Below are 115,343 nucleotides of genomic sequence, written 5' to 3' on the forward strand. Positions count from 1 at the left end.
TGCTGCGGCTGACCAGGCACATCGATACTAGTGATGAAGTTTTGCAGTGCGCGGTAACGAAAGTTTTTTCGGTCTTGAGTTGTCAGTATGTTGCCGTCTTGGTCGGTCACGAAAAAGCGAGGACGCGGATCTTTAGGCGAACGATTAGGTCCTTCTAGGTTAAAGAGCACCCTGGCTAAGTTGTCGTCTTGTTCGTATCGTTTTTCAATACTGCGCGTAATGTCTACCAAGCGGTTGTAATGGTCGGCAGGAATATCACGGGCTTTACGCGGATCAAGGTGAGGAAGCGATAAGACCGCCACCAAGACAAGAAGCATGGTGAACCAGAAAATAGCAAAAATACGACCATACAAGCTGGTGATTTTGGGTAAACGCATCAATCTTCCTCAACCAGTAAGTAGCCACGACCTCGCAGCGTTTTTATTCTCGATTTGCCGTCACTTCGTTCAGGTAATTTTTTACGTAAGTTAGAGACGTGCATATCGATGGCACGGTCAAAGGCAGCAAGGCGTTTACCCAACACATCCAGACTGAGTACCTCTTTGGTGAGCGTTTCTCCTGGGTGTTGGACAAAGTGGCTGAGCAGCGCAAACTCTGTGGTGGTTAGCTCTATCAGCTGCTCTTGGCAGTAAGCCTCTTGTTTACCGGGGAAAATTTGGATGTCTTGATATTCAATGCAGTCGGTACGTTTATCTGATTTGGTATTGGCATTCGACTGAGTTCTTCGCAAAATTGCTCGCATTCTTGCCAACAGTTCTCGATCACTGAATGGTTTGGGTAGGTAGTCATCAGCGCCAAGTTCCAGTCCAATGACACGATCGATCTCTTCCCCTTTGGCTGTCAGCATCAATACCGGGGTGTCCCAGTTTTCCCTGAGTCGTTTCAGCGTTTCCATGCCATTGAGTTTAGGCATCATTACATCAAGCAAAATGAGATCAATGCGGTCATCGAGCTTTTCCAACCCTTCTTCACCATTGTTGGCTTCGGTCACGTCAAACCCTTCGAAGGTCAGTACTTCGTTTAATAAGCTCGTCAGTTCGATGTCATCGTCAATGAGTAGGATGTTTGGCATTGGGAAATCTCTTTATCTGGGGATACGCTAAGTTTACTGCGAAATGAGCAGGAGATTGAGTGCAAATTGAGCTCTTTACGCTTCTTTACGCTCGCTAAACGTTGCTTTACGTAGCATGTCGTATTCTACACTCAAGCGCTGCAGAGAAAGGCAGCTTAATCCAACAAATACAGTGAAAGGTACGATTATGAAAATGGCAAAAAAATTAGTAGTAGCGGCGGTTGTTCTTCCTCTGACTCTAGGTACTGCAGGTGCCTTCGCGTTTGGTGGCAAAGATCATAAGAAAGGTGGTCACGGTGAATGCGGCGGTGGTTTTGACCGCGGTATGATGCGCCAGCTAGATCTTACTGATGCACAAAAAGAACAACTGAAAGAGATGCGCGAAGCGGGCAAGCAAGAGATGAAAGCCAACTTTAAAGGCAATTTTTCGGAGCGTCAGGCAGAGATGCAAGCTCACCACGCAAAAGTACAGCAGTTAGTTCTGGCTGATAATTTCGACCAAGCTGCTGCGGATGAACTTGCGAAGGCGATGGTAGAGAAACAGACCGAGCGCAAAGTGAAAATGCTAGAGAAGCAGCATCAAATGCTTAGTATTTTAACGCCGGAGCAGAAAGCAAAGTTTACTGAACTGCAGCAAGAGCGAATGGGCAAATGCGCAGAGAAAATGCAAAAGCGTTTCGCAGACAAGTAATGTTATTTGTGTGAATAAGCGGCCAGATGGTCGCTTTTTTTATGCCATTTTTATTCAACATGTGAGGCGTTATACTAAGAGTATGTTTGTTTATTGATCAATTATTTATGAAACAGGAATATGCGCGCCTAGTGACCATGGCGGCTTGGACGGCGACCATAGTGGCGACCCTATTGTTGATTGTTAAGGTTGCTGCTTGGTGGGTGACGGGGTCGGTGAGCCTACTGGCATCGCTGATCGATTCGATGCTGGACATCGCCGCCTCTTTGGTGAATTTAGTCGTGGTTCGATACTCTCTTCAGCCCGCAGACAGAGAGCATACCTTTGGACATGGTAAAGCCGAATCGTTGGCGGCATTAGCTCAAGCAATGTTTATTTCTGGGTCGGCGGTCTTTCTGATTCTTAATGGTATCGACCGATTCTTTAGACCTCATGATCTTCAATCCCCCGAGTATGGTGTTTACGTTAGCCTGTTCGCCATTGCGGTGACATTTGCGCTAGTGCGTTTTCAAAAGCATGTGGTGAAGAAAACAGGCAGCCAAGCCATCGCGGCTGACTCGCTTCACTATGAGTCCGATCTTTATATGAACGCTACGATCATGTTAGCGCTCGGGTTGAGTTGGTTTGGTATTAAGCAGGCGGATGCTGTGTTCGCTGTGGGAATTGGCATCTACATCCTGTACAGCGCATTTAAAATGGTTCGTGAAGCGACGCAAACCCTATTGGACCGAAAGCTGCCAGACAGCGAACTTAACGACATTCGCAGCGTGTGTCTCTCTGTCCCGGGGGTATTAGGGGTTCACCAGTTGCGCACGCGAATGTCTGGCCCGACACGTTTTATCCAGTTGCACTTAGAGCTAGAAGATCAGCTCGCATTAATTGAAGCGCATCGAATCTCTGACGAAGTAGAAGATAAACTTCTTGAACTGTTTCCTGAGTCGGATGTACTGATCCATCAAGACCCTTATTCTGTGGTCTTAGGAGCGGAAAGAGTGCAGAAATCTCAAGATTGGTAATTGAGGTTAGCGCGACAAAGCATCACTTATTGACTATCTTTTCAGCGGGTTCACTTTTAACTGTGATCCTGATGTGTATCAAGTAAGTGAAATTGCAAAGCTGTAATACTCTTACATAAGTAGAAAAGTTACATAATTTCGTGCAAATAAAAGTAGTATTCCTAGTTAGGAAAGGTAACATATTGCACAGTTAAGGAATTAAGTCAGACGCTTAATGTAAGCTGCTGACGTAAAAATTGAAATAAGATTCCCAAAAATCGAGGGTGAGCATGATTAAGAAGATCGGTGTCTTAACAAGTGGCGGTGACGCACCTGGTATGAACGCAGCTGTTCGTGGCGTAGTACGTACTGCACTGTCTGAAGGGTTAGAAGTCTACGGCGTGTTTGATGGCTACCTAGGCCTGTATGAAGACCGTATCCAGAAACTGGATCGTTCAAGCGTTTCTGACGTGATCAACAAGGGCGGTACTTTTCTAGGTTCTGCGCGTTTCCCAGAATTCAAAGAAGTGGAAGTGCGCCAGAAAGCGATCGAAAACCTACAGAAGCACGGCATTGAAGCGTTAGTGGTTGTCGGTGGTGACGGCTCTTACATGGGGGCGAAGAAACTGACTGAAATGGGTTACCCATGTATCGGTCTTCCTGGCACTATCGATAACGATATCGCAGGTACAGATTACACCATCGGTTACCTAACTGCGTTAAACACAGTTATTGATGCGATTGACCGTCTACGTGACACCTCATCTTCTCACCAACGTATTTCGATTGTTGAGATCATGGGTCGCCACTGTGGCGATTTAACTCTTATGTCTGCGATTGCAGGTGGTTGTGAGTACATCATCACACCGGAAACTGGCCTAGATAAAGAGAAGCTGATCAGCAATATCCAAGACGGTATTGCGAAAGGTAAGAAGCACGCCATTATTGCGCTGACAGAGCTTATGATGGATGCAAATGAACTAGCGAAAGAGATTGAAGCGGCAACAGGTCGTGAAACTCGTGCGACAGTTCTTGGCCACATTCAACGTGGCGGTCGTCCGACTGCGTTCGACCGTGTTCTTGCTTCTCGTATGGGTAACTATGCCGTTCATCTATTGATGGATGGTCACGGCGGTCGTTGTGTCGGTATCCAAAAAGAGCAGTTGGTTCACCATGACATCATTGACGCTATCGAGAACATGAAGCGTCCAGTTCGTGAAGACCTATTCAAGGTTGCAGAAGAGCTGTTCTAAGTTTTACGCTTAAGCACAGATAAAAAAGCCAGTTGGGAAACCAACTGGCTTTTTGTTTATGGGGTCAGGTTAGTTGACTAGCATGGTTGAAAGTACGTAACCAACAGTCGTTGCCGTGACCACACCAATGAAACCAGGCAGTAAGAAACTGTGGTTAAGTACATACTTGCCAATCTGTGTTGTACCAGAGCGGTCAAAGGTTATCGCCGCTAAGTCACTTGGGTAGAATGGGAAGAAGAAGTAGGCGTAACAAGCTGGGAGTACACCAATCAGTACTGGCGCAGGAATCCCCATCGCGAAGCCAAGTGGTAGCATGATGGTGAGCACCGCAGCTTGGCTTTTCAAGAAGACCGAAACCACAAACATCGCAATCGCGAAGGTCCATGGGTGGGCAGCAACAATGTCACTGACTAGGCTAATTAGGTACGGTTTGTGGAAGCCGATGATGGTGTCACTCATCCATGCAATACCAAAGATGATGATGACGGCGGTCATACCCGCAATGAAGACATTGCTGTGAACGATCTTCTTCGGCTCAACTTTCGTGGTGAGTAGAATCAAAGCACCAACAGACAACATCAAGAACTGAATAGCCACCGACATTTTCACTCCAGCTGGTAGCAATCCGAGATCTTTACCAAACATGGCAACGAAGATGACAGTAGCGATACCCGCTAAGAAAATCGCCAATCCTTTTTTCGCCACGCCTTCGTGTGCTGGGCTCTCATCTTCTTCACTGGAAGCATCAATCAGTTGTGCCTTGAATTCAGGATCTTGGCAACGCTCAATAAATGCTGGATCTTGGTCGAGCTCTTTACCACGTTTCAGGCTCCATAAGCAGCCAACCAATACGCCGATTAACGTTGCCGGTATAGTAACGAGTAAAACATTGACCAAGCTGATGTCTAAGTGGTTGTCGGCGGCAGTCGCCATGACCACGGCCGCAGCTGCCGCAATAGGACTCGCCGTAATCCCCATTTGAGAGGCAACGGTTGCCATCGCCATAGGGCGCTCTGGGCGGATGCCTTTTTTGTAGGCGACATCGTAGATTACTGGTAGAAGTGGGTAAACCGAGTGACCAGTGCCAACCAGTACAGTAAGGGAGTAAGTACAGAGGGGGCCAAGAAAGACGATTTGACTTGGGTGCTTACGCAGTAAACGCTCGGCAAATTTCACGAGCAGTTTAAGTCCCCCTGTCGCTTCCAACGTAGCGGACGCGGCAACCACGGCCAAAATAATTAGCATGACACTAATTGGTGGTGAACCTGGAGCGACCCCAAATACAAACGCGAGAACCGAAACGCCTAGGCCCCCGAGTAAACCAAAAGCAATGCCTCCATGGCGGATACCGATAAATATCACCGTAAGAAGCAGGAGCATATGTACGTAAAACATAATCAAACCCTACGAGGTAACAGAAGTAGGGTTCATGCTATCCAAAAGTGGTAGGTGGAAATGTGAAGTTCTATGCTTATCTGGCACAGAGTTTGCGTTATCGGCGGCTTCTTTGTTTTTTGTCAAATTGCGGCGCAGTAACCATCGTCAGGTTGCTAATTCGCCGCAACGATCATGGTTTTGGGCGCGAGATTTTCCGGCTATGGAATTTTTGGTGTACACCACGGCGCAGCGCTTTGACCCTGTTTTCGGCTCTGTCGACCCCAAGCAGTACGCTCAGTACCAGCAGGGTAATGACAACCGATTGTTGTAAGTACCCCAAACCAATCATCATTCCAAGCGCAGCAAGCACCCAAATGACGGCTGCCGACGTGACGCCATGAATCTTGCCATCGAGCGTCATCATGACCCCTGCGCCAAGAAAGCCCACCCCAGTAATGATTTGTCCGAGCACGCGAGCTTGGTCTAGCGTATTGGGTGACAAGGAGACAGCCATTGACATAAATAAGTAGGTGCCCGATATGATCAATATCGAGGTGCGAATTCCAACGGGTTTGCCACGAGTCTGGCGCTCGACACCGACCAGAATGCCGTTGACGGCGCAGCAAAGTAGAGCAGGCCATGTGAATGGCCCAAGATCGAGAAATTGTTCGATAGATGGTTGCATTTTGACCTCCAAAGCGTCGGAGTATGCACAGGATAGCGTTGTCTATCGAACGAATTATTTTTGTCGTCTAGATTACTCTAAGTGCAAGTCCAGAGGGGTTTTACTCTTGCGGCCACCTATCTCGCGAGTGAGTTTGGGCACCAAGTATCCTGAGACGCGCTCAAGCAGACCTGCCATGATAGCTTTGGCTTGCTGATCCGAAATATAGAAGTGCGCAGCCCCTTGAACTTTATCGAGAACGTGCATGTAGTAAGGAAGAATTCCAGCGTCAAAAAGAGTTTCACTGAGCGCCACTTGTGCCTCAACGCAATCATTGACGCCTTTGAGCATCACTCCTTGGTTTAGCAAGGTGACCCCTGCTTGCTTGAGATCGTGCATTGCGCGTTTCAGTTCATGGTTGATCTCTTGGGCGTGGTTAATGTGCGTCACCATGATCACTTGTAAGCGACTGTCATTGAGTATCTCGAGTAACTCCGGCGTGATTCGGGCCGGAATGACAACGGGTAAACGCGAGTGGATCCTGATGCGTTTGATATGTGGAATATCAGCGATGTGATTGATGAGCCACTGCAGCTCTTCATCTTTCGCCATTAATGGATCGCCGCCCGATAAAATGACTTCATTGAGCTCTGATTGTTGGCGAATGTAATCAAGACTTTGCTGCCAAACTAGTTTGTTGCCTTTGTTCTCTTGGTAGGGGAAATGACGGCGAAAACAGTAACGGCAGTTAACGGCACATCCACCCTTCACAATCATTAGCGCTCGGTTGCGGTACTTATGCAGTAACCCAGGTGTCTCATTATCTTGCTCTTGTAGAGGGTCGTTGGAATAGCCCTCGTGCACTTCAAATTCTTGTGAAAGTGGTAAAACCTGGCGCAAAAGCGGGTCATAAGGATTGCCTTTCTCCATTCTATCGACAAAACTTTGCGGCACACGCTGCGCAAATAGCTTTCTCGCTGCAAATCCGTCTTGCCATTTAGCAGGAGCGATTTCCAGCTTTTCGAGCAATTTGGCAGGATCAGAGATCCCATTCGCTAGCTGTTGAAGCCAGTTTTGCTCAACAGAAACGGCTTTTCGGGTTATGATATGCGGCATTGAATTTAGCTCTAAGAATGTAAAGAGGAAAAAATGGCTACTGTTAGCACCAATGAATTTAAAGGCGGTCTAAAACTCATGCTTGATAACGAGCCTTGCGTTATCCTGGAAAACGAATACGTTAAGCCAGGTAAAGGCCAAGCGTTCAACCGCGTGAAAATTCGTAAACTTCTTTCTGGTAAAGTGCTAGAGAAAACCTTTAAGTCTGGTGAAACTTGTGAAGTTGCAGACGTAATGGATATCGACCTAGATTATCTATATAACGACGGCGAATTCTACCACTTTATGAACAACGAAACGTTTGAGCAAATCGCTGCAGACGTAAAAGCGGTTGGCGAAAACGCGAAATGGTTGGTAGAAAACAACACGTGTATGCTTACTCTTTGGAATGGTAACCCAATCGTTGTGACACCACCAAACTTCGTTGAGCTTGAAGTGACAGATACCGACCCAGGCCTAAAAGGCGATACTCAAGGCACTGGTGGCAAACCAGCAACGCTTTCAACTGGCGCTGTGGTTCGCGTACCACTGTTCATCGCTATCGGTGAAGTAATCAAAGTGGATACTCGTACTGGCGAATACGTTGGTCGTGTAAAATAAATAGACTTTGGTTAAGTTTCAGTAAAAGGTCACTTCGGTGGCCTTTTTTGTTTTTCTGCTCGGTGCTTGATGTGCCACAATCTTTACTACGCTTTATGTGACTAAACTAAAACTCATGAATCAGTCTATACGTATCTGGCTTGACGCCGCACGCCCAAAGACTTTGCCACTGGCATTAGTTTCTATCTTGACGGGTAGCGTACTGGCGTACTCCACGCATCAATTTTCTTTCCCGGTTGCTTTGCTGGCATTTATAACCGCCACCTTGCTACAAATATTATCCAACTTGGCCAATGATTATGGCGATGCAGTAAAGGGCACCGACAACGAAAAACGGTTAGGGCCAATGCGAGCTATTCAATCGGGCGAGGTGAGCCAAAGCGCCATGAAATCAGCGATCATTATCAATATTGTATTGACGATGGTGTCCGGTATGGCATTGGTGCTATATGCATTGGATAGCCTGCAAAGTATTCTCGCGTTCATTGGTTTGGGAGTACTCGCGATTGTCGCGGCGATCGCCTATACCGTGGGCAATAAGCCATATGGCTATGTGGGTCTTGGTGATGTGTCAGTCTTTATCTTTTTTGGCTTGTTGGGTGTTGCCGGCACGTTTTTCTTGCACACGGGAGTGATTGCACCGCTGCTGACGTTGCCAGCCATAGGGTGTGGTTTGCTCGCTGTTGCGGTTTTGAATATCAATAATATGCGTGATATTGAAAATGATGAAGAGTGTGGAAAGCGCACGGTCGCGGTTCGATTAGGTCAACATAAAGCGAAGCAATACCATTCTCTGTTGCTTGTCGGAGCCTTAGTGTCGTTTATCGCCTATTTAGTGCTTCAGCCGAGCCCGATCTGGTTTAGTTTTCCTTTTCTGATTAGTGCTCTGATTGTTTATAAGCACGGAAAAGCCGTGTGGCGAGCAGAGCAACCCGCGCAAATTGCACCAATGATGCCTGTGATCGTTAAGTGCTCGTTGGTCACTAACTTGCTTTTTGCCGGAGTTGTAATTGCACAAACACTGGTGAGTTAAGTGATGCGTGTCATTGCAATGACTTAATGTCCCTATATACTCGATGGAGATGACGAACGCGATGGGAAGGAACACGATGGAATACAATACCTCTGCCCTATGTGACATTTACCTAGAACAGGTCGATGTTGTAGAGCCTATGTTTAGTAATTTTGGTGGTTGTGCCTCTTTTGCTGGACAAATTACAACCGTCAAATGTTTTGAAGATAACGGTTTGATTCGTGAGATCCTAGAGCAAGATGGTTTAGGTCGTGTACTGTTGATCGATGGTGGCGGTTCGCTGCGTCGGGCTTTGATTGATGCAGAGCTTGCAACGCTTGCAGAAGAGAATGATTGGGAAGGCATTGTTGCCTATGGATGCGTTCGAGAAGTCGATGAGTTAGAAGACTTGAGTATTGGCATTCATGCATTGGCTTCTATTCCCGTTGGGGCGACGTCGCAAGGTGTCGGTGAAGTGGATGTGCCGGTTAACTTTGGCGGTGTAACCTTCTTGCCTGAGGATTACCTCTATGCTGACAATACGGGCGTGATTCTTTCTCAAGAACCATTGGATATCGACTTAGAACTTGATGAAGACGTCATCGAAGAATAAATAATGACACCGGCTTAGGCCGGTGTTTTTGTTTCGTAAGCCAAGTATTGTTTGCGTAGCTTCAGTGCGTAGAGATACCCTAACAGTCCGCCAATGATATTGCCGAGTGCAATCCCGATAAATAACCCTTCGATGTCATACAACAGGCTCCCCAACCAAGCGCACGGCAGCGTAAAAATGAACAAGCGCATAAAGCTCCACTGAAATGCCTTCAATGGTTGGTGTAATGCATTCAGTCCTGAAACCAACATCATGATGACACCTTGAAAACCATAGCTGAATGGCACCACAAGTAGATAATGCCACAGTAAATCCTTTACCGCTTGCTCTTGAGAGAATAGGGCGGCTAACGGAATACTCAATGGCACCATCATGATGAAAATACCCAGTTGGAGTACCATTGAAAAGCGCATGCTGAGAAAAATTCCTGCAAAGCTTCGATGAGGATTATTGGCGCCCATGTTTTGAGCCACAAAGGGAGTCAAAGCAGAGGTTAGTGCCATCAAAACTAAGATTAGGATCGATTCAACTCTTTGAGCTGCACCATAAGCTGCAACGGCGGCGGTCCCATGACTCGAGAGCATCATCATAAGAATGGCGCCAGAGATCGGGGTCATTGCGTTGGATAACGCAGCAGGGGTACCGATCTTAAGAATCAAACGCCAATCGTGGCTTATTTGTGTCACATTCGGCAGCCCGAGCAATTTTTCTCGTTTGATAAGAACGTAGAGCGAACCACATAAAGCCCCCAACCAACTCAGAGCACTTGCGATTGCAGCCCCCTGAATGCCCAATTCCGGAAACGGTCCAATACCGAAAATGAGCAATGGGTCGAGCACCCCGTTAATACAACCTGCCAGCATCATGATTTTTGCCGGAGTTTTGGTATCCCCTGTCGCACGAATTGCGCTATTGCCCGCCATGGGAATGACCAGCAGTGGGATCGTTAGATACCAAATAAACATGTATTGTTCGATGAGGGGAATAAGTTCTGCTTTGGCGCCCAAGCGAAGAAACAGAGGCTCAATCGTCAGTAGTCCGAGAGTGCAGGCTAGGGCAACGAGGACAACCGCAAGCAACAATCCATGGGAAGAAAAACGGGCGGCGTCTTGGGGCTGTCCTTGGCCAAGTAAGCGACCGATATTGGTGGATAAGCCCATACCTATTCCCATCGTTATGCAGTTAACCGCAAAGGTAACGGGAAAGGTATAACTGATGGCAGCCAACGCTTCAGTGCCCAATAGCGAGATAAAAAACGTATCGACAAGGTTAAACATCAAGATCGCGATAAGCCCGAACGTCATCGGAACGGTCATTTGACGTAAAACGGTAGGGATGGGGCCGGTCAACAGGCCGTGCTTATCCTGCATTGAGAGCTACTGTTTGCTTGGAGGAAAAACGTAGCATACTTGATCTATGGCGATACGACCAATTCTCAGACACAAAAAAGGCCAGCCGAAGCTGACCTTAAAAATCGTTATTCGTTAAGAATAAATTATGCTTTAGCTGCTGCCGCTGCTTTAGCGATTGCTGCGAAGCTCTTAGCATCTAGAGATGCACCACCAACTAGAGCACCGTCGATGTCTGGTTGTGAGAAGTAAGCTTCAGCGTTGTCAGGCTTAACAGAACCACCGTATTGGATGATTACTTGTGCTGCAACTGCTTCATCTTTCGCTGCGATTAGAGCACGGATAGAAGCATGGATGCGTTGTGCATCTTCAGCTGTTGCTGCTTTACCAGTACCGATAGCCCAGATTGGTTCGTAAGCGATGATTGCATCGTTTAGTGCTTCTACGCCGTAAGTGTCGATCACTGCGTTGATTTGGCGTGCACATACTGCTTCAGTTTCGCCCGCTTCGTTTTGCGCTTCAGATTCACCGATACAGAATACTGGCTTAAGACCGTTTTCTTTTAGGAAGTTGAATTTCTTCGCGATGAACTCATCAGATTCGTTGTGGTATTCACGACGCTCAGAGTGACCGATGATGATGTGAGAAGCACCAAAATCTTTTAGCATCTCTGGAGACATATCGCCAGTGAATGCACCGCTGTTGTTTAGGTCAGTGTTTTGTGCACCTAGGATGATCTTGTTACCGCCTTCAGCGATTACACGCTCTGCAAGGTCGATGTAAAGTGCTGGTGGCGCTACGGCTACGTCAACACCTTCAACGCCTTCAAGCTCAGCGTTAAGACCAGTTAGCAGCTCTTTAACCATTGCTTTGCTGCCATTCAGTTTCCAGTTACCCATCACTACAGGACGACGCATAGGAATATCTCCCTTATCTCTTATGTAAAAATTCAATTAATGTAAAAAATCTTCGTAGGAATATAACAGAATAAATTCGCCAGATCATGACTAGTATCATGTCTTAACCGGATCTCATTCAATGGTTGGAGCTGTCACTGCACATAATTGACCTATCTTGCGCTGACTAGAGTGATCCGTTATGCAGAATAGTGCCCTTTGGCTGCAAAACCTGCTTAGAAATTGCTAATAGTGGAAGGAGTATAGTTCGTAATGATGAAACTCTCTTACATTTGAGGATAACAATGCCAAACCTAGTAATGGAATACTCCAACTCAGTCGATGAGCGTGTTAATGTGCAAGGCCTGCTGGAAGATTTGCACCAAGTCGCCTTACAAAGCGGGTTATTTGATGTTGGCTCGGTAAAATCACGAGCGTTGCGCTGCCACAATTGGTTGATTGGGGAGGAAGCCGACAGCGTCGATTTTATCCATCTCAGTTTTGAATTACTGGATGGCCGAACCGCTGAACAGAAGAGAGACTTATCTCGTCAGTTAATGACCGTTTTGCAAGAGCAAGCCAGTCATGTCCGAAGCCTAACCGTCAACATTCGAGATATGGACAAAGATTGCTTCCAGAAGGTCATTAATTAGTTTTTATTTTTTAGGTAATGGGATGTCAATTAAAGAGTTATTGTTTTCTTTCCAAGGTCGCGTAGGTCGAAAAGTCTACTGGACATGGAATTTGGTTTACTACATTGCGATATTTGGCTTCGGAATAGGAATGAATGTTCTCTTTCCTGCCATTTCTCACCTAGTTTTGCCGATATTTCTCATCGCAGCTTTACTTCCCGATTTAGCCATTACAGCGAAACGCTGGCACGATCGCGGAAAATCTAACTGGTGGCTATTGATGAACGTGCCACTGATTGTTGGGCGTTTAATGGCGCCGATGGATGGAGAACCAATGACTTCTCCTTCAACAGAGCAAATGATCGCTTACACAATCTCGCTTGTGTGCGGAATCTGGATTTTCGTTGAGTGCGGGTTGTTAAAAGGGCAGGCGGGCGATAACTCATACGGGCCGGAGCCAAAGTAACCGGAGCTAAAAAATAATTGTTAATGGCGTTGAGATGTTCTGACGCCATAAAAAAGGGTTGGCATCTCAAGCCAACCCTTAGCAGACTCTCTCTTCTCGCTACTTCCTTAGCAACACTTCTTCTATGTGGTGATCTTGGCCTTTCTTCAAAATAAGTTGGGCGCGCCCTTTGGTGGGGAGAATATTCTGCGTCAGGTTGATGCCATTGATGGTTTGCCAAATATCGTGAGCTTTATCGATGGCTTCCACTTTGTTGAGTTTGGTGTAGTGGCTAAAATAGGAGCCCGGTTTGGTAAACGCACCCTGACGAAACTTAAGAAAGCGTTCAACGTACCAGTTTTCAATGACATCAGAGTCAGCGTCGACGTAAATTGAAAAGTCGAGGAAGTCAGAAACAAACACGCGGTGCGGATCATGCGGGTAGTCCATGCCACTTTGCAAAACGTTAAGGCCTTCAATAATCAAGACATCAGGGCGGTCGACAACTTTCACTTCATCAGTAATGTCGTAGGTAATGTGCGAATAAACGGGCACTTCGAGATTGGGCTTTGCGGCTTTGACATCGGAGACAAACTCGACAAGGCGTTTAATATCGTAAGACTCCGGAAAACCTTTACGGTGCATAATGCCGCGCTCATTCAAAACCTTCTTTGGATAAAGGAAGCCATCAGTCGTTACCAACTCGACTTTAGGGTGTTTCTCCCAACGAGAGAGCAAGGCTTTGAGTAATCGCGCTGTGGTACTTTTACCCACTGCAACGCTTCCTGCGATCCCAATAATAAACGGCGGGGTCGATTCCTGATTACTAAGAAAGTTATTAAGGACAGTATTACGGCTTTGTCTGGCAGAAATGTAAAGATTCAGAAGACGCGCGAGAGGCAGATAAATTTCAACGGCCTCCTCCATTGTGAGGCTTTCGTTAACACCTTGCAGTTCGATCAAATCCTCTTCGGATAGCGTCATGGGCACAGAATTGCGCAATTCTGCCCATTGCTGACGATTAAAAGAGAGATAAGGTGTCATAGTCTTCCTAACCCAAATATCACGATAAGAGCAGCGAAAATACAACAACAAGCGCCGAAAGCAAATGAGAAGGGGACGATTAAGTTGCATTTTGCGCCCAATTTGTGTGTTTTTTCAGCAAAAGAGCGGAAACTGATTAAAATCGTGATTTTTTTTGATTTTGCTATTGCAAGGTTGGAAATCCTTCAATAGAATGCGCACCACTTATGCCGACTTAGCTCAGTAGGTAGAGCAACTGACTTGTAATCAGTAGGTCACCAGTTCGATTCCGGTAGTCGGCACCATTTCTTCGCTAATATCTTTTTAGAGAACGAGAGAAATGGAGTGAAAATTTGGAGGGGTTCCCGAGTGGCCAAAGGGATCAGACTGTAAATCTGCTGGCACTGCCTTCGATGGTTCGAATCCGTCCCCCTCCACCATATTCTTAAGGAAATAGCTCACAGAGTTACGTGTTGCGGGCATCGTATAATGGCTATTACCTCAGCCTTCCAAGCTGATGATGCGGGTTCGATTCCCGCTGCCCGCTCCACTCAATAGTGATGCTGATATAGCTCAGGCGGTAGAGCGCATCCTTGGTAAGGATGAGGTCCCCAGTTCGACTCTGGGTATCAGCACCAGCTCTCAAGCACACTTTTCCTTTTGATACTTTCTTTTAACTAAACTACGTTTAGTGATTGAGAGTAACTATATCACCAATACTTTTTTGGTTGCGTGGTCATCAAAGCCACCTAAATCCGTACCTAGAGGGACAACCCATGTCTAAAGAAAAATTTGAACGTACGAAACCGCACGTAAACGTTGGTACTATCGGCCACGTTGACCACGGTAAAACAACTCTAACTGCAGCTATCTGTACTACTCTTGCTAAAGTTTACGGCGGTGTAGCTAAAGACTTCGCATCTATCGATAACGCTCCAGAAGAGCGTGAGCGCGGTATCACAATCGCTACTTCTCACGTAGAGTACGACACTCCATCACGTCACTACGCACACGTAGACTGTCCAGGACACGCGGATTATGTTAAGAACATGATCACAGGTGCTGCACAGATGGACGGTGGTATCCTAGTTGTTGCTGCGACAGATGGCCCAATGCCACAAACTCGTGAGCACATCCTACTAGGCCGTCAGGTTGGTATCCCATACATCATCGTATTCATGAACAAATGTGACATGGTTGATGATGAAGAGCTTCTAGAGCTAGTAGAAATGGAAGTTCGTGAACTTCTATCTGAGTACGACTTCCCAGGTGATGACCTACCAGTTATCCAAGGTTCTGCACTAGGCGCACTAAACGGCGAAGAGCAGTGGGAAGCTAAGATTGTTGAGCTTGCAGAAGCACTAGACTCTTACATTCCAGAGCCAGAGCGTGCAGTAGATCAGCCATTCCTAATGCCAATCGAAGACGTATTCTCAATCCAAGGTCGTGGTACAGTAGTAACTGGCCGTATCGAGCGTGGTATCCTAACTGTAGGTGACGAAGTAGAAATCGTAGGTATTAAAGAAACTACAACAACTACTTGTACTGGTGTTGAGATGTTCCGTAAGCTTCTAGACGAAGGTCGTGCGGGTGAGAACGTTGGTGCACTTCTACGTGGTACTAAGCGTGACGAAGTAGAGCGTGGTCAAGTACTAGCGGCTCCTAAGTCAATCAACCCACACACTAAATTTGAGTCTGAAGTATACGTACTGTCTAAAGATGAAGGCGGCCGTCACACTCCATTCTTCAAAGGTTACCGTCCACAGTTCTACTTCCGTACAACTGACGTAACAGGCGACATCACTCTACCAGAAGGTGTAGAAATGGTAATGCCAGGTGACAACGTACAAATGACTGTTGAGCTAATCGCACCAATCGCAATGGACGAAGGTCTACGTTTCGCGATCCGTGAAGGTGGCCGTACAGTAGGTGCTGGTGTTGTTGCTAAGATCTTCGACTAATTCTTTACGAATAGCTGAAGTCTTCGGAAAAATCTTTGAATAAGATTTGACGAACCAGTAGCAAAAAGGGCATCATTTGATGCCCTTTTTCTGCACTAAATATAATGTTTGCCGATTTCTTGTCCAAGCAAGCATTAAGCAGGATTTTTTGGTCGTGATATTATGTCTCGATCAATGAAAAGAGTACGTCAATCGATTACGATTGCCGTTTCATGGATTTGCCCTGCAACAGCGGGGTTGTTTTCGTCTATATTAAGACTTGTGACAGGTTGGTTTTATGAAAGCTAATAATGCTGAAACTCCTGATAGCTCAAATGGCGCAGATATCTTCAAGTGGATTGTCACTTTTGCTCTGCTAGCTGCCGCTGTTGTGGGTAATTACCTGTATGGTGAAATGTCTGTAGTGGTTCGCGCTGCAGGCGTTGTTGTACTTATTGCTGCGGCACTAGGTGTTGCTGCTACAACAACTAAAGGTAAAGCTGCGATCGATTTTGCTAAAGAATCTCGTATGGAAGTTCGCAAAGTGGTTTGGCCAACGCGTCAAGAAACTATGCAAACAACTTTGATCGTTTTAGCTGTAAGTATTGTAATGGCTCTAGCGCTATGGGGCATTGACGGCATTATGGTTCGTCTTGTTGCTTTAGCGACTGGGGTATAGAGGGTTTTTATACATGAGTGAAGCTCCAAAAAAACGCTGGTATGTGGTTCAAGCCTTCTCTGGATTTGAAGGTCGTGTAGCTCAATCTCTTCGCGAGCATATCAAAATGCATAGCATGGAAGAGCTATTTGGTGAAGTTTTAGTCCCTACTGAAGAAGTAGTGGAAATGCGCGCAGGTCAACGTCGTAAATCTGAGCGTAAATTCTTCCCAGGTTACGTCCTAGTTCAGATGATCATGAACGATGAATCATGGCACCTAGTACGCAGTGTGCCGCGTGTCATGGGCTTCATTGGTGGTACCTCTGACCGTCCAGCTCCTATCACTGATAAAGAAGCTGACGCTATTCTTAACCGTCTTGAGAAAGCGAGTGAAGCTCCTCGTCCACGTACTATGTACGAAGCGGGTGAAGTGGTACGTGTTACAGATGGTCCATTTGCTGACTTCAACGGTACTGTTGAAGAAGTGGATTACGAGAAGAGCCGCCTGAAAGTGTCTGTGTCGATCTTTGGTCGTGCAACACCAGTTGAGCTTGAATTTGGTCAGGTTGAAAAACTTGATTAAATAACGACCTTTTTAGGGTTGTATAAGGCGCGAATTATGACTATAATTTCGCGCCTTTTTACTTCTGATGAAGTAAAAAGAATTTTACGTAAACGGGGAGCTGATCAGTCGATTGGCGTTTGAACCCAAAACTTAGGAATTATCATGGCTAAGAAAGTTGAAGCTTACATCAAGCTACAAGTTGCAGCTGGTATGGCGAACCCAAGTCCACCAGTTGGTCCTGCACTAGGTCAACACGGTGTTAACATCATGGAATTCTGTAAAGCGTTCAACGCGAAAACAGAATCTATCGAGAAAGGTCTACCTACTCCAGTTGTTATCACAGTATACAACGACCGTTCTTTCACGTTCGTAACTAAGACTCCACCTGCTGCTGTTCTTCTTAAGAAAGCTGCTGGCGTTAAGTCTGGTTCAGGCCGTCCAAACACTGAAAAAGTGGGTACTGTAACTGACGCTCAAATCCAAGAAATCGCAGAAACTAAAGCTGCTGATATGACTGGTGCTGACATCGAAGCAATGAAGCGTTCAATCGCTGGTACTGCTCGTTCAATGGGCCTAGTGGTAGAGGGTTAATAAGATGGCTAAACTAACTAAGCGCATGCGCGTAATCCGCGAAAAAGTTGACGTAACTAAAGAATACGAAATCAACGAAGCTGTAGCTCTTCTTCAAGAACTAGCGACTGCTAAATTCGTTGAGTCTGTAGACGTTGCTGTTAACCTAGGCATCGATGCTCGTAAATCTGACCAGAACGTACGTGGTGCAACTGTACTACCTCACGGTACTGGCCGCGAAATCCGCGTTGCAGTGTTCACTCAAGGTGCAAACGCTGAAGCAGCTAAAGAAGCTGGCGCAGACATCGTTGGTATGGAAGATCTTGCTGAGCAAGTGAAGAAAGGCGAAATGAACTTCGACGTAGTTGTTGCTTCTCCAGATGCAATGCGCGTTGTAGGTCAACTAGGTACTATCCTAGGTCCTCGCGGTCTAATGCCAAACCCTAAAGTTGGTACTGTAACTCCTAACGTTGCTGAAGCGGTTAAGAACGCTAAAGCTGGTCAGGTTCGTTACCGTAACGACAAGAACGGCATCATCCACACTACTATCGGTAAAGCAAACTTCTCTGCTGAGCAGATCAAAGAGAACCTAGAAGCTCTTCTAGTTGCTCTGAAGAAAGCTAAGCCATCTTCAGCGAAAGGTACTTTCCTGAAGAAAGTAAGCATCTCTACTACAATGGGTGCTGGTGTTGCTGTTGATCAGGGTAGCCTGAACACTCAAGCAAGCTAATAAATTTGCTTAGGCGCAAAATTAGTGTATAATTCTGCGCCTAATATTTGTGGTTGGGGCTGAACTTTGGTTCATTAAATTCGTTTAGAATTTAGTCTGAATTATGACCCAGTCTCCGTCCAAGACCGTAGGTGTCTGACTTTGTTCTACAAAAGATGGCTTAATTTTCCTACGTAGATGGTGCCCGAACTGACAGAAAGCTCTATGTAAATAGTTAACTTTCTTCTGGGAAGCACCTCAATAACTCTCACTGTCGTGATGATAGTGAGTGGTGTAACGACAACCAGGAGTAAATCCAAGATGGCTTTAAACCTTCAAGACAAAAAAGCAATTGTTGCTGAAGTCAACGAAGCTGCCAGTGGTGCACTTTCTGCAGTTGTAGCTGACTCTCGTGGCGTAGAAGTTGGTGCTATGACTTCACTACGTAAACAAGCTCGTGAAGCGGGTGTTTATGTACGTGTTGTTCGTAACACGCTTATGCGTCGTGCGGTTGAAGGTACAGACTACGAGTGTCTAACTGACACTTTCACTGGTCCTACTCTAATCGCATTCTCTAACGAGCACCCAGGTGCTGCAGCGCGTCTTTTCAAAGACTTCGCTAAAGAGAACAAAGACTTCGAGATCAAAGCTGCTGCATTTGAAGGCGCGCTAACTGACGCTGAAGTACTAGCGACACTACCAACTTACGACGAAGCTATCGCACGCCTAATGATGTGCATGAAAGAAGCTTCTGCAGGCAAGCTGGTACGTACTATCGCTGCACTACGCGACCAAAAAGAAGAAGCTGCTGCTTAAGCCTTGCTTTTCACTGGTTGCTATTTAAACTTATTGTTGATTTAAAAGAGAATTGTTATGTCTATCACTAACGAGCAAATCCTAGACGCAGTTGCAGAAATGTCTGTAATGCAAGTTGTTGAACTAATCGAAGCAATGGAAGAGAAATTCGGTGTTTCTGCTGCTGCTGCTGTTGTAGCTGGCGGTGCTGCTGCAGGCGAAGCTGCTGCTGAGCAAACTGAATTCGACGTTATCCTAGAATCTGCTGGCGGTAACAAAGTTGCTGTAATCAAAGCAGTACGTGGCGCAACCGGCCTAGGTCTTAAAGAAGCTAAAGCTCTAGTAGACGGTGCTCCAGCACCTCTTAAAGAAGGCATCGAGAAAGACGAAGCTGAAGCTCTTAAAGCTCAGCTAGAAGAAGCTGGCGCAACTGTTGTTGTTAAGTAATTATTACTTAAGCTTCTTAGCCTAACGGCTATGGCTGGTGGTTTTATAACCACCGGCCTTTTTGCGCTGTAGGGGTTAGGTGATTTTTCCGCTGTTTAGGCGCCTACCTCCAAGCAAAAAACATTTCATTATCTCTTAACGAAATGTCACTACAGTTAAACAGTTGTTCAGTCACTGTCTCATAACGATTGGAGACAGTTTGGGTCACTTATCAGCGAGCTGAGGAACCCCATGGTTTACTCTTATACCGAGAAAAAGCGCATCCGTAAGGACTTTGGTACTCGTCCACAAGTTTTGGACATTCCATACCTGCTATCGATCCAGCTCGATTCGTTCGAAAAATTCATCGAACAGGATCCTGAAGGTCAATACGGTCTTGAAGCTGCTTTCCGTTCTGTATTTCCAATTCAGAGCTACAACGGCAATTCCGAGCTGCAATACGTTAGCTACCGTCTTGGTGAGCCAGTTTTTGATGTTAAAGAATGTCAAATCCGCGGCGTAACTTATTCAAAACCTCTACGCGTTAAACTACGCCTAGTTATCTTTGATAAAGACGCGCCAGCAGGTACTGTAAAAGATATTAAAGAACAAGAAGTCTACATGGGCGAAATTCCGCTTATGACAGACAATGGTACCTTCGTAATCAATGGTACCGAGAGGGTTATCGTATCCCAGCTGCACAGAAGCCCTGGCGTATTCTTCGACAGCGATAAGGGTAAGACCCACTCATCAGGTAAAGTTCTTTATAACGCACGTGTTATTCCTTACCGTGGTTCATGGCTTGATTTCGAGTTTGATCCTAAGGATAACCTATACGTACGTATCGACCGCCGTCGTAAGCTACCAGCATCTATCATTCTTCGCGCACTAGGTAAGACGACAGAAGAGATCCTGGACATCTTCTTTGAGAAGGTGAACTTCGAAGTTAAAGATCAAACTCTGCTTATGGAGCTTGTTCCTGATCGTCTACGTGGTGAAACTGCGTCATTCGATATCGAAGCAAACGGCAAAGTTTACGTTGAAACTGGTCGTCGTGTAACTGCTCGCCACATCCGTCAGCTTGAAAAAGATGGCGTTGATCATATCGAAGTACCTGTTGAGTACATCGTAGGCAAAGTTGCATCGAAAGATTACATCAACGAAGCGACTGGTGAGATCATTGTTGGTGCAAACCAAGAGATCAGTCTTGAAGCACTAGCGAACCTTTCGCAAGCTGGCCATAAAGCACTAGAAGTTCTATTTACGAACGATCTAGACCACGGTCCGTTCATGTCAGAAACACTACGTATCGACAGCACTGTTGATCGTATTTCTGCACTGGTAGAAATCTACCGCATGATGCGCCCGGGCGAGCCGCCAACGAAAGAAGCTGCTGAAGCACTATTCGAAAGCCTATTCTTCTCTGAAGAGCGTTACGATCTATCGACTGTTGGTCGTATGAAGTTCAACAGCTCTATCGAACGTGAAGATGCTCAAGAGCAAGGCACACTTGACGAAACTGATATCGTTGAAGTGATGAAGAAGCTTATCGCTATCCGAAACGGCATCGGTGAAGTGGACGATATCGACCACCTAGGTAACCGTCGTATCCGTTCTGTTGGCGAAATGGCAGAAAACCAATTCCGCGTTGGTCTAGTACGTGTTGAACGTGCTGTTAAAGAACGTCTAAGCCTTGGTGACCTTGATGCAATCATGCCTCAAGATCTTATCAACGCTAAGCCGATCTCTGCTGCGGTTAAAGAATTCTTTGGCTCTTCACAGCTTTCACAGTTCATGGACCAAAATAACCCGTTATCAGAAGTAACGCACAAGCGTCGTATTTCTGCATTGGGTCCTGGCGGTCTAACTCGTGAACGCGCTGGCTTCGAAGTTCGAGACGTACACGTAACTCACTACGGCCGTCTATGTCCTATCGAAACGCCGGAAGGTCCAAACATCGGTCTGATCAACTCTCTATCTGCGTTTGCACGTTGTAACGAGTACGGTTTCCTAGAGACTCCATACCGTCGCGTAGTAGATGGCGTAGTAACAGACGAAGTAGATTACCTATCTGCTATTCAGGAAGGTCAGTACGTTATCGCTCAGGCGAACACTGTTCTTACTGAAGAAGGTACATTCTCTGAAGAGCTAATCACTGCTCGTCAGAAAGGTGAATCTGGCCTACACCCACGCGAACATGTTGACTACATGGATGTTGCAACTAACCAGGTTGTATCTATCGCTGCATCGCTTATCCCGTTCCTAGAACACGATGATGCGAACCGTGCATTGATGGGTGCTAACATGCAACGTCAGGCAGTTCCAACACTTAAGGCTGATAAGCCTCTAGTTGGTACTGGTATTGAGCGTAACATCGCAGTTGACTCTGGTGTTACAGCAGTAGCGAAACGTGGTGGTGTAATCCAGTCTGTAGATGCTTCTCGCATCGTTGTTAAAGTTAACGAAGACGAGTTGATCCCTGGTGAAGCAGGTATCGATATCTACAACCTAACTAAATACACTCGTTCTAACCAAAACACGTGTATCAACCAGCGTCCATGTGTGATGCCAGGTGAACCAGTAGCACGTGGCGACGTTCTTGCTGATGGTCCTTCAACAGACCTTGGTGAGCTAGCGCTTGGTCAGAACATGCGTATCGCATTCATGCCTTGGAACGGTTACAACTTCGAAGACTCGATCTTAGTATCTGAGCGCGTAGTTCAAGAAGACCGTTTCACTACGATCCACATTCAAGAGCTATCTTGTGTGGCGCGTGATACTAAGCTTGGTGCTGAAGAAATCACAGCTGACATTCCAAACGTAGGTGAGTCTGCTCTGTCTAAACTAGACGAGTCAGGTATCGTTTACATTGGTGCGGAAGTGAAAGGCGGTGACATCCTTGTAGGTAAAGTAACGCCTAAAGGTGAAACTCAGCTAACTCCTGAAGAGAAGCTACTACGTGCTATCTTCGGTGAGAAAGCGTCAGACGTTAAAGATACGTCTCTACGCGTACCAAACTCTGTATCAGGTACGATCATCGACGTTCAAGTATTTACTCGTGACGGTGTTGAAAAAGACAAACGTGCACTTGAAATTGAACAGATGCAGCTTAAAGAAGCGAAGAAAGACCTAACTGAAGAATTCCAGATTCTTGAGGGAGGCCTTCTAAACCGTGTTAAAGCTGTACTAATCGACGGTGGTTACACTGAAGCGAAACTAGACTCTATCGATCGTAAGAAGTGGCTAGAGCTAACGCTTGAAGACGATGCGCAACAGTCACAGCTTGAGCAACTTGCTGAGCAGTGGGATGAGCTAAAAGCTGACTTCGATAAGAAATTCGAAACTAAGCGTCGCAAGATCACTCAAGGTGATGATCTAGCACCTGGCGTACTGAAGATCGTTAAGGTTTACCTAGCGGTTAAACGTCGTATCCAGCCTGGTGATAAGATGGCGGGTCGTCACGGTAACAAGGGTGTAATCTCTAAAATCAACCCTGTTGAAGACATGCCTTACGATGAGAAAGGTCAGCCGGTTGACATCGTACTAAACCCACTAGGTGTACCTTCGCGTATGAACATCGGTCAGATCCTAGAAGTACACTTAGGTCTGGCAGCGAAAGGTATCGGTGACAAGATCAACCAGATGGTGAAAGAGCAGCAAGAGCTTGCTAAGTTCCGTGACTTCCTACAGAAGGTTTACGATCTTGGTGATACTCGTCAGAAAGTAGACGTAGCGTCTCTATCTGATGATGAAGTTCGTACGCTGATCAAGAACCTACGTGGTGGTCTACCGATCGCGACTCCAGTATTTGACGGTGCTTCTGAGCAATCAATCAAAGAGCTTCTGAAACTAGGTGATCTGCCAGAATCAGGTCAGCTTAAGCTGTTTGATGGTCGCACAGGTGACGAGTTTGAGCGTCCAGTAACTGTTGGTTACATGTACATGCTGAAACTGAACCACCTTGTTGATGACAAGATGCACGCTCGTTCAACTGGTTCGTACAGCCTAGTAACTCAGCAACCACTTGGTGGTAAAGCTCAGTTCGGTGGTCAGCGTTTCGGTGAGATGGAAGTATGGGCACTAGAAGCATACGGTGCTGCTTACACGCTTCAAGAAATGCTAACCGTTAAGTCGGATGACGTTAACGGCCGTACTAAGATGTATAAGAACATCGTAGATGGTAACCACAGCATGGAACCTGGTATGCCAGAATCGTTCAACGTATTGTTGAAAGAGATTCGCTCGCTAGGTATCAACATCGAGCTAGAAGACGAAGAGTAATCCCTTCTTTCTAAATAGAAAAAGAGATTATTTGGTAGAAGGTGCTCACTTTTGCGGGTGAGCTCCTTTTAACTCCTTACAGGAGCTGATTGTGAAAGACTTATTAAACTTTCTAAAAGCGCAGCATAAGACCGAAGAATTTGATGCAATCAAAATCGGTCTATCTTCACCAGACATGATCCGTTCATGGTCTTTCGGTGAAGTTAAAAAACCTGAAACGATCAACTATCGTACGTTCAAGCCTGAGCGTGATGGTCTGTTCTGTGCGCGTATCTTTGGTCCAGTAAAAGACTACGAATGTCTTTGTGGCAAATACAAGCGTCTGAAACATCGTGGCGTTATCTGTGAGAAGTGTGGCGTTGAAGTTACACAAACTAAAGTTCGTCGTGACCGCATGGGCCACATCGAGCTTGCATCACCAGTTGCTCACATCTGGTTCCTAAAATCACTACCGTCTCGTATCGGTCTACTAATGGATATCCCTCTACGTGATATCGAACGTGTTCTTTACTTCGAAATGTACGTAGTAACTGAACCAGGTATGACAGATCTAGAAAAATCTCAGATGCTTACTGAAGAAGAGTATCTGGATCGTCTAGAAGAGTGGGGTGATGAATTCACGGCTAAGATGGGTGCGGAAGCGATCAAAGACCTACTTGCGTCTATGGATCTTCCTGCTGAAATCGAAGAAATGCGTGAAGAGCTTCAGTCTACTAACTCAGAGACTAAGCGTAAGAAAATCACTAAGCGTCTGAAGCTTGTTGAAGCGTTTGTTCAATCTGGTAACAACCCAGAGTGGATGATCCTAACTGTGCTTCCGGTACTTCCGCCAGATCTACGTCCTCTAGTACCACTAGACGGCGGTCGCTTTGCGACTTCTGATCTGAACGACCTATACCGTCGCGTAATCAACCGTAACAACCGTTTGAAGCGTCTTCTAGAGCTAGCTGCTCCGGACATCATCGTACGTAACGAAAAACGTATGCTGCAAGAGTCTGTTGATGCACTTCTAGATAACGGTCGTCGCGGTCGTGCGATCACAGGTTCGAACAAACGTCCTCTGAAATCTCTTGCTGATATGATCAAGGGTAAGCAAGGTCGTTTCCGTCAGAACCTTCTAGGTAAGCGTGTAGACTACTCTGGCCGTTCTGTTATCACAGTAGGTCCATACCTTCGTCTGCACCAGTGTGGTCTTCCTAAGAAGATGGCACTTGAGCTATTCAAACCATTTATCTACAGCAAGCTAGAGACTCGTGGTCTTGCGACGACAATCAAAGCTGCTAAGAAGATGGTAGAGCGTGAAGAAGCGGTTGTTTGGGATATCCTAGACGAAGTAATCCGTGAACACCCAGTACTATTGAACCGTGCACCTACACTTCACCGTCTAGGTATCCAGGCGTTCGAACCAGTACTGATCGAAGGTAAAGCGATCCAGCTACACCCACTAGTGTGTGCGGCATACAACGCCGACTTCGATGGTGACCAAATGGCGGTTCACGTGCCTCTAACTCTAGAAGCACAGCTTGAAGCTCGTACACTGATGATGTCGACAAATAACATTCTGTCGCCAGCGTCAGGTGATCCGATTATCGTACCTTCTCAGGACGTTGTATTGGGTCTTTACTACATGACTCGTGACAAGATCAACGTGAAAGGCGAAGGTATGTACCTTGCTAGCCCAGCTGAGGCTGAGAAGGCATACCGTACTAAGACTGCGGAGCTACACGCTCGAGTTAAAGTTCGTATCACTGAGACTGTTAAAGACGAAGATGGCAACAGCACAACTGAGACTAAGATGGTTGATACAACTATCGGTCGTGCAATGCTATGGCAAATCGTGCCAGCAGGTCTTCCGTACAGCATCGTTAACCAAAAGCTAGGTAAGAAGCAGATCTCTCACCTACTTAACGAGGCGTACCGTAAGCTAGGTCTTAAAGACACGGTAATCTTCGCTGACCAAATCATGTACACAGGTTTCGCTTACGCGGCACTTTCTGGTGTCTCTGTTGGTATCGACGATATGGTTGTACCTGCAGCTAAGTACACTGAGATCGAAGAAGCGGAAGCAGAAGTTCGCGAAATTCAAGAACAGTACCAATCGGGTCTTGTAACTGCGGGTGAGCGCTACAACAAAGTGATCGATATTTGGGCATCGACCAACGATCGCGTAGCGAAAGCGATGATGGAGAACCTATCTTCTGAAACTGTTGTTAACCGCGACGGTGACGAAGAGCAGCAAGAGTCATTCAACAGCATCTACATGATGGCTGACTCGGGCGCTCGTGGTTCTGCAGCTCAGATTCGTCAGCTTGCAGGTATGCGTGGTCTGATGGCGCGTCCAGATGGTTCAATCATCGAAACGCCGATTACTGCGAACTTTAAAGAAGGTCTAAACGTACTTCAGTACTTTATCTCAACGCACGGTGCTCGTAAGGGGCTTGCGGATACGGCACTGAAAACAGCGAACTCGGGTTACCTGACTCGTCGTCTAGTAGACGTTGCTCAAGACGTTGTAGTTACAGAGCACGACTGTGGCACTCACGAAGGCGTTCACATGATGCCTCACATCGAGGGTGGTGATGTTAAGGTTGCTCTTACTGAACTTGCTCTTGGTCGTGTAGTTGCTGAAGACGTTCTTAAGCCAGGTACTGAAGATGTTCTGATCCCACGTAATACTCTAATTGATGAGAAGTGGTGTCAGATCATGGAAGAAAACTCTGTAGACAGCATGAAAGTGCGCTCAGTTGTAACATGTGACACAGACTTCGGTTGTTGTGCTCAGTGTTACGGCCGTGACCTAGCACGTGGTCACCTAGTGAACCAAGGTGAAGCAGTAGGTGTTATCGCTGCTCAGTCTATCGGTGAACCAGGTACACAGCTAACGATGCGTACGTTCCACATCGGTGGTGCAGCATCTACTGCAGCAGCAGAGAACAGCATCCAAGCTAAGAACACAGGTACTGTTAAACTTCACAACGCGAAGTTCGTAACGAACAAAGACGGTAAGCTTGTTATCACTTCTCGTGCTTCTGAACTAACTATCATTGATGAGTTCGGTCGTACGAAAGAGAAGCACAAACTGCCTTACGGTTCTCTACTGTCTAAAGGCGACAACGACGCAGTTGAAGCTGGTGAAACAGTAGCTAACTGGGAAGCGCACACTATGCCAATCATCACTGAAGTGGCAGGTCGCATCCAGTTCGTAGACATGATCGACGGTGTTACAGTTTCTCGCCAAACAGATGACCTAACAGGTCTATCTTCAAGCGAAGTAACTGACGCAGCAGCTCGCCCATCTGCAGGTAAAGATATGCGTCCAGCTATCAAACTTGTTGATGCAGCAGGCAACGACGTAATGATTCCTGGTACTGAAATGCCAGCTCACTACTTCCTACCTGGTAAAGCGATCGTGAACATCGAAGACGGCGCAGAAGTAGGTGTGGGTGATACACTTGCACGTATTCCTCAGAAGTCTGGTGGTAACAAAGATATCACCGGTGGTCTTCCACGCGTTGCGGACCTATTCGAAGCACGTAAGCCAAAAGAGCCTGCGATCCTTGCTGAGAAGACGGGTACTGTTAGCTTCGGTAAAGAGACCAAAGGTAAGCGTCGTCTAGTTATCACTCAAGAGAGTGGTGAAGCGTACGAAGAGATGATTCCTAAGCATCGTCAGCTTAACGTTTTCGAAGGCGAAAAAGTTGAGTGTGGTGACGTAATTGCGGATGGTCCAGAGTCTCCACATGACATTCTACGTCTACGTGGTGTACACGCTGTGACTGAATACATCGCGAACGAAGTTCAAGAAGTATACCGTCTGCAAGGCGTTAAGATTAACGATAAGCACATTGAGACTATCGTTCGTCAGATGCTACGTAAGTGTACAATCACATTTGCTGGTGACTCTGAGTTCCTAGCCGGTGAGCAGGTTGAATACGCGAACGTTAAAGTTGCTAACCGTCAACTAGAAGCAGAAGGCAAAGAGCCAGCACGCTTCGAACGCGAACTACTAGGTATCACGAAGGCGTCTCTAGCGACTGAATCGTTCATCTCTGCGGCATCGTTCCAGGAGACAACTCGCGTACTAACAGAAGCCGCGGTTTCTGGTAAGCGTGATGAGCTACGTGGTCTGAAAGAAAACGTAATTGTTGGTCGTCTAATCCCAGCAGGTACAGGTTTCGCATACCACCAAGAGCGTCAAGCTAAGCGTGTAGAAGAGCAAGAAGGTCCTTCAGCTGAACAAGCAACAGACAACCTTGCAGCACTGCTTAACGCAGGTTTCTCATCTGACGAGTAATCGCAGATAAAGAAATGACAAAAGGCACCTTCGGGTGCCTTTTTTGTGTCTATATCATGGGACTTTTGTTGCTGATAGCTATGCCTGTAGGCAAAAAGCATAGGGTCAACGTGTTTACGTTAACCCGTCGTGATGGCAAGTTATTTTCCTGGTTATGCGCCCGGAGGGATGGCTAAGCTGTCAGCGATCAACTGAATTAAGCTGTCTTCTACCTCAAAACGCATTTCTAATACTTCACCAACTGAGGACATGTCGGCTTCGAAGTCAGGCAGTTCATCTTCTGCGCTGACATTAACGTACTTGTCGTTGAATTCCAAAAGTGGGTCGGTAGTGAGTACAATCTTAGCGTAGGCGGCATCAATCTCGTTGTTTGTCTTAAAGCCGGTAGCTTGCCACTTTTCCATTACCATGTCGTAAATTTTGAAATGGCCTTCGGAGATGTAGTCGACAACGTGGTCGCAAAAAGAGCTAATTTGCTTAGGAGAAGGGAGCTCAACCACGTTACTGTGCCCATTGACGGGCTGGAGAGAACCGAGTTTACAGTATTCAACAATCAGTGATTGTCGAGTTTCTAGCCAATGGTCAATGACTTCACTTGAGCCACCCCACTGTTCTTGTGTTCTTTTTAGTTTATTTAGCATGACCATGCCCTCATGATCGGATCACACTCCGGTGATCATTACGCTTTGTAGTAACAAAGCTGTTCTAGAGATACAACCTCTTGTCCTTACTAGAATTTATAGCCAGAAAATTGCCTTACTACAAACTCTGGTATGAATTTAGATTGCCAGTAAAATGGTTTGACTGCAAGTGAAGAGGATGGACAATGTTAAATAAAGGTGACATCAACCCTATACATAACTGTTACTGGTGTGTTGTGTCTGGGAGTGACATTTGGTTGTTAGACGGAAGATTACCCAAAGGCAGCAGCCATGAATTAGATCTACCTCTAGAGCTTGCCACTGAAGTGGGCGTCTATGAAAGGATACCAGTGATGTGGCTTAATGAAGCGGATTTGAGCTGCGACTATGTGCTAACGTCACTGCGAGATTGTTTGCATTTTCCTGAGCCCTTGTTTTTGCTCATGAGCAAAGCCATTCAATATGGCCATATGAACCAATCAATGCGCTTTTGTCCTCAATGTGGAGGCCGTAATCACCTCAATCACAATCAACTAGCCATGCAATGTGGGGATTGTCGGACATTGCATTATCCAAGAATTTTTCCATGCATCATCGTTGCTGTCCGTAAAGACAGCCAACTGCTGCTTGCCCAACATCCAAGGCATCGTAATGGTATGTATACCGTCATTGCGGGCTTCTTGGAGGTAGGAGAAACCCTAGAGCAATGTGTTGCCCGCGAAGTCAAAGAAGAAACCGGTATTGAGGTGACCAACATTCGCTACGTTGGCAGTCAGCCATGGGCGTTTCCATCCAGTATGATGATGGGATTTCTTGCCGATTATCAATCTGGCACGTTAAAGCCGGATTATAGTGAGCTGAGTGATGCTCGTTGGTTCCACCCTAACGATATGCCGCCAGTCGCCCCCAAAGGGACGATTGCTCGTGAACTTATTGAAACAACATGTCAGCTAATAAATGACTTAGAGTCTTGAAAAATAGGCAAAAAAAACCCTCCATGAAGGAGGGGGTAAGTAAGATGTCGTTATGAGATGCCAAGCACTGAGTGCTCGGTTTATAATTGTAGTTTTCGCTAGCAAACAAATTTTTAACACCCTTACTGAATGGGTGCAAATTAAGCACTGATTTTATAGTTAATAACTTGATCTAGGTTGCAAAGCACACAGCTTTTGCGAGCCAAACAGTGTTAGAATAACGGCCACAAAAAGTGAGTCTAAAGAATCGGATATACGGAATGACAGAATTAAAAAATGATCGTTACCTGCGCGCTCTGCTCAAGCAGCCAGTCGATTACACACCAGTATGGATGATGCGCCAAGCAGGTCGATACCTTCCAGAATATAAAGCAACGCGCGCTGAAGCCGGTGATTTTATGTCACTGTGTAAAAACGCTGAGCTCGCGTCAGAGGTAACTCTTCAGCCACTGCGTCGTTTTCCTTTGGATGCTGCGATTCTATTCTCTGATATTCTGACTATCCCAGATGCAATGGGCCTTGAGCTTCGTTTTGCTGCCGGTGAAGGGCCAGTATTCGACAAGCCAATTACCTGTAAAGCGGACGTTGAAAAGATCGGTATTCCCGATCCTGAAGGTGAACTGAAGTACGTAATGAACGCTGTGCGTCAGATCCGTAAAGATCTGAACGGTGATGTCCCATTGATCGGTTTCTCTGGTAGCCCTTGGACGCTCGCGACTTACATGGTTGAAGGTGGTAGCTCTAAGGCTTTCACTAAGATCAAAAAGATGATGTACGCTGAGCCACAAACGCTGCACCTACTTCTAGATAAGCTAGCAGACAGCGTGATTGAGTACTTAAACGCACAGATCAAAGCGGGGGCGCAATCTGTGATGGTATTTGATACTTGGGGTGGCGTGCTGACTCCCCGTGACTACAACCTATTCTCGCTGCAATACATGCACAAGATTGTCGACGGTCTAATCCGTGAAAACGACGGTCGTCGTGTTCCTGTTACCCTATTCACTAAGAATGGTGGTATGTGGCTTGAGCAGATCGCAGCAACGGGCTGTGATGCAGTTGGTCTAGACTGGACAATCAATATCCAAGATGCGGTGAAGCGTGTTGGCGATAAAGTGGCACTGCAAGGCAATATGGATCCATCTATGTTGTACGCATCGCCAGAACGTATTCGTGAGGAAGTTGCGACAATCCTTGAAGGGTTTGGTGATGCAGGTACAGGCCATGTATTTAACCTCGGCCACGGTATCCACTTAGATGTTCCGCCAGAAAACGCAGGCGTGTTTGTTGAAGCCGTACATGAGCTATCTAAGCCGTACCACAAATAACTAAGTAACTGATTGAAAGCGCCTGATATGACCAGGCGCTTTTTTGTTATGGGTTACACTAACCGCTATACTGCACAAGAGAAATGGAAGAGGGTACGGAATAATAATGAAAACACGCGACAAAATAGTGTTGGCAGCATTAGAACTATTCAATCAACACGGTGAACGTAACATCACCACGAATCACATTGCTGCGCATATCGACATCAGTCCGGGAAACCTTTATTACCACTTCCGCAACAAGCAAGAGATCGTCCGCGAGATTTTTGCACTTTATTCGAATGAGCTTCTAGAGCGCTTCACCCCAATCCAAGCTCAGCAGGAAAGTCTAGTGATGCTGAAGCATTATCTGAATTCTATTTTTACTTTGATGTGGAAATACCGATTCTTTTACGCCAACTTGCCAGAGATTCTGCAGCGAGACGAACAGTTGCATGAGGAATACATTCAGGTACAGGAAAAGTTACAAACCAATCTAGTTAACATTATGCGAGTCTTTGTCGGGTTGGAGCTGCTGAATGTCGAAGAGAGCGAAATGAAGCCTCTCGTGACGACACTGCATCTTATCGCGTGCAGTTGGTTGGGCTATCAAGCCGCGATGTCACCAAAGACTCAAATCACGGAGCAAGTCATCCACCAAGGTATGTTGCAAATGATCGCTGTGGTGAAGCCCAAAGCGACTGAACAAGGTCTTGAGCAGTTACAGTTGCTAGAAGATGGAGTAAAAGCAATCCACGCATAAGTGCTTGTCTCGCATCGAATCTTACCTAAGATATAACCAATTCAAATTGTCCTCAGTTTTTGAACCCATTAAAGTGTAGTCAGATACTTTGATGGGTTTATTCTATGCACTACGATGTTTTTAATGGCGATGCGGATGGCATCATCGCTCTGTTGCAACTGCGCTTGGCTCAGCCCATGGAATCCACGTTAGTGACGGGAGTTAAGCGAGATGTTCAACTGCTAAAGACGTTGTCGGTATCTGCTGGTGATACTCTTACCGTTCTTGATATCTCTATGGCTCAGAATCATGCTGAACTTCGTCAGGCGTTGGCTAGCGGCGTTCGAGTGTTTTACGCGGATCACCACAAAGCAGGAGAGATTCCTGACCATCCGCATCTAGAGGCGCATATTGACCTGGACGCAAACACTTGTACCGCACTGATAGTCGATGAGCTGCTAAACGGCCGCTTCCATACTTGGGCGATTACCGCTGCATATGGTGACAATCTGGTAGCTAAAGCGGATCAACTGGCTGACAAGGCGGGTTTGAGCGTCTTGGAGAAAGCGCAACTCAAAGAGCTAGGAACCCTGATCAACTACAATGGATATGGCGCGAATGTTGGCGATCTTCATTATGCTCCGGATGATCTTTTTAAAGCGCTGTTAGCTTATGATACCCCCTTTGCGTTGCTTGCTGACAAATCATCGCCATTCTACGTACTTCAGTCAGCGTATCAGCAGGATATGGACCTAGCGTTAACGACCGAAGCGCAATATCAAAGTGAGGTGTTAGGAGTGTTCGAATTGCCTAATTGTGCAGCCTCAAGAAGAATCAGTGGCGTGTATGGCAATCTCTTAGCCAATCAATCTCCCGATTGCGCGCATGCCGTAATGACCCAAAACAGTGATGGAACGTATACCGTCTCATTGAGAGCACCATTGAATAACAAGCAAGGTGCAGGAGATATTTGTTCTCAGTTCCTCACTGGCGGTGGTCGCGCCGCCGCCGCCGGTGTGAACGCTTTACCTAAAGAGCAGCTTGAGCACTTTATTGAGATTGTTGAGGCTTACTATCGCGGCCAGTCCATTTAAGTGAATTAGCGGGTTAACCACGATTTAGGGTTTTGGGTTTTGCTGTTTCGGCGAATTTCAAAGTAGAGTGATGGTCTTGATTGTCCGCCAGTATCTCCAGCTAGGGCGATGGTTTCCCCCGCAGTGACCTTGTCGCCTTCTTTCTTTAGCAGGCTTTGATTAAAGCCGTATAGCGTCATATCGCCTTTGCCGTGGTCGAGCAAAACAACCAAGCCATAGCCACGTAGATAATCCGCAAAGACCACCGTGCCTGAATAGACGGCTTTCACTGACTGACCATAGTTGGCGTTGATGACCATACCTTTCCAGTTAAGTTGGCCAGTTTGTTTTGTCCCGTAATTATGTAGCACTCTACCTTTGACCGGCCAAGGCAGTTTGCCTTTTTGGCGAGCTAAACCGTCCATAGGCACCGCATTTCGCTTCGCGGCTTTGGCGATTTCTGCTTTTAGGCGAGTTTCATTGCGCTGAAGTTCTGACAGGTACACTTTGTCGTTTGAAATGCTCTTCTTAATTTTCGAGACCGTTCCTTTGCGCTGCGATTGCGTTTTTGTTAATTGATCGCTTTTTTGGGTTTGTTGCGTTAGGAGTGCCGTTATCTCTTGTTGCTCAAGTTTGAGTTGCTGATGGCTGAGTTCAAGTTGCTCGACCGTTTGCTCTAGCTCATGAATTGTCTCAGCGCGTTGTTTGGCTAAGTGTTGAAAATACTGACTGATCCTATCTTCTTCGACACCATGATTGAGTATGTTAGAAGAGGATTTAGCGCGTTGGGTGATGTAATAGGTCTGGACTAACTCTGCAAGCTTGTCGCTTTGCGCTTTCTTCTGCGCCTCTAAGCGCGAGATGTTCTCTTGCAGGGACTCAATGTTCTGATTGGTTTGATCGAGTGATGCTTTCGTCTTTTTGATATCACTGCGTAAACGTGCAATTGTGGTTTCCTGATTGCGGAGTGACTTTTGCAGGTCGTCGAGTTTTTTCTGTTGGCTACTTAAGGATTGTTTTTGGCGCGATATTTCACCGCTCACGCCCTTCAGTTCTGCGTCTGAGGCAGCATAGCTGATAGAGGTGGAACTCAGGGAAAGGATGAACCCAAGCGCGCACAACGTGAAATACGCAGAAACAGTCCTTGGTCGAATCACTATCTATATCCTATCTGAGCCATGTCTTTGAGAAAAAACAGTATACCCAAACCTTTTGTGAGGAAGAAAGGAGAATGTGAAAAGTTGCAGGTCGTCAATCTCGTTATTGCTTGAATGGACCATGTTCTAATTCAAGCGCACTAAATCGGTGGGCACAAAAAACCCGAGCAAAGCTCGGGTTTGTATTCGTCATTCCAGAAGGTTTACTTCACAAGAACCGTACCAGTCATTTCTGCTGGGATTTCTAGACCTGTTAGCGCTAGCATTGTTGGTGCTAGGTCAGACAGTTTACCGCCTTCTTTGAACTCAACATCTTTGTCACCAACGTAGACTAGCGGCACTGGTAGGTTGGTGTGCGCAGTGTGCGTGCCACCTGTTTCTGGGTCTACCATCATCTCTGCGTTACCGTGGTCAGCAGTGATCAGCATTTGACCACCGACTTCTTCGATAGCTGCTGTTACTTTAGCTACACATTCGTCCATTGCTTCAATTGCTTGAACGGCTGCTTCGTAAACGCCAGTGTGGCCAACCATATCTGGGTTCGGGTAGTTACAGATGATGGTGTCGTACTTACCAGACTTGATAGCTGCAACCATCTTCTCAGTCAGTTCAGCTGAGCTCATCTCTGGCTGTAGGTCGTAAGTTGCTACTTTTGGTGAAGCAACAAGTTGACGCTCTTCGCCTTCAAATTCGTTCTCAACACCACCGTTGAAGAAGAAAGTTACGTGAGCGTATTTCTCAGTTTCAGAGATACGTAGCTGAGTTTTACCTTGCTTAGATAGCCACTCACCGTAAGTATTTTCTAGAGATGCTGGTGGGAATGCGATCGCTAGTGGGATGTCCGCTGCGTATTGCGTTAGCATCACGAAGTTTATTGCAGGGAATACAGCGCGCTCAAAGCCATCAAATGCAGGTACGAAAGTACGAGTGATTTGACGAGCACGGTCAGCACGATAGTTCATGAAGATTACTGCATCGCCGTCTGCGATTACTGCATCTTCTTGACCTTCTGCTTTGATTGCTGTTGCTTTAACAAACTCATCGTTTTCGTCACGAGCGTAAGCCGCTTCAAGGCCTGCTACAGCTGAATCGAACGTGAATTCTGCTTTCGCTTGAGTTAGAAGATCGTAAGCAACTTGTACGCGATCCCAGTTGTTGTCACGGTCCATAGCGTAGTAACGACCAACTAGAGAAGCCACACGGCCTTTGCCTAGTTTAGCGAATAGCTCGTCAAAGCGCTTTAGTGAGTTTTCTGCGCTGCGTGGCGGAGTGTCACGGCCGTCTAGGAAGCAGTGCAGGTAAATCTTCTCTGCGCCACGTGCCGCTGCCATTTCAACGGCTGCGTAGATGTGATCTTCGTGAGAGTGTACGCCACCTGGAGACATTAGACCCATGATGTGGACTGCTTTGTCCGCTTTAACCGCTGATTCAATCGCTTCTACGATAGCTGGAGTTTCAGCAAACTCACCGTCAGCAATAGATTTAGTGATGCGAGTTAGGTCTTGGTATACCACGCGGCCTGCGCCGATGTTAGTGTGGCCAACTTCTGAGTTACCCATTTGACCGTCAGGTAGGCCAACATCCATGCCAGAAGCAGAGATTAGAGTGTTTGGTTTATTAGCAAACAGGCTGTCTAGGAAAGGAGTTTTCGCGTTTGCGATTGCGTTGCTTGCTGTATCTTCACGGTGACCGTAACCGTCAAGAATAACTAGAGCCATAGGCTTCTTAGCTGTCATAGTGATGACCTCGTCAAATTTCAAAGTAACTTTGGAAACTAAATTAGCGTAATTTTACTACACTTTTTAACCAAAACTGTAGGTTAAGATCAAATATTGTTTGTGAAATATTGTTGTTATCTTTCACCCTATAATTTGTATGTATACGTTTGCCCAGTGCGTTTTACTCTTTTTCAAGTGTGATTCTCTCTCAATGGTAGAGAAAGAAAAGCAGATATCACCGATTTCTGTAATAGGTTATTGAACCAAAATTCCGGTGCCGATAACGGCTACGATTGCCCCAATCCATGCAAAGCGATTGGGTCGTTTACCTGAGTAAATCCAAAGTATAGGCAATAACATGATCGGAGTTGTAGAGGATAGCAACGCCACCATGCCGACATTGCCTTCTTGCAGTGCATAGAGAATAAGTGTCATGCCGACTGCCATGGCAAGAAAACCGTTGATGGCGGTAATTGAAAATATCTTGATGTTCATAGGTTGAGTGGCTCGAGCGAGTTTTGCGCCACTTAAGAAAAATAGGCAATGGGCGGCAAAAGCGGTCATCATTCTCATGGCTGAGGCAGCAACAGGATCAATGTCTGTTTGCATGATGGGTTTGGCGATGATGCCACCGAGTGCTTGGCAAAGTGCTGCGACCAATCCTAGGCCAACGCCAATCCACACTTTACCTTTGATTGCTTCCAATTGGTTGTCGGTTTGCCCTTTTCGACCAAAGAAAATCGCAGTGATTACGCCAGTGAACACAAGGAGAGAGCCCAGTAGCTCCATATTGGTCATGGTTTCACTAAACAGGAAGTAACCCAATAACGCTGAAAAAACGGCGTGACACGAGAAGAGAAGGCCTGCTTGTCTTGGTCCCATGCGGTTTAGGCAAGCAAAGAGCGCAGTGTCGCCAATGAATATACCAATGACACCTGACAGCATCATCGCCGAAATTGCCGATGTTTCGACGGTTGACCATCCACCGGTAGCCATCGCCATCGTCCCCAAAATGAGCGATGTGCAGCCCATTCGCCATCGGCTGTAGGCAAAGGTGCCTAGGTGTTGTGCGGGAGTGACCGAAAGTAAGCTGGCGACAGCCCATAAAAATGCTGCCGCCAAGGCCAGCCATTCAAAGCCCATTGACACGATATCCTTGTGACTAGGTAAAGGGAATGGCTGACAATATGCATCAAATTATCGTTAAAACAAAGCGTTTACACTTTGAAGCGACCAACCTCCATACGCATGGTGTCAGCGGAGTCACGCATTTGATTCGCGCTATCGCTACTTTGAACCGCTTGTGAAGCCAACATATCCGACGCGTCTTTGATGCCTTGCGTATTACGGCTAATGTCTTCACTTACTGCGCGTTGCTCTTCCGCCGCACTGGCGATTTGTAGCGCCATGTCATTGATTTCATTGATGGCAGAGGTGATGGTGTTCAAGCTCTGTGAGGCTTTTTCGGCGTATTCAACACTGGTGTCGGCAAGCGAAGTACTTGCCTGCATACTATTTACGGCCAGTTTAGTGTTGTTTTGCAGCGTCTCAATCATGTTGCGGATCTCTTCCGTTGAGCCGTGCGTACGTTGACTCAGTACTCGAACTTCATCCGCGACTACGGCGAAGCCACGACCTTGTTCACCTGCGCGAGCCGCCTCAATCGCGGCATTGAGTGCAAGTAAGTTGGTTTGCTCGGCGATTTCTTGAATGGTGGAGAGTATCTGGTTGATGCTTTGAGTATTGTTTTCCAATTCTGAAATAATACCTGATGCAGAAGAGACTTGTTCAGCCAAATCAACAATTGCCCCGCGGTTTTTCTCAATCACGAGCTGGCCATCTTCACATGCTGATGCTGACCCTTGAGAGGCCGTTGCCGTCATTTCTGCATGGCTAGCCACTTCCGCTGCGGTAGCTGACATTTCGTGGATTGCCGTTGCAATTTGATTGACGTCATTTTGCTGAGTTTCAACTTGCTGAGAGGCCTGTTGTGACAGTTGGTTCGCTTGTGCTGCTTGACTGGCTAGCTGCTCACTGTGAGTGATGATGTTGGCGATCATGGCCTGCATTTGACTTAGGAACTGGTTGACGTGGGTCGCGAGCTCACCGATTTCATCCATACGACGAATTTCGATGCGTTGCGTTAAGTCTCCCTCACCTTCTGCGAGATCAGATAGGGCTGCAGATAATGTTTGCAGCGGTTTAAGCAAGCGAGTGACCACATAAGTACTGACCGTCGCGATCACTAAGTAAAGTAGAATCGATGCAATGGCCGTAAATTGAATCTGCTCTGATACCGAGGCAAAAGCCAGCTCTTTGTCGACGACAATACCAAGTGACCAATCGGTGGAAGGAATATTGGCGACGAAGATCAGTTTGTCACCTTGCTCTGGCCAAGTGATGGTAGAGATGTAGGCCGTGTCGATCAGTTGGCTAATTTTTTGAGCGCTAAGAGACGGGTTGAGCTGAGTGAGTGGTTTCTGGCTGAGTTTCTCATCTTGGTAAGCAACGATGTTGTTGTTACCGTCGACCAAAAAGGTAAAGCCGTCGTTATCCAATGAAACATTGAGTACTTCGTCAATGATGTTAGTGACCGTCAAGTCCGCCGCTAGCACGCCCTCTCTTGCGCCACGGAATGCTTTGGCAAAGCTGATGACGATGCTGCCATCAAAATCTTGGTAAGGCTCTGTGATGATTAAACCACTGCTTGCCATTGCATCTTGATACCAAGGGCGCGTGCGAGGATCGTAATCGGCTGGCCAATCTTCGGTTTTATCGCCATAGGCAATGGAGCCATCTTCAAAGCCAGCATAGACAGATAGAAAGTTACCCGCACGCTTGGTCACGAGCATCTCTCGGTCTGCATCACTTGCCTCTAGGATGTTTTTCTCATTCGCAAGCATCATGTCGCTGCGAATCTCAAGCCAGTCTGAAACATAACGTGCAGTCGCATGGCTGATATTGGCCATTTCGCTGTTCAACGCGGACGTTGTTTCCTGCTTGAGTTGGCTGACGGATATCCAAGCCTGAACCCCACTGACAACCGCAATGATGATTGCAATGGCGATTTGAATTTTAAGTTTTATTGTGTATTTCATTGCCTTTCCTTCATAAATTAGACAACAAACTGAAAGTAAAAAACCTTTGCTTTCTAGAAGATTCACCTACGGAGTTCGCCCAGAGAGTGGCAAAAGTAAAATATTTAGTGGGCTGATTAGATTATCACTCTGATGGTATAGAAAATGGCCAGTTATATGTTTGATCTATATTGTTATTCAGAGAGTGGAATATCGACGTTTCTAAACCTTTTATTGGAAGTGTGACTTCCTACCCAAAACATAAAGTAGGAAGTCTGGAGTGGGATCAAGTGATAATCAGTGCTGCGGCGTAAACAATGAGTAAGCCAATGACACCGATGATGACTCCTGTTTTCGCCATATCTTTGCTTTCAATCAGTCCCGTAGAGTAAGCCAATGAGTTTGGCGGAGTAGAAACGGGTAAAATCATACCGAGTGAAGCCGAGAAGGCGACCACGACAAGCAAACCTTGTAGTCCGCCGACAGCAGATAGGCTCTCCATTGAGGCCCCGATTGCCGCTGCGATGGGCATCAACAAGTTGGCTGTCGCCGTGTTTGACATAAAGTTTGCCATCAACCAGCAGACAATCGACATGGTAGTCACAACCGCGACAGGGGAAAGAGCCTCATAATCAATCGCGTGAGCGAGGGCGGCGGCTAATCCTGTCTTGTCTAGACCAATACCAATTGCGATCCCGCCAGCAACCAGCCAAAGTACATCCCAGTTTATCTGCTTTAATTCTGGCTTCCCCATGATGCCCGTTAATGTGAATACCGCTAATGGAATGATCGAGACAACATAGGTGTTCATACCGTGCAGTTTGGTTGTCATCCAAAGCAAAATGGTGGCAGCAAAAGTGATGTATACAACGATAGCGCGCCAGTTTTTTTGGAACTGTCCGTCGAGCTTCAGTGTCATCGTCGCTTGAGAAGAAGGGAATAATTTCTGCAACAAGAACCATGCGATGGTCAATTGAACAACCACAAACGGAAGCCCCATCATCATCCAGCTCAAAAAGTCGATGCTATTCTCTCCCGTCAAATATTGCAGTGCGATTGCATTGGGAGGGGTACCGATAGGGGTCGCAATACCACCAGTATTGGCAGCAATCGGTATGCAAAGTACTAAGGCTTTAATCCCAAGATCACCTTTGGGCGCAGAGGCAACAATAGGGCCCAACAGCGCGAGCATCATGACCGTGGTCGCTGTGTTCGACATAAACATGGAAAACACAGCAGTGATCAACATTAAGCCAAGCATGATAAACCTAGGCTGGTGGCCGAAAGGTTTGAGAAGCACGCGAGCGAGGTTGTTATCGAGTTCATACTTGGATGCCGCTATCGCCAACGCAAACCCCCCCATAAAAAGAATAATAATGGGTGACGAGAAGGCGCTAAAAATATCGGTGTATTGCATCAACTCTCCGAGATCATGCCCCGCAGGAGGAGTTCGGAACCAATGTAGCCCCTTGTCTGAAATCATGATCAGCTCTAGGGCGATGATCAATATCGAGGTCGCAAAAACGGGCACCGGCTCAAGGACCCAAAGCAGTGCAGCGAGCAGAAAGATCGCCAGCAGTCGATGCTGAATGAGCGTCAGATCGTCGATCGGAATTGCATCGATGGGCATGAACAGGACCCCAATAGGTAAGCTAAAACAAATCAGTAGCTTCACCAAGATCCCATGATCGATTTTGGGCATAGAATGATTCACCTTGTAACAGAGTTTTGATGACAAGGATAATTAATAATCGAATTAGGGTCTTAGACTGAGGTTGAAGTTTTGCAAGCTGGTTAAAAATGTTGCATTTGAATTGTTTTCGGTCAAAAAAAGCCCCGAGTAATCGAGGCTTAGTGTATGAACATGGTGTTTTAGTTACTGTTCTTGCTTTAAATGCGCGTAAGGTGTACCCATTACCGTCGTTTGACCATTTTGCATTGTTTCATCAAACGTGATTGCGTCTTTCGCGAATAGGTTAATCACGGTAGAACCAAGTTTGAATCGGCCCATTTCCTCACCTTTCTTCAAGATAACAGCTTTATCACCTTCCGCTGGGTAATCCCATTTGTAAACGCTGTTGCCGCGAGGTGGTGTAACCGTTCCTGCCCAAACTTGTTCAATGCTCCCAACGATTGTCGCTCCAACAAGCACTTGTGCCATTGGGCCAAATTCGGTATCGAAAATACACACAACACGCTCATTACGAGCAAACAAGTTAGGAACGTTTTCTGCTGTCAGTGGGTTCACAGAGAATAGGTCACCTGGAACGTAAATCATTTGGCGAAGCGTTCCATCGCATGGCATGTGTACGCGGTGGTAGTCGCGAGGAGATAAGTACAACGTCGCAAATTCACCATCAGCAAATTCTGCCGCTAGGTTTGCATCGCCACCTAAGAGTTCCTGCGCGGTATAGTCATGGCCTTTTGCTTGAATAAGCTTACCGTCAGTAATTGGACCAAACTGACTGACACAGGCATCGGCTGGGTGAGTCACTACATTTTCACCTTCAGCGATAGGGCGCATGCCATCTTTCAGTTCGCGCACGAAGAATTCGTTGAATGTCTTGAAGTGCTTAGGATCGGAATGCAGTGCTTCATCCATATTCACGTTGTACTGTTTGATAAACCAGCGAATGATAGCAGTAGTTAGACCGCCAGCTTTAGCGGAAGCAAGTTTACCGACTAAGCGGGTTAGACCGTGCTGGGGGATCCAGTATTGCAGTCCAACTTTAATCTTATCCATTGTCGTCTTTTCCAATGTTAACTAGATGTTGTTTACTTTTGGGCGCGGAATGTTACTCAAAAACGCATCAAAAGTCAGTATAAAGCGTGGTTCAATTGTGCAATAAGGCGTTACAAGTCTGCTTTTTTGTTACGCGAATACTGACGGTTTGCTTTGTTTTCAACCATGCTTTCCAAAATACGATGGTAGTTTTCAAAGCGAATTTCACTGATGTCACCTCGTTCAACGGCCTCCACTAAGATACAGCCAGGGTCATCGAGATGTTTGCAGTCTCGGAACTTGCAGCCGCCAAGGTAGGGTTGAAATTCCACAAACGCTTTGGTGACTTCTTCAGCTTCCAAATGCCATAAACCGAACTCTCGTACTCCTGGTGAATCAATCAAATCACCGCCTGTAGGAATGTGGTAGAGGCGTGACGCGGTGGTGGTGTGTTGGCCAAGACCTGAGTTCTCAGAAATCTCACCTTCCTCAACATTAAATTGAGGCATAAGCGCATTGACCAAGCTCGATTTACCGACGCCAGATTGGCCAACGAAGATATTGATACGGTCACTTAACTCGGCTTCTAGCTCAGCGATACCTTCGCCAGTTTGCTTACTGACAAACAGGACTTTATAGCCGATACGTTCATATTCAGCGAGCCACGTTTTGTACTGCTCGAGTTGTTTGGCTTCCAATAAGTCGATTTTGTTGAGCACGATGAGCGGCGCTATCTGCAAGGTTTCCGCCGCGACTAAGTAACGATCAATGATGTTCAAAGATAGTTCGGGAAGCACAGAAGAGACGATAATCATTTGATCAACGTTGGCTGCGACAGGTTTTAAACCGTCGTAGTAGTCAGGTCGAGTAAGAACTGAAGTACGAGTTTCAACCGCCTCGACCACGCCTGAAATGCCATCCATTGACTCTAAGCCCGCTCGCCAGATCACCTTATCGCCAGATACGAGAGACTCTATGCCGCGGCGCAGGTTACAACGGTGAACGTCGCCACTTTCCAAGTCTTCGATGTCCGCGTGTTGGCCAAAACGAGTAATCACCAAACCTTTTTGAGTACCGCCGAGCATGGATTCATCCCATTGTACGGATTCTTCATTTTTCAGCTTGCGTTTTTGGTTGCTGCGTACGCGCCTTACTTGACCTTTGGTGAGCTTTTTTTTCTTTGCCACAATCGTCTACTTAACTCATTTATCGTCTTACATGGATCCTCGATGATAGCTATCTTGAGGATCGGAATTTGGGTATAGTACCTTTTTTATCAGAAAACCAATAGGCACCGATTTATGTCCTTTAGCGATCAAAACTTAATTTGGATGGATCTGGAGATGACCGGACTGGACCCGGAAACCCACAAAATTATCGAAATCGCGACCATTGTAACTGACAGTGAGCTAAATATTTTAGCTGAAGGACCAGTACTTGCCATTCACCAGCCAGAGACTGAGCTCGAGAAGATGGATGAGTGGTGTACAACCACTCATACGGGCAGCGGCTTAGTTGCTCGGGTACGAGCTAGCCAAGTTACTGAGCAAGACGCGATTCGCCAAACCATTGATTTTCTTGAGAAGTGGGTGCCGAAAGGGAAATCACCGATTTGCGGCAATAGCATCGGCCAAGATCGTCGCTTTTTGTACAAGCACATGCCTGAGTTAGAAGAGTACTTCCACTACCGATATGTCGATGTGAGTACTTTGAAAGAGCTGACTCGCCGCTGGAAGCCGGAAGTATTAGACGGTTTTTCAAAGTCAGGCAGTCATTTGGCGTTGGATGACATCCGAGAATCTATTGCAGAGCTAAAATACTACCGTCAAACGATTTTTAACATTTGATAGCCAAGCCATTTCGTGAGTTTAGAGGGGCTCGGCGTCAATTTTGAGCGATTAATATTCAGTTCTGTGTGCTTTTTCATCAAACGGAAAAAAAACAACTTTTTTTTGCATGAAGGACTTGCATCACAAAAAAATGCTCTTATAATTCGCAGCCCTGAACGACGGAAACGTTGTTGATGCGACACTAGCTCAGTTGGTAGAGCGCAACCTTGCCAAGGTTGAGGTCACGAGTTCGAACCTCGTGTGTCGCTCCAAATTGATAGGCTTTCATCATGCCTCAAATGGTGATACGGACGCGGGGTGGAGCAGCTTGGTAGCTCGTCGGGCTCATAACCCGAAGGTCGTCGGTTCAAATCCGGCCCCCGCAACCAATGCGACACTAGCTCAGTTGGTAGAGCGCAACCTTGCCAAGGTTGAGGTCACGAGTTCGAACCTCGTGTGTCGCTCCAAATTTAAAGTTATCATCGTACTTAACGGTGAAATACGGACGCGGGATGGAGCAGCTTGGTAGCTCGTCGGGCTCATAACCCGAAGGTCGTCGGTTCAAATCCGGCTCCCGCAACCAAATTTCATCAATAGCATTAGCTGTTGATATGCGACACTAGCTCAGTTGGTAGAGCGCAACCTTGCCAAGGTTGAGGTCACGAGTTCGAACCTCGTGTGTCGCTCCAAATTGATAGGCTTTCATCATGCCTCAAATGGTGAATACGGACGCGGGGTGGAGCAGCTTGGTAGCTCGTCGGGCTCATAACCCGAAGGTCGTCGGTTCAAATCCGGCCCCCGCAACCAATTTCTCTTCAAGAGAATATGCGACACTAGCTCAGTTGGTAGAGCGCAACCTTGCCAAGGTTGAGGTCACGAGTTCGAACCTCGTGTGTCGCTCCAAATTTAAAGTCATCATCGTACTTAACGGTGAAATACGGACGCGGGATGGAGCAGCTTGGTAGCTCGTCGGGCTCATAACCCGAAGGTCGTCGGTTCAAATCCGGCTCCCGCAACCAAATTTCATCAATAGCACTAGCTGTTGATATGCGACACTAGCTCAGTTGGTAGAGCGCAACCTTGCCAAGGTTGAGGTCACGAGTTCGAACCTCGTGTGTCGCTCCAATTTGTAGTCCTCATCGTACTTAACGATGACAAGAAGCGACACTAGCTCAGTTGGTAGAGCGCAACCTTGCCAAGGTTGAGGTCACGAGTTCGAACCTCGTGTGTCGCTCCAATTTATAGTCATCATCGTACTTAACGATGACAAAAAGCGACACTAGCTCAGTTGGTAGAGCGCAACCTTGCCAAGGTTGAGGTCACGAGTTCGAACCTCGTGTGTCGCTCCAAATTTTAGAGTGCTTGGCTTACACGAGGAACCTTGTGACTGAGTCCAGCCGAGACGCTCCAAATCTCCTTCAAATGACACAATCATTTGAAACGGTCATTGAGACCACCGCTCTTTATCTAATGCTGAGAAGCATCAACCAAAAACATAATCGAGTCCTCCTGAAGTCAGGTGGGCGTTTTTATGTCTCTAATTTCTATCCAGCACGGGATGTGCTCAAGTAAAAAATCATGGTGAGCCTAGGTGAACTAGGGCTTTCGACATCCATTAACAGACTTATCCACAATTCAAACGATGTGGATAACTTGGTGGGTAACCTGAATTTACGCTATGTATAACCGCTTTTTTATAGGATCTTTCTTTTACTGAAACTTTCTTTCTAATGATGCGGTTTGCCCTAAGTGGTTGTTTTTGATGTGTTTTGATGGATTTCTACCACCATTAATTGAGGTGGTAGATGATCATTAAGTGACTGTTTTTTGATCCTAGTCATTTGTTGGTATTGTGATTAACTTTTCCATCTGTAAGAAAACAAGCAATCCTCTCGTCTTTTTTCCACATTTCCATTTTTAGAGCTAAATCAAATTGCGCATAGGGCACATAGGCAAGTTTTATGCATCTCTAGGCAGTCCTTTCTCTACAATACGTATCAACCGTTGCTGCTTCGTATCAGTTCTTGCGATCGATTCTTGGCCTAGTTGCTGCTCAATCGCCCAGTCAATATGGACGTCAAGAACGTCGTTGATACCTGCTCGAGCTCTGAGAGCGTCAATAATGCGTGGAGAGAAAGGGGCATTTCCCATGGCGATAGATAAGTTTCTCATCCACTGAATATGACCAATACGCCTGATCGCTGAACCTTCCATGTTTTTTAGAAACGTGGCTTCATCCCACAAAAATAATTGGACGAGGTCTGCGTTAGTGAGTGTACTGCGTCTGTGAAAATCGCTTTGTTCCGTGATGTCTGAGAATCGATTCCATGGGCAAACAAGTTGGCAATCATCGCAGCCATAGATACGGTTCCCCATTGGTTTACGAAACTCTTCTGGTATTACACCGTCAAATTCAATCGTCAGATAGGAAATACAGCGACGGGCATCAACAACGCCTTCCGAAATGATGGCTGAGGTCGGACAGGAAGTGATACACGCTTTGCACTTCCCGCATGCATCTTCGCTAGGCGTATCAATTGGAAGAGGTAGGTCAATCAGCAGCTCACCCAAGAAAAACCACGAACCGCACTCTTTATCTAAGATGAGTGAGTGTTTACCAGTCCAGCCTAAGCCAGCTTTCTGGGCGAGTGGACGCTCTAGAATCGGCGCAGAGTCGACAAAAGGACGATAGCCAAACTGGCCAACTTCTTCTTCAATGCGTTGACCTAACTTCTTGAGTTGATTGCGAACCAATTTGTGGTAGTCGCGACCCAACGCGTATCGACTGATATATGCTTGGGTGGTATCTGACAGATTTGAGGCAAATTGAGCTTCTGGAGGTAGGTAGTTCATGCGAGCGCTGATGACGCGAATGGTCCCAGGTAACAGCTCGTTAGGTCTTGCTCTCATCATACCGTGGCGGGCCATCCAGTCCATTTCCCCGTGATAACCAGCATCGAGCCATTTCTGAAGCTCGGCTTCATGCTCGCTTAAATCAACGTCACAGATACCAACTTTTTGAAAACCGAGCTCTTGAGCCCAAATTTTGATCTTGTCGGCGAGCTCTTGATAGTTCATGCTGATCGCTCTGGTTAAATGGGGGCGGGATCTTAACGGATCTTAAACTCTGGATCTAGCCAATGATCCTAACTATTAAAGCAAGATTTTGCTTATTTTTGGCTTTTACTTACACAACAACGCTTGTCTCTTAAAACCAACCCAGTTTACTATTCTTGTTCTTTTAAGTTTTACACAGACACGACGTAGAGAATGATCTTCATGAGCACCAAACAATTTGCCCTTAAAGATGAGCAAGCAACGATTTTGCTAGGAACAGCTTTAGCGAAACTTTGTTCACAGCAAACCACTATCTACTTGCATGGGGATTTGGGCGCGGGGAAAACGACATTTAGCCGCGGCTTCGTGCGTGCTCTTGGTCACGATGGGAATGTGAAGAGTCCAACTTACACGCTAGTGGAGCCGTATCAACTCAACGCTTGGCAGGTGTATCACTTTGATCTCTACCGCTTGGCGGATCCTGAAGAACTTGAGTTTATGGGGATTCGTGATTACTTCACGCCTGATGCAATTTGTTTGGTTGAATGGCCTGAAAAGGGCCAAGGCTTGCTGCCAGCGGCAGATTTGGATATTGAATTACGTTATAACGGTGAACAGCGTGTCGCCGAGTTGACCGCCAATAACACATATGGGTCTCAATTACTTGAACAGTTGGAGTTATGTTAATCAGTAAACTGTTACGAGCTGCATTCTTCCCTTTTCTCATAGCTCTTACTCTATTTTCTGCCAATGTTTTTGCCAACGCGCTCGAAGGGGTGCGCGTTTGGCCGTCGCCAGATGAAACTCGTGTTGTTATCGATCTGAAGTCTGAAGCTGAGTACAGCTATTTCACGCTCAGCAGTCCAGAGCGATTAGTGGTGGATTTGAAGCAAACGACGTTAGGTACCAAGTTGCCTATCAATGTGTCGGATAGCCCGGTTCTTAAAAAAATTCGTAAAAGTTCCCCCCCGGCAAAAGGCACCTATCGATTGGTGTTTGAGCTGAAAAAGAAAACCACTCCCCAAATATTCAAACTAGCGCCAACACCTGGTGGACAATATGGTCACCGTTTGGTGATTGATATCCCGCATGGGGCGTCGGACACGGCACCTAAAGCCAGCGATACCTCTTCGAAACCAAACGCGGTTAGTCGAGATGCTTCTCAACTTGCCGGCAGTGCGGATATTGTCGTAGCGATTGATGCTGGTCATGGTGGGGAAGACCCAGGCTCAATTGGTCCAACACGAAAGTATGAAAAGCATGCAACCCTCGCAATTTCAAAAAAGATTGCGGCACAGATTAATGCTGTCCCGGGTATGAAGGCTGTGCTGACTCGAGGTGGTGACTACTTTGTAAACCTCAATAAACGGTCTGAAATTGCCCGTAAAAACAAAGCGCATTTCTTAATCTCTATTCATGCCGATGGCTTCCGTACCCCTAAACCAAGAGGTGGTTCTGTCTTTGTTCTGAATACTCGCCGCGCCAATTCTGAAATCGCTCGTTGGGTTGAGAACCATGAACAACAATCGCAATTACTAGGCGGTGCTGGTGACGTATTAGCAAAGAACTCAAGTGATAGGAATGTGAGTCAAACTTTGCTGGATTTGCAATTTAGTCATTCTCAAAAAGAGGGCTATAAAGCAGCAACAAAGATTTTAAAAGAGATGACTCGAGCGGGGATTCACTTACACAAGAAAGAGCCTGTGAATGCGAGTCTTGCAGTTCTTAAGTCTCCGGATATTCCCTCTGTTTTGGTTGAAACGGGGTTTATAACTAACCCAACGGAAGAACGATTGCTATTTCAACGTAGCCACCAAGATAAACTGGCGCGTTCTGTAACCAAAGCAGTAGTCCAATATTTTGAGGAAAACCCTCCTGAGGGCACCTTGTTTGCCAATCGCGGCAAAGCAATTAAACACAAGGTTTCACGAGGTGAGTCGCTCTCTCTGATTGCGAAGAAATACGGCTCTTCAACTAAGGCGATAATGCAAGCCAATAAGCTTAAGAGTAGCAACATTGCGATAGGTCAAATCCTCACAATCCCTGGCTCGTCAGGCGCAATACCTGTGCCTGTGGTGACTAACCCTGTTGAGACAAAAACGATCACTCATGTGGTTCAACGCGGTGAATATTTAGGAAAAATTGCCGCTCGATACAAAGTGGCGGTGGCTGATATTAAGCGTGAAAACAAGCTGAAATCAGATACGTTGAAATTGGGTCAGAAACTCAAAATTACCGTAAGCATGAAAGATCAGCCATTGCGTAAGCACAAGGTTCAGCGTGGTGAATTCTTAGGCAAAATAGCGAGTAAGTATGGGGTGAGTGTTAAAAGTCTTCGAGAGGCGAATAACCTGCGCAGCGATGAACTTGCGATTGGCCAAGTTTTAATTATTCCCAACAACTGATGGTGATGGGCTATGACAATTAAAATTCTTCCAGCACGTTTGGCAAACCAAATTGCCGCGGGTGAAGTGGTTGAGAGACCGGCTTCCGTTGTTAAAGAACTGGTTGAAAATAGCCTTGACTCAGGCGCCACTAGAGTCGATATCGATATTGAAAAAGGTGGAGCCAAGCTGATCCGAGTCCGTGATAATGGCAAAGGTATCGTCAAAGATGAACTCGGTTTGGCGTTAAGCCGCCATGCTACCTCCAAAATACACACCTTAGATGATCTCGAAGCCATCATCAGTTTAGGCTTTCGCGGTGAAGCACTGGCCAGTATCAGCTCTGTTGCGCGTTTGACCATGACCTCTCGCCCAGCTACCCAAGAGCAAGCTTGGTCTGCCTATACCGAGGGTAGGGAAATGGCTGTGAAGCTTCAACCTACCGCACATCCGATTGGTACGACTGTCGAGGTTCTTGATCTATTCTTTAATACTCCAGCTCGTCGTAAATTTCTTCGCACAGAGAAGACCGAGTTTTCTCATATTGATGAACTGATCAAACGAATCGCGCTTAGCCGTTTTGATGTGACGATCAATCTTCGTCACAACGGTAAGATGATTAAGCAATATCGAGCGGCGAAAACCGAAGTACAAGCTGAGAAGCGCATTGCCGCGGTTTGCGGGAGTGCGTTTGTCCGTAACATGCTTAAGATTGAACTTGAGCATCAAGGGCTTAAGTTACAAGGATGGATCACAACGCCAGAGGGCGCCCGTCAACAAAGTGATTTGCAGTATTGTTACGTCAATGGCCGGATGATGCGTGACAAATTGATCAATCACGCCATTAGGCAGAGCTACGAAACCAGCCTCAAACCAGAGCAGTTTGCTACTTACGTTCTGTTTATTGAGCTCGACCCGCATCAGGTAGATGTCAATGTCCACCCAGCAAAACATGAAGTTCGCTTCCATCAAGCTCGTTTGGTGCATGATTTTATCTATCAAGCGCTCAGTGATGCACTCGCCCAAAGTGCGCATATTGATAAACCGGAGATCACGGCGTCTGCTTTCCATACACAAGAGCCGTCAAATGACTCTGATAAAGGGCTAAATAGTGAGTCGACTCATCAGTCAGTCAGTGAGCGTGTTTATGACGCTGTAGAAAAGATTCCCTCATATCCCGGAAGGTCTGATTACAACGAGCGCCGCTCTGAAGTTCGCGAGGCTTCTGTCCGCAGTGAGTGGATCGAATCAAAACCTCAGCCTAACAAAGCAAATACCTCTGAGCGATATGCTGAACCAGCCCCGAGTAAGCAAGAAGTACGAGCCTATCAAGAGTTACTCAAAACGCCAGATCTAGAGCCTATTTCTGCGCCTGTCGGACAGGATCGGAACGCTGAAGAAAATGAACCTTCGCCAGCTGCGGTCGTCGAATCATTAGGTAAAGCGATTTGCATGGCATCAGGTCGTTATGTCGCGATGGGCAACAAGCAAGGGGTACACTTAGTCAGCCTAGCGAAAGCGGAATGGTTACGTGTGAATGGCCAATTGTCGACGCGCAATGGTTCATTGAAGAGTCAGCCATTGCTTGTCCCACTGTCATTAAAACTCGATCCTGAGCAGATTCAGGTAGCCGAGAGGCTTGAAACTTTATTGCTGACATTTGGCATTGAGCTAAAGAAGCGCAACCATCAAGCAATGATGGTCATGGGTGTACCACAGCCGCTGCGCCAACAAAACTTACAACAATTGCTACCAGATCTGTTATCTTACGCGGCTTCGTCTTTGGCGGAGCAAGCCAATCTCGAGCATTCTCGATTGGCAAATTGGTTAAGTAGCCATATCACTCAAGTGAAAAGCGACTACACTTTGTCGGAAGCGATTCAAATCATTGCTGATATCGAACAGCTCTGGCAGGGGAACCTTCCGTTAAACGATCAAACGTTTGTAAAACCGGTCGATTTCTCTGCGACCATTGCAGCATTAGAATTATGAAAAATAAACAACTACCTTTGGCTCTATTTTTGATGGGACCAACGGCATCTGGAAAGACAGAGTTGGCGATCCGCTTGCGCCAAAAATATCCCGTAGAAATTATTTCGGTCGACTCCGCGTTGATTTACAAAGGAATGGATATAGGCACCGCCAAGCCTGACGAGCGTGAGCAAATGCTAGCACCGCATCGTCTGATCGACATACTTGATCCAAGCGAAGCGTATTCAGCTGCAGACTTTCGTCGCGATGCCTTAAATGAAATGAATAAGATTGTAGAGCAAGGCAAGATCCCACTTCTTGTTGGTGGAACCATGCTTTACTACAAAGCGTTGTTGGAAGGTTTGTCACCACTTCCAGCTGCAAACCCTGAGATTCGTCAGCAAATTGAACAAGAAGCGTTGACTCTTGGTTGGGACGTGCTGCACGATCAACTGAAAGAGGTTGATCCTGTATCAGCTGAGCGAATCCACCCCAACGATCCACAAAGATTGTCACGGGCATTGGAAGTTTATCGAATTTCAGGTAAAACTCTTACTGAACTGACTAAAACAAAAGGCGATTCGTTGCCATTTAGGGTTAAGCAGTTTGCTATAGCTCCCAAGGAAAGGGCTGAGCTCCATCGCCGAATTGAGCTTCGATTTGAGAAAATGATGGAAGCGGGGTTCGAGGATGAGATGCGAGCATTATATGCTCGTGACGATCTTCACCCTGATCTACCGTCTATTCGATGTGTCGGCTACAGGCAGATGTGGGACTATTTGGATGGGAATTGTACGCTTGATGACGCTATTTTTAAGGGCGTTTGTGCAACCCGCCAGTTGGCCAAGCGACAAATTACCTGGTTACGCAGCTGGGATAATTTAACTTGGTTAGATAGTGAGAACATTGACGAAGCATTGGAAACTGTTTCAAATGCAATAGCATCTGACGGTTTTAGCTGTGTATAATGTGATCGCTTTTGCGTGAATGTACCCTGTAAAGGATCTGTTACTTGAAATTTCGACTTAAAGTCGTCATAACAGGTAATGACAGGGCGTTTTTTTATACGTTTAGCTCAGATTCAAAAGCCGCATCCTTTATGCAGCGCACCACTAGCTAAATAACTAAAACAAAATTACAAAATAAGGAAAATAAAATGGCTAAGGGGCAATCTCTACAAGACCCATTCTTAAATGCATTACGTCGTGAACGTATTCCAGTGTCTATCTACCTTGTAAACGGAATTAAACTACAAGGTCAGATCGAGTCTTTCGACCAATTTGTTATCTTGCTGAAAAACACAGTAAACCAAATGGTATACAAGCACGCAATTTCTACTGTGGTACCTGCTCGTCCAGTGAGCCACCACAGCGGTGACCGTCCACAAGGCGGTGAGCGTCAGCAAGAGAAGTCAGAAGATTAATATCCTGACTGCTAATTCGAGCATTATTTTAAGGAGTTGATTGCTTGTTTGACCGTTATGAAGCCGGTGAGCGAGCCGTACTTGTTCATATCAACTTTACGCAAGAAGGGGAGTGGGAAGATCTCAGCGAGTTTGAAATGCTGGTCTCTTCAGCTGGAGTTTCTTCGTTACAAGTCGTAACCGGAAGCCGCCAGTCACCACACCCTAAATACTATGTCGGAGAGGGTAAAGCTCAGGAAATTGCACAAGCTGTGCAGTTAGCCGGTGCTGATATTGTGATTTTCAATCACGCCCTCTCTCCTGCCCAAGAACGTAACCTAGAAGCGTTGTGTAAATGTCGAGTGTTAGACCGAACGGGTCTTATTCTGGATATTTTTGCTCAGCGTGCCCGAACTCACGAAGGTAAGCTACAGGTCGAATTGGCCCAGCTTCGTCATATCTCTACTCGACTGATTCGTGGTTGGACTCACCTAGAGAGACAAAAAGGTGGTATCGGTTTACGGGGGCCAGGTGAAACTCAGCTAGAAACTGACCGACGTTTATTGCGTGTACGTATCAAAACGATATTACGCCGTTTAGAAAAAGTCGCTAAGCAGCGTGAACAAGGTCGCCGTGCTAGAAGTCGAGCGGAAATCCCAACCGTCTCCCTAGTTGGTTATACCAACGCAGGGAAATCAACACTGTTCAACCGAATTACCGAAGCGGGTGTTTACGCAGCGGATCAATTGTTTGCTACTTTGGACCCAACTTTACGTAAGATCGAGTTATCAGACGTTGGTCCTGCTATTTTGGCGGACACGGTAGGGTTTATTCGTCACCTACCACACGATCTGGTGGCGGCGTTCAAAGCAACGCTACAAGAAACGCAAGAAGCTGACATTTTGTTACATGTTGTCGATGCCAGTGACGAGCGTTTTCGTGAGAATATTCAGGCTGTTCATGATGTTCTTGAAGAAATTGAAGCGAATGAAATCCCCGCTTTGATCGTCATGAACAAGATCGATAACCTCGATGGTCAAAACCCAAGAATCGAGCGTGACGACGAAGGCGTTGTGCAAACGGTTTGGGTTTCAGCAATGGAAGGTAAAGGCATTGAACTCTTATTTGAGGCATTAACCGAACGGTTAGCCAGTCAAATGGTTCAGTACCAAATGCGAATTCCGCCACAACATCAAGGCAGACTTCGTAGTACATTCTTCCAGATGAAGTGTATTCAACATGAGGAATATGACCAAGACGGTAACTTGTTGATTGATGTTCGAATGCAGCAAGTAGATTGGTCTAGACTTGAAAAAAGAGAAGAGGCAGTTTTACGTGACTTTATAGTTACTTAAATGACTGCTACAGTATAACGTCATATCAAATGATGGAGCTTTCTAATGGCGTGGAATGAGCCTGGTAATAACAACGGCAACAACGGCCGCGATAATGACCCATGGGGTAATAACAATCGTGGTAACAAAGGTGGCCGTGATCAAGGACCGCCAGACTTGGACGAAGTATTTAATAAACTGAGTCAGAAACTGGGTGGAAAGTTTGGTGGAAAAGGCGGCAACGGCCCTTCTATTGGCGGTGGTGGTAGCGCTCTAGGTTTAGGCGTTATTGCAGCAATCGCAATAGCAATTTGGGTCTTTGCTGGTTTTTACACTATCGGTGAAGCTGAACGTGGCGTAGTTCTGCGCCTTGGTAAATACGACCGTGTGGTCGATCCAGGTCTAAACTGGCGTCCTCGCTTCATTGATGAAGTGACACCGGTTAACGTTCAGGCGATTCGCTCACTACGTTCATCAGGTCTAATGCTGACTAAAGATGAAAACGTAGTGACGGTTGCGATGGATGTTCAGTACCGTGTTGCGGATCCATACAAGTATCTATTCCGCGTAACAAACGCAGATGACAGCTTACGTCAAGCTACCGACTCTGCGCTACGTGCTGTAATCGGTGACTCGCTGATGGATAGCATCCTGACAACGGGTCGTCAGCAAATTCGTCAAAGCACTCAGGAAACCTTAAATGAGATCGTAGACAGCTACGATATGGGTGTTGTTATTGTCGATGTCAACTTCCAATCAGCGCGTCCGCCGGAGCAAGTTAAAGACGCTTTCGATGATGCTATTGCGGCTCGTGAGGATGAAGAGCGTTTTGAGCGTGAAGCAGAAGCATACCGAAACGATATTCTTCCAAAAGCTACAGGTCGAGCTGAGCGTTTGAAGAAAGAAGCATTGGGTTACTCTGAGCGCGTTGTTAACGAAGCTCTTGGTCAAGTAGCACAGTTTGAGAAGCTACTTCCTGAATACCAAGCTGCACCTGAAGTTACTCGTAACCGTCTATACCTAGACACGATGGAAGAAGTTTACAGCAACACCTCTAAGGTTCTGATTGATTCTGAATCTAGCGGCAATCTGCTTTACTTACCAATCGACAAGTTAGCGGGTGAAGGCAACACTCAAACCAAACGTAGCACGAAGTCGTCTTCAGCTTATGACCAGATTGAGCTAGAAACTCAGTCAACTGAAACAACTTCAGACTCGCAATCTCGTTCAACTGGTTCACGTCAAGGGAGATATTAAGAATGCGTAAGTTAATGATCCCTGTATTGGTCGTTACTATTGTTCTACTGCTAATGTCAGTATTTGTCATTCAAGAAGGTGAGCGTGGATTGGTAATTCGATTTGGTCGTGTTCTTGATGACAACGGTGTGTCTAAGATTTACGAACCAGGTCTGCATTTCAAGATGCCGCTGTTCGACAGAGTGAAAACATTGGACGCGCGTATCCAGACAATGGATGGCCGTTCTGACCGTTTCGTGACATCTGAGAAAAAAGACGTACTGATCGATACTTACGTTAAGTGGCGTATCTCTGATTTCGGTCGTTACTACCTAACAACAGGTGGTGGTAATGCCTTGACAGCAGAAGCGCTACTTGAACGTAAAGTAACAGACGTGCTGCGTTCTGAAATCGGTGCGCGTGAGATTAAGCAGATTGTTTCCGGTCCGCGCAACAAAGACGTTTTGCCTGATAGCGACAGTGAAGTAGTGACAACCGAAGCGGCTCTTGAAGCGTTAGAGGTTGACGGTGAACGTGACCAAATTATGGAGAACGTTCTGGTCGGTACAACGGACAGTGCAATGAAAGATTTGGGTGTCGAGATTGTTGATTTCCGTATGAAGAAAATCAACCTACCTGATGAAATCAGTGAGTCTATCTATCGTCGTATGAGAGCTGAGCGTGAGTCTGTTGCTCGTCGCCACCGTTCTCAAGGTCGTGAAAAAGCAGAAGTTATCCGTGCACAAGCTGATCTAGAAGTGGCAACTGTTCTAGCAGAAGCGGACAAGACGGCGCGCGTAACACGAGGTGAAGCGGATGCGAAATCTGCGAAAATCTACTCGGATGCTTACAACAAAGACCCAGAATTCTTTAGCTTTATGCGTTCTCTAAAAGCATACGAGAAATCGTTCAGTAACAAGAGTGACATTCTTGTATTGGATCCGAAGAGTGACTTCTTCCAGTACATGAATAACTCTGCTGGTGCAGAAGCTAAGTAATTGAAATTAAGATAGGTTGAAGGCTCCCATGTGGAGCCTTTATTTTTTGTTCTGAGGTAGTTATGTCGAATTCACTTTGGTTTGCGTTAGGTTTGGTGCTTATCGTCGAAGGGTTAGGTCCCTTGATTGCTCCAAACGGTTGGCGCAATATGGTGGCGGAGCTCAGTCGCCAGCCTGATAATCAATTACGCCGTATAGGCGGCTGCCTAGTGGTTGCTGGTACAGTAATCGCGTATGTATTTGGCTAGAGGCGATCAGTAGTGAGGAGGTGGCGCCTCTTCAGATTGGTCTGCAAGGTTGGATGAATCCATGTTTTTGACTTTGCCGACAACATACTTCATCTGATCTTGCATTCTGGTGATCAAAAGCTGCTGCTGACTCAATGCTTCGTTGAGTTCTTCGATTGTCTGCTCTTGAAACGCGAGTTGACACTCAAGGTCATTCACGCGATTTTCCAACTGTTCAACTCGCTTATCTGTCATTTCTAGTAATCCACATTCCAAGCTTGGGCAATACCAGCCGAGGTTGCCGAAATAATACGACTTTGGCTGTCAAAGGCAGCATCATACACCACTGCGCGCGGAGGGCGAGTATCTTTTAATGGTTCTACGTCGAAGCGGTCGATGCGTTTGCCAGTGAGGCTGTTCCAAACCATTAAACGACCCGACGGAGTGCCTGTTGCGAGATATTGGCCGTCATCAGAAAAGCGGGCGGTGGAAAAGATTAACTGTCTTGAGAAGCTGCTCAGCTCTGACAGGGCTTTACCTGTTGTTAAGTCCCACACAATGGCTTGATTCCCTCCGTCTGAGGTAAAGGCATATTTACCATCTCTTTGCAGCGCGACGCGGTTTACGCGTTGTTCATGTTCAAACGTATGCAATATCTGTCCGGTATTGGTATCCCATAGGTAAGCCTTATAGTCATTTCCTCCTGATAGTGCAAAACGACCATTGGGTGAAAGGGAGACTGAATTGACTTTTTCATTGTGAGCAAGGAACTCTAATCGTCGTCCGGTGACTAAGTTGACGTAGATGGCTTTACCATTGGATAAACCAAGTAGTACTTGGTCACCATTACTTGCGATATCAACATCTCGAATTACGCCATCTGAAATTGACCAAAGCCCTTCAGCCTGAGTCCATGCAAGGTCCCAAACGGCAAAGTTGATTTGAGTGGCGGTGATCGCGAAGCGGCCATTGTCGGAAATGCGGATTCGGGATACGGTGCTTGCCTGAGGGTCTTGTTCGCCTAATGAAGCCAATTGTTGGTTTTCAAATAGATCCCATAAAACGAGTTGGTGCTCTTTTGAGTAAAGCAGGGCAAAGCGAGCATCACGACTCAATGCGAAGCTGGTGGTGCCTTTAAGTTCGATATCCCAACGTTGAACATCTTGGTTGGAGAAAAAGCAGCCATTTAACGTTGTGATGACAATCGTAATAAGTAGAGTGTTAAAAATTATTCGCATCAAGTCCAATTATCCACTTGGTTTACGTTTATTTCAGACGCATATTGGTTATATTGGTACAACATGCGAATGCACACCAGTCTTTCTTAAAGATTTGTGCACAAAGACAAAAGTCTCAATTGGAGAGTTCAATGAAATCAATTTTTAAAGTGTCACTGCTTGCTGCAACTGTTGCGCTAGCTGTTGGCTGCCAAAAAGAAGAAGAGCCAAAGACAGAAGCTGCTCCAGCAGTAGAGCAAGTTCAAGCAGAAGTAGGTAAAGCGGTTCACTTTAAAACCGAAGATGACAAAGCTGCTTACGCCATCGGTGTCTCTTTTGCTAACTACTTAAGCACCAGTCTAGACAAGCCAAGCGAGATTGGTATTACGCTGAACAAAGACTTGGTTCTTAAAGGCATTGAACATGTCTTTGAAGGCAAAGCAGAGCTAAACGAAGAAGAGACGCGTGCTGCGCTAGAATCTCTAGATAAGCGTGTTGCTGAAACGATGCAAAAGCAGGCCGCTGAGAAAGCAGAAGCGGCTAAAAAAGCGGGTGATGATTACCGCGCTGAATTTGAAAAACAAGACGGTGTTGTGAAGACAGACACGGGTTTGCTTTACCAAGTATTGACCGCAGCGGAAGGTGAACAACCGAAAGACACCGATACGGTACAAGTTCACTACAAAGGTACGTTGATTGACGGTACTCAGTTCGACAGCTCTTACGACCGCGGCGAGCCAGCTACGTTCCCACTTAACCGAGTGATTCCAGGCTGGACTGAAGGCGTTCAACTAATGCCAGTTGGCTCTAAGTTCAAGTTCGTTATTCCACCAGAGCTCGCTTACGGCCAGCAAGATACACCAACCATTCCTGCAAACTCAACGTTGGTATTTGAAGTTGAGTTGCTGAAAATCGATAACGGTGAAGAAGCGGTTCAATAACGGTTTCTAACGTTTTCATTCTAAAGGCCTGGCATATGTCAGGCCTTTTTCTTTCTTTTGTGTGGCGAACAGCACTCATTTATTTGTTCTAAATCACTAGATAGTCTCTTAGCTAGGTGTGCTCTTCAAAATTTCTGATAAACTTACACCAATTTGTTGATTTTTCGCTCGAAGGCTTAAAAAGTGACAACTACAGAAACAGTAAATACGGATATGTTGCTCGAAATGGAATCTGTCAATGTGATGCCATTTAGTGAGCACGATAAAATTATTCTTCGATCGTATGAAGCGGTTGTCGATGGTATCGCGAGTCTGATTGGTCCATTTTGTGAAATTGTTCTTCACTCATTAGAAGACCTCAATACCTCCGCGATTAAGATTGCCAATGGTGAAAATACAGGTCGTCAGGTGGGTTCGCCGATCACTGATCTTGCGCTAAAAATGTTGCGAGATATTGAAGGCTCTGAACGTAACTTTTCGCGCTCTTATTTCACACGTGCTAAAGGTGGCGTGTTGATGAAATCGATCACGGTAGCGATTCGCAATGGCGAAAACCGAGTGATTGGTTTGCTTTGTATCAACGTCAACCTAGATGCGCCATTTTCTCAAGTTCTTCAATCGTTCATGCCAACCGAGGAAGCGAAACAAGCCGCCTCATCGGTTAACTTCGCAAGTGATGTTGAGGAGTTGGTGGATCAAACAGTTGAGAGAACCATTGAAGAGATCAACGCCGATAAATCAGTATCGAATAACACGAAAAATCGTCAGATAGTGATGGAGCTGTATGACAAAGGCATCTTCGATATTAAGGATGCCATCAACCGTGTTGCCGACCGCTTGAATATCTCCAAGCATACGGTGTATCTCTACATTCGTCAGCGTAAGACTGAGGATGAAGAGAGGTGAGCTCTTTGACTTACACGCTTGTTGTTAACGGTTCTGTTTATGGCAGCCAATCTGCGCGAACCGCTTATCAGTTTGCTAAAGCGTTAATTGAACAGGGACACACCTTAGTTAGTGTGTTTTTCTATCAAGATGGTGTGACAAATGGCACAGCTTTAACCGTTCCAGCTAATGATGAATTTGATCTCACCAAAGCTTGGCTTACGTTGGCTCAGACGCATCAAGTAAGATTAGAAACCTGTGTTGCTGCGGCATTGCGTCGTGGTGTGATCAGTGAAGATGAAGCGCTGCAGCATGGTCTAGCGCAAAGCAACCTTGCAAAAGGGTTTGTTCAAGCTGGATTAGGCAGTTTGGCAGAGGCGATGTTAACTCAAGATAGAGTGGTGCAATTTTGAGCCAGTTAACTTACCTATTTCGTAGCGCTCCCCATGGCAGTTCGGCCGGAAGAGAGGGGATTGACGCTTTGCTTGCAGCTTCAGCTTATTGTGAAGACATCAGCGTGATCTTTATGGGGGATGGTGTTTATCAGCTTCTGCAAGGCCAGGCGCCGGCTGATATCTTAAGTAAAGACTACGCGCCGATGTTAAAGCTGTTTGATCTGTATGATATTGAACAAGTGTACGTCTGCGCTGATTCTCTTGCCAAGCGAGGTTTATCTCACGCAGATCTGATGATTGATGCGAAACCGCTATCTTTGACCTCTCTCAAAAGCCAGTTACAACTTGCTGGCAAGCTACTCTCATTTTAAAGGCGCGTTATGCTGCATATTATTAAATCGGTTCAAGCTTTGAATGATGCCGTCAATGCTTTTAGCAAAGACGATGAACTGTTGCTGATTGAAGATGCGGTCTACGCAGCCAATCCTCAGCATCACGCTTATCCGTTGTTAGATGGGCATTGTTGCTCAGTTCTAAAGCCAGATCTCGATGCCCGAGCAATGATAAATCGTGTCAGTGCGCAACTCGAAATTGTTGACTACAACGGTTTTGTGTCAATGACGGTCAAACACCCGCAATCCCTCACTTGGAATTGACCGCTCGAGCGTCATCTTCACTTTACGGATAAAAAGTCCAATTGAACAAAAAAAGATCCGTATATTTCTTGACACACATCCCACTGCTGCATAGAATTTTGCGTCCCTAATTGCCATTGGTGATTAGGGATAGATTTTTCACAAAGCTTACTTTCAAGTAAATCAGGAGCTAGTTAATGGCAACTATTAACCAGTTGGTACGTAAGCCTCGTGCAAAGCAAGTTGTTAAAAGCAACGTGCCTGCACTAGAAGCGTGTCCACAAAAACGTGGTGTATGTACTCGTGTTTACACTACTACACCTAAAAAACCTAACTCGGCACTACGTAAAGTATGTCGTGTACGTCTAACAAACGGTTTCGAAGTAACTTCGTACATCGGTGGTGAAGGTCACAACCTTCAAGAGCACTCAGTTGTTCTAATCCGTGGCGGTCGTGTTAAAGACCTTCCGGGTGTACGTTACCACACAGTGCGCGGTGCACTAGACTGTGCTGGCGTAAATGACCGTAAGCAAGGTCGTTCTAAGTACGGTGTGAAGCGTCCTAAGTCTTAATGGTATCCGTTAAGTAAGGCCAAACACTAAATTATTTTTAATTTTTTGAAAAAACTGAAAAGTTTTGGATAAAACCTGAAGAAGACAACGGAGAAAATCCATGCCACGTCGTCGCGTCATTGGTCAGCGTAAGATCCTTCCAGATCCAAAGTTCAAATCTGAACTGCTGGCAAAATTCGTTAACATCCTAATGGTTGACGGTAAGAAATCTACTGCAGAGAAAATCGTTTACACTGCACTAGATGCTATGGCTGAGAAATCTGGTAAAGATCACTTAGCTGTATTTGAAGAAGCTCTTGAAAATGTTCGCCCAGCGGTAGAGGTTAAATCTCGCCGTGTAGGTGGTTCAACTTACCAAGTTCCTGTAGAAGTTCGTCCGGTTCGCCGTAACGCACTTGCTATGCGTTGGTTGGTTGAAGCTGCGCGCAAGCGTGGTGAAAAATCTATGGCTCAACGCCTAGCTGCTGAAATGCTAGATGCGTCTGAGAACAAAGGTACTGCGGTTAAGAAACGTGAAGACGTTCACCGCATGGCTGACGCAAACAAAGCGTTCGCACATTACCGTTGGTAATACCTTTCTGTGCCGCAGGAATCCCTGCGGCGCTACTCTAGTTCCTATGCGCAAGCCTAGGAACTATTGCTATATCTAGGGGTAGGGAAAATTGCGTTGAGCAGTCCTAAAACTATCTAGCAATAGCAATAGTCCCTAATTCAAGAGGATTCAATCGTGGCTCGTAAAACACCTATTGAGCGCTACCGCAATATTGGTATCGTCGCTCACGTAGACGCAGGTAAGACAACCACAAGTGAACGTATTCTGTTCTACACTGGTCTTTCTCATAAAATCGGTGAAGTTCACGATGGCGCTGCTACCATGGACTGGATGGAGCAGGAGCAAGAGCGTGGTATCACAATCACCTCAGCTGCAACTACAACTTTCTGGCGTGGTATGGAAGCGCAATTCCAAGACCACCGCATCAACATCATCGACACCCCTGGACACGTAGATTTCACTATTGAAGTAGAGCGCTCACTGCGCGTACTTGATGGTGCGGTTGTTGTGTTCTGTGGTTCATCGGGTGTTGAACCTCAATCTGAAACTGTATGGCGTCAAGCTGACAAATATCATGTTCCACGTATGGTATTCGTCAACAAGATGGACCGTGCAGGTGCGGACTTCCTACGTGTTGTTGATCAAATCAAAAACCGTCTTGGTGCGAACCCTGTTCCTATTCAACTTAACGTTGGTGCGGAAGAGGACTTCAAGGGCGTTATCGACCTGATCAAGATGAAGATGATCAACTGGAACGAAGCAGACCAAGGTACAACCTTCGCTTACGAAGATATCCCAGCAGACATGCTAGAAATCGCAGAAGAGTGGCGCAACAACCTAGTTGAGTCAGCGGCAGAAGCGACTGAAGAGCTGATGGATAAGTACCTTGAAGAAGGCGAATTGACTGAAGCAGAGATTAAACAAGCTCTACGTACTCGTACACTAAACAACGAAATCGTACTAGCCACTTGTGGTAGTGCGTTCAAAAACAAAGGTGTTCAAGCGGTACTAGATGCAGTTGTTGAATACTTGCCTTCACCAGTAGATGTTCCAGCGATCAAAGGTGTTGACGACAACGACAACGAAGTTGAGCGTCACGCAGACGATAACGAACCGTTTGCAGCGCTGGCATTTAAGATCGCAACTGACCCATTCGTGGGCACGCTAACCTTTATGCGTGTTTACTCGGGTGTGGTTAACTCTGGCGATGCAGTTTACAACTCTGTTAAGCAGAAAAAAGAGCGTTTTGGTCGTATCGTACAGATGCACTCGAACAAGCGTGATGAAATTAAGGAAGTTCGCGCGGGCGATATTGCCGCAGCAATAGGCCTTAAAGATGTAACAACAGGTGATACGCTTTGTGATGCTAACCACAAGGTTATTCTAGAGCGCATGGAATTCCCTGATCCGGTTATTCAGATCGCGGTAGAGCCTCGCTCTGTTGCCGATCAAGAAAAGATGGGTATTGCGCTAGGTAAACTAGCTGCAGAAGATCCATCTTTCCGTGTCGAAACGGACGACGAAACGGGTCAGACTCTGATCTCTGGTATGGGTGAGCTTCACCTAGATATCATTGTTGACCGTATGAAACGCGAATTCAGCGTCGACTGTAATGTTGGTAAGCCTCAGGTTGCGTACCGTGAAACGATCCGTGGCAGCGCGGAAGTGGAAGGTAAATTTGTACGTCAATCTGGTGGTCGTGGTCAGTACGGTCACGTATGGATCAAACTGGAGCCATCTGAACCTGGCGAGGGTTTTGTCTTTGTTGACGAAATTGTGGGTGGTGTGGTTCCTAAGGAATACATCAGCTCGGTATCAAAAGGTATCGAAGAGCAAATGAACAGTGGTGTAGTCGCGGGTTACCCAGTACTAGACATAAAAGCAACGCTGTTTGATGGTTCTTACCACGATGTTGACTCTAATGAGATGGCGTTTAAGATCGCCGGCTCGATGGCATTCAAGAAAGGTTCGCTTGAAGCGCAACCAGTACTTCTTGAGCCTATGATGAATGTTGAAGTAACGACTCCTGAAGATTGGATGGGTGATGTTGTCGGTGACCTTAACCGTCGCCGCGGCATGATCGAAGGTATGGATGACGGTGTGGCGGGTATTAAGATCGTCCGCGCTCAAGTACCTCTATCTGAGATGTTTGGTTACGCAACTGACCTACGTTCTGCAACTCAAGGCCGTGCGTCTTACTCTATGGAGTTTAACGAGTACGCTGAAGTACCGAAAAACTTTGCAGATAAAATCATTGCAGCGCGTGGTTACTAATGAAATGTCTTGATCGAGAAAAAAGTCGAGCTTTTTTTAAAGATCAATACGTCCAAATATTGCGCTGACCGACGTTGGCGCATAAAATAGCAAATTCTGGCGCGTCGTGATCAATAACGTTCGCGGCGAATCATAACTAGGAAGGAACACGATCGTGTCTAAAGAAAAATTTGAACGTACTAAACCGCACGTAAACGTTGGTACTATCGGCCACGTTGACCACGGTAAAACAACTCTAACTGCAGCTATCTGTACTACTCTTGCTAAAGTTTACGGCGGTGTAGCTAAAGACTTCGCATCTATCGATAACGCTCCAGAAGAGCGTGAGCGCGGTATCACAATCGCTACTTCTCACGTAGAGTACGACACTCCATCACGTCACTACGCACACGTAGACTGTCCAGGACACGCGGATTATGTTAAGAACATGATCACAGGTGCTGCACAGATGGACGGTGGTATCCTAGTTGTTGCTGCGACAGATGGCCCAATGCCACAAACTCGTGAGCACATCCTACTAGGCCGTCAGGTTGGTATCCCATACATCATCGTATTCATGAACAAATGTGACATGGTTGATGATGAAGAGCTTCTAGAGCTAGTAGAAATGGAAGTTCGTGAACTTCTATCTGAGTACGACTTCCCAGGTGATGACCTACCAGTTATCCAAGGTTCTGCACTAGGCGCACTAAACGGCGAAGAGCAGTGGGAAGCTAAGATTGTTGAGCTTGCAGAAGCACTAGACTCTTACATTCCAGAGCCAGAGCGTGCAGTAGATCAGCCATTCCTAATGCCAATCGAAGACGTATTCTCAATCCAAGGTCGTGGTACAGTAGTAACTGGCCGTATCGAGCGTGGTATCCTAACTGTAGGTGACGAAGTAGAAATCGTAGGTATTAAAGAAACTACAACAACTACTTGTACTGGTGTTGAGATGTTCCGTAAGCTTCTAGACGAAGGTCGTGCGGGTGAGAACGTTGGTGCACTTCTACGTGGTACTAAGCGTGACGAAGTAGAGCGTGGTCAAGTACTAGCGGCTCCTAAGTCAATCAACCCACACACTAAATTTGAGTCTGAAGTATACGTACTGTCTAAAGATGAAGGCGGCCGTCACACTCCATTCTTCAAAGGTTACCGTCCACAGTTCTACTTCCGTACAACTGACGTAACAGGCGACATCACTCTACCAGAAGGTGTAGAAATGGTAATGCCAGGTGACAACGTACAAATGACTGTTGAGCTAATCGCACCAATCGCAATGGACGAAGGTCTACGTTTCGCGATCCGTGAAGGTGGCCGTACAGTAGGTGCTGGTGTTGTTGCTAAGATCTTCGACTAATTATTAGTTGAGTCTTGCAGCCTTCTTCTTTAGAAGAAAGCGCATCTGAAAAGGGAAGCTTAGGCTTCCCTTTTTGCATTTTGGTTATAAGGAATTTTCGTTTATCTGTAACTGCTCGGTACTGTTTTAACTAAAAAATACAGGGAGTTGAATTTACTGTCTGCCATCCATCTCTTTTAACTAGAAGTGTTCACTCGATCTCGCTAAAACCGCTATAACTAATCGTTCTAGAAAGAAAATAAATACCACTGGTAATAATAATGATTCTTTTTTATATTTCTGCTGTAGGTTTTATATAGGGTCCAGTATGTACGTTTGTTTGTGTCACGGTGTCTCGGACAAAAAAATTCGTAAGTTAGTGTCAGAGCAGGGAGTGACGGATATTAAGGGGATCAAAAAATGCACGGCATTGGGAACTCAGTGTGGCAAGTGCATTCGAATGGCGAAAGATATCATCAATGAATCAGCCGTTGTGCTGTATAAGCAGGCAAGCTAACCTGCGCAAAAAATAAGCTTTCTTTTTGACAGCTTCTCATTTGGAACTAGAGTTATAGGAGCCAAAGAGGAGGGCTTTGTCATGAAAGGCGATCCAATAATAATCCAACATCTCAATAAAGTGCTCGGTAACGAGCTCGTCGCAATAAATCAGTATTTTCTTCACGCCCGGATGTATAAAGATTGGGGCTTAAAACATCTTGCCGATAAAGAGTATCATGAGTCCATTGATGAGATGAAACACGCTGACCACTTGATTGAGCGCATCCTATTTTTGGAAGGTCTACCAAATCTACAAGATCTCGGTAAGTTGAGTATCGGAGAAGACACCAAAGAAATGCTCGAGTGTGATTTAAAACTTGAGATGGCGGCGATCCCTGATCTAAAAGATGCCATCGCGTATGCGGAAGACACTCGTGATTATGTCTCTCGAGACTTGTTCCAAGAGATATTAGAAGATGAGGAAGAGCATGTAGATTGGCTTGAGACTCAGTTAGGGTTGATTGAGATGTCTGGTATTGAAAACTACCTACAAGCTCAATATGTCGATGAAGATTAAGCTCTGTCACTCTCAAAATTGAATTCTATAGGCAGCTACTTTACCAAAGTAGCTGTTTTTGTATCTCTTCACATTTTCCTTGCTTCAACTGCTTTCTTTCTGTACTATTCGCTCTCCTTAAACTCGGTCAATTATCTTTAGTTCCTTGCTTCCTCTGGATGACCGGGCCATTTGTGGAAGCTGAATAATCCGTAAGGAGCAACCAATGCGTCATTACGAAATCGTATTCATGGTGCACCCAGATCAAAGCGAGCAAGTTGCTGGCATGATCGAGCGTTACACTGGTTCAATCACTGAAGCTGGCGGTACTATCCACCGTCTAGAAGACTGGGGCCGTCGTCAACTGGCTTACCCAATCAACAAGCTTCACAAAGCTCACTACGTTCTAATGAACGTTGAAGCTGACCAAGCTGTAATCGATGAGCTAGAAACTGCTTTCCGTTTCAACGATGCAGTTCTACGTAACATGATCATGCGTACTAAAACAGCGATCACTGAGCAATCTATCATGCTTAAGCAGAAAGAAGAGCGTGCTCCTCGTCGCGAAGAGCGTGCTGAAGCTAAGCCAGAAGCAGCTGCTGAGTAATTTCTCTTATGACCAATCGAATGGAGCTGAGCGGCACCATTGCCAAACCGCCCATTCGAAGTAAAAGCCCTAGTGGTATTGAACACTGTCGATTTTGGTTAGAGCACCGCTCTACGGTTATCGAAGCTGATTTACCGAGACAAGTTTATTGTCGAATGCCGGTAGTTGTCAGCGGGCAAAGGTCACAAGCATTAACTCAGAATTTAGTACAAGGCAGTAGCATTAAGGTAGGGGGCTTTGTCGCTTACCAAACCGGCCGAAATGGTGTGGGAAAATTAGTGCTTCATGCCGACAACATTACTCAAATTTAAGATCAGGAGATAGCCCATGGCTCGTTTCTTCCGTCGTCGTAAATTCTGCCGTTTCACTGCAGAAGGCGTACAAGAGATTGATTACAAAGACGTAGCAACTCTTAAAAACTACATCACTGAAGCTGGTAAAATTGTACCTAGCCGTATCACTGGTACAAGCGCTAAGTACCAACGTCAACTAGCTCGCGCGATCAAGCGTTCTCGCTACCTAGCTCTACTACCGTACACTGACAAGCATCAGTAATCGGTTCGTTTTTAAAAAGAGGAATTAAACAATGCAAGTTATTCTACTTGATAAAATCGGCAAACTAGGTGCTCTAGGCGAAACTGTAAACGTTAAGTCTGGTTACGCTCGTAACTTCCTTATCCCTCAAGGTAAAGCAGTTATGGCTACTAAAGCTAACGTTGAAATGTTCGAAGCTCGTCGTGCTGAACTAGAAGCAAAAGCTGCTGAGCAAGTTGCTTCTGCAGAAGCTCGTGCTGAGAAGATCGGTGCTCTAGAAGCAGTTGTTCTAGCATCTAAAGCTGGTGACGAAGGTAAACTATTCGGTTCTATCGGTACTCGCGACATCGCTGATGCAATCACTGCAGCTGGCGTTGAAGTTGTTAAGAGCGAAGTTCGTCTTCCTGAAGGCGCACTACGTAACACTGGTGAGTTCGAGATCAGCGTTCAACTTCACTCTGAAGTTTTCGCAACTGTTACTCTTCAAGTTGTTGCTGCTGAATAATTCAGTATCAAGACGTATGTTAAAAGCACCTTTCGAGGTGCTTTTTTTATACCTGAAGAAAGGTAAGTGTTAAAAAACAAATAATAGATTAACCGAGAAGATGCTGTCGGCTTTTTCTAGGCCATCAGGTACCTTGTCATGGAACTGTCGCGAGTGTGACAGTTTAAGAGCGATATCTTCGGTTATGTTGTTGGTGACACTGATGTCACTGTCTGTACGGGTATTGCTTTTACCTGAGACTAGGGTCATTGATGCGTCAATACTCAAGTTGTCGAGTGCTTGCCAGCGTGTTGTTACTTTGCCTCGGAAGATTGCCTCTTCGACAATTTCTGGGAGTATGATGTCATCGTCATCAATTTCATCGAGATTGGGCTCTTGATATCGAAAACCTGGACCGAGCTCCATTTCGAGCACCCACTGTTCGGTATTGGAAAACTGGTAACCTAAACCGCCTGATAATGTATAGTCGCGAAAATAGGCACTATACAGGGAGTCTACACCCTTAAAGCTGCCGTAAAGGTAAGTTTTTGCTCCGAGCTTATAGTCACTTTGCACTGTGTAGGTAGATTGGCGCTTGTCCTCTTCGCCATCTTTGTAGAGCAAATAGTATTTCCATTCACCACTGCTGCGATGTCGACCTGATATATAGTCCGCACCAAGGCGTGCATTCATCGAACGAGAATCTGAGTTCCCCGTATGCGATTGGTAGCCAAACTCTACTTCCGTATTCCATGGTGAAGGTACATCAATATCTGTGCTTCCCTGATCCTTTTCTGCTGCTGCATAGCAGTGCGTCGCACTTAATAAGCCGACGGCAAGTAACCAATGCTTAGACACTAATGACCTCTATATTGATGAACTGAATAACGGATAGTAAAGGGAATTTAGCATGTATCCGTCAATGCTCGGTTAATTATCGATGAGAAGCCGATAAACTCTCTCTTGGCTACAGACAATAATTTCGATCTGGTTATAATGAGCGATCTAGAGAAAGTTGTAGAGCAATATCATGGCTGACCCAAGAACAGATAATCGAAATAAAAAATTCAGTGATGCACAGGTTGATGCTATCAAAGTACCACCACATTCATTGGAAGCAGAGCAGTCCGTTATTGGTGGTTTGTTATTGGACAATGAGCGTTGGGACACGGTTGCCGAGCGCGTGGTAGCCAAAGATTTTTACAGCCGACCTCATCGACTGATTTTCGAGGCGGTAAAGTCCATTCTCGAAGAGAGCAAGCCTCTCGACTTGATTACCTTGTCAGAATTTTTAGAGCTTCGAGAGCAGCTGGATGATGTGGGTGGTTTTGCTTACCTTGCTGATCTGGTGAAAAACACGCCAAGTGCGGCGAATATTAATGCCTATGCCGACATTGTTGCTGAGCGTGCCTTGGTACGTGATTTGATTGGTGTGGCAAATGACATCGCAGACGCAGGTTATGACCCTCAGGGCCGCTCTTCAGAAGACTTACTTGATCTTGCTGAAAGCAAAGTATTCGCCATCGCAGAGTCGCGAACCAATGAAAACGAAGGTCCGCAAAACGTTGACAATATTCTAGAGAAGACACTTGAGCGTATCGAACTGCTGTACAAAACGCCGCAAGATGGTGTGACAGGTGTCGATACGGGCTTTACCGACCTGAACAAGAAAACCGCGGGTTTACAAGGTTCTGATCTGGTGATCGTCGCGGCGCGTCCATCGATGGGTAAAACGACCTTTGCGATGAACTTGTGTGAAAATGCGGCAATGTCACAAGATAAACCTGTGCTGATTTTCTCGCTAGAGATGCCATCTGAACAGATCATGATGCGTATGTTGGCGTCTCTCTCTCGTGTCGATCAAACCAAAATTCGAACTGGTCAGCTTGATGATGAAGATTGGGCTCGTATTTCTTCGACCATGGGGATTCTCATGCAGAAGAAGAACATGTATATCGATGATAGCTCGGGTCTGACGCCTACTGAAGTACGCTCTCGTGCTCGTCGTATAGCCAGAGAGCATGGCGGCCTATCTATGATCATGGTCGACTACCTTCAGCTCATGCGTGTACCTGCACTTTCTGACAACCGTACCCTTGAGATTGCGGAGATTTCGCGCTCTCTAAAAGCACTGGCCAAAGAGTTGAATGTGCCAGTGGTTGCGCTATCTCAGCTTAACCGTTCCCTAGAGCAACGTGCCGATAAGCGTCCAGTGAACTCAGACTTACGTGAATCGGGCTCTATTGAGCAGGATGCCGACTTGATTATGTTCATCTACCGCGATGAAGTGTACAACCCAGACAGCTCAATGAAAGGTACGGCGGAAATCATTCTTGGTAAACAGCGTAACGGTCCTATCGGCTCTGTACGTTTGACCTTCCAAGGCCAATGGTCTCGTTTTGACAACTACGCAGGCCCTGCGTTTGACATGGATGATGAATAACAGCATGAGTTACATGAAAGCGGCGACGGCTTACATTGACCTAAGCGCCCTACAACACAATGTCGAGCAGATTAAACAGCAGGCGCCAAACAGCAAGGTGATGGCGGTGGTTAAAGCCAACAGCTATGGTCATGGATTACGTCACATTGCAAAAAATGCCACCGGTGCAGATGCCTTTGGTGTTGCGCGTATCGAAGAGGCGTTGCAACTGCGAGCGTGTGGCGTGGTTAAGCCGATTCTACTGCTCGAGGGTTTTTACTCTCCGGGTGACTTGCCTGTGTTAGTGACCAACAACATTCAAACGGTGGTTCACTGTGAGGAGCAGTTGGTTGCTTTAGAGCAAGCAGAGCTAGAAACGCCAGTGGTAGTATGGTTGAAGATTGACAGTGGGATGCATCGTTTAGGGGTGCGTCCAGAGCAGTATGATGACTTTGTATCGCGACTCAAGACTTGCAGTAATGTGGCTAAACCGCTGCGTTATATGAGTCATTTTGGCTGTGCCGATGAACTGGACAAAGACACGACTAACAAACAAACCGAGCTGTTTCTCAAGTTGACGCAAGGGTGTGAAGGTGAGCGCTCATTAGCTGCCTCAGCGGGGTTGCTAGCTTGGCCGGAGAGTCAGCTTGAATGGGTTAGACCCGGCATAATTATGTACGGTGTGTCCCCGTTTAATGATAAACATGCCCAGCAGTTGGGCTATCAACCTGTGATGACGCTTAAATCGCACCTGATTGCAGTACGTGATGTGAAAGCCGGTGAGAGTGTCGGTTATGGTGGCAAGTGGACCAGTGAGCGCGACACTAAGGTTGGTGTTATTGCCATTGGCTACGGTGACGGCTATCCACGCACCGCGCCGAATGGGACTCCGGTTCGAGTCAATGGCCGAGAGGTGCCGATAGCAGGGCGCGTCTCGATGGATATGTTGACCGTCGACCTTGGCCCAGAAGCGACAGATAACGTGGGTGATGAGGCAATCTTATGGGGGAAAGATCTCCCTGTAGAGCAAGTTGCAGCGCACATCGGGACCATCGCGTATGAACTGGTGACGAAACTGACATCTCGTGTAGAGATGGAATACTCTCGCTAGTTGGAACTCGAGCCTTTACCCCTTATCTAAACGGAGCCTTGTGGCTCCGTTTCTATTTTAACTCGCCTTGTAATGTGGCGATCACGTTGCGGTTGCCACCGTAGTCTCGATGCTCACCTAAGTAGATTCCTTGCCAAGTGCCTAGAGCGAGTCGACCGTTGTTGATAGGAATCGTCACACTACAACCAATCGTCGAGGCTTTGATGTGCGCGGGCATGTCGTCATCCCCTTCATAGGTGTGCTGATAATAAGGCGCACGCTCTGGGACAAACTTATTAAAGTGTTTTTCCATGTCGTGTCTTACCGTTGGGTCTGCATTTTCATTGATGGTCAGACTGGCAGACGTATGTTGGATAAAGAGCTGTAATAATCCGACAGAATAGTCAGCAAGTTGAGGTAATTGTTGTTCAATTTCATCGGTAATGAGATGAAAGCCTCGTGAACGAGCGCGGAGACGTAAGACATTTTGCTGCCACATAACAGAGCCTGTAATCGATATTTCGTTAACCAGACGTTAAGCTTAACCTAGCTTGATGGTAATATCCTAAAGCGGGTAACAGATTTGTTTAAATTTGACTCAGGGAACGTGACCTAACTCAATGTGAGTGAGAGTCGGCTGGGTCATAATGCTGGCCTGAAAAAAAATTACAAAGTCTTGTTTTGTGGCAATTTGCCCTAACATACCTAATATTATTATTTTGCTTAATCGGGGATTCCTCAGTTTTCGCTAGACTGTATGGAATAGAACCTACTGAACATCGGGATCGTAACCATGTTGAAAAATATCAACCCAACGCAAACACAAGCTTGGACAGCGCTAACCGCGCATTTTGAATCTGCACAAGATATGGATCTGAAAGCACTTTTCGCACAAGATTCAGCTCGTTTTGACAAATTCTCTGCTCGTTTTGGCAGTGATATTCTCGTTGATTACTCTAAGAACCTAATCAATGAAGAAACCATGCAGCATCTTTTCGCTTTAGCTAACGAGACTGAGCTAAAGTCAGCTATTGAAGCGATGTTCAGTGGTGAGGCGATCAACAAGACAGAAGATCGCGCCGTACTTCACACTGCACTTCGCAACCGCAGCAACAAGCCTGTAATGGTTGATGGCGAAGACGTAATGCCAGCGGTGAATGCTGTGCTAGAGAAAATGAAATCGTTCACTGAGCGCGTAATTGGCGGCGAGTGGAAAGGTTACACTGGCAAAGCAATCACTGACATCGTCAACATCGGTATCGGTGGTTCTGACCTTGGTCCTTACATGGTCACTGAAGCGCTAGCACCATACAAAAACCACCTAAACCTGCACTTCGTGTCTAACGTTGATGGCACGCACATCGTTGAAACGCTAAAGAAAGTAAACCCTGAAACAACGCTATTCCTTGTTGCATCTAAGACGTTTACCACACAAGAAACCATGACTAACGCCCACAGTGCCCGTGATTGGTTCCTAGCGTCAGCTGGCGATGAAGCGCACGTTGCTAAGCACTTCGCTGCACTTTCTACTAATGCTCCTGCAGTATCAGAGTTTGGTATCGATACAGACAACATGTTTGAGTTCTGGGATTGGGTTGGCGGTCGTTACTCTCTATGGTCAGCAATCGGTCTTTCAATCGCGCTTTCTGTAGGCTACGACAACTTCATCGAACTACTAGACGGTGCACACGAAATGGACAACCACTTCGCGTCTACTGAGCTAGAAAGCAACATCCCAGTAATCCTTGCGCTTGTTGGCCTATGGTACAACAACTTTCATGGCGCTGAATCTGAAGCAATTCTTCCTTACGATCAGTACATGCACCGTTTTGCTGCTTACTTCCAGCAAGGTAACATGGAATCAAACGGTAAGTACGTTGACCGTGACGGCAACGCTGTGACTTACCAAACTGGGCCAATCATTTGGGGTGAGCCGGGCACAAATGGCCAGCACGCGTTCTACCAGCTGATTCACCAAGGTACCAAGCTGATCCCATGTGACTTTATTGCGCCAGCAGTAAGCCACAACCCAGCAGGCGATCATCATCAGAAGCTGATGTCTAACTTCTTTGCTCAAACAGAAGCATTGGCATTCGGTAAAGATGAAGCGACAGTGAAAGCGGAATTTGCTAAAGCAGGCAAGAGTGAAGAAGAAGCGGCGACACTTGCACCATTCAAAGTCTTTGAAGGTAACCGCCCGACTAACTCAATCCTAGTTAAGCAAATTACGCCACGTACATTGGGTAACCTAATCGCAATGTACGAGCACAAGATCTTCGTTCAAGGTGTGATTTGGAATATCTTCAGCTTTGACCAATGGGGTGTTGAGCTAGGCAAACAGCTAGCTAACCAAATCCTACCTGAGCTTGCGGATGAGTCTGAAATCAGCTCACACGACAGTTCTACGAATGGTTTGATTAACGCATTTAAAGCGTTCAAAGCTTAAATTTCTCGGTGAGATGAAACGGTAACTCGTATAAATCCATGGTATATCAGCGGCTTGATTCACAGATAGCCGCTGTATTCACAAGGCAGGATTTGTTAGTCGCTTTGCTTCAGTAATTCTCACTTAGAAAATAGATCGACAAGCGCCAACCGAAGGGTTGGCGCTTTTTTTTTGGGAAATGGATTTAACGCAGCGATTGTTGTTACACAGTGGTATCGACGCTAGGCTGTGCATCGGTGCTGGCGGTAAATTTCTGTCCTAACAGGGCGACCATTTGATCGTAGTACTGCATATTGGGTTTGTTGCCTAACAGCTTGCAGAGTTCATTGCCCGTTGGGCTAAAACGGTAGTAAAGCAATCTTACGCCTTTACTGTGCGCTTGGAGTGAGAGTTGTTTCCCTTGGTAGAGCAAAGGTAGAGGAGAATCCAATTCGATTTCGCCTGATTCCAGTTCGGTGCCATGCATCAGCCCCAATTCAAATAACACCAGCAGACTTGAATACGGCAACTGGTAGTTTCCAACGTTAATGTTGTTGGTGGTATTGCGTTTACCAAAGCTAAAAATCCCACCTTGAGCGCGATAGCCAACCAGAAGTTTGCGGCTATTATCCCCGCCAAAACTGCAGGCCAGTGATGCTGCGCGCTGTAGGATTTGCGCTTCTTTTGGCGTCATATCTTGTAGGACTTTTAACGCCTTCATCGAGGTAGAACCAGGATTCGTTACCTCTCGCTTGAGCACCTGAGCCCATAAACGTTGCATGGCACTGTTATGAACTTCTTGCGCCATATCGAAGAAACGATACAGCCAATCCTGATCAGGGGCTCCTGCGGTTTCGTCTTTGCAAGAGACATGGGCGAGCTTAAGGATTTGTTCGAGGTTTTTTTGGCGCAGCTCTTTGCGTTTGCGTTCTCGGATGAGCGCACGCTCTAAGGTGTTTTTTTCGGGTGTTTCTGGCTGAAGGAGAGCGTCTAAACCGTAAGTCTCGGCGATGTTAAAGATACGACTCGCACTGTCTTTGATGTAGTTAGACTTTTTTTCTTGTCGATTGGATTGAGCGGGCTCGTGATCTATAACGACCGGTTGATTGCTCTCTGACATGGGATTTCCTTAGCCATCATAATGTTATCTATAAATGTACCTCGGATAATCATGAGCTGCCACAGAAAGTGTGTGAGACGGGTGTCAAAAATAGTGCTACCACATATGCTAACAAATTGTTAAAATCTGGTTGGTAATTATTGAGAGGGTTTATGAAGTATTTCAATGAGAATAAACTGAAAAAACACCTGTCAATCGCACTATTATTATTGGTTTACCTAGCGGTGCTAGGTTATCTTTCTCAATACCTTTCTTAATATAGGCGATTAACAGGTTGCGCACTTGTTAATTAGCTTAGTAGTCGTCGTACTCTTCGATGGCTATTCCTTCAATCACATAGCCTGTTTCTGCGAGTTCATGGCTGACGGTTTCCGTTTTTAAGGTTCCGACTAAATAAATCACATCCCAAAGTTGCTGGATTGGTGCTCCTTTTGGGAATTTGACGTAGATGATTTGGTTTGGTGGCGGTGGTGGTACGTGAATACACGCCCCAAAGTAAGGAACCAATAAGAACTCTGTCACCATATTGGCGTCCCCTTCCAATGGAATCACAAAGCCTGGTATTTTGACTTTGCTTCCGTTGAGCTCTTGTCTGACCGAGCCCACTTTTGATTGCTCCATTGCGCCACCTGAGTGGTCGGCGACGGGCATTCCATAGCTGTCAAATTGATTGCGTTCATTCTGAGGAATGAGATCAATCCAATCCAGTGTCAAGATGTCTTCTTGGTTGGCGAAACTTGGTAAGCTGAAGCTCAGCATTGCCAATGCCATTAATATTACTTTCTTCATTTCTCTATACTCGTATTGTCATACCGTCGCTCAGAGACTGTCGGTAAGCTCTTAACGCAGGGATAAAACCGATGACTGTGCCAGCACATTGAACCATGGCAAGTAGTACTAACTCATAGTGTGATAAGGTCATCAATGAAAGGGTGATACCGTACGTTTGTTGAATGATTGGCGCTGCAATCGCTAACAAGGCGTAAAGACCAAGCGTGCCGATAATTATCCCGATAAAGGTGAGTGCGCTTGCTTCTAAGATAAGCAGGGCAAACACATGCCTTGGTCTTGCACCCATTGCGCGCAAGATTGCCATTTCGCGGCGTCGTTCTTGTAGGCTAGTCAGCAAGCTCGAGAGCATCCCAAGTAAACCTGCAAAAACGACAAACACTGAGACCGCCATCAGCGCTTGTTCAGCCACCGACATCATGCCCCATAGCTCATGAAGCGCGACCCCTGGCAAGATGGCACTGAGAGGTTCTTTGTTGTAGGTGTTGATTTGACGCTGGAGAGCGAAGGTTTGAATCTTTGACTTGAGACCAAGCAGCATGGCGGTAATCTGCTTAGGTTTAAAGTCCATCGCTGCCAGTTGCTCTGCTGTCGGGTTATTGCCAAGGTTTGCGCCAGACTCCCAGCCGACATGAATTGCTTCAATTGCTTCCAAAGAGACGTGAACGGTTTTATCGACGGGGGTTCCTGTTGGCGCGAGAATGCCAACCACTTTAAAAGGCAAGTTGTCGTGGCGACTAAAGCCAACATCGCTTATGCCATGCGCAATGATGATCTCTGTACCAATGGTGTAACCCAGCTTTTTGGCCACATCTGCACCAATGACAGCTTCAAATAAGCGATTAAACTCGCTTCCTTCTTTGAACGCTAAATGTTGCTTCTGACCATAGCGATAGTGTTCAAAATAACTGTGGTTGGTGCCCATTACGCGGAAGCCTTTATGAGAGTCACCAAGTGAGATAGGAATTGCCCAATCGACCGCTTTGTGTCGGCTAAATTCTTGATAGCTTTTCCAGTCAATATTATTGGTTGCATTACCAATTCGAAATACCGAGTAAAGCAACAGGTTCACTTGTCCTGAACGCCCGCCTACGATCAAATCGGTTCCCGAGATGGTATTGGCGAAGCTGCTTTTTGCTTCTGTGCGAATACGCTCGACCCCAAGTAGCAGGATCACAGAAATCGCGACGGTTAAAATGGTTAGGATTGCCGTTACCTTGCGGTTGCGAGCACTTTTCCAAGCGAGGGACAGCGTAGGGCTCATACGTGGCCTCCTATTTGATTCAACTCGCGGAGATCGAGACTGCGGTCAAACAATGGTTCCAATGTCGGGTCGTGGCTGACAAACAGTAAGGTTGAGTTCGCTTGGTTCACTTGATCAAGCAGCAGCTCGATGAAGGCAGTTCGATTATCGTAGTCAAGAGAGGAGGTTGGTTCATCGGCGATGATAATTTCAGGGTTGCCGATTAAGGCGCGCGCGGCCGCGACACGTTGCTGTTGACCAATACTCAATTCGACGACGGATTTATTACGCAGCGATTGGTCGAGGTGCAGTTTATCGAGGAGTTGCTCAGCACTGCGTTGCAAATCACCGAATACTTGCCCTTTCCGCTGCTTTGAAAATTGGCAAGGGAGGATGACGTTTTCGATGACACTTAAATAAGGAAGTAGGTTAAATTGCTGAAAAATATAACCAATATGGTCAGCTCTAAATTTATCTCTCATGCTGCCTGACAGTTGCCTAAGGTCGTTATCAAGCACTTTTACACTGCCTTCAGGTGTCGTGTTGATGCCAGTAAGTAGGCTGAGTAAGGTTGATTTGCCACATCCGCTTGGGCCTTTGATAAACAGATGTTCGCCCTGATTTATCGTTAAGCGGGGAATATCTAGAGTTGGAGAGTCATTTCCAGGCCAGGTGTAGCGCACATGTTCCAGCTTTATGATGGCTGGATCTTTTATTGTATCCATCATGCTTTCCAAGTATGGCGTCAGTGGCTTGACCGATGCCAAGCCACTGTAAACCTTATAGAGAGATCTCTGTACGTTTAGGTTGTAGGCGAAGCGCTTCTTGCTTGGTGTCAGTCAATACGTTGACTTTCAACGCTTCTGTTGCTGGGAATTGTTTAAACCAAGCCGTGTCTATGGTTTCAAGCTTGGCGATATTGTCGCAGTGGTAGTGGTATTCCACTGTGAATTCACCATGTCCCGAATGCTCATGATCATGATGATCATCGTGCTTGTGCTCGTCGTGGTCATGATCGTGATGGTCGTCGTGCTTGTGTTCATCGTGGTCATGATCGTGATGGTCGTCGTGCTTGTGTTCATCGTGGTCATGATCGTGATGGTCATCGTGCTTGTGCTCTTCGTGGTCATGATCATGATGGTCATCATGTTTGTGTTCATCATGGTCGTGATGATCACTCTCTTTACCCAATGTATGAGTCACGGCAACATGTTCAACGTGACAGCCAGCCGCTGAGCTTAATGTAAATACGGAGTCTGCTTGATTAAGTGTTGCTACAGCATCGGCTAGGATTTTCTTCTGCTCGTCATTTTTTGGAGCATGCTCAAAACCAACTACGTCGGCACCGGGAGCAGTGATTTCCATCAGTAGCTCTTTCCCGTCTTGGGCAATGTTTAGCTCTACTTCGCCATGAACATGCGCTTCATGTTGACGAAATCCTTCTTCAGCGATCGCAACGTGGCTAACAGTAACAGCGATGAGCGCGGCAATTGGTGATAATTTGTACATTTTCAATCCTAAGTGTCGTTGCGCCTATTCCAGCATTATTATGGCTCTGGATATTGGCATAGTAATAAAGATTGCTCCCTATCTGAGAGCTGAGTAACTAAACGAGGGATTGAGTAGGTGGTGAACGCGCTCGATAGACGACAATCGAAGGCGCTTGATATTGATAACTTGGCTGTCGTTCAAAGCGATCGGGAAGTGATACGTTTTCTGTTTTTAGAACCGCACTGCTTATCGCGTGATGAACGGATGAAAACAGCTCACAATGATGCTCTTGATGATGGGAAGGGGCTAGATCGTATTGGTGCTGAATAAACGCAAAGTTCATCCACAGCAGCATGACGCCAAGGAGCGCGACAGCAGGAGAGGGTAGTGAAATCTTGCGAGATGTAAGCACAACAACAGACCGAGAAAAAAGGAACTGTTATACTATAACAATTCCTTATATAACGCTAAATCCAATTTGTGATTAGATGTTATCTTTGATGAGTCCAAGTACTTGTTGGATATCGGAATCACTTAAAGCGCCTTCTTTTACAAACAGCACTTTTCCTTGCTTGTCTTGAACGATGATCGCCGAGGACTCTTCCGCCAATTGCCATGCCTTGGCTACGTTACCTTCCTCATCTAATACCATAGACGACCATGGAAATTCTTTCTTGCTGTCTTCTGCCGATGATTTAACGAAAGAGCCGGTGCCCCAGATGGCATCATCTTGGTTAATGATGGACGTAGTTTGGTAGCTCTCAGAGGGGAACTTTGCGGCGGTAATTGCCGCCATAAGTGGGGCATTCATTTCTTTTGCGCTGCTGCGTCCTGCAATGGCTTGAATGACACGGACTTTGCCGACCAGATCTTGGCTTGTCCATGTTTGGTAGCTTGCGTCATCACCTTGAATGATAATTTCACCATGGCTATCTACATTGACTGCCGGAACGGTTTGGCCAAGTGTGATGTTGTGTGCCATCGCCAGCATTGGAGAGCATGCGATCGCGAGAGCGAGTAGAGTTTTGTTTTTCATTGTTATCTTCCTTTTGGTAAGCGCAAAAAGTATATACCGAAATTTGAAAAAGTGTTGTTCTCGGCGTTGATGGAGTGAAATGGTCCAAACTTTTGTAAAAACCGTATTAATTCACCGAAAGTGCTTTATAATGCGCCAGAGCTCTAAGGATAAGAGCTTAACTGCATAAAAGCAGTATCACGAAGGAATATTGGAGTGGTTATGCTACGTGAATTTACCCGTTATCGCCCGCATCAGGTGGCGCGATTCGTTAAGACACTGTTTAAAGGAAAGTTTGTTATCGCTGGTATTGGGGAGTTTTCGTTTGATAACGGCAAAGTGCTTCTGCCAGATGTGAATAACCCAGTCAAACTGGAAGCCTACAAACAGATCAACCAAGCCATTTTAGCGCTACCTGCCTAAAAACCGCCCATTTCGATAGGCGGTTGTGTGGAGGCCTTTACTTTTCTGGTGGGAAGCAGACTCCTGTTCCCCCAAGCCCACAATAGCCGTTCGGATTTTTAGCCAGATATTGCTGGTGGTAGTTTTCTGCGTAGTAATAAGGACCTGCTGGTAGAATTTCAGTAGTTATTTGCGAATGCTGATTACCCAGTAACTCTTGGTATCGTTGTTTTGACTGCATGGCGGTTTGATATTGCTCGTCGCTGTAAACGTAAATAGCCGAGCGGTATTGTGTGCCACGATCATTGCCTTGGCGCATACCTTGAGTTGGGTCATGACGTTCCCAAAATGTCTCGAGTAACGCGGTGAGCGAGATCATTTTGGGATCAAACACAACACGTACCACCTCGGTGTGACCGGTTTGACCGCTACACACTTCTTCGTAAGTTGGATTCTTTGTGAAGCCACCAGCATAGCCAACCGAAGTATTGACCACGCCATCAAGTTGCCAAAACAAACGTTCAGCGCCCCAGAAACAGCCCATACCGAGAACAATTTTTTCGCAACCTTGCTCTGGCTCTGATGTCATACTGCTTTGATTGACGAAGTGAATATCGTCAAGTGGCAGTGGCGTTTCGCGGCCAGGCAGTGCGTCTTGCGCGGAAATCATAGTTTGTTTGTCGAGCATCGTTATTTCCTTGTCGATTAAATTTATTAAACAGACCGACCAATTGACTGTTTTCATACAGACTTATCCATTTTCAGGCGGTATGATTCCCTAACCTGATATAGAAAGATAATTAAGCATGTTACGTAAACCTTTACCAGTTTTGATTGCGCTTCTTCTCTCTCCTACCGCATTGGCAAATGATGTGGATCTTACGATTGAGGGGTTGAAGGGATCGGTGAAAGACAATGTAGATGCTTACTTATCTTCGATCCCTGAAAAAGATTACGACACAAGTTTGCGCTTCCAAGCACGAGTAAAGCGAAACATTATCGAAGCTCTCAGTGCCGTTGGTTATTACCATCCTACCTTTACTTTTGAAGTCTCTCCTGAGGGCGATGAGCTGATCGTTATTGTCGATCGTGGACATTCGATACGTTTGACGGAAGTCGATATCCAAATCACTGGCGAAGCAAAAGATGATCCCGACTTCATTGCGCTGATCAAAAACAGCGGTCTGAAAAAAGGGGAGCGACTAAACCACAGTTTGTATGATGGGTTGAAGTCTAAAATCCGCAATTTGGCGTTGCAGAAAGGCTATTTTGAAGGGGACTACACCTTAAGTCGCCTTGAGGTTGCTCCCGGAGTGCGTAAGGCGTTTGTGCGTCTTCATTTTGATAGCGGGATTCGTTACTACTTCGGAGCGAGTACGATTACCGGCAGTCAAATTGAGCTCGAGCGTGTGCAATCCCTTTCACCCTATGAAGAGGGGGATGAATACTTGGTGTCGCAAGTCGGAGAATATAACCAGAACCTGTCTAACACCGACTGGTTTTCGTCAGTGTTCGTTGAGCCTGATCTGTCTAAGCTCGGTGAAGGAAGAGAGCTGCCAATGAAGGTTTCTCTCGCGCCGCAAGCACGCAACAAACTCGAGACGGGTTTGGGGTACTCCACCGATGTGGGCGTGCGAGGATCGCTAAAGTGGAAAAAACCTTGGGTGAACGATCGTGGCCACAGCTTCGACAGCAGTATCTCTCTTTCTAAGCCAGAGCAAACCATTACCGCAGGCTATCGCATTCCGCTAGATGACGTCTTGAAAGACTACTACCGCATTCAATATGGAATGAAGAACCTCGATAATCGAGACACAAAAAGTCTGGAATCCAACTTGGCGGTGGAGCGCCACTGGATTCTTGATAATGGCTGGCATAGAACAGTATTTGTTCGCTACTTGATCGAAAACTACGAGCAAGGTTTGCAAGATGATACCGCTCAATTTGTGTTGCCTGGTATTTCCTTCTCACGTAGCCGAATTCGAGGTGGGTCGATGCCGATGTGGGGAGACAGACAAAGTTTTACTCTTGAATATGGCGATCCAAGTGTCTTTTCTGAAACCAGAGTGGCACGTTTTCAAGGTGGCATGACATGGATACGCAGCGCCGGAAATAACCATCGTGGCTTGTTCAGAATTGATGGCGGGGCAAACGTGGCGGAAGAGTTCGAGAAACTGTCACCGTCACTTCGCTTTTTCGCGGGTGGTGACAACAACTTGCGTGGCTACGGCTTTGAATCTATCTCTCCCCGAGATGAAAGTAATGCTCTGACCGGTGCGAAATACATGGTCACCACGTCATTAGAGTATCAATATCGTGTCTATGGCGACTGGTGGGGCGCTCTATTTTATGACTACGGTGACGCGTTCAATGAGTCACCTGAATTTAAACGAGGAACAGGTTTTGGCGTTCGTTGGGCATCACCAGTGGGACCGATTCGATTAGATTTTGCTTGGGGTCTTGATGAAGATCCAGATAAACGATTCAAAGTGCACTTTACCTTGGGGCCTGAACTATGACCAAAGTCGTATTAAAGTGGTCGAAATGGCTATCGTTTTCTCTGCTAGGATTTGTATTGACGCTAATCTTAGCCGTGAGTTTTTTGCTCTTTACGCAACCCGGTTTAGGTGCGGCGCTATGGGCGGCAGAGAAATTTGTTCCTCAGCTTAAAGTCGCCTCTTATCAGGGAGCACTTTTCCCATATTTTACGTTGAAGCAAGTTGCATTCAATGATCCCGATTTGGGTGTGGACACCCAGATACGTTCGCTTACACTGGCGATTAACCCGACCTGTTTTACAGAGCCGAGCGTCTGCGTTGATGAGATTGCCATTGATGGCTTGACCTTTTCCATGCCTGACAGTGCGCCATCAACCGAACCAGAGCCGCAATCGAACGCAACTGGGAATATCTCAACCCCGGTGCCGATTCGTATTTCTCGAATTGCATTGAATGATATAACGCTCGATGTCCTTGGTAACAAAATTGACTGGCAACGTTTCTCGACTGGCCTGTTTTTTCAAGGCAATAAGCTACGTTTAAACAAAACCCTATTAAGTGGCATTAATATAGAACTGGTCGAGTCAGAGAATCAGCCAGTCACACCGCCGCCAACGCCTGCAGAGCCCGCAACCATTGAACTGCCTGCGGTCGTTCTGCCATTGCAGATGGATATTGTGCGGATTGATATCCATGACTTTGAACTGAAGCAGGAAACGCCTGTTGTTGTCCATCATTTAGGGTTGGAGGCTAAGGCATCGGCATCTCAAGTGACGATATCAACGCTAGAGCTCGACATGCCTGAAGTCGAGGTTACCCTCGACAGTAAAATTACGTTGAATCAGGGATATCCGCTGAACTTGAATTTGCAAGCGACGGTGAAAGAAGAGACGGCAAAAGGTCAACACTTGTCATTGTCTGCAAAGGGAAGTGTCGCTGATCTTAGCTTAGATGCGTCACTGTCTGGTTTGGCGAACGCAGATATTCAAGCCACACTGCAGCCATTGGAGCCGGATCTGCCGTTCGATGTTGCCATCGAGAAAGGTAAGGTGCAGTGGCCATTACATGGACAAGGCGACTACTTTGTCGATCTTAAAACGTTAGAAACTCAAGGCTCATTAAAAGGCTATGATGTTAGGTTGGCGACCGCTATTCAGGGTAAAGATCTACCCGATCTTGATCTAAGCGTTGAAGGCTCCGGTAATTTAGAGCAGATAACCTTGCGTTCCATTCTACTTAAAACGCTTGGGGGTTCTATCTCTGGGGATGTCATGGCCAATTGGCAGCAGCCAATCAATTGGGCGGCAAATCTCTCTCTTACTCATATCCAGCCTGGTTTGCAGTGGCAAGAAGCGGAAGGTGATATTAGCGGTTTAGTGTCAACAACCGGCTCTCTTACCGAAGCGGGTGGTTGGCAAGTGGCAGTGAGCCAGCTAGATGTTGATGGTGTACTGCGTGACTACCCACTGAATATTGAAGGCACATTGAACGCCTCCGATATGAAAGGTAAAGGCGAGTTTAATATCGATACGCCTGGACTCGTGCTCTCTCATGGCCCCAATATTATTCATGCAAAAGGTACGCTCAATGATACTTGGCGCATGGATTTATCACTCGATCTCCCGGAGCTGGCCAAGTCGGTCCCTGACTTAAAGGGCAAAGCGATTGGCGATGTAAGATTGCGCGGACCGCTTAAAGAGCCCGACGTTTCATTGGCGTTAGATATTGATTCCGTCGATTGGCAACAGCAAGCGCAGGTGCAGCACATCACCCTGAAAGGTGAGGTCACACCATTGCCAGCTCCGAGTGGCGATCTGAGTTTAGTTGTCAAGAGTGCCAGTTATCAAGACTATGTGATAGATGATGTTGAGCTGCGTTTTAATGGTACGCAGCAATCTCACCGTTTGACGTTAGACGTCATTTCAAACATCGCGTCGACCAGTCTTGCCCTTGCTGGCACGTTAACGGACAAGTCGGATATCGCGTGGAATGGTGCGCTGGAGCGTATGCAGTTATCTAGCGAGCAAGGTGAATGGGCTTTGGAAAAGTCGACGGAGATAGGCTTTGACATGGCGACTCAACGTGTCGCGGTGGCTGCGCATTGTTGGTTGCAAGCGGATTCATCACTTTGCTTAAACGATAATATTGACGTAGGTAAAGATGGTGAAGCAAGCCTAAGCCTGAAACAGTTTGATTTCACGCAGCTTGAGGGCTTTATCCCAGAGGGGACCTCGTTAGAAGGTCAAGTTAACGCTCAGGTTTGGGCGAAGTGGCGTGAAGGACAATCACCAGAGGTTAACGCGTCGGTCGAGCTTCCTAAGGGGGGCGTAACGCAAGACCTTGAAGTGCCACTGACGATCGGTTGGGAGACAATCAAGCTCAATGCCAAGCTCAAACAAGATCGCTTGCAAGCTGATTGGCTGGTTGATATCACCGACAACGGTGATATTTCTGGCCAAGCGATGATTCCTAATGTAGCTGTGGATGACAAGCAACTCGATGGCAAATTGACTTTAACGACTTTTGACTTGGATTTTCTTTCGCCGCTGCTCGGTCAATACAGCCAGTTGAAATCGAGCATCAGTACCGATCTCGCATTCTCTGGGCCGCTATTGCAACCCAAGGTCGAAGGGCAATTCCTCGTTGACGATATTCTCCTCCAAGGCGAAATCTCTCCAGTTCAGATTGATTCGGGAGAGTTGAAAGTCAACTTTAACGGATATCAAGCGACTTTAACGTCGGCGCTGAATACGCCAGATGGCACATTGCAACTAACGGGTGATGCTGATTGGCTCGATCTGCAAGACTGGCGCAGTCATTTACGTGTTTTTGCGACCGAATTGAAAGTTGATGTACCGCCTATGGTCGCGATCAAGGTGGTGCCAGATATGACGATTTCTGCCTCTCCTAAACATGCCAAGATTGAAGGTGACATTGCTCTGCCTTGGGGTCGTATCGTCGTTGAAGAACTGCCACCAAGTGCGATAGGTGTGTCTAAGGATCAAGTTATTCTTAACAATGACTTGCAACCGGAAGATATCAACTCGAGTATTCCGTTTGCGGTGGAAACGGACATCAACATATCTATTGGCGATGACTTTAAGTTATCGGCGTTTGGCCTTGAGGGCGGCTTGATAGGCAAGCTCAATGTCGCGCAGCGAGATAAGGGGCCGTTTATCACCGGCGAAGTCAACATCGTTGAGGGTTCGTACCGTTCGTTTGGTCAAGACTTGATAATAGAGCAAGGTAAGATCTTGATGAATGGACCCGTCGATCAACCTTATGTTCAAATCAAAGCGATTCGCAATCCGGACAATACGCGAGATGATGTTACCGCAGGCGTAAAAGTGACGGGCCCTGCGACTGAACCGGTCGTGACGATATTCTCTGATCCCGCGATGCCACAAGCTAACGCGCTGTCCTATTTGCTGCGAGGGCAAGACATCGACGGCGAATCGGGTGGCAACGCCATGACAACCACGTTAATTGGTTTGAGTCTTGCACAGAGTGGTCGTGTCGTTGGTGAGATTGGTGAAGCGTTTGGTGTGCAGGACCTTCAACTTGATACGGCAGGCTCGGGTGAGGACTCGCAGGTGACGGTCAGTGGGTATGTATTACCTGGGTTACAGGTCAAATATGGCGTTGGCATCTTTGATTCTGTTGGCGAATTTACGGTACGTTATCGACTGATGAAAGATCTCTATGTCGAGGCTGTAACAGGGGTCAGTAGCGCGGTCGACTTGCTTTATCAGTTTGAGTTCGACTAGATTTGAAAGATAGCTAAGTTAGGGACAGACAATGCAACATTTATTATTTGTTTACGGTACCTTGCGCAAAGGTCAAAGCAATCAAAGCTTCTTAGATTCGGCGGAGTTTCTTGGCCAACATGAAACTTTGCCAGAGTATGCATTGTATGACTTGGGGGCTTACCCCGCGGTCACGGCAGGACACCGCTCAATCGTTGGTGAGGTATACCTTATTGATGATGACACCTTGGCGAAAATTGATGAGCTGGAAGATGTGCCTGTTGAGTACCGTCGTGAGCAAATCGACACGCCATTTGGTCGCGCTTGGATCTACCTCTATCAAGATACCAGTCAGTTGGATAGCTTGTTGGCTTCAGGGGATTGGTGCCAACGCATCTAGATGTGTCTGAGAGTGTTGACGCAAAAAGAAAAAGTCCGCTTTGTGCGGACTTTTTTGTGTTTTGAGGGCGCTATTTTTGCGCTCTTTCGTAAGATTCTAAAATTTCTTGGCGAGCGGCAGCGACGTCTTCCCAACCATCGACTTTCACCCACTTGCCTGATTCAAGCTCTTTATAACGCTCAAAGAAGTGCGTGATTTGCGCTTTAAGTAATTCAGGAATATCGCCCACATCTTGAATGTGGTCGTACTCTTTTGAAAGTTTAGAGTGTGGCACGGCGACGACTTTGGCGTCTTCTCCTGATTCATCGGTCATTTTCAAAACGCCGACTGGACGACAGCGAATCACTGAGCCTGGCATAAGCGGGTGCGGTGTCGGTACGAGTACATCTACCGGATCACCATCGAGTGATAACGTGTGGTTTACGTAACCGTAGTTACATGGGTAGAACATCGGGGCAGACATAAATCGGTCGACAAATACCGCGCCAGAATCCTTGTCAACTTCGTATTTTATCGGATCAGCATTGGCGGGAATTTCAATCACAACATAGATGTCATCGGGTAGAGATTTGCCTGCTGGTACGTCGTTTAAGCTCATTGCTAAAGTTCCTTTTTGTCTAAGTATGGGCTGAAATTTAACCAAAGTACCTTACTGCTAAACTCGGTTTTTTGTAAATATATACGGCGAGACTTTGCTCAAGAAAATCAGATTATTCATGTATGAATAAAGAAAAGGCGCTCGATGAGCGCCTTTGTAGAAGGTTATTGATCGTCGTCTCGATTGAGCTCGAGGAACTCCTCAACCTTTTTCACCATGTTCTTCGAGCCAACGAAAAACGGTACACGTTGGTGTAGTTCGGTAGGTTTGATGTCCATAATGCGATTCACGCCATCTGACGCCACGCCACCAGCTTGCTCGATGATGTAAGCCATTGGATTACATTCGTATAGTAAGCGCAGTTTGCCGCTTGGGTGACTTTGCGTGCTTGGGTAGAGGTAAATACCACCCTTGAGTAGGTTGCGGTGGAAGTCCGCGACCAGTGAGCCGATGTAGCGCGAAGTGTAAGGGCGCTTCTCGCTTGGCGCATTTTCTTGGCAGTACTTGATGTACTTTTTCACACCCATTGGGAAGCGAATGTAGTTTCCTTCGTTAATGGAGTAAATAGTGCCGTCTTCTGGGATCATCATGTTTTCATGTGACAAGCAGAATGTGCCAAGTGATGGGTCATAAGTGAAACCGTTAACCCCGTGACCTGTGGTGTATACCAACATGGTCGACGAGCCATAGATCACGTAACCAGCCGCAACCTGTTTGTGACCAGGTTGCAAGAAATCTTCTTCGGTTGGCGGAGTGCCAATCGGTGAAACACGACGGTAGATAGAAAAAATCGTACCCACTGAAACGTTAACGTCGATGTTTGACGAACCATCAAGAGGGTCCATCAGCACAACATATTTGGCGTTTTTGTTGAGTTCTTTATTAAACGCTACTGCTTCGTCTTCTTCTTCACTCGCAACACCACAAACTTGGTCGCGTGCTTCTAGCGCTGCTTTAAACTTCTCGTTGGCGTAGACATCGAGCTTTTGCTGATCTTCACCTTGGACATTTTCTGTCCCGACTGCACCTGTAATGTCACCAAGGCCTGCGGCGTTGATTTCACGGTTTACAATTTTTGCAGCAAGGCGAATTGAAGAAAGTAGGGATGATAGATCACCGCTAGCGTGGGGGAAGTCCGCTTGCTTTTCAACAATGAACTCGCCAAGGGTGCGCATTCCAGACATGGTTATTCCTTAAAAGTCGCTTCTAAATAGTGGGGGATGTGGCATGGATAATCTCTATTTGGATCGTTTCGAAATGCCTGAGCTAAGTGTAAGAGCAGGATCTTTTTATTGGTAATGAACTAACTGCTTGAGATCTCAATTTATTTGTCGACTCTTTGCTGTGTTTTCATGGCTCGTTTGGCTGGAATCAAGCTGTACACGGAGTGTGCGGTTGAGTAAGGCTTGTGTCATACAGTGATCAAAGTTGTTCGCTTTTTAGGGCTTTATCGCCATAATGAGTCCACTATTATTTGCCTGAAACAGGGTCAGTTTATGCATATTCATATCTTGGGGATTTGCGGCACATTTATGGGTGGTGCTGCAGTATTAGCTCGTCAACTTGGTCATAAAGTGACGGGGAGCGATGCCAACGTTTACCCGCCGATGAGCACTTTACTTGAATCTCAAGGTATTGAAATTATAGAAGGATTTGACCCTTCCCAGCTCGATCCTGCGCCAGACCTTGTGGTGATAGGTAATGCGATGAGTCGCGGCAACCCATGTGTCGAGCACGCACTTAACACTAATCTGCGTTACACCTCTGGACCGCAATGGTTACAAGAGTTTTTGCTGCACGATCGCTGGGTTCTAGCAGTCTCAGGCACGCACGGTAAAACCACTACATCAAGTATGCTAGCGTGGATCTTGGAAGCCTGCGGTTACCAGCCTGGATTCTTAGTCGGTGGTGTACTCGGCAATTTTGGTGTTTCTGCTCGATTGGGCGAAAGTATGTTTTTTGTTGTGGAAGCAGATGAATATGACAGTGCTTTTTTCGATAAGCGTTCTAAGTTTGTCCACTACCACCCGCGCACGTTAGTAATGAATAATCTAGAGTTCGACCACGCAGATATTTTTGATGATCTTGAAGCGATTAAGCGTCAATTTCACCATTTAGTACGAACTGTGCCGGGCAATGGACGTATCTTTGCTCCGAAACAAGATAAGGCTTTAGCCGATGTGCTCGAGCGCGGCTGCTGGAGCGAAACGGAGTCCAGTGGCGAGCAGGGTAACTGGCAAGCAGAAAAAGTGGTGAATGATGGGTCTCACTTCAAGGTTTTCTTCCAAGGCAACCAAGTTGGGGAAGTGCGCTGGGATTTGGTGGGCGATCATAATGTCGACAACGCTCTTATGGCTATCGCAGCAGCAAGGCACGTCGGTGTAACGCCAGATCTTGCCTGTGACGCGCTCGGAAAGTTCATCAATACGAAGCGACGTCTGGAGTGTAAGGGAGAAATCGCAGGCGTGACGGTTTACGATGACTTTGCCCATCATCCAACGGCGATTGAACTTACTTTGGGTGGCTTACGTAACAAGGTAGGTCAACGTCGAATTCTTGCCGTACTTGAGCCTCGCAGTGCAACCATGAAGCGCGGAGTCCATAAAGAGACACTGGCTGCATCGTTGCGCGCTGCTGATTCTGTATTCCTCTATCAGCCTGACTCCATTGATTGGTCTGTGGAGGATGTGGCACAGCAATGCACTCAACCCGCTTGGACATCTAAAGATGTCGATGCGCTTGTCGAGATGATTGTTGCCGAGGCTCAGCCCGGTGATCAGATTCTGGTGATGAGTAACGGTGGTTTTGAAGGCATTCACGGTAAATTACTCGACCAATTGGCGACCAAGGCAAATTAGCAAAGAAGTATGCATTCAATGAACAATAAACAGAAAGCGATCACATTGGCCTTCACGGGGGCATCTGGCGCGCCTTATGGGCTGCGCCTACTAGAGTGCTTGATCGCTGCCGACTACCAAGTTTTTCTTTTGATCTCCTCAGCTGCCCGCGTTGTGTTAGCCACAGAGCACGGCTTAAAGTTGTCTGCAAACCCTGAGTCTGCCAAGCAAGCGTTGGTCGAACACCTAAAGTGTGACGCTGACAAACTGATAGTCTGTGGTAAGGACGATTGGTTCTCTCCGGTGGCGTCGGGCTCTGCGGCGCCGAAGCAGATGGTGGTTTGTCCTTGCTCTGCAGGTAGTGTGGCAGCGATCGCTCACGGCATGTCAGACAACCTCATTGAACGCGCAGCTGATGTGGTGATGAAGGAACGCGGTCAACTATTGTTGGTTGTTCGTGAAACCCCGTTCTCGACGTTACACCTTGAGAATATGCACAAATTGTCCCAAATGGGCGTTACGATCATGCCAGCGGCGCCAGGTTTTTATCATCAGCCCAAGTCGATTGAGGATTTGATCGATTTCATGGTCGCCCGTATTTTGGATCATCTAGGTGTGGAACAAGGCTTGGTTCCTCGCTGGGGATATGATCACCGAGATTGATGGTTAGAGGAACGACTCTAGCTATTGAGTCTCACAACTATTACAATCAAGCCGATACTCATCGGGGAGCTATTCATTGAGTCAATGAAGCTGAGATCGAACCCTTACCATGTAGCGGTAAGTGTGCGGGACCCGTAGACCTGAACCAGATAATGCTGGCGTAGGAATTGAGTTAGGACATGCTGATTTTCAATCCAATTGTCCCTCAAACCTGTGCCGCTCAACAAGGAGAGAGCGAGCAGTGAAAACCACTCTGAGCACCATTTCATTCAGCGCAGTTGCGTTGGCCACACTATCTTCATTTTCCGTTACTGCCGCAGAAAAAGCGCTGACAGTTTACACTTATGACTCTTTCGCAGCCGATTGGGGCCCAGGTCCTAAAGTCGAAAAAGCTTTTGAAGCTCAATGCGGTTGTGACGTGAACTTTGTCGCGCTAGACGACGGTGTCTCTATCCTTAACCGCCTACGTCTAGAAGGAGAGAACAGCAAAGCTGACATCGTTCTTGGTTTAGACAACAACTTGATGGCGGAAGCAAAAAAGACAGGCTTACTCGCTGAGCACAGTGTCGATACGACTTCAGTGACACTGCCAAATGGTTGGAACGACAGCACTTTTGTTCCTTACGATTACGGCTATTTTGCGTTTGTCTACAACAAAGAAAAACTCGCGAATCCACCAAAAAGCCTCAAAGAGTTAGTGGATTCTCGTGATGACTTAAAGGTGATTTATCAAGACCCGCGTACCTCAACACCGGGTCAAGGCCTGATGTTGTGGATGAAGTCGGTGTATGGTGATGAAGCGACTCAAGCATGGCAAAACCTTGCGAAGAAGACCGTCACTGTGACTAAGGGATGGTCAGAAGCGTACTCCATGTTCTTAGAAGGGGAGTCTGATTTGGTTCTCTCTTACACCACCTCTCCTGCGTATCACTTGATTGCTGAAGGGGACGCGAAGTTTGCTGCGGCCGATTTTTCGGAAGGTCACTACACGCAAGTTGAAGTGGCAGCAAAGGTGAAAGGCTCGAACAATCAGGCTCTTGCAGATCAGTTTATGGCATTCATTCTCAGCGATGAGTTCCAATCAGTGATGCCAACGGGTAACTGGATGTACCCAGTAACAAACGTAGAGTTACCACAAGGATTTGAAACTTTGACTGTGCCAAACAAGGCATTGAGCTTCAGTGCGGATAAAGTTGCGGAAAACCGTAAAACTTGGATCCGTGAATGGCAAAGTGCGCTGACTTTCTAAGGGTATTTTTTGCGTAGCATCCCAAAAATAGGCTTATGGGTCGCGATGTTCATCGCGACCTTTGTTATTTCAGCCTTAGCCGCTTTACTGATTGAAGCGCCCTCTTTAAATCTTGCTCAGGTGTGGCAAGACCCGTACTACCGCCACGTTACCAAGTTCAGTTTTTACCAATCTTTTCTCTCGACGCTGTTAAGTGTTGGGCTCGCCATACCAGTAGCTCACGCGCTTTCTCGTCGTCAATTTCCGGGTAAAAACCTGTTGTTGAAACTATTCGCAACCACGTTAGTATTGCCTGTTCTAGTCGGTGTGTTTGGCTTGCTTGCCATTTATGGCAATAGTGGTTTATTGGCCGATGGGTTTGCCTACTTTGATAGCAAACTGCCTTTTTCAATTTATGGTTTGAACGGTATTTTACTGGCGCACCTGTTTTTTAATTTGCCCTATGCGAGTCGGCTTTTGCTGCAATCTTTAGAGTCCATCCCTGAAGAACAGCACAAACTCTGTGCGCATCTTGGCATGGGGGCGTGGCAAAAGTTTGTTTGGGTTGAGTGGCCACGGATGAAGCAGCAGCTTGCTCATGTTTGTGGTTTAGTGTTTATGCTCTGCTTTACCAGTTTTGCGACCGTAATGGCACTTGGTGGCGGACCAAAATCGACGACCATTGAACTGGCCATCTATCAAGCGATCAAATTTGATTTCGATTTGCAAGCCGGTGCGCTATTGGCCATTTGGCAGATGACGCTTTGTGGCATCATGGCGCTGATCATTCAGCGTTTGGGTAAACCGATATCAGTAAGCTCTGTGAGTACTACGAACAACCTCTATTTAGCCGGCAATCATTGGCGCAATAAAGTGTGGGATTACAGTTGGATTGGGCTCGCCGCCATATTGGTTCTGCCCCCTTTGGCGATGGTCATTGTCAGCGGTATCAATAGCCATGCGGTGCAAGTCTTTACGGATCCGCGTTTTTGGCATGCACTTTGGGCATCGCTGAAAGTGGCGACCCTTGCGAGTATGATCGCTTTGTTGGCGGGTATTACCATCTTGATCACCAGTCGTCGACTCCGGCTTAATGCTCGAGCGCGGCAAGCGGATCATATTGAACTGATCGGCACCATTATTTTGGTCACCCCCGGCTTGGTTGTTTCGACTGGGTTGTTTTTGTTGCTGCGCTCATTTACGGATGTATTCAGTCTAGCTTTTGTGGTGGTCGTGGCGGTGAACGCGCTGATGGGGCTTCCCTATGTGATTAAAACGCTCTCTCAGCCGATGCTACAGGTCGAGCAACAGTATCAGTATGTGTGTGCAAGCCTTGGGATGAAAGGGTGGCAACGGTTTAAAGTGGTTGAGTGGCGGGCGCTTAAAAAACCGATGGCGCACGCATTTGCTATTAGTTTTATGTTTGCGATTGGCGATCTGAGCGCGATTGCCTTGTTTGGTAGCCAAGAATTTCGCACTCTACCACTCTATCTGTTCCAGTTGCTGGGAAGCTATCAGATGGATGCGGCGGCGGTCGTTTCCCTGACATTGCTTCTTCTCAGTGTTGGCTGTTTCACGCTCATCGAAACGTTGTTTAAAGCGAACAAAAAGGTCAATCATGTTATCTCTGACTAAAGTGGATTATTACTACCACAACGAGTTGTTTCATTTTGATGTTTCCGTTGAGCAAGGTTCGATCACCGCCTTGATGGGACCAAGTGGGGCGGGCAAGTCGACGTTGCTGGCATTAGTGGCGGGATTCATCGAGCCAGTCAGTGGTTCGATTAGCGTGGAAGGGCGTGACATTGTTGGCCTAGAGCCGCACCGACGACCTTTTGCGATGTTATTTCAGGAACACAACCTATTTGCTCACCTGACCGTCAGACAAAATATTGGGCTTGGTTTGCACCCTGGACTAAAGCTCAGTGATGAGCAGCAACGGAAGGTGGAGTTGGCGGCGCAGCAAGTGGGCGTGGCTGACTATCTTGACCGATTGCCAGAGCAGTTATCTGGCGGGCAGCGTCAACGAGTCGCCTTGGCGCGCTGCTTTGTTCAATCTCATCCAGTTTGGCTACTCGATGAGCCGTTTTCCGCGCTCGATCCTATCTTACGTGAAGAAATGTTATCGCTGGTGGCAAAGCTAGCCAAAGAGAGAAATATCACCGTGCTGATGGTGACGCACCACATCAGTGACGCTAAAGCCATTGGCTCCGATTTTATCTTTGTTGCCAACGGGCGAGTGGAAGTGGCAGCAGGCGTTGAACAGCTCGTGTCTCACCACAGTAACCAAGCATTGAGTGAATTCGTCAGAGCAGGCGAATAGAGGGCTTAAAGAAAAAGGATTGATGTGAGAGCATCAATCCTTTTTGTATTTGGCGCTAAACTTCTTCGTCGCTCAGCGCTTTTAGAACTTGGAAGATTTCGCGGTAAGATTTCGCAGGCTTACCTGCTTTTTTCTCTTTTGCCGCTTGGCGAGCAAGTTGACGCAGGCGCTGGCGATCCGCGTTTGGATAGAGTTCCATTGCATCGCCAATGGCTGCATCACCTTCTTCTACAATACGGTCACGCAGCTGCTCTAGCTTATGCAGGTGCGCTGTTGCTTGTGAGTGCTTATTGCGAACCTTATCTAACGCGGCTTGCAGTGGCTCAGGATCTTCAAAGCGCATCAATTTACCAATGTATTGCAGTTGGCGGCGACGCGCTTCGTTTTTGAATCGTTGCGCATCTTTGATCGCTTCTGCGAGATCTTCGCTAAGCGGAAACTTTTCCAGCACAGAAGGTTTTAGGCTCACGAGCTCTTCACCTAATTGTTGCAGCTCTTCCATGTCGCGTTTCATCTCGGTCTTACTTACCCAGATGATTTCTTCTTCCTCTTCCCATGGCGCTTTTTGGTTTTTACGTGCCATTTCTCTGCCTTAATTTGACCATCTATTTCTCTATTTTAACAAGAATCGTGGGGAGAAAGCGAAATTCTTGTTATCCTAGAGAGAACAAATCTTTAGAACTAAGTTGATATGGACGTAAGAGAGCAAGTTGCTCAACAGCGCGTTGAGTTAGAAGCCGCAGTCGCTAAAGCGTTAGAGATGGCGGCAGAGAAGTCTGATGGTGCAGAAGTCGCGATCACGAAAACCACTGGCCTAAGTGTTTCTACTCGCATGTGTGAAGTGGAAAATGTGGAATTCAACAGTGATGGTGCGTTGGGCATTACGGTTTACCGTGGTCAACGTAAGGGCAGTGCATCAACCTCTGACTTAAGTGAAAAAGCGATTCAACAAACCGTATTGGCTGCGCTCGATATTGCTCAGTATACCTCCGAAGATCCTTATGCTGGTCCTGCGCCTAAAGAGTTGATGGTCAAAGAGATCCCAGACTTGGATCTATTCCACCCAGACACGCCTGATCCAGATTATGCCGCTCAGGTCGCGATTACCGCTGAGAAAGCGGCGCTTGAGTACAGCGACAAAATTAAACAAAGCGATGGTGCGAGTTACGATAGTCATTATGGACTGAAGGTGTATGGCAATAGCCATGGTTTACTGGCTAGTTATGCTTCGAGCCGTCACAGTACAAGTTGCTGTGTGATTGGTCAGGGCGCTAATGGTGAGATGGAGCGAGACTACGACTACACTTTGTCACGTCATAAAGACGATCTTTGGTCTCCTGAAGCGGTAGGGCTAAAAGCGGCAGAAAAAACCATCAGTCGTTTGGATGCGCAAAAGCTTAAAACGGGTCAATACCCAATCATGTTTGCTGCAGATGTGGCAACCGGGTTGATTGGTCATTTGGTGATGGCGATCAGCGGTGGCAACTTATACCGTAAATCCTCATTCTTGCTCGATCAACTGGGTGAAAAGGTTCTGCCTGATTGGTTTAACATCGCAGAAAAGCCTCATGTACTGCGTGGCCTTGCCTCTAGTCCCTTTGATAGTGAAGGCGTCTTCACCCGAGACCGAGAGATCATTACCGATGGCGTGCTAGCGACGTATCTGCTAACGAGCTACGCCGCACGTAAAATGGATATGACGCCAACAGGACATGCTGGTGGTATTCATAACTGGTATGTGCAATCAACGGGGCAGAATTTCGAACAAATGCTGAAAGAGCTAGGCACAGGCTTATTGGTTACAGAGACCATGGGCCAAGGTGTAAACATCGTGACAGGCGATTATTCTCGTGGTGCGGCAGGCTTCTGGATGGAGAATGGTCAGATCCAGTTCCCTGTGTCAGAAATTACCATTGCTGGTAATCTTAAGCAGATGTTCCAGAACATTGTCGCTGTCGGCAATGATGTGGAAACGCGTTCACAAATTCAAACGGGTTCTATGTTGCTTGAATCTATGAAGGTAGCTGGCGAGTAGTAATCCCCTATATTTGGCTTGAATAGAAAAAGGTTGGCGTAGTGCCAACCTTTTGTTTTTCTTAACCCTCAAACAACTCAGTGTGCAGCTTTTGAATGGCTTGCTTTGAGACGGACTCATGCACTAAGAAGCAGAGGTTGTGCGGACTTGCACCGTAACAGATCATGCGTAGATTGAAGTCTTCCAATGTGCCAAAGACTTGCTTCGCGTAGCCTTTACTTTCGCTCATGTTGTTGCCGATTAGCGCAACCAGACATAAGTTGTGCTCGACGTCGACGCTACATAGCTCTTCTAACTCAATACGAGCGGCTTCCGGCAGCTGAGGCGCACCGCCTGAGGTATCAGTTTGATCCAACGTTAACGAAACGCTGATCTCGGAAGTCGTGATTAAATCCACCGATATCTTGTGCTTGGCTAGAATCTCAAAAACACGGGCTAAAAAGCCGTATGCGTGGAACATTTTTGCGCTGCGTAGTGTCACCATTGTCTGGTTGCAGCGAAGGGCTAATGCACGAAATAGCGGTGAGCTCTCCACTTGATGGCGAATCCAAGTCCCGCCCTTTTCTGGCTCTTTCGATGAACCAACAAAAACTGGAATATCATGACGCAATGCCGGAACTAAAGTCGATGGGTGTAAGATCTTCGCGCCAAAGTTTGCCATCTCAGAGGCTTCGCTAAAGCTGATTTCTGGGATTGGAGACGCTTTCGGTGCGATACGAGGATCGGTGGTGTAGATACCGGGAACGTCAGTCCAAATCTCCAAGCCTGACGCTTCAACCGCCTCTGCAATCAGCGCGGCGCTGTAATCACTGCCACCACGGCCTAGAGTTGTCGTATTGCCTTCTGCGTCTGAGCCGATAAAGCCTTGAGTGATCACTACGGATTCTTGGCATAGTGGAATGAGCTTTTCTTCGGCAAGTTGGCGGATACTATCTAGCTCTGGTTCTGCTTTACCAAAATTGCTGTCGGTGCGCAGCACATCTCGAATATCGAAACGTGTGGCGGCGATTCCTCGTTCTCTCATCAATTGGGTAAGCATGTGAGTCGACATCAGCTCACCACATGCGACTAAGTGGTCTGTGAGCTTGCGGCTAGCTTGGATTGAAGCGGCTTCTGCAAGGCTCGTCACCGTATCTAGAATGGTGTAGACCTCGGCTGCAGCCTGGGTTGAATCTTCGAGTTGGTCCAAAACAGCATTATGGATCTCAGCCAGTTTGGTTAATATCTCACTTCGATGTGTTTGGTCTTGCACACCATTGGCTAACTCGACCAATAAGTTGGTGACACCTGAACACGCACTGCTAACAACTAATTTGGTATTGGGGTTTGATTCGATAATGGTTGCACAGCGACTCATCGCCTCAAAATTTGCAACACTTGTCCCACCAAACTTAGCAACATTGAAACTGCCCACGGCATTTCTCCCACGACTTCCTGAAAATAAAACTGGGGGTTAACCCAACATCCGATGTTTGCTTGAAGAGAGAATGAGCGAAAAAGAGGTATTTTTGAAATGTCATTGACCTCAGAAGCTCATCATCAGGCTGTGCTGATGACAGTTGATGGGACTCAACCCAAGTCAACCGACAAACCAAAACCACACTTTTGGTTTACCTCGGCACTGCTCCCCCTCAATGTGTTGTCTCGGAATTGTGGTTCCACGACACATCTACCTGGGCAGTGCTCCTCTTCTGCAACAATTTAAGTTGCGTGGCATAAATATTCGCCACCTATCCAGCATTGAACGTTTTTATGTGACCAATGTCAACGGTATTTTGTAACTTTATGCTCTTGGTAAATTAACAAACTTGTGACACTGGTTTGACCTCAAGACTTTGGGCTAATTGCTGAGGCGTTTGAATTGGATTAAGGTGAATCAATAACCTTCTACAGAACAATAAAATAGTTTGCAAAAGGAGCTGCCAATGACGATTCAAAGTTTTATTCCACCTCACCGCATCCTGATGGGACCGGGACCTTCGGACATTTCACCTCAAGTGCTGCAGGCGTTGAGTCGTCCAACGGTTGGTCACTTGGATCCTCTATTTATCAAGATGATGGACGAACTCAAGCAGCTACTTAAGTATGCATTCCAAACGGAAAATGAATTCACGATTGCAGTTTCTGCACCCGGGAGTGCGGGAATGGAAACTTGCTTCGTCAATTTGATTGAGCCAGGTGACAAAGTAATTGTTTGTCGAAATGGCGTATTTGGCGAGCGGATGAGAGAAAACGTCGTCCGTGCAGGCGGTGTGGTTGAGCTTGTTGACGACGAGTGGGGTGCACCAGTCTCGGTAGAGAAAGTGGAACAGGCTCTGAAAGCCAACCCAGATGCGAAGATTCTTGCTTTTGTTCATGCTGAAACCTCGACAGGTGCTTGCAGTGATGCAGAGGCTCTAGGTAAGCTCGCTAAGCAGCACGGCGTGTTATCGATTGTGGATGCGGTGACGTCTTTGGGTGGCGTTCCACTAAAAGTTGATGAGTGGCAGTTGGATGCGGTTTATTCCGGTAGCCAGAAATGTTTGTCGTGTGTACCAGGTTTATCGCCAGTGACACTCTCTCAAGCAGCCATTGATAAAATCCAAGCGAGAAAGACACCAGTCCAGAGTTGGTTCCTTGATCAAAGCCTTGTGTTGGGGTACTGGAGCGGGGAAGGCAAGCGCAGCTACCATCACACTGCGCCCGTTAATAGCCTTTATGCGCTTCATGAATCACTGCTCATTTTGCAAAATGAAGGGCTAGAAAATGCTTGGCAACGCCATCGCGAGATGCACGAAAAGCTAAAAGCTGGATTGGAGAAACTGGGTTTTGAATTTGTTGTTGAGGAGCAATCTCGTTTGCCTCAGTTGAACGCAATTTATGTACCTCAAGGGGTAGACGAGGCAAAAGTGCGTAGCCACTTGCTTGATACTTATAACCTAGAAATTGGCGCGGGCTTAGGTGCTCTCGCAGGAAAAGCTTGGCGTATCGGCCTCATGGGACACGGAGCAAGATCGGAGAATGTCGCTCTTTGTTTGAGAGTATTAGAAGAGTCACTGACTCAATAAATGACAAGGCGACCTAAGGTCGCCTTTCTTTATTCTGCTGGTTTGTTTGCCTCTGTGGTCAGTGCGTCGATGTTTGGTGGAATATACTGCACTTCACTAAAGTCGCGATTTGGGAATAGGAATTGTGCTTCACTTCGGATCTGCTGCGCTTTCTCTTCTTCGCCAATACCTTGATAAGCCAAGATCAGGTTGTTATAGAAAGCTGGTCTTGGTTTGTCTTTGATGATCTCTAGTGACCAGTCGATGTATGGCTGAATAAATTCTGGGTCATGCTTATACAGGCCAATATTGAGATAAGTGCTGTAAATGTCCCAGTCATATCGATCTTGCCATGCAATTGGGTTGGTGACTTGATTCAAAATCACAGGATCTTTGGGGTTAGATTTTTCAAACTGAGTGAGAACGTAATTGGTATGCAGGGCACTCACCATATAAAAGCTAACTAAGATGGGCATCACCAAACTGGAGACTCGCAGTCCAGTTTGAGAAACAAAACTAAAGGTCACGCTCCGATACTTATTGGCTCTTTGGTCAACCCAATAGAGTAGAGTGATGAAGGTGATCCAATGGATCGCCGAGTGATAGAAGGGGTATTCCAACTGCGAATGCAGCACAATTGGAATGAATAACGCAAAGAGCGTCAATCGGGTGCCTTTTTTACCTTGATAGACCCGTATCAATACTAGAGTGGCCGCTAAGAAAATAGCCAGTATTGGCACTAACCCACCTTCAACGCCCCAATACAAGAGCTCGTTGTGTGGATGGTCAAGAGCGGGGAGACCTGGATGATACTCTGGATTAAGTTGATGTTGGCGAGCGCTATAGACAATGTATTCAGACTCAAATTTACCATAACCATATCCGGAAAACGGCTTCTCGATTAGCATATCTAGCGCTTGAGGAATGTGGTATTCCCTTGGACTTTTAAGGTTTACTTTTTGAGCCGATAGGTTTTTGGGTGAATCTACATTATGTTGAGCGATATTTGGTATCAAGCCCAGCATCATCCCTAAACTGAGTGAGATAACCCAACCCCAAAAGCGTTTCTTGGTCGCGAATCTGTAGAGATAAGGCAATACCCCAAGGATCACAAGAATCGCACTTAGCCATCCCGTTCGTGACGCAAGTACTAAAAGTAGGGGGACGGTGAGTGCAGGGATTAAATACAGAAGCGCAACATCACTGATTTTGGTTTGATATTTAATTGGTTGTCGTGTTAGAAGGTAGCCTGATATGGCAAGCCCTGTTGCGAGAAAAGTCGCCATGACATTGGGCTGCTGAAAAACTCCATAAGGGCGGTTGATTACCGTGTTGTAGCCAATAAGATTGCCGGGCTCTAACAGTAAGTATTGTACCCAACCAAAGAGAGCTTCAATGGTAACGGCGATGACGATGAACCATAGCAAGCGTTGCTTCTGTTTATTGCTGAAACGAAACTGTTGCAAGACGACGAACAGCAGATAGCCTGCCCACAAGCCAGTTAACTTGCCAATAGAGAGCTCCACAACCGAACTTGGATAGAAAACAGGTAACGTGATAAGCAGACAGCAAATGAAGAAACCAATCGTGAGCTTATTGTAACGCAAGGCTCCCTCGGTTCCGACTTGATAAAGGCCAATAGCGAGAGCAAAACTGAGTGCGAGCCAAGTGGTCGGGTTGAATGAAAGCGCCAACCCAGCCCCCCCGGGGTTAGGCATAAAAAAGTGCATTGCGATGATGTAGATGGCGCCAAATGCGACCAAGAAGGGTTTATTCAGCGGTACCTTTGGTTTTTGCTTTGCTAGTTTTGTCCCGGAAACGTGTGTGGTAGCCATGGGGTCCATATCCTAATAAAAACAGGCCAGTGAGAATGACACTGGCCTGTTTACTTTACTATTAATCGTTATTTTAACATAGGCTTAAGGAACCTTGCCGTATGAGAACCTTCGACCAAGGACACATCTTCAGGTGTTCCTTGAGCGACAATTTCACCGCCTCCTTGACCACCTTCTGGACCTAAGTCCACAATCCAGTCTGCGGTTTTTATGACGTCTAGGTTATGCTCAATGACGACTACAGTATTACCATGGTCTCGTAGGCGATGTAGTACCGTGAGTAACTGTTGAATATCATGGAAATGCAATCCAGTGGTTGGCTCATCCAGAATGTACAAGGTTTTCCCCGTATCTCGTTTCGAGAGCTCACGCGCTAATTTCACTCGCTGAGCCTCACCGCCAGATAGCGTCGTAGCGGCTTGACCTAAGCGAATATAGGATAAACCGACATCAATGAGAGTTTGCAACTTGCGCGCGATGACAGGCACTGGGTCAAAAAACTCGCGAGCATCTTCTACTGTCATCTCGAGTACTTCGTCAATGGTTTTGCCTTTGTAGCGTACTTCCAAGGTTTCTCGGTTATAGCGCTTACCCTTACAGACATCACACGGCACATAGACGTCAGGTAGGAAATGCATTTCCACTTTGATGACACCGTCGCCTTGACACGCTTCGCATCGTCCACCACGCACGTTAAAGCTAAATCGGCCAGGTTTATAACCACGAGAGCGAGACTCTTGCGTACCCGCGAATAGTTCTCGAATCGGGGTAAAAATACCCGTATAGGTTGCTGGGTTTGAGCGTGGCGTTCGACCGATCGGACTTTGGTCGATATCGATCACCTTGTCAAAATGCTCAAGCCCTTTGATTTTTTTGTATGGTGCGGGTACCGCTGTCGTCGCACCGTTAAGTTGGGTGTGGGCAATTTTAAAGAAGGTATCATTGATTAGTGTTGACTTTCCTGATCCTGAAACACCCGTAATACAGCTGAAAAGGCCAACAGGAATCTCTAATGTAACGTCTTTTAGGTTGTTTCCTGATGCACCGAGCAATTGTACCGTTTTCTTAGGATTTCGTGCTGTACGCTCCTTTGGTACAGCAATTTCCTTGGTGCCACTCAAGTACTGGCCAGTGAGAGAGTTTGGATTCGCTACAATTTGTTCCATTGTGCCTTCCGCTACGACCGTACCTCCGTGAACGCCAGCACCTGGGCCGATATCAATGACATGGTCAGCCATGCGGATTGCGTCTTCATCATGTTCCACAACAAGGACGGTGTTACCCAAGTCACGAAGGTGAGTCAGTGTTTTTAGTAGGCGTTCATTATCTCGTTGGTGTAAGCCAATCGAAGGTTCATCGAGTACATACATTACACCCACTAAACCAGCACCAATTTGGCTGGCGAGTCGAATGCGCTGCGCTTCGCCACCGGATAAGGTTTCTGCACTGCGAGAAAGGTTTAAGTAGTTGAGTCCTACATTAACCAAAAATTGTAGGCGGTCATTAATCTCTTTCATCACTTTTTCCGCGATTTGAGCGCGTTGACCTTCTAACTGTAAAGAAGAGAAAAAGTTCAGTGCATCAGCAATACTTAGCTCAACGATTTCTGGCAAAGTCGTATTGCCTATAAAAACATTTCGAGCTTCTAAGCGAAGTCGGCTCCCATCACAGCTTGAACAGGTTTTTGTAGAAATGTACTTAGCCAAGTCTTCACGTACGGCGTTAGATTCGGTATCTCGATAACGACGCTCCAAGGTATTTAATATTCCTTCAAATGGATGACGTTTTACCCGAATGTCGCCTCTGTCGTTGATGTATTTAAACTCGACTTCTGTACGCCCAGACCCAGTTAAAATTATGTCACGAGTTTTCTTGGGCAAAGCGTTGAACGGGGTATGCAGATCAAACCCGTAATGGTCCGCTAATGATGTGAGCATCTGAAAATAATAGTAGTTTTTCTGATCCCAACCTCGAATTGCACCTTCAGCTAGGCTAAGAGATTCATCGACTATCACGCGGGACGGATCAAAATACTGTTGCACACCTAAACCATCGCAAGTGTGGCAAGCCCCTGCAGGGTTGTTAAATGAAAAGAGACGAGGCTCTAACTCTTGCATACTGTACCCACAATGAGGGCAGGCAAAGTTTGCGGAGAACACGATTTCGTCGCCGGTGCCATCCATCGGTGCGACAACAGCGATACCACCGGACAGTTCGAGTGTAGTTTCGAAGGATTCAGCTAATCTCTGTTGTAAGTCGCTGCGTACTTTAAAGCGGTCCACAACGACTTCGATGGTATGCTTTTTATGTAGCTCTAAGGTTGGAGGATCAGAGAGATCACACGTTTCGCCGTCAATACGAGCGCGAATAAAACCTTGCGCGGCTAAATTTTCTAGCGTTTTGACATGCTCGCCTTTTCTTTCTTTGACAATCGGAGCGAGCAGCATCATTTTGGCCCCTTCAGGCAGCTCAAGTACTTTATCTACCATTTGTGAAACAGTTTGAGCGGCGAGGGGAACGTGGTGCTCTGGACATCGAGGTTCACCGACTCGGGCATAAAGGAGTCGTAAATAGTCGTAAACTTCGGTAATAGTACCAACCGTCGATCTTGGGTTGTGTGAGGTTGACTTTTGTTCGATAGAAATAGCGGGGGATAACCCTTCGATGTGGTCAACGTCAGGCTTTTCCATCAAAGATAAGAATTGGCGAGCATAGGCGGATAGAGATTCTACATAGCGTCGTTGGCCTTCAGCGTACAAGGTATCAAAGGCTAGTGATGACTTACCCGAACCTGACAAGCCTGTAATCACGATCAGCTTGTCTCTTGGTATCGTAAGATTGATATTTTTCAGGTTGTGCGTGCGTGCACCACGAACTTCTATCTGATCCATTCTTATCACTCAATGCAAAAATTAGTCAGCTAAGTATTACATAGTGTGAGAAATGTTCAAAGAAATACTGGATAAAAAAACAGTAATAAAAAAGGCAGCTCGATGAGCTGCCTTTTAAACGAAGCGTCGGTTTATGCTTCTTCTTTGGTCGTTTTTTGTTTGCCAAGCTCTGACTTTTTAGAGTCTTTCAGGTATAGGTTTTCGAAGCAGTAGTTGGTAGCCTCGATATAACCTTCGACACTACCGCAGTCGAAACGTTGGCCCTTAAATTTATAAGCAAGAACACAGCCTGCTTGTGCCTGTTTAAGCAAAGCGTCGGTAATTTGGATTTCGCCACCTTTGCCAGGCTCTGTATTTTCAATCAACTCAAAAATATCAGGGGTTAGAATGTAACGGCCAATGATGGCGAGGTTGCTTGGCGCAGTTCCTGGCTCCGGTTTTTCGACCATATCGTCAACACGGAAGATATCATCTTTGATCATTTCACCAGAGATCACGCCATACTTGTGAGTTTCATCTTCAGGTACTTCTTGTACCGCGACAATAGAGCAACGGAACTGCTTGAAGAGTGCGACCATCTGCGCAAGTACACCTTCTTGCTCGTTAACACAAAGGTCATCAGCGAGCACCACAGCAAACGGTTCATCTCCCACCAGTTCACGCCCGGTTAAAATTGCGTGGCCAAGACCTTTCATTTCACGTTGACGAATATAGGTAAAGTTTGCGCTCTCAATAATGTCGCGAATATCGACTAGTAGCTCTTCTTTGTTGGTGCCACTGATTTGGTGCTCAAGCTCATAATTCTTATCGAAATGGTCCATGATTGAGTGCTTACCACGACCGGTAACGATACACATACCGTTCATACCTGCTTGGATTGCTTCTTCAACGCCGTACTCGATGAGTGGTTTGTTTACCACTGGCATCATTTCTTTTGGCATGGATTTGGTGGCAGGTAAAAAGCGTGTACCGTAGCCTGCTGCCGGGAAAAGGCACTTCTTGATCATGTTAAACCCTATATATTTTTATTCGAAAATTTGCTGACGTGACAATAACATGCTTTGGGCGAAGTGATCATCGATCCATTCGCCCAAAGTAGTGAAATTGTATGTGCGTAATAAAATTAAGACAACAGGTGTTGCTTTGCCCAAGCGGCAGCTTGTACTCGATTTTTTACGCACAACTTTTTGAATATCTGATAGAGGTGGGATTTAACGGTGAACTCACTGATAAATTGATCTTCTGCTATTTGGCTATTGGAAGCCCCTGTCATTAAACTTCTTAATATGTGGATTTCGCGAGTGGTGAGATCAACTGTAACTGGTGCTGACTGAGTTTCTACCATGTTGCGATAGTGAAATAACAGTTGTGCGGCGACCTTGCGAGGTAGCCAGTTCTGTCCGTTGATAATTTCGCTACAGCCTTTACTGATCACTTCTACGGAGTCGTTTTCATAAAACAACCCTTTTAGATGACCAAAATTGAGGATTTCATCTGTGGTTAAGCGACATTGAACATTAATGACGATGTTTTCAAAGGTTTTGTTCGCCAGTGGAAGATCGCGTATCTGATTATTCAGGCGAGAGTAGTCATGGTGGTCGATCATCAAAATGCGATGTTTGCTCGTTTGGAGCGCGAGCATAAGATCTTGCGGTTCGATATAGGGAATATTGATCTCTAACGCTTGTTCTATTTTTTGAACTATCGGATGAGTAACCTTCTTATCTTCACATAAGAAATGAATGGTACGCATATAACTATTCTTCATAATAAAACCTTTTTGATTTTCATCGATGGAATGAGCTTGAAGGATTTTTTCGATCAGAGCGAATCAAGGTTGAATCATTGCGTTTAGTTTCAAGCAGATAAGTAATTAACTTATCGCTCACCCAAAATAATCTTTGATTTTTCTCGAAAAATTAGTGGCTCATTGGATTGCGATGAAGATTGATCAGGCATTGCGTAGACAGGCTTTTGTCCCAAAAGCAAAGCGTGTTATGCTATTGGGCTATTCAAATATACCTAAATTTTTAGACGGAGCGAAACATGGCCAGCCGTGGAGTAAACAAAGTTATTTTAGTCGGTAATCTGGGTTCAGATCCGGAAGTTCGTTACATGCCAAGTGGTGGTGCTGTCGCTAATATCACCATCGCAACGTCTGAAACATGGCGAGATAAAGCGACAGGCGAACAGCGTGAAAAAACAGAGTGGCACCGTGTGGCACTGTTTGGCAAGCTTGCGGAAGTGGCTGGTGAGTACCTACGTAAAGGCTCACAAGTGTATGTTGAAGGTCAATTGCAGACGCGCAAGTGGCAAGATCAAAGCGGTCAAGACCGTTATACTACCGAGGTCGTAGTACAAGGCTACAATGGCGTAATGCAAATGCTAGGTGGCCGTGCTCAAGGTGGCGCTCCAGGCCAAGGCATGGGTCAACCTCAACAGCAAGGTTGGGGACAGCCGCAGCAACCTGCAGCTCAGCAGAGTCAACCGCAACAGCAATACTCTCAGCCACAACAGCAGCAAGCTCAGCCTCAATACAATGAGCCGCCGATGGATTTTGACGACGACATCCCATTCTAAGAGTCCTGAACTGAAAAAAAGCCGCGAAAATCGCGGCTTTTTTATATAGTTAGAGTAATCAATTGCCCTAACGTTATAGCGTGGAATTGCCCAATGCCCGCTTGTAGCTCAGCACCATGTTTATTGAAGCTGCATTAGAGAAGGAATTCTATTTCTATGAGGTATACCCCTACCTTAAAACTGAGTACCCGCTTGGTCGCTTTTGTCACTATGATCGTGATTATTGCCATGTTCATTCTCTTTTTGGGAGGAACATTGTCGTTTAAGCGCCTTGGTCAAGAATACTTAGATCATTCTCTCAAGGGGATCGTCAACGTAGTAGATAAGGAGATGGAAGATCCGGATGCTGCGTATTCACTGCAGCGCTGGATGCCGAAGATGCTTCAGGCGTCGAACATTGTCGAAATGGAGCTGGCATCGACGTACGGTACGATTTATCGCTTCAAAGATACGTCATCGAAAGTGGACCCTGCACTGCTTTACCAAGTTGAATATCAACTCGAACGCAACGATGGGTATCAAATTCGGTTTAAAGCTGTCCCTCCCTATATTGGCTACGGCTATTCGATGCAGGCACTGTGGTCCATCACGTTAGCGGTGGTGCTCATTATCTTCTGTTTGATGCAAGGGGTGAAATGGCTGAAAGAGCAGCTGAGCGGATCTGAGATGCTGGAAGAGCGAGGAAGAATGATCCTCGCGGGAAGGGTTGAAGAGTATGCGCAAGGCGATCCCAAAGAGTGGCCTTTTACCGCGAGTGAAGCGCTTGATCGCTTGATTGAAGAGCTAAGAGATGCTCGTCAAGAACGCAGTCGCTTTGACACCTTTATTCGTTCGCAAACTTTTCTAGATAAGCTGACTGGTACCGCAAACCGTGTTTTATTTGATAGTAAGCTCGAAGCAGCGCTTTCAGAAAGTGGCTCTCATGGCGGTGTGCTTCTTATTCGCATTGATGATTGGGAGCAACTCAAAGAAGAGTACGGGAAAACCGTTGCCAATGAGTTCTTAATCGATGTCGGAGATAGTCTGAGGACGGTTATCCAGCGTTACCCTGATGTCATTTTATCTCGCTATTACAATTCTGATTTCGCTATTTTTGCACCGAGTTTATCAAGCAAAGAAGTCTCTGCGATTGCTGCGAGCTGTATTAAGCAGTTAGCCCGTCTTACGCCACCCGACGTACTGGACCCAGAAAACTGGGTTCACATTGGGGTCAGTCTATATCGGGAGGGCGAAAGTCAAGGTCGAATTATTGATGAATCAGAAACGGCGCTTAAGAGTGCTCAGTTGCAGCGCTCTAACACATGGAGTCGCTTCCACAAGCATGTAAGTCCGGAGGAAGAACGAGGTAGCGTTCGTTGGCGCACGCTTTTCGATCAAGTGTTGAAGCCTGACAAATTGCACGTCTTTTCGCAGCCGTGTTTCCAGTTAGATGAGCAGCAAGATAACCAACTAGAGCACTGTGAACTGTTTGCCCGAATCAACGATCCAGAGAAGGGAGTAATCAAAGCGTCCCGTTTTAATTCAGCAATTGAATCAGTTGGTTACGAAATAATCTTAGACAAAGCAGTATTGAGAACTATCCTGCGTTATTTGAAAGTTTCTAAGGATTCAATGTGTTACTCTATAAATTTGCATGTCGTCCCTTTTGCCGACCGAGCCTACTTTAAATGGTTTCGTGATGAACTATTGCAGTTGTCTACTGAGCAGCGAAAACAGCTGATTTTTGAGTTTGCTGAAGCGCGTTTAGTGAAGCACCTCGATTACATGAGACCTGTCGCTAAAATGATTTCTGGTCTAGGTTGTAAAGTAGCGGTTGGTCAAGCTGGGCGCTCCATTGTTAGCACTTACTACTTAAAAGAGTTACCGATTAGCTACTTGAAGTTGCATCGAAGTTTAGTGAAACAGATCGATCAGCGTCATGAAAACCAGTTGTTCATTCGTAGCTTGCTTGGGGCTTGTGCGGGTTTAAACACCAAACTGATTGCCGTCGGGGTCGACAGTAAGCAAGAGCACAAAACAGTGCTTCAGCTTGGTGTTCATGGGGTTCAGGGGCGATATTTTGAATCAGAGAAACAACTGATTCCTCAACATATTCAGCATAAGCAAACCGCTGAGGTTAAGAAAGTACAAATTGGTCGACGAAAACGCTGGTGACAAATAACGACAAATGAATATGCAATCCTTATTCGGTAAATTCAGGCAAACCGCTCACAAACAAACGCAACTTACGGTAGTTGTTTTACCCCATGCCTTGTTTTTTTCACCGCTACCAAGCTGTAATTTACCCACTCAAGTCAACTACGATGGTGTGTCTTGGCAGGATGCCCTAGTTAAGGCACTTAAAGACGCTGATGTGTCCGATTTGTCGGCACAAGTCGTGCTGGGCGCAAACCTATATCAAACCTATCAAATAGATAAGCCCTCGATGCCGGAAGAAGAACTCTCTGCGGCATTGCCATTTCTTCTGAAAGATCTGATTTCTGAGCGCGTTAGCGACATCATCGCTGACTTTTCCCCATCACCAATCGGCAATAAGTTACAAGTTTTTGTCGTCAATCGTCACTTGGTCGAGGCCCTCAACAGTGCTTTGGGACAGTTTAATATCGAACTGACACGAATATTGGTCGAGGACGAAGTGTGGGCTCACTCTGCAGGGGAGCTAGCACAGTTCTTATTGCTTCAGCGGAGCCACAAAGGGCAATTTAAAGTCAGTGCGTTTGTGGATGGCCAGTGTGCGTTCCAAAGAACGATTCGCGGAGTAGCTTCTCCATTGACTGGGGTTGCGAGTAGTGCTTTGCAGCTGGACAATTTGGCGTTGGAGCTCCAACGCTCAGTTGACTATCTTTCTTCCCAATTGCGTTCGGCGTCATTACACCAGATGAAAGTGTGCTGTGACGAAGAAGATCAAGCCACGGTCGCTACTGAGCTTTCTGAGCGTTTGAGCGTCAAAGCCTCCCCACTCGTTGAGGGAGAAGATCCGTCCGGGCTTATCTTGCTCAAGAGTGTTGCTGCGGTTGGTGACAAATCAGTTAACTTATTCCCAGACCAATTAAAGCCAAAGAAAGAACACTTTACGTTAAAAAACGTCGCCTTAGGGTGGGGGATAACATCTCTGTTATTGGGCGGAGCCTATTTTGTGCTTGTCACCCAAAAGAGTGGTTTGAGTAGTGAGCTGTCTGCTCTGAAATCTCAGGAATCTGAGTTTCGCCTTCAAGTGGATACATTAACTCAGCGTTTGGCTAAGCACCAACCAACGCCCGCTAAAGTCGCAGCAGTAGCACGATTGGAGCAGGAAATAGAATCCAAGCGCCAATCTTTGCAAGCCGTTAGTGAATACGACGATGCCCAGCAGATGGGCTATTCGGGCGTTATGCGTTCGTTGGCTCAACTTGGGCGAAACGACATCTCACTAAACGCAATTACGATTGATAGTACGGGTTTGGATTTGCAAGGTTACGCAAGGGAGCCACAAGTCATCCCGAATTGGATCAACCAGTTTAAAACAGAGCTCAACTTAGTAGGGCGAACGTTTGAAAAGCTACAGATTGGTCGAAATGATCAAGACATTGTGATCTTTGAGTTGAAAACACGAGGAGATAAGCAATGAAACACTATTGGTCGCAAGCCAGCGATAAATTTGCTCAGCTCTCTGCTCGAGAAAAGTGGTTGATCACACTGTGTGGGTTTGTCGCAATTCTATTGGGGCTTTTTACTCTCTTGGTGGAACCGGCTTATTTAGCCAAGAAACAGCTTGAGCAACAAATCTCGACCACAAAGCTCAATAGCCAACGTTTGGAAGCGGATGTGCTTTTGATGACGGCCAAGCTTTCTAAAGATCCTGACCAAGAGATCAATATGCGCTATAAGCAGCTAGTGACAGAAAGTCAGCTACTTTCAGAACAGCTATCGAACATCATCGAGAATTTGATTTCTCCCAGTGAAATGGCAAATCTTTTAGAAAGTGTTCTCAGAGAGTCTAAGAAACTCAAGTTAGTTTCTCTGGTTTCACAGCGCGCAGAGCCGATAGTGAGCCGCGAGAATGACAATCACGGTTCGGGCTACTATCTACATCCCGTTCGCATTGAGTTGACAGGCAGTTATTTTGACATTGTTCAATACTTAGAGTCACTTGAGTCTATGCCCGTCAAATACTATTGGCGTACTTTTAGCTATAAAGTCGAAGAGTACCCAAGTGCGCGTTTGATCCTAGAGGTCTACACCCTTGGCACGAGAGAGGAGTTTATCGGTGGTTAGATTTTTTGCCTTTCTGCTGCTTGTAAATACTTCACTGGCTTGGGCGCAGCAGGACCCGACGGCACCTTTAAATTGGCAGAAGCCAAAAGTCGCTCAACCGGCAAAAAAGCCAGTGAGCTATCGACTGCCAAAACTGCAAAGTATTGTCTGCGGTGTCGACGTGCCTTGCAAAGCAATATTGAATGGAAAAGTAGTCATGGCGGGGGAGCGTGTCAGTGGCTACTACGTAAATAACATTGAATCGGAAAGAGTCGTGCTGTCTCGCAAAGGCAAGCAATGGACGTTAGAACTCTTTTCTTTGGATATAAAACAGTAAGGTATTGGGAATTATATGCGTAGACTCGCCGTAGCCGTGATGATTGCGTCGTTGATGGGATGCTCCATGGGGCACAGAGATCCCATAGAGGCGAAAGAAACATTGAATGAAGCAATCAATGAAGCGAATAGTCGTAGCTTAGCGCAATTACCTGCGTCTGTTGAAGCGGACCTGATGCCTGAGCTTTCTTCTGACAGTGCCACTTCATTCGACACCGTAAAGCGCTTTCGTATTCAGGCGAATGCAGTGTCAGCGAAAGCTTTTTTCACCAGTTTAGTTAAAGGAACTGAGTTTAGTGCAGCAATCCACCCAGACGTGGCTGGAACGATTACAGTCAACTTGACGGACGTCTCTTTGGATGAGGTGCTTAACGTCGTCAGAGATATGTACGGCTATGATGTTGTGAAAACAGGCAATGTTATTCAAGTCTACCCAGCCGGCTTGCGCACCGTCACAATCCCAGTTGACTATCTACAGTTCAAACGTTCAGGTCGCTCATTAACCTCTATCTCTACCGGTACCATTACCAATACCGACAGCGGCTCTTCTGACTCTTCTGATAGCTCAAGCTCTTCACGCTCAACGAGCTCTGCGAAAGGCGGCACAGAGATTGAGACCATCAGTGAAAGTGATTTTTGGCCTCAATTACAACTGGCAGTGACACAGTTGATCGGTGGTGGTGAGGGGCAGAGTGTGGTGGTAACGCCTCAAGCTAGCGTGATTACGGTAAGAGCTTACCCAGATGAAATCCGCGAAGTGCGAGAGTTTTTAGGCGTGTCACAGCAGAGAATGCAGCGCCAAGTGATCCTCGAAGCCAAGATTTTAGAAGTTACCTTGAGTGATGGTTATCAACAAGGGATCAATTGGTCTAAGGCATTCAGCTCTAATGGTACCAACTACACCATTGGTCAGGGCTCCATCGTGAAAGACACCAGCGGCAGCATTATTCCCGCAGTGCTACCGGGGTTAGATGCAATCGGAACCTTGCTTGGTGGGCAATCAAACTTGGTGATCTCGAGCGGCAGTTTCGACGCCGTATTGAGTTTTATGGCAACTCAGGGTGACTTGAACGTCCTTTCTAGCCCGCGTGTGACGGCGTCAAATAACCAAAAAGCGGTCATCAAAGTGGGTACTGACGAATACTTCGTTACCGATCTCTCCAGTGTGGTGGGTAACGGTGACAATTCAGAGCCCTCTCCTGAGGTGGAGTTGACGCCTTTCTTCTCCGGTATTTCTCTTGATGTGACGCCGCAAATCGATGACCAAGGCAACGTGCTGTTGCATGTGCACCCCGCAGTTATCGATGTTAATGAACAAGTGAAAGAGATTGGTTTTGGGGATTCGCGCATTACTTTGCCGTTAGCGCGAAGCTCTATTCGCGAGTCTGACTCGGTGATTCGAGCACAAGATGGAGACGTGGTCGTGATAGGGGGCTTAATGAAGTCCAATACTGTTGATCAAGTGTCGAAAGTGCCAGTGTTGGGTGATGTGCCAGTCTTGGGGCATTTATTCCGAAATACGTCGAAGCTGACGCAAAAAACCGAATTAGTCATCCTACTCAAGCCTACCGTCGTTGGTGTAAATACGTGGCAAAAGGAATTAGAGCGATCTCGAGATTTGCTTCAAGAGTGGTTTCCTGACGAGCAATAACGGATGTATTTGGACTATTTTGGCTTCGAACAATTACCGTTTGGGCTAACCCCTTCGACTGAGCTCTTTCTCGGCTTAGGGCCACACTATGAAGCGATTCATACGGTCCATTCCGCTTTGGAGCTTGGCGAGGGGCTGGTTAAGGTGATTGGGGAAGTGGGCACTGGAAAAACGATGGTGTGCCGCATGATGGTCAAGTATCTACCTGATCATGTTCAGTTGGTTTACTTGCCCAACCCCGCACTCAATGGCGATGAACTGCGGGTTGCGGTCGCTGCCGAGTTAGGTATTGAAGAGCACGCCACCAATACATTGGTCGAGTTGATTCAACGCCGTTTGATTGAGCTGGCAAGAGAAGGAAAACAAGTGGTGGTGTTTGTCGATGAAGCACAAGCCCTGCCTGATGATGCCCTTGAAGTACTTCGTCTTTTTGGCAACTTGGAAACAGAAGACAGGAAACTGCTTCATATTGTTCTCATAGGTCAGCCAGAGCTAGAGGCAAGGCTGCAGCAGCATCATTTACGCCAGCTTCGTCAAAGAATTACCTTCAGCGCCTATATTCGCACGCTGAATCTCGATGAAGTGGTGGCGTACATTGATAATCGGCTGGAAAAGTCGGGCGGTAGTCGACAATTGTTCAGCAGTGAGCAGAAAAAAGCCATCTGGCGCGCAAGCCGTGGAATTCCTCGCCTAATCAATCAAATTGGTCACAAAGCACTGGTTGTAGCGAGCAGCCGTGATGAAAAAAAGGTCTGCAACGAACATCTTTATGACGCAATCCACGATACGTACGACAGCAGAAAACCAAAATTTAAACGTCCCATATTTTGGGGGTGGAGAGAATAATGAGTGCAATCAACCAAGCATTGTCTGAATTAGCTCGTAAGAAAGGGGGAAAGCTTTCTGAGATTGAGCAGATTCGCGTGTCACCCATAAAGCAACGCTCTGTTGTGCCTTGGGTTGTTGGAACGTTTGCGATCAGTTTAGGTGTCGGTGGATGGGCGATCTCCTATCAACAACCTTCTCAGATAGAGCAAATAGCACCTGAACCGTCCTCGGTTTTCAATGAGTCTGTAGCAACTAATAGTCATGTGCCCTCTCCAACGGCGAAAGCGACCACTCAAGGTGGAACCATTTATCGCTCCGAAGTGCCGCGTTTTCCTTCAACGATATCTGAGACGGATCAAGCCTCGCCTCTTGTTGCGACGTCTCAGCCTGTAGTGGCCCTTGCTCAAGTTGAGTCATCTTCTCAGTCAAAAGTGACGGGTAATAAATCCGAGCAGGTAAGCTCAAAAGCCAACTCAGGTGACATAGTGATTCAGCAGGTCGAGCTAACGGCAGAGCAGCTTTCTAATAATGCACAAAAACGAGCTCAGAAGGCCCTAGATAGCAATAACCTAGATGAAGCGTTAGCAAATTACAGTGAGGCGCTGAAATACACGCCGTATGACACAAAGGTTCGCCAAACTCTGTCAGCGCTCTATTACGGTAAAGGTGATGTGCGTAGAGCGGGCGAGCTTTTACAAAAGGGCATAAGCCTTGACAAAGAGAGTGTTGTGTTGCGACTCGCGCTAGCAAAACTGTTAATGAAAGAGAAGCAAAACGCTGCTGCTCTAACGGCTTTGTCGGCGCTACCTGAAGAGGCAAATGTTGAGTATCTCTCTCTTCGTGGTGTGCTTGCGCAGCAGAACAATCAAAATGAGATGGCGTTATCGAGTTATCTAAAGCTAGTAGAGATTGAACCGGAAAGTGGTCGCTGGTGGTTAGGTTTAGCGATTCAGCAAGAGCGAGCACTTGAATTTGAGCAAGCGCAGCAGTCGTACAACAAAGCGCTGGCTGGATTCGGTTTGTCGGGACAGTCACAGCAATTTATTCATGACCGTTTGGCTTTGATCAAGCAGTTAGGGGAGTCAAAATAGTGCAAATCAAACTTCGAAAACGTCTTGGTGATTTGCTGGTTGAAGAAGGCATTATCTCCGAGCAGCAGGTAGAACAAGCACTGGCTGCGCAAAAGTCGACGGGCAGAAAGTTGGGCGCCGCCTTAATTGAGTTAGGGTTCCTCACTGAACATCAAATGCTGACTTTCCTCTCTCAACAGTTGGATATTCCGCTGATTGATTTGAGTCGAGCAAACGTCGATGTCGAGGCGGTCCAGTTACTGCCAGAAGTGCATGCACGTCGACTGCGCGCTTTGGTCATTGGTCGCCAGCAAGATACGTTACGTATTGCGATGAGTGACCCGGCAGACTTGTTTGCTCAAGAAGCTTTGTTGGGGCAGCTGCCTCAATATGGTATTGAGTTTGTCATCGCACCTGAAAAGCAGCTCGTCGATGGGTTTGACCGCTATTATCGTCGGACGAAAGAGATCGCGTCCTTTGCTGAGCAACTTCAAGCGGAGCATCAGGTCACAGAAGCCTTTGATTTTAGTATTGAAGGGGAAGACAGCGATGAAGTTACCGTAGTCAAACTGATCAACTCTCTATTTGAAGATGCGATCCAGATCGGCGCATCCGATATTCATATCGAGCCTGACGCTGATGTATTGCGATTAAGGCAGCGGATTGATGGTGTGTTACACGAGACTTTGCTCAATGAGGTCAACATCGCACCAGCCCTTGTGCTGCGTTTGAAGCTGATGGCTAACCTCGATATTTCTGAGAAGCGTTTACCACAAGATGGTCGTTTTAATATCAAGGCGAAGGGGCAATCGGTTGATATTCGTATGTCCACGATGCCCGTCCAGTACGGCGAATCGGTGGTAATGCGTCTCCTAAATCAGTCGTCGGGCGTACGTAAATTGGATGACTCTGGTATTCCTTCCCATCTACTTGAGCGTCTTCGTCGCCAGTTGAAACGTCCTCATGGCATGATTCTCGTTACTGGCCCTACTGGTTCCGGTAAAACTACAACACTTTACGGGGCGCTCAGTGAACTCAATGTACCAGGGAAGAAAATCATTACCGCAGAAGACCCTGTTGAGTATCGCTTGCCTCGTATCAATCAGGTTCAAGTTAACCCTAAAATCGACCTCGACTTCTCTACGGTGCTAAGAACCTTTTTACGCCAAGACCCAGACATTATTTTGATTGGTGAGATGCGCGATCAAGAAACCGTTGAGATAGGACTGCGAGCCGCATTAACCGGTCACCTTGTATTGAGCACTCTGCACACT

Annotated in this window: 106 protein-coding genes, 15 tRNA genes and 2 riboswitches (2 of these 123 cut by a window edge); of the genes, 84 read left to right on the forward strand and 37 right to left on the reverse strand. The window is 46.5% G+C overall.

The window, feature by feature from the left end; genetic code table 11:
• Positions 1–377, reverse strand: partial view of an envelope stress sensor histidine kinase CpxA gene (cpxA, locus tag OH458_RS12070; RefSeq protein ID WP_269978525.1) — the 5' portion only. It extends 1,009 nt beyond the left edge of the window; the window shows 377 of its 1,386 coding nt (coding positions 1–377); its start codon is at positions 375–377; its stop codon lies off the left edge, out of view.
• A complete protein-coding gene (locus tag OH458_RS12075) occupies positions 377–1,072 on the reverse strand; it encodes a response regulator (protein WP_269978526.1) in 696 nt (231 codons plus the stop codon). The genes cpxA and OH458_RS12075 overlap by 1 nt, the downstream gene beginning before the upstream one ends.
• A gap of 187 nt (positions 1,073–1,259) precedes the next feature.
• Here OH458_RS12075 and OH458_RS12080 point away from each other — a divergent pair, with 187 nt between their 5' ends.
• The 3 genes from OH458_RS12080 (at position 1,260) to pfkA (ending at position 4,011) form a co-directional block, all read left to right on the forward strand.
• Complete coding sequence (locus OH458_RS12080; protein WP_269978527.1) at positions 1,260–1,763, forward strand: CpxP family protein; 504 nt, start codon at positions 1,260–1,262, stop codon at positions 1,761–1,763.
• Between the two features lie 107 nt (positions 1,764–1,870).
• Entirely contained in the window at positions 1,871–2,779 is a 909-nt protein-coding gene (fieF, locus tag OH458_RS12085; RefSeq protein WP_269978528.1) for a CDF family cation-efflux transporter FieF, read from the forward strand.
• Positions 2,780–3,048: 269 nt separating this feature from the next.
• Positions 3,049–4,011, forward strand: a complete 963-nt coding sequence (pfkA, locus tag OH458_RS12090; protein WP_005476816.1) for a 6-phosphofructokinase — start codon at positions 3,049–3,051, stop codon at positions 4,009–4,011.
• Between the two features lie 69 nt (positions 4,012–4,080).
• Here the strand turns inward: pfkA and OH458_RS12095 are convergent, their stop codons facing one another.
• The 3 genes from OH458_RS12095 to epmB form a co-directional block, all read right to left on the reverse strand.
• Positions 4,081–5,406, reverse strand: a complete 1,326-nt coding sequence (locus OH458_RS12095; protein WP_038186767.1) for an anaerobic C4-dicarboxylate transporter — start codon at positions 5,404–5,406, stop codon at positions 4,081–4,083.
• A 172-nt stretch (positions 5,407–5,578) separates the two neighbouring features.
• Complete coding sequence (locus tag OH458_RS12100) at positions 5,579–6,073, reverse strand: MgtC/SapB family protein (RefSeq protein ID WP_005476820.1); 495 nt, start codon at positions 6,071–6,073, stop codon at positions 5,579–5,581.
• 72 nt (positions 6,074–6,145) lie between these two features.
• Positions 6,146–7,168 carry an EF-P beta-lysylation protein EpmB gene (gene epmB, locus OH458_RS12105; protein ID WP_269978529.1) on the reverse strand — a complete coding sequence of 341 codons (1,023 nt, stop codon included), beginning with the start codon at positions 7,166–7,168 and terminating at the stop codon, positions 6,146–6,148.
• Positions 7,169–7,201: 33 nt separating this feature from the next.
• On the opposite strand from epmB, the gene efp reads away from it, so the two are divergent.
• The 3 genes from efp (at position 7,202) to rraA (ending at position 9,393) form a co-directional block, all read left to right on the forward strand.
• Positions 7,202–7,768 carry an elongation factor P gene (efp, locus tag OH458_RS12110; RefSeq protein ID WP_005476836.1) on the forward strand — a complete coding sequence of 189 codons (567 nt, stop codon included), beginning with the start codon at positions 7,202–7,204 and terminating at the stop codon, positions 7,766–7,768.
• Positions 7,769–7,883: 115 nt separating this feature from the next.
• Positions 7,884–8,801, forward strand: coding sequence for a 1,4-dihydroxy-2-naphthoate polyprenyltransferase (locus OH458_RS12115; protein WP_038217569.1), 918 nt, complete (start codon positions 7,884–7,886; stop codon positions 8,799–8,801).
• Between the two features lie 76 nt (positions 8,802–8,877).
• Complete coding sequence (gene rraA / locus OH458_RS12120; protein WP_005476814.1) at positions 8,878–9,393, forward strand: ribonuclease E activity regulator RraA; 516 nt, start codon at positions 8,878–8,880, stop codon at positions 9,391–9,393.
• Positions 9,394–9,407: 14 nt separating this feature from the next.
• Here the strand turns inward: rraA and OH458_RS12125 are convergent, their stop codons facing one another.
• On the reverse strand, positions 9,408–10,763 hold the full coding sequence (locus OH458_RS12125; protein WP_269978530.1) for an MATE family efflux transporter: 1,356 nt from the start codon (positions 10,761–10,763) through the stop codon (positions 9,408–9,410).
• A gap of 125 nt (positions 10,764–10,888) precedes the next feature.
• Positions 10,889–11,659 (reverse strand): triose-phosphate isomerase, encoded by a 771-nt coding sequence (gene tpiA, locus OH458_RS12130; RefSeq protein WP_269978531.1) that lies wholly within the window; start codon positions 11,657–11,659, stop codon positions 10,889–10,891.
• A gap of 284 nt (positions 11,660–11,943) precedes the next feature.
• Between tpiA and OH458_RS12135 the strand changes: the two genes are divergently transcribed.
• Both OH458_RS12135 and OH458_RS12140 read left to right on the forward strand, forming a co-directional pair.
• On the forward strand, positions 11,944–12,291 hold the full coding sequence (locus OH458_RS12135; protein WP_269978532.1) for a 5-carboxymethyl-2-hydroxymuconate Delta-isomerase: 348 nt from the start codon (positions 11,944–11,946) through the stop codon (positions 12,289–12,291).
• A 22-nt stretch (positions 12,292–12,313) separates the two neighbouring features.
• Positions 12,314–12,736 carry a DUF805 domain-containing protein gene (locus OH458_RS12140; RefSeq protein ID WP_269978533.1) on the forward strand — a complete coding sequence of 141 codons (423 nt, stop codon included), beginning with the start codon at positions 12,314–12,316 and terminating at the stop codon, positions 12,734–12,736.
• A 99-nt stretch (positions 12,737–12,835) separates the two neighbouring features.
• Here OH458_RS12140 and coaA read toward each other — a convergent pair whose 3' ends face one another.
• On the reverse strand, positions 12,836–13,759 hold the full coding sequence (gene coaA / locus OH458_RS12145) for a type I pantothenate kinase (protein ID WP_038141256.1): 924 nt from the start codon (positions 13,757–13,759) through the stop codon (positions 12,836–12,838).
• Positions 13,760–13,967: 208 nt separating this feature from the next.
• Here coaA and OH458_RS12150 point away from each other — a divergent pair.
• The 13 genes from OH458_RS12150 (at position 13,968) to rpoC (ending at position 27,976) form a co-directional block, all read left to right on the forward strand.
• Positions 13,968–14,043 (forward strand) — tRNA-Thr (locus OH458_RS12150).
• A gap of 50 nt (positions 14,044–14,093) precedes the next feature.
• Positions 14,094–14,178, forward strand: a tRNA-Tyr gene (locus tag OH458_RS12155).
• 35 nt (positions 14,179–14,213) lie between these two features.
• Positions 14,214–14,288: transfer RNA gene (locus tag OH458_RS12160), tRNA-Gly, on the forward strand.
• Positions 14,289–14,300: 12 nt separating this feature from the next.
• Positions 14,301–14,376, forward strand: a tRNA-Thr gene (locus OH458_RS12165).
• A gap of 138 nt (positions 14,377–14,514) precedes the next feature.
• Positions 14,515–15,699, forward strand: a complete 1,185-nt coding sequence (gene tuf / locus OH458_RS12170) for an elongation factor Tu (RefSeq protein WP_269978534.1) — start codon at positions 14,515–14,517, stop codon at positions 15,697–15,699.
• Between the two features lie 277 nt (positions 15,700–15,976).
• On the forward strand, positions 15,977–16,357 hold the full coding sequence (secE, locus tag OH458_RS12175; protein WP_038140692.1) for a preprotein translocase subunit SecE: 381 nt from the start codon (positions 15,977–15,979) through the stop codon (positions 16,355–16,357).
• Positions 16,358–16,370: 13 nt separating this feature from the next.
• Positions 16,371–16,919, forward strand: a complete 549-nt coding sequence (gene nusG, locus OH458_RS12180) for a transcription termination/antitermination protein NusG (protein ID WP_008078233.1) — start codon at positions 16,371–16,373, stop codon at positions 16,917–16,919.
• 144 nt (positions 16,920–17,063) lie between these two features.
• Positions 17,064–17,492: a 50S ribosomal protein L11 gene (gene rplK, locus OH458_RS12185; protein WP_008078231.1), complete on the forward strand. Its 429-nt coding sequence runs from the start codon at positions 17,064–17,066 to the stop codon at positions 17,490–17,492.
• Positions 17,493–17,496: 4 nt separating this feature from the next.
• Complete coding sequence (rplA, locus tag OH458_RS12190) at positions 17,497–18,201, forward strand: 50S ribosomal protein L1 (protein WP_038140688.1); 705 nt, start codon at positions 17,497–17,499, stop codon at positions 18,199–18,201.
• Between the two features lie 300 nt (positions 18,202–18,501).
• Positions 18,502–18,996 (forward strand): 50S ribosomal protein L10, encoded by a 495-nt coding sequence (gene rplJ / locus OH458_RS12195; protein ID WP_004415880.1) that lies wholly within the window; start codon positions 18,502–18,504, stop codon positions 18,994–18,996.
• A 57-nt stretch (positions 18,997–19,053) separates the two neighbouring features.
• On the forward strand, positions 19,054–19,422 hold the full coding sequence (gene rplL, locus OH458_RS12200) for a 50S ribosomal protein L7/L12 (protein ID WP_005476299.1): 369 nt from the start codon (positions 19,054–19,056) through the stop codon (positions 19,420–19,422).
• 231 nt (positions 19,423–19,653) lie between these two features.
• Positions 19,654–23,682 carry a DNA-directed RNA polymerase subunit beta gene (rpoB, locus tag OH458_RS12205; RefSeq protein WP_269978535.1) on the forward strand — a complete coding sequence of 1,343 codons (4,029 nt, stop codon included), beginning with the start codon at positions 19,654–19,656 and terminating at the stop codon, positions 23,680–23,682.
• A 91-nt stretch (positions 23,683–23,773) separates the two neighbouring features.
• Positions 23,774–27,976 (forward strand): DNA-directed RNA polymerase subunit beta', encoded by a 4,203-nt coding sequence (gene rpoC / locus OH458_RS12210; RefSeq protein WP_269978536.1) that lies wholly within the window; start codon positions 23,774–23,776, stop codon positions 27,974–27,976.
• A 152-nt stretch (positions 27,977–28,128) separates the two neighbouring features.
• Here the strand turns inward: rpoC and OH458_RS12215 are convergent, their stop codons facing one another.
• Positions 28,129–28,623, reverse strand: coding sequence for an Rsd/AlgQ family anti-sigma factor (locus OH458_RS12215; RefSeq protein WP_005476304.1), 495 nt, complete (start codon positions 28,621–28,623; stop codon positions 28,129–28,131).
• A gap of 179 nt (positions 28,624–28,802) precedes the next feature.
• Between OH458_RS12215 and nudC the strand changes: the two genes are divergently transcribed.
• The 4 genes from nudC to OH458_RS12235 all read left to right on the forward strand — a co-directional run bounded on the left by nudC (position 28,803) and on the right by OH458_RS12235 (position 32,734).
• The gene (nudC, locus tag OH458_RS12220) at positions 28,803–29,591 is read left to right on the forward strand and encodes an NAD(+) diphosphatase (protein ID WP_269978537.1); all 789 of its coding nucleotides are present in this window, start codon (positions 28,803–28,805) and stop codon (positions 29,589–29,591) included.
• Between the two features lie 260 nt (positions 29,592–29,851).
• Entirely contained in the window at positions 29,852–30,919 is a 1,068-nt protein-coding gene (gene hemE, locus OH458_RS12225) for a uroporphyrinogen decarboxylase (protein WP_005476295.1), read from the forward strand.
• A gap of 106 nt (positions 30,920–31,025) precedes the next feature.
• Positions 31,026–31,661, forward strand: coding sequence for a TetR/AcrR family transcriptional regulator (locus OH458_RS12230; protein WP_269978538.1), 636 nt, complete (start codon positions 31,026–31,028; stop codon positions 31,659–31,661).
• A 104-nt stretch (positions 31,662–31,765) separates the two neighbouring features.
• Positions 31,766–32,734: a DHHA1 domain-containing protein gene (locus OH458_RS12235; RefSeq protein WP_269978539.1), complete on the forward strand. Its 969-nt coding sequence runs from the start codon at positions 31,766–31,768 to the stop codon at positions 32,732–32,734.
• 5 nt (positions 32,735–32,739) lie between these two features.
• Here OH458_RS12235 and OH458_RS12240 read toward each other — a convergent pair whose 3' ends face one another.
• The 7 genes from OH458_RS12240 to rsgA all read right to left on the reverse strand — a co-directional run bounded on the left by OH458_RS12240 (position 32,740) and on the right by rsgA (position 42,574).
• Positions 32,740–33,816 (reverse strand): murein hydrolase activator EnvC family protein, encoded by a 1,077-nt coding sequence (locus OH458_RS12240; protein WP_443088519.1) that lies wholly within the window; start codon positions 33,814–33,816, stop codon positions 32,740–32,742.
• Positions 33,817–34,073: 257 nt separating this feature from the next.
• On the reverse strand, positions 34,074–35,606 hold the full coding sequence (gene gpmM, locus OH458_RS12245; RefSeq protein ID WP_269978540.1) for a 2,3-bisphosphoglycerate-independent phosphoglycerate mutase: 1,533 nt from the start codon (positions 35,604–35,606) through the stop codon (positions 34,074–34,076).
• Positions 35,607–35,843: 237 nt separating this feature from the next.
• The gene (locus OH458_RS12250; protein ID WP_269978541.1) at positions 35,844–36,731 is read right to left on the reverse strand and encodes a DMT family transporter; all 888 of its coding nucleotides are present in this window, start codon (positions 36,729–36,731) and stop codon (positions 35,844–35,846) included.
• Between the two features lie 74 nt (positions 36,732–36,805).
• The gene (locus tag OH458_RS12255; protein ID WP_269978542.1) at positions 36,806–38,686 is read right to left on the reverse strand and encodes a methyl-accepting chemotaxis protein; all 1,881 of its coding nucleotides are present in this window, start codon (positions 38,684–38,686) and stop codon (positions 36,806–36,808) included.
• A 265-nt stretch (positions 38,687–38,951) separates the two neighbouring features.
• Entirely contained in the window at positions 38,952–40,367 is a 1,416-nt protein-coding gene (locus OH458_RS12260; protein ID WP_269978543.1) for an SLC13 family permease, read from the reverse strand.
• A gap of 174 nt (positions 40,368–40,541) precedes the next feature.
• Positions 40,542–41,408, reverse strand: a complete 867-nt coding sequence (gene asd, locus OH458_RS12265; protein WP_269978544.1) for an archaetidylserine decarboxylase — start codon at positions 41,406–41,408, stop codon at positions 40,542–40,544.
• 110 nt (positions 41,409–41,518) lie between these two features.
• Positions 41,519–42,574 (reverse strand): small ribosomal subunit biogenesis GTPase RsgA, encoded by a 1,056-nt coding sequence (gene rsgA / locus OH458_RS12270; RefSeq protein WP_269978545.1) that lies wholly within the window; start codon positions 42,572–42,574, stop codon positions 41,519–41,521.
• 114 nt (positions 42,575–42,688) lie between these two features.
• Between rsgA and orn the strand changes: the two genes are divergently transcribed.
• The 12 genes from orn to OH458_RS12330 all read left to right on the forward strand — a co-directional run bounded on the left by orn (position 42,689) and on the right by OH458_RS12330 (position 44,565).
• Positions 42,689–43,234, forward strand: a complete 546-nt coding sequence (gene orn / locus OH458_RS12275) for an oligoribonuclease (protein ID WP_269978546.1) — start codon at positions 42,689–42,691, stop codon at positions 43,232–43,234.
• A 178-nt stretch (positions 43,235–43,412) separates the two neighbouring features.
• A tRNA-Gly gene (locus OH458_RS12280) sits at positions 43,413–43,488 on the forward strand.
• Between the two features lie 40 nt (positions 43,489–43,528).
• Positions 43,529–43,605: transfer RNA gene (locus OH458_RS12285), tRNA-Met, on the forward strand.
• 2 nt (positions 43,606–43,607) lie between these two features.
• A tRNA-Gly gene (locus OH458_RS12290) sits at positions 43,608–43,683 on the forward strand.
• A gap of 39 nt (positions 43,684–43,722) precedes the next feature.
• Positions 43,723–43,799 (forward strand) — tRNA-Met (locus OH458_RS12295).
• Between the two features lie 30 nt (positions 43,800–43,829).
• A tRNA-Gly gene (locus tag OH458_RS12300) sits at positions 43,830–43,905 on the forward strand.
• A 41-nt stretch (positions 43,906–43,946) separates the two neighbouring features.
• Positions 43,947–44,023: transfer RNA gene (locus tag OH458_RS12305), tRNA-Met, on the forward strand.
• Between the two features lie 20 nt (positions 44,024–44,043).
• Positions 44,044–44,119: transfer RNA gene (locus OH458_RS12310), tRNA-Gly, on the forward strand.
• A 39-nt stretch (positions 44,120–44,158) separates the two neighbouring features.
• Positions 44,159–44,235 (forward strand) — tRNA-Met (locus OH458_RS12315).
• A gap of 30 nt (positions 44,236–44,265) precedes the next feature.
• Positions 44,266–44,341 (forward strand) — tRNA-Gly (locus OH458_RS12320).
• A 36-nt stretch (positions 44,342–44,377) separates the two neighbouring features.
• Positions 44,378–44,453 (forward strand) — tRNA-Gly (locus tag OH458_RS12325).
• Positions 44,454–44,489: 36 nt separating this feature from the next.
• Positions 44,490–44,565: transfer RNA gene (locus OH458_RS12330), tRNA-Gly, on the forward strand.
• Positions 44,566–45,175: 610 nt separating this feature from the next.
• On the opposite strand, the gene queG is transcribed toward OH458_RS12330, so the two are convergent.
• Complete coding sequence (gene queG / locus OH458_RS12335) at positions 45,176–46,294, reverse strand: tRNA epoxyqueuosine(34) reductase QueG (protein WP_269978547.1); 1,119 nt, start codon at positions 46,292–46,294, stop codon at positions 45,176–45,178.
• Between the two features lie 201 nt (positions 46,295–46,495).
• Here queG and tsaE point away from each other — a divergent pair, with 201 nt between their 5' ends.
• From tsaE to OH458_RS12380, 9 genes are all read left to right on the forward strand, one after another.
• Positions 46,496–46,960, forward strand: coding sequence for a tRNA (adenosine(37)-N6)-threonylcarbamoyltransferase complex ATPase subunit type 1 TsaE (gene tsaE / locus OH458_RS12340; RefSeq protein ID WP_269978548.1), 465 nt, complete (start codon positions 46,496–46,498; stop codon positions 46,958–46,960).
• The gene (locus OH458_RS12345; protein WP_269978549.1) at positions 46,954–48,678 is read left to right on the forward strand and encodes a LysM peptidoglycan-binding domain-containing protein; all 1,725 of its coding nucleotides are present in this window, start codon (positions 46,954–46,956) and stop codon (positions 48,676–48,678) included. Before tsaE ends, OH458_RS12345 begins: the two co-directional genes overlap by 7 nt.
• Positions 48,679–48,690: 12 nt before the next feature.
• On the forward strand, positions 48,691–50,649 hold the full coding sequence (gene mutL, locus OH458_RS12350) for a DNA mismatch repair endonuclease MutL (RefSeq protein WP_269978550.1): 1,959 nt from the start codon (positions 48,691–48,693) through the stop codon (positions 50,647–50,649).
• On the forward strand, positions 50,646–51,596 hold the full coding sequence (gene miaA / locus OH458_RS12355; RefSeq protein WP_038141559.1) for a tRNA (adenosine(37)-N6)-dimethylallyltransferase MiaA: 951 nt from the start codon (positions 50,646–50,648) through the stop codon (positions 51,594–51,596). Before mutL ends, miaA begins: the two co-directional genes overlap by 4 nt.
• 188 nt (positions 51,597–51,784) lie before the next feature.
• Entirely contained in the window at positions 51,785–52,051 is a 267-nt protein-coding gene (gene hfq / locus OH458_RS12360) for an RNA chaperone Hfq (protein WP_005476744.1), read from the forward strand.
• A gap of 44 nt (positions 52,052–52,095) precedes the next feature.
• On the forward strand, positions 52,096–53,385 hold the full coding sequence (hflX, locus tag OH458_RS12365; protein ID WP_005476746.1) for a ribosome rescue GTPase HflX: 1,290 nt from the start codon (positions 52,096–52,098) through the stop codon (positions 53,383–53,385).
• Between the two features lie 45 nt (positions 53,386–53,430).
• Positions 53,431–54,621, forward strand: coding sequence for an FtsH protease activity modulator HflK (gene hflK, locus OH458_RS12370; RefSeq protein ID WP_269978551.1), 1,191 nt, complete (start codon positions 53,431–53,433; stop codon positions 54,619–54,621).
• A 2-nt stretch (positions 54,622–54,623) separates the two neighbouring features.
• A complete protein-coding gene (hflC, locus tag OH458_RS12375) occupies positions 54,624–55,598 on the forward strand; it encodes a protease modulator HflC (RefSeq protein ID WP_269978552.1) in 975 nt (324 codons plus the stop codon).
• Between the two features lie 62 nt (positions 55,599–55,660).
• Positions 55,661–55,846: a DUF2065 domain-containing protein gene (locus tag OH458_RS12380; RefSeq protein WP_269978553.1), complete on the forward strand. Its 186-nt coding sequence runs from the start codon at positions 55,661–55,663 to the stop codon at positions 55,844–55,846.
• 6 nt (positions 55,847–55,852) lie between these two features.
• Here the strand turns inward: OH458_RS12380 and OH458_RS12385 are convergent, their stop codons facing one another.
• The gene (locus OH458_RS12385) at positions 55,853–56,080 is read right to left on the reverse strand and encodes a SlyX family protein (RefSeq protein ID WP_269978554.1); all 228 of its coding nucleotides are present in this window, start codon (positions 56,078–56,080) and stop codon (positions 55,853–55,855) included.
• 2 nt (positions 56,081–56,082) lie between these two features.
• Entirely contained in the window at positions 56,083–57,063 is a 981-nt protein-coding gene (locus tag OH458_RS12390) for a WD40 repeat domain-containing protein (RefSeq protein ID WP_269978555.1), read from the reverse strand.
• Between the two features lie 131 nt (positions 57,064–57,194).
• On the opposite strand from OH458_RS12390, the gene fkpA reads away from it, so the two are divergent.
• The 15 genes from fkpA (at position 57,195) to rplI (ending at position 67,315) form a co-directional block, all read left to right on the forward strand.
• Positions 57,195–57,983, forward strand: coding sequence for an FKBP-type peptidyl-prolyl cis-trans isomerase (gene fkpA / locus OH458_RS12395; RefSeq protein WP_269978556.1), 789 nt, complete (start codon positions 57,195–57,197; stop codon positions 57,981–57,983).
• A 183-nt stretch (positions 57,984–58,166) separates the two neighbouring features.
• Complete coding sequence (locus tag OH458_RS12400) at positions 58,167–58,889, forward strand: helix-turn-helix transcriptional regulator (RefSeq protein WP_038141572.1); 723 nt, start codon at positions 58,167–58,169, stop codon at positions 58,887–58,889.
• Positions 58,886–59,281: a sulfurtransferase complex subunit TusD gene (gene tusD, locus OH458_RS12405; RefSeq protein ID WP_269978557.1), complete on the forward strand. Its 396-nt coding sequence runs from the start codon at positions 58,886–58,888 to the stop codon at positions 59,279–59,281. Before OH458_RS12400 ends, tusD begins: the two co-directional genes overlap by 4 nt.
• Positions 59,278–59,634, forward strand: coding sequence for a sulfurtransferase complex subunit TusC (gene tusC / locus OH458_RS12410; protein ID WP_038192846.1), 357 nt, complete (start codon positions 59,278–59,280; stop codon positions 59,632–59,634). Before tusD ends, tusC begins: the two co-directional genes overlap by 4 nt.
• 9 nt (positions 59,635–59,643) lie before the next feature.
• Positions 59,644–59,919, forward strand: a complete 276-nt coding sequence (gene tusB, locus OH458_RS12415) for a sulfurtransferase complex subunit TusB (protein WP_269978558.1) — start codon at positions 59,644–59,646, stop codon at positions 59,917–59,919.
• 176 nt (positions 59,920–60,095) lie between these two features.
• Positions 60,096–60,470 (forward strand): 30S ribosomal protein S12, encoded by a 375-nt coding sequence (gene rpsL / locus OH458_RS12420; RefSeq protein WP_004399892.1) that lies wholly within the window; start codon positions 60,096–60,098, stop codon positions 60,468–60,470.
• 100 nt (positions 60,471–60,570) lie between these two features.
• The gene (gene rpsG / locus OH458_RS12425) at positions 60,571–61,041 is read left to right on the forward strand and encodes a 30S ribosomal protein S7 (protein ID WP_004415829.1); all 471 of its coding nucleotides are present in this window, start codon (positions 60,571–60,573) and stop codon (positions 61,039–61,041) included.
• A 156-nt stretch (positions 61,042–61,197) separates the two neighbouring features.
• Positions 61,198–63,297: an elongation factor G gene (fusA, locus tag OH458_RS12430; RefSeq protein ID WP_269978559.1), complete on the forward strand. Its 2,100-nt coding sequence runs from the start codon at positions 61,198–61,200 to the stop codon at positions 63,295–63,297.
• A gap of 154 nt (positions 63,298–63,451) precedes the next feature.
• Positions 63,452–64,636 carry an elongation factor Tu gene (gene tuf / locus OH458_RS12435; RefSeq protein WP_269978534.1) on the forward strand — a complete coding sequence of 395 codons (1,185 nt, stop codon included), beginning with the start codon at positions 63,452–63,454 and terminating at the stop codon, positions 64,634–64,636.
• Between the two features lie 307 nt (positions 64,637–64,943).
• Positions 64,944–65,132, forward strand: a complete 189-nt coding sequence (locus OH458_RS12440) for a (2Fe-2S)-binding protein (RefSeq protein WP_005472761.1) — start codon at positions 64,944–64,946, stop codon at positions 65,130–65,132.
• 81 nt (positions 65,133–65,213) lie between these two features.
• Positions 65,214–65,690 carry a bacterioferritin gene (gene bfr, locus OH458_RS12445; RefSeq protein ID WP_038140490.1) on the forward strand — a complete coding sequence of 159 codons (477 nt, stop codon included), beginning with the start codon at positions 65,214–65,216 and terminating at the stop codon, positions 65,688–65,690.
• Between the two features lie 205 nt (positions 65,691–65,895).
• Complete coding sequence (rpsF, locus tag OH458_RS12450; protein ID WP_005472655.1) at positions 65,896–66,276, forward strand: 30S ribosomal protein S6; 381 nt, start codon at positions 65,896–65,898, stop codon at positions 66,274–66,276.
• Positions 66,277–66,284: 8 nt separating this feature from the next.
• Entirely contained in the window at positions 66,285–66,587 is a 303-nt protein-coding gene (gene priB, locus OH458_RS12455; RefSeq protein ID WP_008073614.1) for a primosomal replication protein N, read from the forward strand.
• Positions 66,588–66,603: 16 nt separating this feature from the next.
• Positions 66,604–66,831, forward strand: coding sequence for a 30S ribosomal protein S18 (gene rpsR, locus OH458_RS12460; protein WP_000090472.1), 228 nt, complete (start codon positions 66,604–66,606; stop codon positions 66,829–66,831).
• 31 nt (positions 66,832–66,862) lie between these two features.
• Positions 66,863–67,315, forward strand: coding sequence for a 50S ribosomal protein L9 (gene rplI, locus OH458_RS12465; RefSeq protein ID WP_269978560.1), 453 nt, complete (start codon positions 66,863–66,865; stop codon positions 67,313–67,315).
• A 69-nt stretch (positions 67,316–67,384) separates the two neighbouring features.
• Here rplI and OH458_RS12470 read toward each other — a convergent pair whose 3' ends face one another.
• Positions 67,385–68,152, reverse strand: coding sequence for a DUF481 domain-containing protein (locus OH458_RS12470; RefSeq protein ID WP_269978561.1), 768 nt, complete (start codon positions 68,150–68,152; stop codon positions 67,385–67,387).
• A 172-nt stretch (positions 68,153–68,324) separates the two neighbouring features.
• Between OH458_RS12470 and OH458_RS12475 the strand changes: the two genes are divergently transcribed.
• Positions 68,325–69,737: a replicative DNA helicase gene (locus OH458_RS12475; protein ID WP_269978562.1), complete on the forward strand. Its 1,413-nt coding sequence runs from the start codon at positions 68,325–68,327 to the stop codon at positions 69,735–69,737.
• 4 nt (positions 69,738–69,741) lie between these two features.
• A complete protein-coding gene (alr, locus tag OH458_RS12480) occupies positions 69,742–70,827 on the forward strand; it encodes an alanine racemase (protein WP_269978563.1) in 1,086 nt (361 codons plus the stop codon).
• Between the two features lie 52 nt (positions 70,828–70,879).
• On the opposite strand, the gene OH458_RS12485 is transcribed toward alr, so the two are convergent.
• Positions 70,880–71,305: a secondary thiamine-phosphate synthase enzyme YjbQ gene (locus OH458_RS12485; protein WP_269978564.1), complete on the reverse strand. Its 426-nt coding sequence runs from the start codon at positions 71,303–71,305 to the stop codon at positions 70,880–70,882.
• 294 nt (positions 71,306–71,599) lie between these two features.
• Between OH458_RS12485 and pgi the strand changes: the two genes are divergently transcribed.
• The gene (gene pgi / locus OH458_RS12490) at positions 71,600–73,252 is read left to right on the forward strand and encodes a glucose-6-phosphate isomerase (protein ID WP_269978565.1); all 1,653 of its coding nucleotides are present in this window, start codon (positions 71,600–71,602) and stop codon (positions 73,250–73,252) included.
• Between the two features lie 202 nt (positions 73,253–73,454).
• On the opposite strand, the gene OH458_RS12495 is transcribed toward pgi, so the two are convergent.
• The 7 genes from OH458_RS12495 to OH458_RS12525 all read right to left on the reverse strand — a co-directional run bounded on the left by OH458_RS12495 (position 73,455) and on the right by OH458_RS12525 (position 78,910).
• A complete protein-coding gene (locus OH458_RS12495) occupies positions 73,455–74,351 on the reverse strand; it encodes a TIGR03899 family protein (RefSeq protein WP_269978566.1) in 897 nt (298 codons plus the stop codon).
• 294 nt (positions 74,352–74,645) lie between these two features.
• Positions 74,646–75,140, reverse strand: coding sequence for a DUF3299 domain-containing protein (locus tag OH458_RS12500; protein WP_269978567.1), 495 nt, complete (start codon positions 75,138–75,140; stop codon positions 74,646–74,648).
• Between the two features lie 4 nt (positions 75,141–75,144).
• Positions 75,145–76,404 (reverse strand): ABC transporter permease, encoded by a 1,260-nt coding sequence (locus OH458_RS12505; protein ID WP_269978568.1) that lies wholly within the window; start codon positions 76,402–76,404, stop codon positions 75,145–75,147.
• On the reverse strand, positions 76,401–77,108 hold the full coding sequence (locus OH458_RS12510; RefSeq protein WP_269978569.1) for an ABC transporter ATP-binding protein: 708 nt from the start codon (positions 77,106–77,108) through the stop codon (positions 76,401–76,403). Before OH458_RS12510 ends, OH458_RS12505 begins: the two co-directional genes overlap by 4 nt.
• A 55-nt stretch (positions 77,109–77,163) precedes the next feature.
• Positions 77,164–77,892, reverse strand: a complete 729-nt coding sequence (zrgA, locus tag OH458_RS12515) for a zinc uptake protein ZrgA (protein ID WP_269978570.1) — start codon at positions 77,890–77,892, stop codon at positions 77,164–77,166.
• Positions 77,893–77,989: 97 nt separating this feature from the next.
• The gene (locus tag OH458_RS12520) at positions 77,990–78,286 is read right to left on the reverse strand and encodes a DUF2607 family protein (protein WP_269978571.1); all 297 of its coding nucleotides are present in this window, start codon (positions 78,284–78,286) and stop codon (positions 77,990–77,992) included.
• Between the two features lie 72 nt (positions 78,287–78,358).
• The gene (locus OH458_RS12525) at positions 78,359–78,910 is read right to left on the reverse strand and encodes a YtfJ family protein (RefSeq protein ID WP_038140472.1); all 552 of its coding nucleotides are present in this window, start codon (positions 78,908–78,910) and stop codon (positions 78,359–78,361) included.
• 201 nt (positions 78,911–79,111) lie between these two features.
• Between OH458_RS12525 and OH458_RS12530 the strand changes: the two genes are divergently transcribed.
• Positions 79,112–79,312, forward strand: coding sequence for a DUF1107 family protein (locus OH458_RS12530; RefSeq protein WP_005472658.1), 201 nt, complete (start codon positions 79,112–79,114; stop codon positions 79,310–79,312).
• 37 nt (positions 79,313–79,349) lie between these two features.
• Here OH458_RS12530 and msrA read toward each other — a convergent pair whose 3' ends face one another.
• Positions 79,350–79,979, reverse strand: coding sequence for a peptide-methionine (S)-S-oxide reductase MsrA (msrA, locus tag OH458_RS12535; protein WP_269978572.1), 630 nt, complete (start codon positions 79,977–79,979; stop codon positions 79,350–79,352).
• Positions 79,980–80,097: 118 nt separating this feature from the next.
• Here msrA and tamA point away from each other — a divergent pair, with 118 nt between their 5' ends.
• From tamA to OH458_RS12550, 3 genes are read left to right on the forward strand one after another with little or no spacing between them, the layout of a single operon-like run.
• Positions 80,098–81,810, forward strand: coding sequence for an autotransporter assembly complex protein TamA (gene tamA / locus OH458_RS12540; protein WP_269978573.1), 1,713 nt, complete (start codon positions 80,098–80,100; stop codon positions 81,808–81,810).
• Positions 81,807–85,556: an autotransporter assembly complex protein TamB gene (gene tamB / locus OH458_RS12545; protein WP_269978574.1), complete on the forward strand. Its 3,750-nt coding sequence runs from the start codon at positions 81,807–81,809 to the stop codon at positions 85,554–85,556. Before tamA ends, tamB begins: the two co-directional genes overlap by 4 nt.
• A gap of 31 nt (positions 85,557–85,587) precedes the next feature.
• Positions 85,588–85,935, forward strand: a complete 348-nt coding sequence (locus OH458_RS12550; protein ID WP_269978575.1) for a gamma-glutamylcyclotransferase family protein — start codon at positions 85,588–85,590, stop codon at positions 85,933–85,935.
• A gap of 70 nt (positions 85,936–86,005) precedes the next feature.
• Here the strand turns inward: OH458_RS12550 and ppa are convergent, their stop codons facing one another.
• A complete protein-coding gene (gene ppa / locus OH458_RS12555; RefSeq protein ID WP_038140464.1) occupies positions 86,006–86,533 on the reverse strand; it encodes an inorganic diphosphatase in 528 nt (175 codons plus the stop codon).
• 164 nt (positions 86,534–86,697) lie between these two features.
• Positions 86,698–87,717, reverse strand: coding sequence for a class 1 fructose-bisphosphatase (gene fbp, locus OH458_RS12560; protein ID WP_269978576.1), 1,020 nt, complete (start codon positions 87,715–87,717; stop codon positions 86,698–86,700).
• Positions 87,718–88,029: 312 nt separating this feature from the next.
• On the opposite strand from fbp, the gene mpl reads away from it, so the two are divergent.
• The 5 genes from mpl (at position 88,030) to thiQ (ending at position 93,584) form a co-directional block, all read left to right on the forward strand.
• A complete protein-coding gene (gene mpl, locus OH458_RS12565) occupies positions 88,030–89,391 on the forward strand; it encodes a UDP-N-acetylmuramate:L-alanyl-gamma-D-glutamyl-meso-diaminopimelate ligase (protein ID WP_269978577.1) in 1,362 nt (453 codons plus the stop codon).
• An 18-nt stretch (positions 89,392–89,409) separates the two neighbouring features.
• Positions 89,410–90,033: a flavin prenyltransferase UbiX gene (locus tag OH458_RS12570; RefSeq protein ID WP_005472692.1), complete on the forward strand. Its 624-nt coding sequence runs from the start codon at positions 89,410–89,412 to the stop codon at positions 90,031–90,033.
• A gap of 52 nt (positions 90,034–90,085) precedes the next feature.
• Positions 90,086–90,217, forward strand: a riboswitch (TPP riboswitch).
• 57 nt (positions 90,218–90,274) lie between these two features.
• A complete protein-coding gene (gene thiB / locus OH458_RS12575; RefSeq protein WP_269978578.1) occupies positions 90,275–91,282 on the forward strand; it encodes a thiamine ABC transporter substrate binding subunit in 1,008 nt (335 codons plus the stop codon).
• A gap of 9 nt (positions 91,283–91,291) precedes the next feature.
• The gene (gene thiP, locus OH458_RS12580) at positions 91,292–92,896 is read left to right on the forward strand and encodes a thiamine/thiamine pyrophosphate ABC transporter permease ThiP (protein WP_269978579.1); all 1,605 of its coding nucleotides are present in this window, start codon (positions 91,292–91,294) and stop codon (positions 92,894–92,896) included.
• Positions 92,880–93,584 (forward strand): thiamine ABC transporter ATP-binding protein, encoded by a 705-nt coding sequence (gene thiQ, locus OH458_RS12585; protein ID WP_038140453.1) that lies wholly within the window; start codon positions 92,880–92,882, stop codon positions 93,582–93,584. Before thiP ends, thiQ begins: the two co-directional genes overlap by 17 nt.
• Positions 93,585–93,639: 55 nt before the next feature.
• On the opposite strand, the gene yjgA is transcribed toward thiQ, so the two are convergent.
• Positions 93,640–94,167 (reverse strand): ribosome biogenesis factor YjgA, encoded by a 528-nt coding sequence (yjgA, locus tag OH458_RS12590; RefSeq protein ID WP_039478294.1) that lies wholly within the window; start codon positions 94,165–94,167, stop codon positions 93,640–93,642.
• A gap of 108 nt (positions 94,168–94,275) precedes the next feature.
• Here yjgA and pmbA point away from each other — a divergent pair, with 108 nt between their 5' ends.
• Positions 94,276–95,619 carry a metalloprotease PmbA gene (gene pmbA, locus OH458_RS12595; RefSeq protein WP_269978580.1) on the forward strand — a complete coding sequence of 448 codons (1,344 nt, stop codon included), beginning with the start codon at positions 94,276–94,278 and terminating at the stop codon, positions 95,617–95,619.
• A 61-nt stretch (positions 95,620–95,680) separates the two neighbouring features.
• On the opposite strand, the gene lysC is transcribed toward pmbA, so the two are convergent.
• Positions 95,681–97,033, reverse strand: coding sequence for a lysine-sensitive aspartokinase 3 (gene lysC, locus OH458_RS12600; RefSeq protein ID WP_269978581.1), 1,353 nt, complete (start codon positions 97,031–97,033; stop codon positions 95,681–95,683).
• Between the two features lie 107 nt (positions 97,034–97,140).
• Positions 97,141–97,318, reverse strand: a riboswitch (Lysine riboswitch).
• Between the two features lie 226 nt (positions 97,319–97,544).
• On the opposite strand from lysC, the gene OH458_RS12605 reads away from it, so the two are divergent.
• Positions 97,545–98,666 (forward strand): pyridoxal-phosphate-dependent aminotransferase family protein, encoded by a 1,122-nt coding sequence (locus tag OH458_RS12605; protein WP_269978582.1) that lies wholly within the window; start codon positions 97,545–97,547, stop codon positions 98,664–98,666.
• A 29-nt stretch (positions 98,667–98,695) separates the two neighbouring features.
• Here the strand turns inward: OH458_RS12605 and OH458_RS12610 are convergent, their stop codons facing one another.
• The 4 genes from OH458_RS12610 to OH458_RS12625 all read right to left on the reverse strand — a co-directional run bounded on the left by OH458_RS12610 (position 98,696) and on the right by OH458_RS12625 (position 105,142).
• The gene (locus OH458_RS12610) at positions 98,696–100,480 is read right to left on the reverse strand and encodes a PglL family O-oligosaccharyltransferase (RefSeq protein ID WP_269978583.1); all 1,785 of its coding nucleotides are present in this window, start codon (positions 100,478–100,480) and stop codon (positions 98,696–98,698) included.
• 68 nt (positions 100,481–100,548) lie between these two features.
• Positions 100,549–103,371: an excinuclease ABC subunit UvrA gene (gene uvrA, locus OH458_RS12615; protein WP_269978584.1), complete on the reverse strand. Its 2,823-nt coding sequence runs from the start codon at positions 103,369–103,371 to the stop codon at positions 100,549–100,551.
• A gap of 131 nt (positions 103,372–103,502) precedes the next feature.
• Positions 103,503–104,378, reverse strand: a complete 876-nt coding sequence (galU, locus tag OH458_RS12620) for a UTP--glucose-1-phosphate uridylyltransferase GalU (RefSeq protein ID WP_005472668.1) — start codon at positions 104,376–104,378, stop codon at positions 103,503–103,505.
• 116 nt (positions 104,379–104,494) lie between these two features.
• On the reverse strand, positions 104,495–105,142 hold the full coding sequence (locus OH458_RS12625; protein WP_038140438.1) for a LuxR C-terminal-related transcriptional regulator: 648 nt from the start codon (positions 105,140–105,142) through the stop codon (positions 104,495–104,497).
• A gap of 275 nt (positions 105,143–105,417) precedes the next feature.
• Between OH458_RS12625 and OH458_RS12630 the strand changes: the two genes are divergently transcribed.
• The 9 genes from OH458_RS12630 to OH458_RS12670 all read left to right on the forward strand — a co-directional run.
• On the forward strand, positions 105,418–105,951 hold the full coding sequence (locus OH458_RS12630) for a single-stranded DNA-binding protein (protein ID WP_038140437.1): 534 nt from the start codon (positions 105,418–105,420) through the stop codon (positions 105,949–105,951).
• Positions 105,952–106,107: 156 nt separating this feature from the next.
• Positions 106,108–108,105, forward strand: a complete 1,998-nt coding sequence (gene csrD / locus OH458_RS12635; protein ID WP_269978585.1) for an RNase E specificity factor CsrD — start codon at positions 106,108–106,110, stop codon at positions 108,103–108,105.
• Positions 108,106–108,118: 13 nt separating this feature from the next.
• Entirely contained in the window at positions 108,119–109,558 is a 1,440-nt protein-coding gene (locus OH458_RS12640; protein ID WP_269978586.1) for an MSHA biogenesis protein MshI, read from the forward strand.
• A complete protein-coding gene (gene gspM, locus OH458_RS12645) occupies positions 109,555–110,205 on the forward strand; it encodes a type II secretion system protein GspM (protein ID WP_038216297.1) in 651 nt (216 codons plus the stop codon). The genes OH458_RS12640 and gspM overlap by 4 nt, the downstream gene beginning before the upstream one ends.
• Complete coding sequence (locus tag OH458_RS12650; RefSeq protein ID WP_269978587.1) at positions 110,198–110,521, forward strand: MSHA biogenesis protein MshK; 324 nt, start codon at positions 110,198–110,200, stop codon at positions 110,519–110,521. The genes gspM and OH458_RS12650 overlap by 8 nt, the downstream gene beginning before the upstream one ends.
• Before the next feature lie 15 nt (positions 110,522–110,536).
• On the forward strand, positions 110,537–112,171 hold the full coding sequence (gene mshL / locus OH458_RS12655; RefSeq protein WP_269978588.1) for a pilus (MSHA type) biogenesis protein MshL: 1,635 nt from the start codon (positions 110,537–110,539) through the stop codon (positions 112,169–112,171).
• A 3-nt stretch (positions 112,172–112,174) separates the two neighbouring features.
• Positions 112,175–113,017, forward strand: coding sequence for an ExeA family protein (locus tag OH458_RS12660; RefSeq protein ID WP_039478273.1), 843 nt, complete (start codon positions 112,175–112,177; stop codon positions 113,015–113,017).
• Positions 113,017–114,090, forward strand: coding sequence for a tetratricopeptide repeat protein (locus OH458_RS12665; protein WP_269978589.1), 1,074 nt, complete (start codon positions 113,017–113,019; stop codon positions 114,088–114,090). The genes OH458_RS12660 and OH458_RS12665 overlap by 1 nt, the downstream gene beginning before the upstream one ends.
• Positions 114,090–115,343 carry the 5' portion of a GspE/PulE family protein gene (locus OH458_RS12670; protein ID WP_038140428.1) on the forward strand. Its footprint extends 471 nt past the window's final position, so only the first 1,254 of its 1,725 coding nucleotides appear in the window; it begins with the start codon at positions 114,090–114,092; its stop codon lies beyond the right edge, outside the window. Before OH458_RS12665 ends, OH458_RS12670 begins: the two co-directional genes overlap by 1 nt.

The organism is Vibrio sp. MarTm2 (assembly GCF_027587055.1).
In the GTDB taxonomy this organism is placed as follows: domain Bacteria; phylum Pseudomonadota; class Gammaproteobacteria; order Enterobacterales; family Vibrionaceae; genus Vibrio; species Vibrio sinaloensis_D.

Bases quoted from the DNA above. Each gene is read 5' to 3' on its own strand.
- OH458_RS12075 (WP_269978526.1), bottom strand. From the start codon at position 1,072: ATGCCAAACATCCTACTCATTGACGATGACATCGAACTGACGAGCTTA.
- OH458_RS12080 (WP_269978527.1), top strand. From the start codon at position 1,260: ATGAAAATGGCAAAAAAATTAGTAGTAGCGGCGGTTGTTCTTCCTCTG.
- fieF (WP_269978528.1), top strand. From the start codon at position 1,871: ATGAAACAGGAATATGCGCGCCTAGTGACCATGGCGGCTTGGACGGCG.
- pfkA (WP_005476816.1), top strand. From the start codon at position 3,049: ATGATTAAGAAGATCGGTGTCTTAACAAGTGGCGGTGACGCACCTGGT.
- OH458_RS12095 (WP_038186767.1), bottom strand. From the start codon at position 5,406: ATGTTTTACGTACATATGCTCCTGCTTCTTACGGTGATATTTATCGGT.
- OH458_RS12100 (WP_005476820.1), bottom strand. From the start codon at position 6,073: ATGCAACCATCTATCGAACAATTTCTCGATCTTGGGCCATTCACATGG.
- epmB (WP_269978529.1), bottom strand. From the start codon at position 7,168: ATGCCGCATATCATAACCCGAAAAGCCGTTTCTGTTGAGCAAAACTGG.
- efp (WP_005476836.1), top strand. From the start codon at position 7,202: ATGGCTACTGTTAGCACCAATGAATTTAAAGGCGGTCTAAAACTCATG.
- OH458_RS12115 (WP_038217569.1), top strand. From the start codon at position 7,884: ATGAATCAGTCTATACGTATCTGGCTTGACGCCGCACGCCCAAAGACT.
- rraA (WP_005476814.1), top strand. From the start codon at position 8,878: ATGGAATACAATACCTCTGCCCTATGTGACATTTACCTAGAACAGGTC.
- OH458_RS12125 (WP_269978530.1), bottom strand. From the start codon at position 10,763: ATGCAGGATAAGCACGGCCTGTTGACCGGCCCCATCCCTACCGTTTTA.
- tpiA (WP_269978531.1), bottom strand. From the start codon at position 11,659: ATGCGTCGTCCTGTAGTGATGGGTAACTGGAAACTGAATGGCAGCAAA.
- OH458_RS12135 (WP_269978532.1), top strand. From the start codon at position 11,944: ATGCCAAACCTAGTAATGGAATACTCCAACTCAGTCGATGAGCGTGTT.
- OH458_RS12140 (WP_269978533.1), top strand. From the start codon at position 12,314: ATGTCAATTAAAGAGTTATTGTTTTCTTTCCAAGGTCGCGTAGGTCGA.
- coaA (WP_038141256.1), bottom strand. From the start codon at position 13,759: ATGACACCTTATCTCTCTTTTAATCGTCAGCAATGGGCAGAATTGCGC.
- tuf (WP_269978534.1), top strand. From the start codon at position 14,515: ATGTCTAAAGAAAAATTTGAACGTACGAAACCGCACGTAAACGTTGGT.
- secE (WP_038140692.1), top strand. From the start codon at position 15,977: ATGAAAGCTAATAATGCTGAAACTCCTGATAGCTCAAATGGCGCAGAT.
- nusG (WP_008078233.1), top strand. From the start codon at position 16,371: ATGAGTGAAGCTCCAAAAAAACGCTGGTATGTGGTTCAAGCCTTCTCT.
- rplK (WP_008078231.1), top strand. From the start codon at position 17,064: ATGGCTAAGAAAGTTGAAGCTTACATCAAGCTACAAGTTGCAGCTGGT.
- rplA (WP_038140688.1), top strand. From the start codon at position 17,497: ATGGCTAAACTAACTAAGCGCATGCGCGTAATCCGCGAAAAAGTTGAC.
- rplJ (WP_004415880.1), top strand. From the start codon at position 18,502: ATGGCTTTAAACCTTCAAGACAAAAAAGCAATTGTTGCTGAAGTCAAC.
- rplL (WP_005476299.1), top strand. From the start codon at position 19,054: ATGTCTATCACTAACGAGCAAATCCTAGACGCAGTTGCAGAAATGTCT.
- rpoB (WP_269978535.1), top strand. From the start codon at position 19,654: ATGGTTTACTCTTATACCGAGAAAAAGCGCATCCGTAAGGACTTTGGT.
- OH458_RS12215 (WP_005476304.1), bottom strand. From the start codon at position 28,623: ATGGTCATGCTAAATAAACTAAAAAGAACACAAGAACAGTGGGGTGGC.
- nudC (WP_269978537.1), top strand. From the start codon at position 28,803: ATGTTAAATAAAGGTGACATCAACCCTATACATAACTGTTACTGGTGT.
- hemE (WP_005476295.1), top strand. From the start codon at position 29,852: ATGACAGAATTAAAAAATGATCGTTACCTGCGCGCTCTGCTCAAGCAG.
- OH458_RS12230 (WP_269978538.1), top strand. From the start codon at position 31,026: ATGAAAACACGCGACAAAATAGTGTTGGCAGCATTAGAACTATTCAAT.
- OH458_RS12235 (WP_269978539.1), top strand. From the start codon at position 31,766: ATGCACTACGATGTTTTTAATGGCGATGCGGATGGCATCATCGCTCTG.
- gpmM (WP_269978540.1), bottom strand. From the start codon at position 35,606: ATGACAGCTAAGAAGCCTATGGCTCTAGTTATTCTTGACGGTTACGGT.
- OH458_RS12250 (WP_269978541.1), bottom strand. From the start codon at position 36,731: ATGGGCTTTGAATGGCTGGCCTTGGCGGCAGCATTTTTATGGGCTGTC.
- OH458_RS12255 (WP_269978542.1), bottom strand. From the start codon at position 38,686: ATGAAATACACAATAAAACTTAAAATTCAAATCGCCATTGCAATCATC.
- OH458_RS12260 (WP_269978543.1), bottom strand. From the start codon at position 40,367: ATGCCCAAAATCGATCATGGGATCTTGGTGAAGCTACTGATTTGTTTT.
- asd (WP_269978544.1), bottom strand. From the start codon at position 41,408: ATGGATAAGATTAAAGTTGGACTGCAATACTGGATCCCCCAGCACGGT.
- orn (WP_269978546.1), top strand. From the start codon at position 42,689: ATGTCCTTTAGCGATCAAAACTTAATTTGGATGGATCTGGAGATGACC.
- queG (WP_269978547.1), bottom strand. From the start codon at position 46,294: ATGAACTATCAAGAGCTCGCCGACAAGATCAAAATTTGGGCTCAAGAG.
- tsaE (WP_269978548.1), top strand. From the start codon at position 46,496: ATGAGCACCAAACAATTTGCCCTTAAAGATGAGCAAGCAACGATTTTG.
- OH458_RS12345 (WP_269978549.1), top strand. From the start codon at position 46,954: ATGTTAATCAGTAAACTGTTACGAGCTGCATTCTTCCCTTTTCTCATA.
- mutL (WP_269978550.1), top strand. From the start codon at position 48,691: ATGACAATTAAAATTCTTCCAGCACGTTTGGCAAACCAAATTGCCGCG.
- miaA (WP_038141559.1), top strand. From the start codon at position 50,646: ATGAAAAATAAACAACTACCTTTGGCTCTATTTTTGATGGGACCAACG.
- hfq (WP_005476744.1), top strand. From the start codon at position 51,785: ATGGCTAAGGGGCAATCTCTACAAGACCCATTCTTAAATGCATTACGT.
- hflK (WP_269978551.1), top strand. From the start codon at position 53,431: ATGGCGTGGAATGAGCCTGGTAATAACAACGGCAACAACGGCCGCGAT.
- hflC (WP_269978552.1), top strand. From the start codon at position 54,624: ATGCGTAAGTTAATGATCCCTGTATTGGTCGTTACTATTGTTCTACTG.
- OH458_RS12380 (WP_269978553.1), top strand. From the start codon at position 55,661: ATGTCGAATTCACTTTGGTTTGCGTTAGGTTTGGTGCTTATCGTCGAA.
- OH458_RS12385 (WP_269978554.1), bottom strand. From the start codon at position 56,080: ATGACAGATAAGCGAGTTGAACAGTTGGAAAATCGCGTGAATGACCTT.
- OH458_RS12390 (WP_269978555.1), bottom strand. From the start codon at position 57,063: ATGCGAATAATTTTTAACACTCTACTTATTACGATTGTCATCACAACG.
- fkpA (WP_269978556.1), top strand. From the start codon at position 57,195: ATGAAATCAATTTTTAAAGTGTCACTGCTTGCTGCAACTGTTGCGCTA.
- tusB (WP_269978558.1), top strand. From the start codon at position 59,644: ATGCTGCATATTATTAAATCGGTTCAAGCTTTGAATGATGCCGTCAAT.
- rpsL (WP_004399892.1), top strand. From the start codon at position 60,096: ATGGCAACTATTAACCAGTTGGTACGTAAGCCTCGTGCAAAGCAAGTT.
- rpsG (WP_004415829.1), top strand. From the start codon at position 60,571: ATGCCACGTCGTCGCGTCATTGGTCAGCGTAAGATCCTTCCAGATCCA.
- OH458_RS12440 (WP_005472761.1), top strand. From the start codon at position 64,944: ATGTACGTTTGTTTGTGTCACGGTGTCTCGGACAAAAAAATTCGTAAG.
- bfr (WP_038140490.1), top strand. From the start codon at position 65,214: ATGAAAGGCGATCCAATAATAATCCAACATCTCAATAAAGTGCTCGGT.
- rpsF (WP_005472655.1), top strand. From the start codon at position 65,896: ATGCGTCATTACGAAATCGTATTCATGGTGCACCCAGATCAAAGCGAG.
- priB (WP_008073614.1), top strand. From the start codon at position 66,285: ATGACCAATCGAATGGAGCTGAGCGGCACCATTGCCAAACCGCCCATT.
- rpsR (WP_000090472.1), top strand. From the start codon at position 66,604: ATGGCTCGTTTCTTCCGTCGTCGTAAATTCTGCCGTTTCACTGCAGAA.
- rplI (WP_269978560.1), top strand. From the start codon at position 66,863: ATGCAAGTTATTCTACTTGATAAAATCGGCAAACTAGGTGCTCTAGGC.
- OH458_RS12475 (WP_269978562.1), top strand. From the start codon at position 68,325: ATGGCTGACCCAAGAACAGATAATCGAAATAAAAAATTCAGTGATGCA.
- alr (WP_269978563.1), top strand. From the start codon at position 69,742: ATGAGTTACATGAAAGCGGCGACGGCTTACATTGACCTAAGCGCCCTA.
- OH458_RS12485 (WP_269978564.1), bottom strand. From the start codon at position 71,305: ATGTGGCAGCAAAATGTCTTACGTCTCCGCGCTCGTTCACGAGGCTTT.
- pgi (WP_269978565.1), top strand. From the start codon at position 71,600: ATGTTGAAAAATATCAACCCAACGCAAACACAAGCTTGGACAGCGCTA.
- OH458_RS12495 (WP_269978566.1), bottom strand. From the start codon at position 74,351: ATGTCAGAGAGCAATCAACCGGTCGTTATAGATCACGAGCCCGCTCAA.
- OH458_RS12500 (WP_269978567.1), bottom strand. From the start codon at position 75,140: ATGAAGAAAGTAATATTAATGGCATTGGCAATGCTGAGCTTCAGCTTA.
- OH458_RS12505 (WP_269978568.1), bottom strand. From the start codon at position 76,404: ATGAGCCCTACGCTGTCCCTCGCTTGGAAAAGTGCTCGCAACCGCAAG.
- OH458_RS12510 (WP_269978569.1), bottom strand. From the start codon at position 77,108: ATGGATACAATAAAAGATCCAGCCATCATAAAGCTGGAACATGTGCGC.
- zrgA (WP_269978570.1), bottom strand. From the start codon at position 77,892: ATGTACAAATTATCACCAATTGCCGCGCTCATCGCTGTTACTGTTAGC.
- OH458_RS12525 (WP_038140472.1), bottom strand. From the start codon at position 78,910: ATGAAAAACAAAACTCTACTCGCTCTCGCGATCGCATGCTCTCCAATG.
- OH458_RS12530 (WP_005472658.1), top strand. From the start codon at position 79,112: ATGCTACGTGAATTTACCCGTTATCGCCCGCATCAGGTGGCGCGATTC.
- msrA (WP_269978572.1), bottom strand. From the start codon at position 79,979: ATGCTCGACAAACAAACTATGATTTCCGCGCAAGACGCACTGCCTGGC.
- tamA (WP_269978573.1), top strand. From the start codon at position 80,098: ATGTTACGTAAACCTTTACCAGTTTTGATTGCGCTTCTTCTCTCTCCT.
- tamB (WP_269978574.1), top strand. From the start codon at position 81,807: ATGACCAAAGTCGTATTAAAGTGGTCGAAATGGCTATCGTTTTCTCTG.
- OH458_RS12550 (WP_269978575.1), top strand. From the start codon at position 85,588: ATGCAACATTTATTATTTGTTTACGGTACCTTGCGCAAAGGTCAAAGC.
- ppa (WP_038140464.1), bottom strand. From the start codon at position 86,533: ATGAGCTTAAACGACGTACCAGCAGGCAAATCTCTACCCGATGACATC.
- fbp (WP_269978576.1), bottom strand. From the start codon at position 87,717: ATGTCTGGAATGCGCACCCTTGGCGAGTTCATTGTTGAAAAGCAAGCG.
- mpl (WP_269978577.1), top strand. From the start codon at position 88,030: ATGCATATTCATATCTTGGGGATTTGCGGCACATTTATGGGTGGTGCT.
- OH458_RS12570 (WP_005472692.1), top strand. From the start codon at position 89,410: ATGAACAATAAACAGAAAGCGATCACATTGGCCTTCACGGGGGCATCT.
- thiQ (WP_038140453.1), top strand. From the start codon at position 92,880: ATGTTATCTCTGACTAAAGTGGATTATTACTACCACAACGAGTTGTTT.
- yjgA (WP_039478294.1), bottom strand. From the start codon at position 94,167: ATGGCACGTAAAAACCAAAAAGCGCCATGGGAAGAGGAAGAAGAAATC.
- pmbA (WP_269978580.1), top strand. From the start codon at position 94,276: ATGGACGTAAGAGAGCAAGTTGCTCAACAGCGCGTTGAGTTAGAAGCC.
- OH458_RS12605 (WP_269978582.1), top strand. From the start codon at position 97,545: ATGACGATTCAAAGTTTTATTCCACCTCACCGCATCCTGATGGGACCG.
- OH458_RS12610 (WP_269978583.1), bottom strand. From the start codon at position 100,480: ATGGCTACCACACACGTTTCCGGGACAAAACTAGCAAAGCAAAAACCA.
- uvrA (WP_269978584.1), bottom strand. From the start codon at position 103,371: ATGGATCAGATAGAAGTTCGTGGTGCACGCACGCACAACCTGAAAAAT.
- galU (WP_005472668.1), bottom strand. From the start codon at position 104,378: ATGATCAAGAAGTGCCTTTTCCCGGCAGCAGGCTACGGTACACGCTTT.
- OH458_RS12630 (WP_038140437.1), top strand. From the start codon at position 105,418: ATGGCCAGCCGTGGAGTAAACAAAGTTATTTTAGTCGGTAATCTGGGT.
- csrD (WP_269978585.1), top strand. From the start codon at position 106,108: ATGAGGTATACCCCTACCTTAAAACTGAGTACCCGCTTGGTCGCTTTT.
- OH458_RS12640 (WP_269978586.1), top strand. From the start codon at position 108,119: ATGAATATGCAATCCTTATTCGGTAAATTCAGGCAAACCGCTCACAAA.
- gspM (WP_038216297.1), top strand. From the start codon at position 109,555: ATGAAACACTATTGGTCGCAAGCCAGCGATAAATTTGCTCAGCTCTCT.
- mshL (WP_269978588.1), top strand. From the start codon at position 110,537: ATGCGTAGACTCGCCGTAGCCGTGATGATTGCGTCGTTGATGGGATGC.
- OH458_RS12660 (WP_039478273.1), top strand. From the start codon at position 112,175: ATGTATTTGGACTATTTTGGCTTCGAACAATTACCGTTTGGGCTAACC.
- OH458_RS12665 (WP_269978589.1), top strand. From the start codon at position 113,017: ATGAGTGCAATCAACCAAGCATTGTCTGAATTAGCTCGTAAGAAAGGG.